This window comes from Leifsonia sp. P73, from assembly GCF_051059105.1.
GTDB lineage: Bacteria > Actinomycetota > Actinomycetes > Actinomycetales > Microbacteriaceae > Leifsonia.
The window spans coordinates 2619167-2730087 of sequence record NZ_CP194931.1; the positions used below are offsets into that span (position 1 = coordinate 2619167).

A 110921-nucleotide genomic window follows, 5' to 3' on the forward strand; every position below is an offset into this window, starting at 1 on the left:
GAGGAGCGCGACGCCCGTCCCGGTGAGGGAGAGGTCGAGGCCGACGACGGCCTGGTTGGTCGGTGATGGAGAATTGTCGGACACGCTGATTCCTTCTGCGAGGGAGGGGTTGGGTGGAGGGTGGCCAGGACGCTGGAATCGTCCTGGCCACCCGGTTCGGTTACGGTCGGCCGTAGAAGATCGGCACGTCGCCGATCCCGTAGTGCACGGTCACCGGGTCGGCGTCGCCGACCTTGTCGGTGCGGCCGTCGCGGATCTCCGCGACGATGTCCGCGAACGCGCCTTCGAGGATCGTCTCCGGCCGCTGCAGCGTGTAGCCGAGCCGCAGCCCGTCCTCGCCGATGCGGTAGCGGAGCGCCGCGAACACGTAGTAGATCGGGCCGCCGATGTACGGGCGCAGCGCGAGCTTGAGCTCCTTCGGGAACTCCAGGTCACCCTTGCGGCCCTTCGCGGCGCCGATCGTTTCCGTGTACTCGAACCGGACCTCGCCGTTGTCGAGGCGCGTCGCCTGGCCGAAGTCGACCTTCTTCGTCGCCTCGAACTTCGTCGCCAGCTCGATCACTCGGGCGTGGCTCGGCTCCTGCACGTCGAGGGCGCGGTCCTCGATGAACTCGGCGAACTCCTGCTGGCCGAACCAGCCGCGCGAGTTCTGCCCGAGGTCGTGGGCGGTCCACGCGAGCCACGCCTTGGTGTGCTCCAGGGCGAGGGTCAGCTTGTGGCCCTGCCAACCCGGCGCGAGGTCGGTGCCCTCGTGCGAGTCGATGACCGCGACCACGCTCGACGAGGACGTGTGCGCGTACACCTCGGTCCCGATCGTGCGGTGCCGGTTGACGTAGGCGACGAACGACGCCGCGTCGGTGACCGTTCGGTCGGCCTTCGCGCGCCGCGGCACGTCGTCGTAGGAGTCCGTGTCGAGGACCTTCACGCCGCCCTTGCCGTCGGCGACGGCGTACACGACGCCGGTCTCCAGCTCGTGCGGTTCGATGCTCGCCGCCGCGATCTGGGCGACCGTCGCGGCCTCGGTCTTCGGGTTCGCGCTGTCGATGATGTCGCTCATGCGGTCGGGGCCTCCTTGATCTCCCCGGTCTCGGGGTTGACGGTGTACTCGGGTGCGGTGCGGATGTCCTCTTCGGCGAAGAGCGGCATCGCGGTCGGGTCGGTGCGCTGGAGCTTGTTGCCCTCGCCGATGTACGCGATCGAGCCCTCACGGTTCTTCTCCGGGAGCTTCATCGCGATGCGGTCGTTCACGATGACCGCCGTCCCGCCGCCGTCGACGAGCTTCACGTCGAAGCGCACCGAGAGCGACCCGGGCTTCCCGGTCGTCTTCACCGCCTCGATCAGCTTCGTCAGCCCGTCGGCGAGCTCGATGTCGGTCTTCGGTCGGATCGACGCGAGCACAGCCGCGAAGCTGTCCCTCTCGTTCGATCCCTTCATCTCCACCATTTGGTTTTCCCTTCTGTGGGTGGTCTCAGCGGCCGGTCGCGTTGTACGACGAGGCCAAAGCCTTGTTGAGGTTGAGGTAGCCGTAGAGCTTCGCGGTGAGCGCCTTCTGCAGCTCCTCGGCGGCGTGGAGCACCTCTTTCTTGAGGTCGAACTCCAGCCGGTACGGGAGCGAGGCGAGGTCGGCCTCCGCGCGCTTCTCCGTGACCGTGTCGGCCGAGGAGTTGAGCATCGCGGTGGCGCGGGCCTTGATGAGTTCCCGCTCCGCCTCGTAGCGGTCGTGCCACATCTGCTTGAGCACGGGAATCGCCTTCTCCAGGCGGTCGCCGATCTCTCGGATAAGGAACTCCAGCTCGATCGGGTTCATCGGCTCGAAGTCGACGATCTCCCCGGAGGAGAGGTTCGCGATCTCGGTCATCGTTCGGCCCGCTCACGGTCGGCCCGCTGGAACGCGACGCCCATCTCGGACGGCTCCGGGTCGACCTCTCCGCGTGCGGCCTCGTGGCCGCTCGCGGCGGTGGCCGCGGCGTCTCGCACGAACGCGATGATGCCTTCGCTCTCGTCCTCACCGACAATCACGGCGTCCTCGGTGTTCTCCTCGCGGGAGAGGATGCCGTGGCGGGTGAGCGCCGCGGTGCGCACGGTGTCATTCAGCTCGCCGTAGTCCTTCGCAGCGTCGACGACGCCCTCGACCTCGGCGTGCGTGGTGGCCTCGTCGATTTCGGCGAGCCAGTCGCGCCCGGACTCCGCCTGGGCGACAGGCTCGGGCTGGCGGGCGTCGAACTCGTCGACCGTGTACAGGCCGGAGAGGTCCTGCGCGAACGCCTTGCGGTGCGCGAGCGCCTCGGCGCACTTCGCGAGCTGGCCGGGGCCCTGCTTCTCCCACATGGCGTTGAGCTCGCCGTTCTTCTTCGTCTGGGCGTACGCGCCCCACTCGGCGACACCGACCGACGGCCGCGGCCAGTCGCTGCGGTACACCTTCACGCGGGCCGCGAGCGGGTGGGGACCGTGCAGGGTGGGAATGAACGCGTCGACCCACTCGCCGTTCGCGGTCATCCACTCGGCGGGGTCCTGGCCGGCGTACTTCCCGGAGCGCTCGGCGACGAGGCGGAAGCCGTCGATGCCGGTCTGCACCGACCACTCGACCCGGCCGCCGGAGAGACGGCCGATGCAGTAGATCTGTCCGGCGAGCGGGTCGAGGCCGGAGCGGCGCGCGAGGGAGAGGAACTTCTCGACGATCGGGCGTGGCGCGGGCTCGCGCTGGCCAGCCCTGTCGCCGTACGTGTGGGTGAACACCAGGCCCGCGGCCTCGACGATCGCCTTCTCGGCGTCGGACCATGCGGTCACGTCGCCGTTGCCGGGGAGCTGCGTGATCTCGCCGCTCATGCTGACTTCCTTTCGTAGGTGAGGGCGACGCGGAGCATGCTGAGCAGCTCGGTCGCGATGGGGAGGACTTGCGCGGTGAGGTCGACGATCTTCGGGTCGTCGCGGTGCACGGTCAGGTGCTTCGGCTCCGGCGTGCGCATCTCGCCATTGACGAGTTCGACCCAAAGGAACTCGATCTCGTCGGCCTCGGGGAACACGAGGAACTGCCAGGCGAGCTGCCGCCACTCGCCGAGCGTCGGGCCCTCGACGATGCGGCCGTGCTTCGCCTTGCACTCGGCGAGCTGGAGCCGGCCGCCCGGGAGACGCTTGATACCGTCCGGGGTGCACGCGAACCCGACCTCCTGCGGGGAGTGGAAGAGGGCGACGTTCTGCGGGATGCCAGCCCAGGCGAGCATCATCGGCTCCCACCGGTGCCCGGAGGCCGTGTACTCGTTGCCGTGGAACGACTCCCGCGACAGCTTCGCCCGCAGGTACGACGGGAGGGAGGACGCCTTCGACAGCTTCGCGGCGTCGCTGGCGCCTATGACCGGCCAGCGGGACTCCTGCCAGCGCTCGCGCACCGTGCCGTCGTCGAGGATGCGGTCGAGGTAGCTCACGAGTCGGCCCTCCCGTACGCGTCGAGGTCGTAGAACCCGGCGTCGCGGAGCTCGGACCCGCGGCGCGCGCGCTCCGACGCACCGTGCGCGACGTACCCGGCCGGCGGGAGCATCGGCTGGCCGCCGGGCGCGTCGGCGGGGATGTCGAGGCCGAGGGACTCGGCGAGCGTCATGCCCGGCTTCTTGTACGTCGCGCGGTGCGCCGACGCCGACCCGCCGATCACGAGTCGTCTCCGTCCACGAACACGCGCTCCTCGACGGTCTCGTTCTCGCAGAACGGGCACGTCCACCGGAACTCGAACGTCCGCTCCGTGGTCCCGGGGATGAGGAGCCAGCACTCAGCTTCCACGTCCCCGTCAAAGTCGCAGTCCTCGCACGGGCAGGTGGCTTGGATCTCGGTCACGTCGACCGGGGAGACCACCGACTCGATGCCTCTGACCCCATCCGGGTATCCCGCGTAGGCCGTCACGATGCCACCGCCGCGAGCAGAGCTTCGGTGGTGCCCTCGGGCAACTCGCGCAGTCCGAGCGCGCCCTTGAACGGGTACGGGACGGGCAGCTTGCGCGGGGTCGCGAGGCAGAGGTGCCAGACGTCCGGCTGTGCCCAGCGGGTGTAGCGCGGCGCGTTCGGGCAGCAGAGGAACCGCTCGCTCCCGTCGTGCTTGTGCACGGCCCAGAGGTTGACGACGCCGAGAATCACGCCGGTCGCCACGATGCCGCCAAACGGGCGGCCGTTGCGGAGATCCTTGATCCGTGGGTCGAAGCACGCCTCGGTGTCGATCGACTGGGCGGCGTGGATCGCAACGGGGCCGCGGTAGTCGCCCGCGAGGTTCCTGGTCCGGTTCTCGACGCCCTTGTGCCCTTCGACGATCGCCCACGCCCACGGCTGGCGCACGGTGAGGATACGCATCAGCGAACCTCGATCCGGTCGCGGTGGTCGTCGGCCGCCGCGGCGAGCTCGTCGGACGGGACCGCGGTCGTCAGGATCGGGCGCGCGACCGGCATGCCGAGGATGTCTCTGATCGCCTCCGTCGCGTCGCTCACAGTCCCAGCCCCTCTCGGATCTCGTCGACCGGAGCCACCGCGTACTCGCCGCGAGGCTCGATGACGAGGGAGCGGAACAGCGCGACGTCGTCGGGGGAGACGCGGAACTGTCCAAGCGCGATGCGGTTCGCGATGCGCTGCTGCTCCGCGAGAGCGAGCGTCGCGACGGCCTGCGCCTCGGCGATCAGCTCGGCGGCCTCCGGCGAGACTCCGTCGTTGTTGCGGATGATCGAGCGCGAGTGGACGAGCAGCGTCTCCGCCTTCTCGATGAGGTCCTTCATCGGGCCACCTGCCCGTCCTCGATCGTGACCCCGACCTTGCCGGACTCGTCGACGACCTCGACCCACACCTGGTAGTCGTGCTCCGCCGCGAGCTCGGCGATGATCTGCATCGACTCCGAGTCCAGGAGGGAACCGTCCATGATGCGGAGGACCCGGAGCTTCGGGTTCGCGGCCATCGCGAGCGCGACCGACACGCGGAGCTGCTCAGCGGACGACGACTGCGAGAGCGGGATGCCGTTCAGCGTCACGCCGGCGTCGTCGAACGACAGCCCGGGGACGGGGAACTCGACCGCGGCGAGGGCCTCGGCCTTCTGCTTCTCGATCCGTTCCAACTGGATCGTGTGCTCCGCGCGCTTCTGCTTCGCCGCGGACAGGAACCCGGCGACCATCGTGCGGTCCTTCTGAGCGCGGATGCGACGGTTAGACGCCTCCAGGCCGTCCAGCCGCTCGGTGAAGCCGCTGACGTCGACGCGCGTGGGCATCGCCTTCAACGCCTTCTGCGCGTCGGCGTATTGACTGCGAGCGGCGTCGAGGGACGCCTGCGCCTCGCGGAGCGCGTCCTCCGCCCACTCGACAGCCGACGCCTGGCGGTTCGCCTCGGAGACTGCGCGGTCGATGCTCGCGTTCTGCTCGCGCGCGGCGTCCGCCTCGGCGAGCAGCGCGGACGCCGACTCTTCCTCGTCCGGGAGGTTCGGGTCGTGGTCCGGGTAGGAGGCGAGCTGCGCCTCCAGCTTGGCGACGTCGCGGCCGACCTCGGTGCGCTGGTCGTACACGCCCTTCCGCTTCCGCTCCAGCTCCTCCGGATCGAACGGCAGGTCGACCGTCGACACGAGCGTCGCGACCTGGTCCTTCGGCGACTGCCGCACGAACGCGAGCGGGTCGAACGCGCGACGGCCCAGCATCTCGTCGAGCAGCTTTTGCGGCGACGAATACTTCGCGCCGTCCGCCGACTCCACGGTGAGCGTGCCCGCGTCGTCCTTCGTCCACCGTCTCGTGACGATGATGTCGCCGAGGTCGAGGCGCACGACCGCGGAGTCCTGACCCTCACGGATCGGCTGCTGCGTCGCACGCGACGCCTCACCGCCCGCGAGCGCCGCCCACAGTGCATCCAGCACGGACGACTTGCCCTGCGCGTTCCGGCCCGCGATCGTCACGACGTTCCCGGACGGGGAGATGTCGACGGCGACGAGGCGCTTGTAGTTCTCGGCCTTCAGGTTGGTGACCCGGAGGGCCTTCGTGGTGGTGTCGGTCATCGGTTCTTGCCTTTCGAGAGGAGGTGGACCTCGTACGCCCGGCAGGCCAGCGCGAAAGCGGCGAGGGCGAGGAGGATCGCGAAGTTGCGGATGTTGGGGTGGTGGGATGCGCCAGCTCCGGCGCCGAGGATCATCGCGCCGACGAGGATGCCGATGTAGAACGCCGTGTACCGGTTCATCGGATCGGCACCCCGCGAGAGCGAGCACCCAGAGGGCGACCGCGACGGCCGCGAGGACCAGAGCCGACAGGGCGATCGCCTTCGGGAGGTAGTCCGGCCGCGGATTGGCGACGTACGTCGCGCGCCGCTTCACGAGCGGCCTCCCCACCAGTCGCCGACCTTCTCCTGGTCGTAGGTGGTCTGGTCGACGTCGACCCAGCCCGACTTGTCCCCGTTGCGGATGTCGAGCCGGTAGGACGCGGGCTCGTGCTCCGGGATCGGAATCCACAACGTGCAGCCGTACTTCCCGTACGCGCCGCAGGTGAGCACCGAGGTCTCGTAAGCGGGCCTGTACTCCTTGCGCGTGATGGTGCCGCTGCTGATCGCCGAGCACCCGGTGAGCGAGATCAGGACGTTGGCGCCGACGACGAGCGCGACAGCGACCGCGATGAATACGCGGACGACTCGACGGCGCATCATGCCGCCACCGCCTCGGCGATCGCGACGACGGCCTCGGGGGAGCCCTCGCCGTTGATGCGGGTCTCGCCCGTCTCCACGAGGATGCCGTCGCGCTTCATGTCCGACATGCGCTTGCGGGGCGTCTCGTGGTGCACGTGCGGCCAGTCGGCTCTCTCGGCGTACTCGTCGCACACCTCGAACGCGGCCATCGGACCCTGCTCGGCGAGGAGCTGGAGGACCCGGTCACGGACCGAGTTCACGGTGCGCTGCGACTTGTCGGCCGCGAGGTGAGAGGTGACAGGGTCGTTCCGATGAACGCGCGGAGAGTCGCCGTCCAGGAACATCGGCAGCGGGAGCTGCTCGGGCTGTAGAGTGTCGGTTGTCAAAGGACTTTCCTTTCTCTGATTCGCCCCGGGTGCCACCGGGGCGTTTCTGTTTGGTCAGGCCGCCTTGGCGGCCGCCGCCGCGCGCCGCTCGAGTTCGAGCCGGATCGCGATCTGAAGGAATGCCCGCGCGGCGGCGCGCATGCACTCCTCTCGGGTGGGCTTCATGCAGCCGCCTTCTGGACCGCCTGTTCGGGCAGCACCTCGAACGCCTCCCCGAGCCCGAGTCCGAACGCCTCACACAGCCCCGCCATGAACGCCCCCGACGGCTGCGACCCTCCGTCGACGCGGCGCAGAGTGCCGCGGTCGACGCCGATCAGGCGAGCCTGTGCGTCTTCGGAAGGGAGACCGCGCGTCTCGCGCAGCCGAGAGAGGAGTCCAGGTCGGATACGAATCACACTTGCCACTTCGCCTCCTTGGTGGTATTTCGCAACGTGTTGTAGCGAATCTACACCAGTGAATAAGCGATTGGTGCCGATTCTTGCCATGTGTTGCGACTTTGCTCCGAAAGTCGCGGCAGCGGTTGGGATTCTTTACACCTGTGTTGCAAAACTGCTACAGTCGGCCACATGACAGATGCGCTTGTAAGCCACGTTCGCCAGGCAACTGGGGGGAAGAGCGTGCGCGCGATCGCCACAGAGCTGGACATGACCCACACCACGCTCGGCGCCCACCTCAAGGCCGACGTCCCCGACATCGGCACCGTCCTGCGCGTCGCGCGCCACTACGACATGCCGCTGCTGCCGGTCTTCGTCGCCGCCGGCTACATCACGGAGGAGGAGGCTCGCCAGATCGCCGGGCCGTTCCGCCTCGAGGACGTCAGCGACCTGGAGCTCTCGAAGGAAATGCTGCGGCGGGTCGTCGCGGGCAGCGCGAGCGACGCGATCACCGAGCCGCCGTCGGAGCAGGTCATCAACGATGTCCTCCGTTCGGTGGAAGATGCACGAGCGCAAGGAAAGAAGAGCGAGTACGACGTGGCGGCCGATGCGCGGGCTGACCGCACGCCGGGGGTAGAGGGTGACGATGACCGGATTGGGCTATGACCCGTACGAGCACGCGCAGCGGCTCGGCATCCACGTCGCCTACCGGCCCCTCCGTACCGGGAACGGGCTCTGGGTGCCCGAGATCCGCACGATCTTCCTGCAGACGAAGCTCCGCGTCATCCACGAGCGCTCCGTCCTCGCCCACGAACTCGGGCACGCCTTCATGGGGCACCGAGAGTCCAGCCCGCGCCATGAGGTCCAGGCTGACCGGTGGGCCGCGCGTCAGCTCATCCACCCTGACGAGCTGCGCGCAGCGGCGGCAGCATCGCCCGACCCGGGCGTCTGGTGTCACGAGCTCAACGTCAGCGCCGACATCCTCGACCGCTACCTCCGCGATGGTAGGTGCATAGCGTGAAGCCGCAGCCAATCGCCGACGCGCCGCCGCGCGCCGTGCTCTACCTCCGCCAGTCGATCGCGAAGGAAGAGTCCATCTCCCTGGAAATCCAGGAGAGCGCCGGCCGCGAATACTGCCGCTCGCGCGGCTACGCCGTCGTCGCCGTCGAAGAGGACCCGGGGAAGACCGGCCGCACATGGAAGCGTCCCGGCGTGCAGCGAGTCATGCAGATGATCGAGCGCGGCGACGCGGACGTGATCGTGCTCTGGAAGTGGTCGCGCCTCTCCCGCGCGAGGCTCGACTGGGCGATCGCTGTCGACGCGGTCGAGTCTCGCCGGTGGCCGGATCGAGTCGGCCACGGAGCCTATCGACACGACGACATCCACCGGCCGATTCGCGCGCGGGATGCTGACCGAGATGGCGGCCTTCGAGTCAGAGCGCATCGGCGATGTCTGGCGAGAGATCCACGAACGCCGCGTGCGCAGCGGGCTACCCACCTCCGGGGCGACCGGTTCGGCTACGTCCGCGCCGAGAAGGATCGGTACGAGCCCCACCCGCAGCAGGCACCGCTGCTGGCCGAGGCATACCGCCGCTACGCCCTCGACGAGCATGGCCTCTCCCGCATCACCCGCTGGTGGAACGAGCAGGGCGTGCCGACGGCGCGCGGCGGCAGTTGGTCGATCCCCGTCGTCACCCGCATCTTGGACTCGGGCTTCGCCGCTGGCCGCATCGTGCAGATGACCCCCGCTGGTCGCGCCTACCACGCGGGCCGCCAGGAGCCGATCATCAGCGACGAACTCTGGGACGCCTACCTCCGGCGCCGCGCCGCCGCACCGCGACCATCGCGGCAGGTCGAACCGCGCTCCCCGCTATCCGGGCTGCTCCGCTGCGGCGACTGCGGCGGCAGCATGCGCATGGCGAAGCGACCCTCCGCGGGCGGCCAGCTCGCCCCCGGCTTCGTGTGCACGCGCTGGTACGAGTACCGCGACGGCCGGCGCCTCGTGTCCTGCCTGGAGCACCGCGCGACCGGCGCAGTGAAGGCCTGGGTGCTCGACCGTGCCACCGAGATCGAGAGCCTCGCACCCGAGGTCGCGCGCGAGCAGCGTCCCGTCGCAGCGATCGACGACAGCGCAGCGGTCGCCCGCCGCCTCGCGAAGGCGCGCGGAGCGCTCGGGGCACTCACCGTCCGCTGGGTCGAAGGGCGCGTCACCGAAGACGCCTACACGGCCGCCGCTGCCCGCCTCCAGAGCGAGATCGACCGCCTAAGCGCGCACGCTCCCGCGCCTGCCGCGCCGAGCATCACCCCGGAGGAGATGCGGGATCTCGCCGTGAGCATCTCCGAGCTGTGGGACGCAGCGACGCCACTGGAACTGCGCACCGCCCTCGCGGCGATAATCGACCATGTCGAGGTCATCCCGCCCGCCGAGAAGGGGATGGGCAAGACGACCTTCCGCGTGATCCCGCGGTATCCCGAACTGTATGTTTAGGTGAGCGTGTTCGACACTTCGGTGTACAACTTCGAAGTGCGCCGCTGAGCGCTGCTCACAGCCGCATCAGCACGAGTCACGACCACAGCAGCGAAGGAGCAGCACAATGACCGACCCCGAGATCCACAAGGGCCTCGCCGGCGTCGTCGTGGACACGACGACCATCTCGTCCGTCAACCCGCAGACCAACTCGCTGCTGTACCGCGGCTACCCCGTGCAGGAGCTGGCCGCGAACTGCTCGTTCGAGGAGGTCGCCTGGCTGCTGTGGAACGGCGAGCTGCCGACGCCGGAGGAGCTGGCCGGGTTCGTGAAGCTGGAGCGCGGCCTCCGCACCATGGACGACCGCACCCGCCGGGTGCTGGACGACATCCCCGTGTCGGCCCACCCGATGGACGCCCTGCGCACCGCGGTCAGCCAGCTCGGCGGCATGGACCCGACGCTGGAGCAGGAGAACGGCATCCTCGATCCGGAGCTCAACCACAGCCGCGCCGTCTACCTCTTCGCCCAGCTCCCGACGATCGTCGCGTACATCCAGCGCCGCCGTCGCGGGCTCGACCCGGTGGAGTCGCGGGACGACCTCGACTACGCGGAGAACTTCCTCTGGCTCACGTTCGGCGAGGTGCCGGACGAGGTGGTCGTGAACGCCTTCCGCGTCTCGCTGGTTCTCTACGCGGAGCACTCCTTCAACGCCTCCACGTTCACCGCGCGCGTCATCGCGTCCACCCTGTCGGACGTCTACTCGGCCGTCACCGGCGCGATCGGCGCCCTCAAGGGCCCGCTGCACGGCGGCGCGAACGAGGCCGTCATGCACGCCTTCGACGAGATCGGCAGCGCGGACCGGGCGGAGGCCTGGCTGGACGACGCCCTCGCCGAGAAGCGCAAGATCATGGGCTTCGGCCACCGCGTCTACAAGAACGGCGACTCACGCGTGCCGACCATGCGTGCGTCCCTGGTCGAGCTGGTCGACCACTACGACCGCCAGGACATGCTCGACCTCTACGACGCGCTCGAGAAGGCGATGGGCGACCGCAAGAACATCAAGCCGAACCTGGACTACCCGTCCGGCCCGGCGTACAACCTGATGGGCTTCGACACCGAGACCTTCACCCCGCTGTTCGCCGCGGCCCGCGTCACCGGCTGGACCGCCCACATCTTCGAGCAGTACGCTGCCAACTCCCTCATCCGCCCCCTCTCCCTCTACACCGGCCCCACCGAGCGCCACCTGCAGCGCTGACCGCAAACAACGGAGGAGACCCGCCCCACCATGGGCCGGATCTCCTCCGTCGACTGCTTATTCGGGGTCAGTCCACCCCGATCTCCTCCGTTATCAACGCCACAGCAGCAGCGCATCCCCCTGCCCGCCACCACCGCACAGCGCCACCGCCGCCCGCCCGGCCCCGCGCCGCGCAAGCTCATGCGCCGCATGCCCGGCCAGCCGCGCCCCCGACGCCCCGATGGGGTGCCCGAGCGCGATCGCACCGCCGTGGATGTTGACCTTCTCCGGGTCCACGTCGAGGTCGGCCGTCGACTGCAGCGCCACCGCGGCGAACGCCTCGTTGATCTCCACCAGGTCCAGCTCGTCCACACTCCACCCGGCCCGCTTCAGCGCGGCATTGATGGCGTTCGACGGCTGCGAGTGCAGCGAGTTGTCCGGCCCCGCGACCTGCCCGCTGGCCCCGACGACGGCGAGCCACTGCAGACCGAGCCGCTCGGCGTTCTCCCGTGACGTGAGGATGAGCGCCGCAGCGCCGTCGCTCAGCGGCGACGAGTTACCGGCCGTGAGCGTCCCGCCCTCCGCGAAGCTCGGACGCAGCTTGGCCAGCACCTCCACCGTCGAGTCCGGCCGCACCCCCTCATCGACCGCGACGACGATCGGGTCGCCCTTGCGCTGCGGGATGCTGACCGGCGCGATCTCCTCTGCGAACACCCCGGAGGCCGCAGCCGCGCCCGCGCGCTGGTGGGATGACGCCGCGAACGCGTCCTGCGCCTCCCGCGTCAGGCCGAGCTTCTCCGTGTAGCTCTCCGTCGAGGCGCCCATCGAGATCTTGTCGAACGCGTCGGTCAGCCCGTCGTAGGCGGCCGTGTCCAGCGCTTCGAGCGACCCGTAGGTCCAGCCCTTACGCGAGCCGGGCAGGATGTGCGGGGCGTTCGTCATGGACTCCTGGCCGCCCGCCGCGACCACGGTCGCCTCGCCGGCGCGGATGAGCCGCGCGGCGTCGATCACGGCCGCGAGCCCGGACAGGCACACCTTGTTGATGGTCGTCGCCGGGACGTCCCAGCCGATCCCGGCGGCGATGGCCGTCTGCCGGGCAGGGTTCTGTCCCGCGCCGGCCTGGAGCACCTGCCCGAAGATCACGGTGTCGATGTCGGACGCCTGGAGCCCGGACTGCTCGATCGCCTTCCGCAGCGCGACGGTGCCGAGCTGCACGGCGGTCTGGCTGGCGAGCGCGCCGGTCACCTTGCCGAGCGGCGTGCGCGCGGCGGACAGGATGACGACATCGTTCGGGCGGGGTTCGGGGAGGGTGCTGGTCATTGCGGGACGACTCCTTCGTCGGCTGATTCTCTCCACCCATTGTCATCCACAGGTGGAGGCCGCAGGCCAGTTCTCCACAGATTGAGACGATCGGCCACGAAGGACCCAATCCGGTTCCTAGCGTGGACGCATGTCCGAGTCGGAAGAAGCAGAGGAGTCACTTGCCCATGTACCGAATCACGACCGTCCACGGGAGCGGATGCGCCGGCTCGGCGTCGGTTCGCTCACCGACGACGAAGTCCTCGCCCTCGTCCTCGGCTCCGGTCAGATGGGGCGGAGCGTCCTGTCCCTCGCCCGCGCCATCCTGGCCCGTTGCGGCGGGTTCCCCGGGCTCGCGACGATGGACTTCGCCCGCCTGGAGACCCTGCCGGGCGTCGGCCCCGCGACAGCCGGCCGGCTCGTCGCCATCATCGAGATCTGGCGCAGGGCCGGGCGCTCATCCTCGTGGACGCGGCTGGTCGACCACGACGCCATCGCGGAGGTCGTCCGGCCCGAGCTGCTGCACCGTGACAGCGAGCGCTTCGTCGTGGTCGTCGCCGATCGTGCCGCCCGGCCCCTGGAGCTCGTGCTGGTGCGCGACGGCGGCGTCGACGAGCGGTCCATCCAGCCGGCCGACATCCTCCAGGCCGTGCTCACCCGCGGCGGACGGTCGTTCGCCGTCGCGCACAATCATCCGTCGGGACTGCTCGACCCGTCCGTGGCCGACACCGTCCTCACCCGCAGACTCGATCAGGCGGCGGCCACCATCGGGCTGCGCTTCCTCGGCCACATCCTGGTGGCCGGCGAACAGTGGACCGCGCTCTCTGCTACGGGGTCAGTCGCGTCGGTCCGCGGAAGAGATAGGTCGTCTCGCGCAGGTTGGCGAGGTGCAGCATCAGCATGAGCACGCGCGCAAGCCCCATCCCGAATCCGCCGTGCGGCGGGATTCCGTAGCGGAACGTCGCGAGCACGTCCTCCAGCTCCTCCACCGAGAGCCCCTTGTCGACGGCCTGCTCCTCGAGGATCTCGACGCGGTGCTCGCGCTGGGCGCCGGTGGAGATCTCGACGCCGTTGAAGATCAGGTCGTAGCTCTTGGTGATCGACGGGTCCTCGGGGTGACGCATGTGGTAGTACGGCCGGATGCTGGAGGCGTAGTCCGTCAGGAACACGAACTCGTGACCGTAGGTCTCCTTCACATACGCGGAGATGCGACGCTCGCCCTCCGGGTCCATGTCGTCGTCCGCGCGCGGCACCTCGTAGCCCTGCTCAGCGACGATGCGCTTGGCCTCGGCCAGCGGGATGCGCGGGAACGGAGTCGTCGGAACCGTGACCTCGACGCCGAACAGCGCCTCGATCTCCGCGCCGTGCTTCTCCTTGACCGCCGTGAAGCCGGCGACGAGGAGGTCCTCGTGCACCTTCATGACGTCCTCGTGGCTGTCGATCCAGCTCAGCTCGGTGTCGACGCTCGTGAACTCGGTCGCGTGCCGGCTGGTGAAGCTGGGGTCGGCGCGGAACGCCGGGCCGATCTCGAACACGCGGCCGAAGCCGGCGGCCTGCGCCATCTGCTTGAAGATCTGCGGGCTCTGAGCGAGGTACGCAGTCGTCTCGAAGTAGGGCAGCTCGAAGAGCTCGGCGCGCGACTCGGATGCCGACGCCATGAGCTTCGGGGTGTGGATCTCGATGAAGCCGTTGTCCACCCAGTACTGCCGCATCGCGTGCTCGAGCGTGGTCTGCACGCGGAAGATCAGGTTGTGCTTCGGCTCGCGGAGGTCGAGGAAGCGCCAGTCCATGCGCTTGTCGATGCCGCTGTCCGCAGCGATCGGCGTCTCCGGGATGGCGGCCGTCTCGACTTCGAGGGTGTTCAGCTTGATCTCGATGCCGCCGAGCTTGACCCGCTCGTCGTGCTTGAGCTCCCCGGTGGCGCGCACGAACGACCCCTGCGACAGACCCGAGATGGTCGTCGCGGGCTCGTCGGCGACCACGGCGCCGTCCTCGTCGACCGTGCGCGGATTGACGAGCTGGACAGCGCCCGACTCATCGCGCAGCACGACGAACTGCACCTTCTTCTGGTCGCGGACGGTCTCGACCCATCCGGCGACGCTCACGGGGCCGTCGGGCAGAGCGGCGAGGTCTTTGATCAAAACGCGTGCGGTCACGATCGACAAGCCTACCGCTCGCCAATACCGCCCGAGAGGGGAGGCCGGGTGCCCAGCGCTCCCACGCTCAGTGAATTCAAGGCAAGCCGCTCCGTAGACTGGTGCGGTGGTAGCAAGCCAGGTACATCTCGTCCGTCACGGAGAGGTGTTCAATCCCGACGGCATCCTGTACGGCAGGCTGCCCGGCTTCGGGCTGTCCAAACTCGGTCACCGGATGGCGCAGGCCGCCGCCGACGACCTGGCCGCCCGCTCCCGACCGGTGTCCCTGCTGCGCATGTCGCCGCTGCAGCGCACCCGCGAGTCGATGGCGCCGATCGCGGCGACCTTCGGCCTGGACCCCGAGGTGGACGAGCGGATCATCGAGCCCACAAACCACTTCGAGGGCACCAACATGCGCCGTGCCCTGAAGAACCCGGCCAACTGGCCCTTCATCGTCTACCCGCCCCGGCCGAGCTGGGGCGAGGCCTACACCAGCATCGAGAAGCGGATGAAGGAGGCCGTCGACGCCGCGTTCGAGTCGGTCGAGTCCGGCGACGTCGTCCTGGTCAGCCACCAGCTCCCGATCTGGGTCATGCACCTCTCGGCGGCGGGGGAGCGGTTCCCGCACGACCCGCGCAAGCGCCGCTGCGCGCTCTCCAGCATCACCACCTTCGAGCGGACGACCGAGCCGGCCCCCGCACCTCAGCCGCGTCCGGGCGAGGCGCAGCTCCCGGCCGATCCCGACGCCCCGCCCGTCGTCCGGGTGGTGGAGGTCAGCTATGTCGAGCCCGCCGGCAGCCTGATCAGCGCCGCGACCGATGTGGGGGCCGTGTGACCTCCGTCCGACTCTCCGCTCGGCGCCGCCTGGCGCTCCTTCTTCCCGCGGCCGCTGCGGCCACGGCCCTCCTGCTCTCCGGGTGCACGTCCAACGACGCCCTCGCCAACCAGTACCGTTCCGGCAACGGCCAGAACTACATCGCGGGCGACGGCAGCGTGAGCGAATACGCCGCGGCGAATCGCGGCGCCCCCGTCGCGTTCTCCGGCAAGCTCGCCGACGGCACCTCGGTGTCCTCGAAGGACTACGCCGGCAAGGTCCTCGTCGTGAACTTCTGGTACGCGGGCTGCCCGCCGTGCCGGGTGGAGGCGCCCGACCTCGAGTCGCTGTCGCAGAAGTACGCGGCGCAGGGCGTCAGCTTCCTCGGGGTCAACCTCTACGACTCCGCGAGCACCGCGGCCAGCTTCGAGCAGGACAAGGGAGTGACCTACCCCTCGGTCCTCGACCGCGACACCGGCTCCGTCCTGCTCGCCTTCAGCAAGACCGTCCCTCCCAAGGCCACGCCGACCACGATCGTGATCGACAAGCAGGGCCGCGTGGCCGCCCGCATCCTCGGCGCCATCCCGGACAAGAGCATCCTCGACTCGCTCATCTCCGACGCCATGGCCGGGAAGTGACCGTGAACGTCGGTCAGATCGTCTTCAGCGGCCAGCTCCTGCTCGCACTTCCCATCGCGCTCCTCGCGGGACTGGTCTCATTCGCCTCGCCGTGCGTTCTCCCGCTCGTGCCCGGCTATCTCGCGTATGTCGGCGGGATGAGCGACCCGGGCGCCAAGCGGGACCGCAGCCGCGTCCTGACCGGGGTCGCCCTGTTCGTCCTCGGCTTCGCCGTCGTCTTCATCGCCTACGGCGCCGCCTTCGGCGCGCTCGGCCTGTGGCTGGTCCGCTGGCAGGAGGTGGTCATCCGGGTGCTCGGCGTGCTCGTCATCCTGATGGGCCTCGTCTTCATCGGCCAGTTCTCGTTCCTTCAGCGCACCATCAAGCCGACCTGGCGTCCGGCGAGCGGCCTGATCGGGGCGCCGCTGCTCGGTGTCGTCTTCGGGCTGGGCTGGACGCCGTGCATCGGCCCGACCCTCGCGGCGATCAGCGCGCTGAGCGTCGGCAGCGGGTCCCCGTGGCGCGGAGCCCTGCTCGGGCTCTTCTATTGCATCGGCCTCGGCATCCCGTTCCTGCTGGTCGCCCTCGGCTTCGACTGGGTCGCGGGTTCCGTGGCCTTCCTCAAGCGACACATCCGGGTCATCAACATCATCGGCGGCGCACTCCTGGTCGTCATCGGCGTGATGATGGCCACCGGTCTCTGGACCGCCATGATGTCGCAGTTCCTGGGGGTGATCTCCGGCTTTGTCCCGGCCATCTGACCACATCGACGTCGCGCCTCCGCGCGAGGACCCGGACGTCGTCCAGCCCAAGCTCGGTCCGCTCGGCTGGCTCCGCTGGGCCTGGCGCCAGCTCACGAGCATGCGCACGGCGCTGTTCCTGCTGCTCCTCCTCGCCATCGCGGCCGTCCCCGGCTCGCTGTTCCCGCAGCGCGGCGCCGACCCGAACGGCGTCACCAAGTACTTCAGCGACAACCCGCAGCTCGCACCGGTGCTCGACAAGTTCCAGCTCTTCGACGTCTACACGTCGTTCTGGTTCTCGGCCATCTACCTGTTGCTGTTCGCATCGCTGATCGGCTGCATCATCCCGCGTACGGCGCACCACTTCCGCGCCCTGCGGGCCCGGCCGCCGAAGACTCCCGTCCGGCTCACCCGCATGTCGGCCTTCCAGGCGCGCATCCTGCCGGCCGAGCTCCGCGCGGACGCGCCGAACCCGATCGAGTCTGCGCGCCAGGTGCTCCGCCGCTCGCGCTACCGGGTGTCCCTCTACCAGGACGCCCGATCGACCTCGGTCTCCGCGGAGCGCGGCTACCTGCGCGAGACCGGAAACCTCGTCTTCCACATCGCTCTGCTCGGCGTGCTGGTCGCCGTCGGCATCGGGGGAGGCTTCGGCTACACCGGCCAGAAGGTCGTCGTCGTCGGCCAGAGCTTCGTCAACAGCCTGCCGTCGTACAACTCGTTCAACCCGGGGAGGTTCTTCTCCGACGGGTCGCTGGAGCCGTTCTCGATCCGGGTCAACAGCCTGGATGTCGCGTACGAGACGAAGAACCCGAACGCCAAAGGCACCCCGCTCGACTACACCGCGAAGGTGACCACGACGGGTCCGGGGGACACGTCGAGCGATTCGACGATCAAGGTCAACGAGCCGTTGGCGATCGGCGGCACGAACGTCTACCTGCTCGGCAACGGCTACGCGCCGACGATCACCGTCCGCGATCCGAAGGGCAAGGTGGTGTTCAACGACTCGGTGCCGTTCATCGCCGAGGACGCGCAGCTCACCTCACTCGGCTGGGTGAAGGTGCCGGACGGCCTCCGGGAGCAGGTCGGCATGATCGGCTTCTTCTATCCGACGGTCGGCAAGAGCGCGACGGCGGCCGGCGCGCTGACCTCGACGTTCCCCGGCTTGAACGATCCGGTCCTCAGCCTGAACGTCTACGCCGGCGACCTCGGCGTCGACAGCGGCGTCCCGCAATCGGTCTACAGCCTGAACACCGACAAGATGTCACAGCTCGCCGGGCCCGGCACGAAGACCAAGGCGCTGCAGTTGAAGCCGGGTCAGACCGTCGAGCTCCCGAGCGGGCTCGGCACGATCTCGATGGGCGACGTCAAACGCTACGCGTCGCTCGACGTGCACCACGACCCCGCCCAGGGCTGGGTGCTGCTCTTCGCGATCCTCATCCTCGGCGGCCTGCTGACGTCGCTCTTCGTGCCCCGACGTCGCATCTGGGTCAAGGCCGTCGAGAACCCCGACGGCTCCCTGACCTTGGAGTACGCTGGCCTCGCCCGTGGTGAGGACCCCAACCTCCTCGCGGCTGTGACCGCCGTCGCCGACGAGCACACCGCACTCCTCACCCGAACCCCGACGAATTAGGCTTGCACTCGTGACCGAAACCCTGTCCCAGTTGTCCACGGTCTTCATCTATGTGGCGATGGGGTTCTACGCGGCCGCGTTCATCGCGTTCGCGCTCGACCTCGCGCGCAGAGGAGCCAGAGCGACGGCCGAGGAGGCCGCGGTCGTCCCGAGCGCCGTCGCCCGGCGGGCGGAGGTCGCCCAACCGGTGGGAGCCACGGCCGCGCGGATGTCCGCGTCCGGCGGTGGGGCTGAGGCGCCTCCCGCGACGCCGCCGTCGTCCGCGCTCGGCCGGCTGTCCTCCCGGATCAGCACACGGCTCGAGGACGACGTGATGAACGGCGCCGCCTCGTCGGCGTCGATCAAGTGGGCGTTCGGCCTCACCATCGTGGGCTGGGGCTTCCACCTGATCGCCACGGTGCTCCGCGGCATCGCGGCCGACCGCGTGCCGTGGGCCAACATGTGGGAGTTCTCGATGACCGGCACCCTGGTCATCGTCGGCGTCTTCCTGGTCGCGAACCTCAAGTGGGACATCAAGTACCTCGGCACGTTCATCATCGGCCTGGTCCTGGTGCTGCAGGGGATCGCCCTGCTGCGGTACTACGTCCCGGTGGTCCCGCTGCAGCCGGCGCTGCAGTCGTACTGGCTGGTGATCCACATCATCGTGGCCGTGCTGGGCACGGCGTTCTTCGCACTCGGCTTCGCGCTCTCCGGTCTCCAGCTCCTGCAGTACCGGCGCGAACGCCAGGTCGAGGAGTCGCGCCCCCAGCAGTTCAAGTTCCTCGCGACCCTCCCCAGCGCGGTCGCTCTGGAGAACCTCGCGTACCGGATCAACATCGTCGGCTTCATCGCCTGGACCTTCACGCTGATCGCCGGAGCCATCTGGGCCGAGAAGGCGTGGGGTCGTTATTGGGGCTGGGACACCAAGGAAGTCTGGACGTTCATCATCTGGGTGATCTACGCCGGCTACATCCACGCGCGGGCGACGCGCGGCTGGCGCGGATCGCGCTCCGCGTGGCTCGCGATCATCGGCTTCGCCGCGGTGCTCTTCAACTTCGGCGTCGTCAACGTGTTCTTCCACGGACTGCACGCCTACTCGGGACTCGGATCCTGATCGGATTCCGCCCCTCCCGCCTGACGCGGTCGCCCCTCCGGGCGGCCGCGTTTTCGCGTCCCAGGGGGCGACTTCCGCGGAATCACGCGGATCTCGCCCTGCGACACGCCCGGGATGTCCGCGGAATTTGCGACGTCCCGGAGGCCTGCGTAAAGTACTTACTTGTCACCCCAAAGGTGCGGGAGAGCGGAAGAGCTCCCCGGCCTCAAGCGGGACCGAATCCTTAGCCTAGCGGCAAATCTCAACTTGAAAGAGTTGCTTTGCTGCGCTTAGGATTAACACCCCACTCACTGAGCAGGTCTAACCGGTTCGGGTCGTGCAAATCGGATGTATCCCACGATGGATGAACGAAAGAGCGCGAAACGGCCAACTTGACAAACTGACTGAGAGTGGTAAGGTAGAGAAGTTGCCTCACAGAGAAGCCCGAGAGGGTTGAAGGTGAGAGCGTCCGATCCTTGAGAACTCAACAGCGTGCACAATGTCAAATGCCAAAAACCTCGGCATTGACCCGAAGACCTCGGTCTGAAAGTCGATGCAAGAGATTCCTTTGGATTAGAAACAGAATGTCAGTAGATATTCGAAACTAGTCAAGACAAACTCGCAGGAGACGAGATATTCCTCTCCGATCCTGCACTATGTTTCCAGTCGCTTGCGACTTGGAGCTGAACATTTTACGGAGAGTTTGATCCTGGCTCAGGACGAACGCTGGCGGCGTGCTTAACACATGCAAGTCGAACGATGAACCTGGAGCTTGCTCTAGGGAATTAGTGGCGAACGGGTGAGTAACACGTGAGTAACCTGCCCTTGACTCTGGGATAACCTCCGGAAACGGAAGCTAATACCGGATATGACGCACGGAGGCATCTCCTGTGCGTGGAAAGAATTTCGGTCAAGGATGGACTCGCGGCCTATCAGGTAGTTGGTGAGGTAACGGCCCACCAAGCCTACGACGGGTAGCCGGCCTGAGAGGGTGACCGGCCACACTGGGACTGAGACACGGCCCAGACTCCTACGGGAGGCAGCAGTGGGGAATATTGCACAATGGGCGCAAGCCTGATGCAGCAACGCCGCGTGAGGGACGACGGCCTTCGGGTTGTAAACCTCTTTTAGTAGGGAAGAAGCGAAAGTGACGGTACCTGCAGAAAAAGCACCGGCTAACTACGTGCCAGCAGCCGCGGTAATACGTAGGGTGCGAGCGTTGTCCGGAATTATTGGGCGTAAAGAGCTCGTAGGCGGTCTGTCGCGTCTGCTGTGAAAACCCGAGGCTCAACCTCGGGCCTGCAGTGGGTACGGGCAGACTAGAGTGCGGTAGGGGAGAATGGAATTCCTGGTGTAGCGGTGGAATGCGCAGATATCAGGAGGAACACCGATGGCGAAGGCAGTTCTCTGGGCCGTAACTGACGCTGAGGAGCGAAAGCGTGGGGAGCGAACAGGATTAGATACCCTGGTAGTCCACGCCGTAAACGTTGGGCGCTAGATGTGGGGACCATTCCACGGTTTCCGTGTCGCAGCTAACGCATTAAGCGCCCCGCCTGGGGAGTACGGCCGCAAGGCTAAAACTCAAAGGAATTGACGGGGGCCCGCACAAGCGGCGGAGCATGCGGATTAATTCGATGCAACGCGAAGAACCTTACCAAGGCTTGACATATACGAGAACGGGCCAGAAATGGTCAACTCTTTGGACACTCGTAAACAGGTGGTGCATGGTTGTCGTCAGCTCGTGTCGTGAGATGTTGGGTTAAGTCCCGCAACGAGCGCAACCCTCGTTCTATGTTGCCAGCGCGTAATGGCGGGAACTCATAGGAGACTGCCGGGGTCAACTCGGAGGAAGGTGGGGATGACGTCAAATCATCATGCCCCTTATGTCTTGGGCTTCACGCATGCTACAATGGCCGGTACAAAGGGCTGCAATACCGTAAGGTGGAGCGAATCCCAAAAAGCCGGTCTCAGTTCGGATTGAGGTCTGCAACTCGACCTCATGAAGTCGGAGTCGCTAGTAATCGCAGATCAGCAACGCTGCGGTGAATACGTTCCCGGGCCTTGTACACACCGCCCGTCAAGTCATGAAAGTCGGTAACACCCGAAGCCAGTGGCCCAACCCTTGTGGAGGGAGCTGTCGAAGGTGGGATCGGTGATTAGGACTAAGTCGTAACAAGGTAGCCGTACCGGAAGGTGCGGCTGGATCACCTCCTTTCTAAGGAGCATCTGGCACCCTCGGGTGTCCAGGCGCCGGATCTGAGCGAACGTCTCAGCCGGTTAGCTCATGGGTGGAACATTGACATTGGTGCGGAGCCGAACGGCTCGAACTCAGTACATCTCTTGCAGATAGGAACGGTTCGGACCCGGAAGCCCCGCACATGCACGCTGTTGGGTCCTGAGGGACCGGACCTCATCCAGTCGGATGAGAACCGAATCCTCTGGACCTTTTCTAGTCGGCCATAACTCGGCCGGCGGAGAAGGTACCGCCCGTACTTTGAGAACTACACAGTGGACGCGAGCATCTTAGATTCGAACCTTCGGGTTCGGATCACAAAGATGATCACAGTACTTATGTACTGATAGATCATTGGTCAATCTGCTCATCTTCGGATGAGTCGATCGATTCTAAAACTCATGTGATTTCAAATTTCTAAGAGCAAACGGTGGATGCCTTGGCATCTGGAGCCGAAGAAGGACGTAGTAATCTGCGATAAGCCTCGGGGAGCTGATAAACGAGCTTTGATCCGAGGATCTCCGAATGGGGAAACCCCGCTGGGCCCGTAAGGTGACCCAGTGACTCCCGCCTGAATATATAGGGCGGGTAGAGGGAACGTGGGGAAGTGAAACATCTCAGTACCCACAGGAAGAGAAAGCAAAAGCGATTCCGTTAGTAGTGGCGAGCGAAACCGGAAGAGGCTAAACCGATCATGTGTGATAGCCGGCAGGCGTTGCATGGTCGGGGTTGCGGGACTTTTCAGCAGCTTCTGCCGAACTGCAAGCGTTACAAAGGATCATAGGCGAACGGCATTGAAAGGCCGGTCATAGAGGGTGCCAACCCCGTAGCCGAAATGGTCCAATGGCGCGAAGAGTATCCCAAGTAGCACGGGGCCCGAGAAATCCCGTGTGAATCTGTCAGGACCACCTGATAAGCCTAAATACTCCCAGATGACCGATAGCGGACAAGTACCGTGAGGGAAAGGTGAAAAGTACCCCGGGAGGGGAGTGAAATAGTACCTGAAACCGTTTGCTTACAAACCGTTGGAGCCTCCTTGTAGGGGTGACAGCGTGCCTTTTGAAGAATGAGCCTGCGAGTTAGCGATATGTGGCGAGGTTAACCCGTGAGGGGTAGCCGTAGCGAAAGCGAGTCTGAATAGGGCGATTCAGTCGCATGTCCTAGACCCGAAGCGAAGTGATCTATCCATGGCCAGGTTGAAGCGACGGTAAGACGTCGTGGAGGACCGAACCCACTTAGGTTGAAAACTGAGGGGATGAGCTGTGGATAGGGGTGAAAGGCCAATCAAACTTCGTGATAGCTGGTTCTCTCCGAAATGCATTTAGGTGCAGCGTTGCGTGTTTCTTGCCGGAGGTAGAGCTACTGGATGGCCGATGGGCCCCAAAAGGTTACTGACGTCAGCCAAACTCCGAATGCCGGTAAGTGAGAGCGCAGCAGTGAGACGGTGGGGGATAAGCTTCATCGTCGAGAGGGAAACAACCCAGACCACCAACTAAGGTCCCTAAGCGCGTGCTAAGTGGGAAAGGATGTGGAGTTGCACAGACAACCAGGAGGTTGGCTTAGAAGCAGCCACCCTTGAAAGAGTGCGTAATAGCTCACTGGTCAAGTGATTCCGCGCCGACAATGTAACGGGGCTCAAGCACGCCACCGAAGTTGTGGCATTGACATTATTGGTAGGCCTTCGTGGTCCAGCCGTGTTGATGGGTAGGAGAGCGTCGTGTGGCGAGTGAAGCGGCGGTGTAAACCAGCCGTGGACGCCACACGAGTGAGAATGCAGGCATGAGTAGCGAAAGACGGGTGAGAAACCCGTCCTCCGAAAGACCAAGGGTTCCAGGGCCAGGCTAATCCGCCCTGGGTAAGTCGGGACCTAAGGCGAGGCCGACAGGCGTAGTCGATGGACAACGGGTTGATATTCCCGTACCGGCGAAGAACCGCCCAAGCTAATCCAGTGGTGCTAAGAGTCCTAATCCTGGACACTGATCCCTTCGGGGTGACGGTCCGGGCCTAACGCTCGACCCCATGCTGGTGCGGCTAGCGTATTAACAGGTGTGACGCAGGAAGGTAGCCCAGCCGGGCGATGGTTGTCCCGGTGTAAGTGTGTAAGCCGAGAGATAGGCAAATCCGTCTCTCACATAGGCCCAGGCACGATGCGTAGTCTTCATTGACGAAATGGGTGATCCTATGCTGCCGAGAAAAGCATCGACGCGAGGTTCCAGCCGCCCGTACCCCAAACCGACTCAGGTGGTCAGGTAGAGAATACTAAGGAGATCGAGAGAATCGTGGTTAAGGAACTCGGCAAAATGCCCCCGTAACTTCGGGAGAAGGGGGCCTGAGGCGTGAACGGACTTGCTCCGGGAGCGTTTGAAGGCCGCAGAGACCAGTGGGAAGCGACTGTTTACTAAAAACACAGGTCCGTGCCAAGTCGCAAGACGATGTATACGGACTGACGCCTGCCCGGTGCTGGAAGGTTAAAGAGGAAGGGTTAGCTTCGGCGAAGCTCAGAATTTAAGCCCCAGTAAACGGCGGTGGTAACTATAACCATCCTAAGGTAGCGAAATTCCTTGTCGGGTAAGTTCCGACCTGCACGAATGGCGTAACGACTTCCCAGCTGTCTCAACCGCGAACTCGGCGAAATTGCACTACGAGTAAAGATGCTCGTTACGCGCAGCAGGACGGAAAGACCCCGTGACCTTTACTACAGCTTGGTATTGGTGTTCGGAGTGGCTTGTGTAGGATAGGTGGGAGACTTTGAAGCGGACACGCCAGTGTTCGTGGAGTCAATGTTGAAATACCACTCTGGTCACTTTGGATATCTAACTTAGAACCGTAATCCGGTTCAGGGACAGTGCCTGGTGGGTAGTTTAACTGGGGCGGTTGCCTCCCAAAAAGTAACGGAGGCGCCCAAAGGTTCCCTCAACCTGGTTGGCAATCAGGTGTCGAGTGTAAGTGCACAAGGGAGCTTGACTGTGAGACTGACAAGTCGAGCAGGGACGAAAGTCGGGACTAGTGATCCGGCAGTGGCTTGTGGAAGCGCTGTCGCTCAACGGATAAAAGGTACCTCGGGGATAACAGGCTGATCTTGCCCAAGAGTCCATATCGACGGCATGGTTTGGCACCTCGATGTCGGCTCGTCGCATCCTGGGGCTGGAGTAGGTCCCAAGGGTTGGGCTGTTCGCCCATTAAAGCGGTACGCGAGCTGGGTTTAGAACGTCGTGAGACAGTTCGGTCCCTATCCGCTGCGCGCGTAGGAAATTTGAGAGGATCTGACCCTAGTACGAGAGGACCGGGTTGGACGAACCTCTGGTGTGCCAGTTGTTCCGCCAGGAGCACCGCTGGTTAGCTACGTTCGGGATGGATAACCGCTGAAAGCATCTAAGCGGGAAGCCGGCCTCAAGATGAGATTTCCATGCCTTCGGGCGAGAGGCTCCCAGCTAGACTACTGGGTTGATAGGCCGGATGTGGAAGTGGGGACTAAAGACCCATGGAGCTGACCGGTACTAATAAGCCGATAATTTGATAATCACTACTCTCATGCCGTTGTAAGGCGGGTATGATGGGCTGAGATTGCCCGCGTCCACTATGTGGTTCTCGATGTACGGTCGAGAACTGATTCAAGCGAAGCTTGATCGTTCACTTTGATACATCAATAGTGTTTCGGCGGCCATAGCGAGAGGGAAACGCCCGGTTACATTCCGAACCCGGAAGCTAAGACTCTCTGCGCCGATGGTACTGCAGGGGGGACCCTGTGGGAGAGTAGGACACCGCCGGACTTCTTTGTGAGATGGCCACCCAGTGATGGGTGGCCATTTCGCGTTAACGGCACAATTTCGCGCGAGCGGTGCTCAGCGCGATCCACGCACATAGGCTGGGCGGAAACCCCGGCACCCGACAGGAGAAGTCGTGAGCGATACACCGGCAGACGACGACAGGACGTCCGCCTCGGGCGGCAACGACCGCGGTCGAGGCTCCGGTCGCCCACGCTCTGGCGACAGCCGGAACAGCGACCGCTCAGGCGACGCCCCGCGACGCGACTCCGGTCAGGGCTATGGACGCTCCCGGGACGGCGATGGCGCGCATCGAAAGGGCGGCTCCGGCGGTTCCTCCCGCTCCGGCGGCGAGAGCCGGCCGCGAGACGGTCAGTGGAGTCGTGACGGTCAGCGCGGCGGGGCTCAGCGCAATGATGCGCAGGGCCGCGACGGATACGGCCGTGGCGGGCAGAGTCGTGATGGCTATGGCCGCGACGGCCAGAGTCGTGACGGTCAGTATCGCGACGGTCAGCGCCGTGACGGCCAGAACCGCGACGGTCAGCGCCGTGAGGGCCAGTGGAGTGGCGGCAGCCAGGGCCGTGGTGGTCAGAACCGCGATGGACAACGTCGCGAGGGCCAGTGGAATGGTGGCAGCCAGAGCCGGGATGCTCAGCGTGGCGGCGGCCAGTGGAACCGCGATGGACAGCGTCGCGACGGCCAGGGCCAGGGTGGCGGCCAGTGGAACCGGGACGGCCAGGGCCGCGGTGGACAGCGTCGCGACGGCCAGTCCGGTGGCGGTCAGTGGAATCGCGACGGTCAGAATCGCGACGGTCAGGGCCGCGACGGGCAGCGCCGCGAGGGCCAGTGGAATCGCGACGGTCAGCGTCGTGACGGTGGCAGCGGTGGTCAGTGGAACCGTGACGAGCGGAGCCGCGGACCTCAGGGCAGTGGCAGCCACGGCCGCGACGGCCAGGGTCGCGAGGGCCAGTGGAACCGTGATGGACAGCGCCGCGACGGGCAGCAGGCTCGCGGTGGACAGAGGGGCGGTTCCTGGGACGCGACGCGTTCGCGCGACGGGTCCGGATCCCGTGGTTTCGCCGGTGGCCGCGACGGCGCCGGCTCGCGTGGCGGTCAGGGCTCGCACGGAGGCCGTCCGGCCGGCGTCGGTGGCTCGAAGGGCTACGGCCGTTCCGACGACAAGCTGTGGACGAGGGACGGCCGTCCCGCGCGCGGTGATCGCGACGCTCGGGACCACGAGTACGAGCTCAGCGCCGAAGAGGCGATGGCTCGTGAGCTCCGTTCGGTACGTCCACGGCATGACGACCCCGACGTCCCCGCGGATGTCGAGGCGCGCGACCTGCCGAAGGAAGCCCGCGTCGAGCTCAAGACGCTCAGCAAGGACAACGCCGACTGGGTCGCGCAGCACCTGGTCATGGCCGGACGCCTGATCGACGAGGACCCCGAACTCGCGCACCGTCATGCTCTGTCGGCCGCGCGACGCGCGGGACGCATCGGTGTCGTGCGCGAGACGCTCGCCATCACCGCATACGCGAGCGGCGACTTCGCGCTCGCGCTGCGGGAGCTCCGCACCTACCGGCGGATCACCGGCTCCAACGACCAGATCGCATTGATGGTGGACAGCGAGCGCGGGGTCGGCCGACCCGACCGGGCGCTCGAACTGGGACGGTCGATCGACCGCAGCGCGCTGCCGGCCGACGTCCAGGTCGCGCTGGCGATCGCCATGTCCGGCGCCCGGCTGGACTTGGGACAGGAGGAGGCCGCGCTGGCCGAGCTGGAGATCCCGCAGCTCGACCCGAACCGTGCCTTCAGCTGGAGTCCGGACCTCTTCCATGCCTATGCCGAGGTGCTCGAAGCGCTCGGCCGCGACGCCGACTCCGTGTCGTGGCGCGAGCGCGCCGAACGCGCCGAGCTCGCGCTGGAGGAGGCGCACGCCGACGCCGAACTCGAAACGGTCCACGTGATCGAGGAGGAGTTCGAGCTGGCCGTGGTGATGGATGACGTCGAGTCGCTGGACGGCGATGAGGCGGAAGGCGAGTTCGCAGACGAGGCCGTGAGCGACGAGCTTGCGGGCGACGAGGACGCGAACGACCAGGCCGCCGTCGGCGAGAACACGGACGCCGACTTCGCCGATGAGATTTCGGTTGACGAGAGCGCCAGCGGCATGGGAGCGGTCGGCGATGCGGTAACAGATGATGCTGCTGCCGGCGAGGTTGTGGCTGACGAGACTGCCGACGCGACCGACGCCGCCCCCACAGACGAGACCACGGAGGACGAGCCGCACGATGGCACTGTTTCGACGGACGAGTGACGCTGTGACGCCGTTGGCCGGTGTCGACCTGGTGCTGGCCGACCTCGATGGGGTCGTCTACACGGGGCCGAACGCCATCCCGCACGCCGTCGACAGCCTGAACGGCGTGGCCGAAACCGTCAAGGTCGGTTACATCACCAACAATGCCTCCCGGACCGATGCGTCCGTGGCGGCGCACCTGCGCGAGCTGGGGCTGCACGTCGAGCCGCGCGATGTGGTCACCTCGCCTCAGGCCGCCGTCCGGCTGCTGAGTCAGCACGTGCCGGCCGGCTCCACGATCCTCGTCGTCGGCGGGGACGGACTGGTGGACGAAGTCCAGAAGGGCGGGTTCTCCGTCACGCGTTCGGCCGACGACGACCCCGCCGCGGTCATCCAGGGCTTCTCGCCCGATATCGGGTGGGCGCAGCTCGCGGAGGCGTCGTTCGCGCTGCAGGGCCGCAGCGACAGCGAGCGTCCGTGGATCGCGACGAACACGGACTGGACGATCCCGGTCGAGCGCGGCATCGCGCCGGGCAACGGGACGCTGGTCTCCGCCGTCCACACCGCTGCCGGCCGGCTCCCGCTCGTCGCGGGAAAACCGGAGGTCGCGATCTTCGAGGAGGCCGTCGCGCGGTTCCAGGCGACGAAGCCGTTGTTCATCGGCGACCGGCTCGACACGGACATCCTCGGCGCGAACCGTGCGGGGATCGACTCGGTGCTCGTGCTCACCGGGATCGACCGCGCCAAGCAGCTCCTCGCTGCCGACGCCGACTCGCGGCCGACCTACATCCTGGGCGATCTGCGCGGGCTGGATGAGCCGTATCCGGAGGCGAAGACCGCGAGGAACGGCGCGGTCACGGTCGGGAAGTCGACCGTCGTCGTCGAGGGCAACGATGTCCGTATCGTGAGCGAGGGCGACGACGAGCTCGACCTGCTGCGGGCGGCGTGCCGGGCGATCTGGGATTCGGGGCGTGCGATCTACGGCCTCGAAGTGCCGGAGCGGCTGTACGGCTGACGCTCGCGGCGCCTCGGCGCGCCGTCAGAGCGCGGCGGCGTGCTCCACGATCCGGTAACACCGGCGCACGCGGTCGAGCCACCACTCGCGGCGGTCGTCCGGCGCGGCGAGGCGGTCGAGCTGCGCCGTCGACACCCGCGGGCGGATGACGGGGATCGCGCCGTCCACCGGGACGAGCGGCGACTCGGCGACGTCGTGCTCGAACATCGCGACGGTGCCGAGGCCGCAGTCGAACTGGAGGTCGGGTACAGCGGCGGCGAGGTGCGCACCCATCGCGATGCCGACCGAGGTGTCCAGCGCGCTGGAGACGACGACCGGGAGGCCGGCCTCCGCCACGATCCGCAGCGCCGAGTGGATGCCGCCGAGCGGCTGGGCCTTGATGACGAGCAGGTCCGCGGCGCCGGCACGCGCGACCTCCAGCGGGTCGCTCGCCTTGCGCACGCTCTCGTCGGCGGCGATCGGGATGTCCATGTAGCGCGTTCGCCGGCGGATCTCGGCCAGCTCCTCCACGGTGGCGCAGGGCTGCTCGACGTACTCGAGGTCGAACGGGGCGAGCGCGTGGATGGCGTGCTCGGCCTCGTCCACATTCCAGAGGGCGTTCGCGTCGACGCGGACGCGGCCCTCCGGACCGAGGTGCTCGCGGACCGCGCGGACGCGGGCGACGTCGTCGGCCAGCGTCTGGCCGGGTTCGGCGACCTTCACCTTGGCGGTGCGGGCACCCGGGTACCTGTCGAGGACGGCGGGCACGTCGGCCGCCGCGACGGCCGGGACCGTGGCGTTGACCGGGATCATGTCGCGCAGACTCGCCGGGGCGCTGCGCCAGCCGAAGTCGATCGCGGCGTGCAGCCAGGCGGCGGACTCCTGGTCGTCGTACTCGATGAAGGGGGAGAACTCGGTCCAGCCCTCCGGGCCCTCGAAGAGGACGGCCTCCCGGACGGTGATGCCGCGGAACCGCGAGCGCATCGGGAGCCGGACGACGCGCGCTGTCCCTAACAGGTCGGCGAGTTCGGGCAGCATTCCACCAGTTTGGCACGCGACCCGAATTCGTATTGCGCTCGACCGTAGGCTTGTGGCATGTCTTCGGCAGTATCAGACCTCTTCGACCCCGCGGTGTGGACGGACGTCCCCGGTTTCGGGGAGCTCACCGACATCACGTACCACCACGACGTGAGCGGGCGCATCGCGCGGATCGCGTTCGACCGGCCGGAGGTGCGCAACGCCTTCCGCCCGCACACCGTCGACGAACTGTACGCAGCGCTGGACGACGCCCGCACCAACCCGAAGATCGGCGTCGTGCTGCTGACGGGCAACGGGCCGAGCCCGAAGGACGGCGGCTGGGCGTTCTGCTCCGGAGGCGACCAGCGCATCCGGGGCCGGGACGGGTACAAGTACGCCGAGGGTGAGACGGCGTCCGGCATCGACGCCGCGCGCAGCGGCCGGCTGCACATCCTCGAGGTGCAGCGGCTGATCCGCTTCATGCCCAAGGTCGTCATCGCGGTCGTTCCGGGGTGGGCGGCGGGCGGCGGCCATTCGCTGCACGTGGTGTGCGATCTCTCCATCGCGAGCGCGGAGCACGGCAGGTTCAAGCAGACCGACGCCGATGTGGGGTCGTTCGACGCCGGGTACGGGAGCGCCTACTTCGCGCGGCAGGTCGGGCAGAAGTTCGGGCGCGAGGTGTTCTTCCTGGCCCGCGAGTACTCGGCGCAGCGCGCCTACGAGATGGGGGCGGTGAACGCGGTCGTCCCGCACGCCGAGCTGGAGGCGACGGCGGTCGACTGGGCGCAGGAGATCCTGACGAAGTCGCCCACGGCGATCCGGATGCTCAAGTTCGCCTTCAACGCGGTGGACGACGGGATGGTCGGGCAGCAGGTGTTCGCGGGCGAGGCGACACGGCTGGCGTACGGGACCGACGAGGCGGTGGAGGGGCGCGACGCGTTCCTGGAGAAGCGGGAGCCGGACTGGTCGCCGTTCCCGTGGCAGTACTGAGCGGGTGCGTGATCGGAGGGTGTGGATGGGTTCAGTGGTGAGGACGAGGTGACGCGACCGTATCGGGTGGTGGACGCCCGCCGGACGGGGAGGTCTTCGCGGCGTTGAGGGAGGCGCTCTCGGAAGGGGAGCGGCGGTCGTGCCGCGGAACGTCGGTGCGGACGGTGCACGGTCCCACGACGCGGAACGCGCGGACGGCGCGTGGCCCAGCGCCACGGACCAGGCCCCGCAGAACGTCGCGCTCGTCATCGAGACGTCCGGCTCGACCGGGGTGCCGAAGCGGGTCGCCCTCTCCGTCGACGCGCTGCTGGCCAGTGCGGCGGCCTCCGCCGGCGCGATGGGAGGTCAAGGGCAGTGGTTGCTCGCCCTCCCGGCGCACTACGTGGCAGGAGCGCAGGTGCTGGTCCGCTCGCTCGCGGCCGGGACGGAGCCCATCGTCTATGGCGAGGGTCACTTCGATCCGCTGCGGTTCGCGGGGCTGGCCGGCGAGCTGACCCATGACCTCCGCTACACGTCGCTCGTCCCGGTTCAGCTCGCGCGGCTCGTCGAGTCGGCCGAAGGGGGAGCGCGCGAGGTCGCGTCCGCGTTGCGCAGGTTCGATGGCATCCTCGTCGGTGGGCAGGCGCTCGATCACGGGCTGCGCGAGCGCGCCGAGGCGCTGGGAGCGCGGGTCCTCGCGACCTACGGGTCGAGCGAGACCGCCGGCGGGTGCGTCTATGACGGGGTTCCGATCGGGCCCACCGTGGTCCGGGAGGTGGACGGCCTGCTCGAAATCAGTGGGCCGACGCTCGCGGAGGGCTACCTCGGCGATCCCGAGCGGACGGCGGCGGCCTTCCACGAGGAGGACGGTGTCCGGTGGTATCGCACGGGTGACCTCGGGGAGGTGCGCGACGGGCGCGTGAACGTGCACGGGAGGTCGGACAACGTCATCATCTCGGGTGGCGAGAAGGTGCTGCTGGACACCGTCGAGCGGCTCGTCCGCTCGTGGGACGGGCTCGGGGACGCGATCGTCGTCGCAGCGGAGGACGCGCGGTGGGGACAGGTCCCGGTCGTCGTCACGACAGGCGACGCCGAGCTCGCCGGACTCCGGCGCCTGGTTGGGGCGCAGCTCGGACGGGCGGCGGCGCCCGCCCGCATCGTCACGGTCGGCGCGCTCCCGCACCTCAGCAGCGGCAAGCCGGACCGGGTCGAGGCCGCGCGGCTCGCGCGTGGCGACTCCAGTGAACGGCCTGAGGCATAGCCGTTGTTGTTACGATTCGCACTGTGATGAGCCAGAACAACCCTCGAATGCAGCGGATGGTGCCGCCCCCGGCGCGCGGACCTCGGGGCGGGAGGAGCGGGCGCCCGGGCGCCAAGGCTTCCGCCGTGCGTCCGGCCACGGCATCCGACTGGATCGCCGGCGCGCGGCTGCGGACGCTCCCGCTCGCCGTGGCTCCCGTGCTCATCGGTGTCGGCGCGGCGAAGGTCATCGAGGGCGCGGGCATCTGGCACCCGATCCGCTCGCTGCTCTGCCTGGCGGTCGCCGTGCTGCTCCAGATCGGCGTCAACTACGCCAACGACTACTCCGACGGCATCCGCGGCACCGACCAGTACCGTGTCGGGCCGGGCCGTCTCACCGGTTCGGGCAAGGCCGCGCCCAAGAAGGTGCTCACGGTCGCCCTCACCTTCTTCGGCCTCGCGGCGATCGCGGGGCTCATCCTCGTCCTGCTCACGCAGCTCTGGTGGGTGCTCATTGTCGGGGCCGCGGCGATCGCGGCGGCCTGGTTCTACACCGGGGGCAAGCGTCCCTATGGCTACTACGGCCTCGGCGAGGTGTTCGTCTTCGTCTTCTTCGGGCTGGTCGCCACGGCGGGGACGACCTACATGCTGGCCAAGGCGGTCAACCAGGAAGCCTGGCTCGGCGGCGTGATCGCGGGGCTCATCGCCTGCGCGGTGCTCATGGTCAACAACATCCGCGACATCGAGCCCGACCGGCTCGCCAAGAAGCGCACGCTCGCCGTCCTACTCGGCAGCATGGCCTCCCGGATCGTGTTCTGCGTGTTCCTGCTCGTGCCGTTCGGCATCCTCGCGGTGCTGGCGCTGTTCTACCCGTTCGCGTGGTTCGGGATGTTCGCGCTGCTCGCCGCGCTGCCGGCGTGCGTCATCACGTTGTTCGGGAAGTCGCCGCGGGAGCTCATCACGGCGCTGCAGCTCACCAGCCTCACCGGGCTGCTCGTGGCGCTCGCGCTCGGCGCGGCCTACGCCTTCTGACCTGGCGCGTTCCGACCCTCCGCCTGCGCGGCGTCGATCGCCTCGTCCTCGGCGTCGTCCGCTGACGGGGCCGGCTTGTCGCGGTGGCGCGCCGCGTACAGGTCGGACGCGACCGCGTGGCGCTGCTTGGCAAGCAGGATGTACGAGAGGCACAGGCCGATGAGGGCGGCGGCGATGACGGACGCGTACCAGACGATTCCGAGCAGAAGCAGGATCACGAGCGGCACCGCGAACAGCACGAGGCGCAGCACGGTGTAGGTCAACCAGGAGGGAATCCGCTTCACCCTCCCAGCTTAGGCAGGCTCGCTGAGAGTTACGATGTAGGCATGGTTCGCCTCTGGATAGTCCTCGGCGTCGCAGCCGCGGTTTTCTACATCTATTCGGTGGCAGACTGCGCTCTCTTCGATCGTTCCAGGGTGCGTGGCCTACCCAAGCCCGTGTGGGTGCTCGTCATCGTCCTGTTCCCGATCATCGGCGGGATCCTCTGGTTCCTGATCGGCCGCGGCCGACGACGCGCGGATGTCGGCAGGAGGATCAGCGCCCCGGACGACGACCCCGCCTTCCTCGGCAAGCTCCGGATCGACCACGACCAGGAGGAGCGCATCCGCCGGCTCGAGAAGGAGCTGGCCGACCTCGACGACAACGGTCCAGACGACCAGACCGGCCGACGGGATGGGTGACCCGCGGGTCTCGGAAGAGCCCGCGGAGGTCGAGCAGACCGGGAACCCGGCGACCGACTACGCTCTCGCGCTCCTCGCCGGCTTCGTGGAGGCCGGGGTCGCCGACATCGTCGTGAGCCCGGGATCGCGCTCGCAGGCGCTCGCGCTCGCCGCGGCCGAGCTCGAACGCGCGGGGGCCGCGCGGCTGCACGTGCGGATCGACGAGCGCGTCGGCGGCTTCCTCGCGCTCGGGCTGACCCGGGAGACCGGCGCGCCGACCGTGATCGTGACGACGAGCGGCACGGCGACGGCGAACCTCCATCCGGCCGTGCTGGAGGCTCACGAGGCGGGCATCCCGATGATCGTCGTCACCGCCGACCGGCCGAGCGAGCTGCGCGGCATCCGCTCGAACCAGACCACGCGGCAGGACGGCCTCTACGGGACCGTCGTGCGCGCCAGCCATGACGTCACGGCGCCCGTGGGCGCGGAAGGGGAGCCCGAGGAGGCGCGAGCGCTCGCGCGTTCCGCCGTCGAGGAGGCTGTGGGTGCGGCGACTGCGGACCCCGGGCCGGTGCACCTCAATGTCGGATTCCGTGAGCCGCTGTCGGTCGCGGTCCCGCCCGTGCGAGGAATCGCTCGGGGCGACCTGCCCGCGACCGACGGACCTGCGGCGCTCGGCCGTGAGGTCGTGGAGTTGCCGGAAGGTCCGCTCACGGTCGTCGTCGCGGGAGCGGACGCCGGAGACGCGGCCGCGGAGCTCGCGCGCACGGGCGGCTACCCGTTGCTCGCGGAGGTGTCGAGCGGCGCCCGTTTCGGGCCGGAGCTGGTGGTCGCCTACCGCGAGCTGCTGCGGGACGAGTCCTACGGCGGCAGGGTGCAACGGGCCGTCGTGTTCGGGCATCCCACGCTCAGCCGGGAGGTCCCGGCCCTGCTCCTGCGCGACGACGTCGAGGTGCTGGTCGTCGCGCCGACCGGTCGCGAGGCCTACAACCCGGGCCGGCGCGCACGGGTCGTCGGCGGTGTCGGCGCGCCTGCCGGGGTCGACCTCCGCAGCCCGGAGGTGCGGTCCTGGGTCGGCAGCTGGGTCTTCGCGAGCCGGCGCCTGACCGAGGAGGCCGAGCGTGCGGCGGACCCCGCGGCATCCGCCCCCGACGTCGAGAAGGCGCGATCGTACGAGCCGGCCGACGCGCTCGCGTTCGCCCGTGCCGAGCTGGCCGCCGTTCGCGCTCCGATCACCCGGCCGATGCTGGCGGAAGCGCTCTGGCGCTACACCTGGCCGCACGACCGGCTCGTGCTGGGAGCGTCCCGCCTCATCCGCGACGCCGACCGGCTGGTGCCGGGGAAGAAGATCGTGGTGCACTCCAACCGCGGGCTCGCGGGCATCGACGGGACGATCGCGACGGCCACGGGAATCGCGCTGGCCGCCGAGGCGCGGGCGGCGGAGGCCGGCGCTGCTGCGGGGGTGACTCGGGTGCTGCTCGGCGACCTCGCCCTGCTGCACGATGTGGGCGCGTTGCTCGGCGGGGCGGGGAGGCGCGTCCGCACCTGCAGGTCGTGGTCGGCAACGACGGCGGTGGGACGATCTTCGACGGGCTGGAGGTCGCGGCGACCGCGCCGGCCGAGGCGTTCGACCGGGTGCTGTACACGCCGCAGGCGGTCGACCTGTCGGCGCTCGCGCGCGCGTACGGGTGGGAGTACGGCGTTGCGCGCACCAAGGGCGAGCTCGACCAGGCGCTGTCGGCGCCGCCTGCCGGGGCGAGCATTCTCGAGGTGCCGCTGCCGCGCTGAGCGGTCCCGGCCGCCGAGGCCGGACGCTACAGGCTGTCCGGGTCCAGATTCAGCGCCGTCGACGCGAGCAGGTACTGGTTGCCGCCGTCGCCGGGCAGGTCCGGGTTGAGCCAGAGGAGCCATTCCACCGGGATCCCGAACCGGTCCGCGACGGCCGTCGTCGTGTCGCCCTGGGCGACCTCGTAGCGTCGGGGGGCGCCGCTCGCCGTTGTCGCCGTCACCGCGCCGGCCGCGTTGGTCCGGGCTCCGGAGTCGACCGGGTGCACGTTCGACGGGCGGACCGGCACCGACCAGCGGACCGTGTCCACCGCGAGCACCTTGTCGGGGCCGAGCTCCTGCGGGACGCCGTCGAACGAGGTCGCGGAGGAGTAGGTCACGAGCGTGCCGAGGTACGACGGCTGGCCGGCTCCGGCCAGCAGCGCCGTGGACGCCGGGGCGGCAGCGGATGTGGGGCCGCCGAGCCGGTGGTCCCCGATGCCGTGGTAGGTCAGGCCGTCGCCGACGCGTGGCGCGATGTCGATGAACGTGACCGACACCGGGACCGGGACCGTGGAGGTGAAGTTCGAGAACTGCGCCGAGTAGGTGTTGTCCCCGTTCGAGACCACCCGGTAGTGGAAGTGGATGCTGCCCTTGGGCGACGCGACGTTCGCCTCCGCGACCACGGTGCCGGCCGGGACCGGCGTCAGGGTCGGCGGGGGCACCGGCGTCGGGGTGGGCGTCGAGGTGGGGGTCGGCGTCGCCGCGCCGTAGCTGCGGTTCTCCGCCATCGCCGCCGTGGTGGGTTTCGGCGTCCGCGAGTGCGTGGGCGCGGCGCCCGGCTTGCCTCCGCCCGCGAACAGCGCGCAGCCCGCCAGCACCGAGACGACGGTGACGGCGGTGACCGCGACGGCCGCCGTTCGTCGAGCGCGTGCGCGAGCGGCTTTCGACGCAGTGAGACCCCGGAATATTCGATTCAGCACGATTTCCCCTCGCCGAACCCTAGCGGGCTTGGAGAGGGTCCACAACGAAGATGAGGAGGGCTTGGCGCTTCACTAACATGACCGCGTGCACATGATCTTCAGGACGATGCTCCACGCGTTCCTCTCCCGGTTCGGCGCCCGCCTCGGCCACTGGGACGTGGCGCGCACCCGCTTCCGGGTGCTGCCGACCGACCTCGACATCCTCAAGCACATGAACAACGGCGTATACCTGTCGATCGCCGATATCGGGCGGTTCGACCTGCTGCGCAGGAACGGCGTCTGGGCGATCTTCGAGGAGCGCGGCTGGTATCCGGTGGTCGCGTCGGAGACCATCTCGTTCCGCAAGTCGCTGGAGCTCTGGCAGTCGTTCGTGGTCGAGTCGCGCATCCTCGGGTTCGACGAGAAGGCCGTCTACGTCGAGCAGCGGTTCACGGTCGGCGGCGAGATCTACACCCAGGCTTTCATCCGCGGGCGTTTCCTGAAGCGCAGTGGCGGGGTCGTCTCCATCGAGGAGCTGCTGGAGGCCGTCGGGCCCGCTCCGACCGATGTCACCGTCCCGGAGTGGCTGCTCCAGTGGGGTGGGGACGCGGCGCTGCCCTCGACGCGCGCGGAGGCGCCGAGCGTCTGGGTCCAGTGAACGCCTCGGCTCAGGCCGGACCGAACGCGAAGACCCCTCCGGGTCGTAATTGGCGCGCGCCTCGGTGAGCCGGGCGCCGACGTCGGCCGGCCAGGCGGTCGCGAACGTCGCCGGGTCGGTCAGGTCGGCCGCCCAGTTGACGTTGGTGACCGCGGAGACGCGGTGCTCCAGCGCGCGGGTGATCGCCTCGGCCGCCGCGGGCGCGGCGGAGTCGAAGGTCGCGGGATCGCCGGCGATGGCGCTCAGGGTGTAGCCGCTGTCGCGTCCGCCGACGGCCGTGCCGTCGTTCGTGTCGCGCCGGGCGGCGCCGCCGAGCTGGCGGATCTCCAGCGCGAGGAAGGGCGACTCGACCTTCGGGCCGGCGACGTCGAGCAGGGCATCGCCGTCCGCGGCGTCGAAGTCGTCGAGCATGAAGCCGCGGATCCAGGCCGGGGCGCCCTCCTCCGGGTCGTTGTGGATGGTCGCGACCGCCGTCGTCGGGATCTCGCCCACGAAGTCGAGGAAGACCGGCGCCGCCGCGCGGATGGGGGCGAACAGTCGCTCGCCCTCCGCGGCGTCGCCCGGGTAGGCGAACCGCACGCTCAGCACGGTGCGCCCGCGCAGCGGCGGGGGCGGCCCGTCGACGTCGGGGACGCGCAGCAGGACGACGGAGGTCGTGGCCACCTCGCCGAGGGAGCCCGCCCAGTCCACCCAGGCGCGGAAGGCCGGCTCGATCGCCTCGCCCTCGAAGAACACGCTGCCCGCGTAGAGGGTGGTGAGCGGCACCAGCTCCAGCGTCATCTCGGTGACGACACCGAGGCCGCCCTTGCCGCCGCGGAGCGCCCAGAACAGCTCCGGATTCGAGTCGGCGTCGGCCGTCACGACATCGCCCTCCGCGGTGACGACGCGGAAACCCCGCACCCAGTCGGCGGTGAAGCCGTGCGTGCGGGCCAGCGGGCCGAGGCCTCCGCCGAGGGTGTAGCCGACCGCGCCGACGCTGGTCGAGGACCCGGTGACCGGGGCCAGCCCGAACTCGGCGGAGGCGGCGATGACGGGCGCCCAGCGGACTCCCGCGCCCAGCCGGACGAGCCGGGACGCGGCATCCACGGCGATCGCGTCGAGGGCGCGGGTGGAGACGATGAGGCCGCCGATGATCGGGGCCTCCGCGCCGTGGCCGGTGGCCTGGACGCGCACGGGCAGGCCCTGCTCGCGGGCGAAGCGGACGGCCTCCGCGACGTCCTGCTCGTCGGCGACGGCGACCACGACATCCGGGTCGTGGTGGACGGTGGGATTGAAACAGGCGACCTCGGCGGCGAGCCCCTCGTCGCCGCGCACGTAGACGGTTCCGTGGACGCGGTCGCGGAGGCGCGCGACGGCGTCGGCTTCGATGTCGGTTCCCATGAGGAGAACCTAGGGGAGCCCACCGACAGGCCGCCAGACCCGTCCTCGGCGCCGGAGTCGGCCGCAGTCAGCCGCGTGACGTAGCATGCCGTGCATGACCGCCGTGCTCCCTGCCGGCGCCCAGTCCGGGCGCGCCGTGGAGACCGTGTACCGTCCGGGCGGCCCGCTGGACCTCTCCGGCACGCTGGGCCAGCTCGGCCGCGGGCCGTACGATCCGACGACCACGTGGGACCTCGGCGGGATGTGGCGGACCTGGCGCACCCCGGAGGGGCCGGCGACCCTCCGCGTCCTCCGGCCCGCGGCCGACGGCAGTGTCGAGGCGGCGGCGTGGGGCCCGGGCGCGCAGTGGGTGATCGCCGCGGTGCCCGCGCTGCTCGGCCGCGGCGACGACTGGTCCACGCTTGACGTGGGCTCGCATCCGCTGCTGAGGCAGAGTCTGCACCGCAACCCGGGCCTCCGCCTGACACGCACGGGACTCGTGCTGGAGGCGCTCCTCCCGGCGATCATCGAGCAGCGCGTGACGAGCCTGGAGGCCTACCGGTCCTGGGCGCGCCTGCTGCGTTGGTACGGCGAGCCGGCGCCGGGGCCCGCGCCGGAGGGGATGCGGGTGGTGCCGACGCTGCAGCAGTGGCGCGGCATCCCGTCGTGGGACTGGCATCGCGCCGGGGTGGACCCGCGGAGGGCGCGTGCCGTCCAGGCGGTGCTCGTCGTGGCTCCGTCGCTGGAGCGCGCGATCGGGGCTGCGGCCTCCCTCGACGACGCGGAGACCGCCCTGCGCACCATCTCGGGCGTCGGGCAGTGGACGGCGGCCGAGACGCTGCAGCGCTCGCACGCGCATCCCGACCTGGTCAGCGTCGGCGACTACCACCTGGCGCACCAGGTCGGCGAAGCGCTCACCGGCTCGCGCGTGGACGACGACGGCATGCTCGAACTGCTGGAGCCGTGGCGCGGCCAGCGTCAGCGCGTCGTGCGGCTGATCCTGGCCAGCGGGTTCCGGTTCCAGCGCCGGGGGCCGCGCATCACCCTTCAAGACCACCGCTGGCACTGAGCGGCGGCCGGCTCGGAGCAGGAGCGCTCAGCCGGTGGTGCCGTTCCGCTGGGCGGTCTGGTGCTCGACGCGGATGTCGTGGTCCAGCTCCCGGCACAGCGTCTCGTAGTGCTCGCGCATCGCCGGGTAGTAGTCGTCCCACTTCGGCATCGGCTTGCCGTTGTGCGCCGCCACGAGGCGATCGAGGTAGTAGTCCCAGCCGATGCAGTAGTCGGCCGAGGTGCCGATCGCGCGCAGGCGCTGGCCGAAGGTGACGGTCGTGTGGCCGCTGGCCTCCGTCAGGTGCACGAACATCACGAGCGAGTCCGGGGCCTTGCCGACGTCGACGTGGAGGCGGTGCGGGGCGTCGCAGAGCATGACGGCGACGTTCTGCCACTCGGCCCCGTCGCCCTCGGCGTTCATCCGGAACTTGACGGCGCCGGTCGAGCCCGTGCCCGTGTACTCGCCGATCCACTCGGCGAGCCGGGGGATCTGCTGAAGTAGGTCCACACCTCCTCGATCGGTGCTTTGAAGATGCGATCGAGCACCACGTACACTCCGTCGTCCTTGCGTACGAGTCGTCCTGTCGGCTGCGGCATCATGGTGACCTCCTACAGAGTCCCCCTCGTGATCCACAGACTAGTCACCGGTTCGCGATTACGGCAGGGGGCCACGCCTGGGTGTCGCGTGCGAGTCCTTCCAGTCCTCGAAGGCGTGCTCAGCCCTCCAGGACCGCCATCGCCGCGTTGTGGCCGCCGAGCCCGCTCACCGCTCCGCCGCGGCGCGCCCCGGAGCCGCAGAGCAGGATGCGTGCGTGCCGCGTGGCGACGCCCCAGCGCTCGGCCGGGGTGCGCAGGTCGTCGTCGTCCTCGGCGAACGGCCAGGAGAGCGGGCCGTGGAAGATGTTGCCGCCCGGCATGTTGAGCGCGTGTTCGAGGTCGCGGGTGGTCTTCGTCTCGATGCACGGGTTGCCGTCGCCGTCGGTGAGCAGGAGGCTCTCGACCGGCTCGGCCAGCACCGAGTTCAGGGAAGCGAGCACGGCGTCCTGGAGCCGCTGCCGGGTGGCGTCGTTGTTGTCGTCGGTCAGCCAGCGGTCGGGGGTGTGCAGCCCGAACACGGTGATGGTCTGCGCTCCGCTCTCAGCGAGCTCAGGGTCGAGGATGCTCGGGTCCGCGAGCGTGTGGCAGTAGATCTCGCAGGGCAGGAGCTCGGGCATCACGCCGCGCAGCATCCCGTCGTACGCGGACTCGAGCTGCGCGAGGGTCTCGTTGATGTGGAACGTGCCGCCGAACGCCGCCGCCGGGTCCACCGACTCGTCGCGCAGCCGGGGCAGCCGCTTCAGCAGGAGGTTGACCTTGACCTGGGCGCCCTCCGCGCGCGGACGCGGCGGGTCGGCGGTCTCGCCCAGGAGGCCATCGAGCACGTCCGGGGCGACGTTGACGAGCACGGTGCCGCCGTCCACCCGGCGCTCGTGGCCGTTGCGGGTGTAGGAGACGGTGCCGTCCGGGCTGATGGAGGTGACCTCCGCGCCGGTGACGATGCGCGCGCCCGCCTCGCGGGCGACGCGGGCGAGCTCGCCGGTGACGGAGCCCATGCCGCCGACCGGGACGTCCCACTCGCCGGTGCCCTGACCGATGACGTGGTAGAGGAAGCAGCGGTTCTGGGACAGGTCGGGGCTGTCGACGCTGGCGAAGGTGCCGATCAGCGCATCCGTCGCCGCGACGCCGCGCACGAGGTCGTTCTGCAGGCGCGACTCGATGAAGCCGCCGATCGGTCGCTCGATGAGCGCGTCCCAGAGCTCGTCGTCGCCGACGAGGGCCTTCGCCTCGCTGCGGGTGAGCAGCGGCTCGGTGACCGTGGGCCAGAGCGCGCGGGCCACGGCTCCCGTCGACTCGTAGAAGCGGTCGAACGCCTCGGCGTCGCCGGCGGCGCCGATCCGGGCGAAGGACGCGGCAGTGGCCTCCGCGTCGGTGTTGTCGATGAGGAGGCCCGCGCCGTCGGGGTCGCCGGGCACGGGCGTATAGGAGGAGTAGCGCCGCCGGGCCAGCCGGATGTCCAGGCCGAGGTCTTCGATGATCCGCTGCGGCAGCAGGCTGACGAGATAGGAGTAGCGCGACAGGCGGGCCTCCACGCCGGGGAACGCTTGGGCGCTGACGGCCGCGCCTCCGACGTCGTCCAGTCGTTCGAGCAGGATGACGCTGCGCCCTGCCTTGGCGAGATAGGCGGCGGCGGTGAGGCCGTTGTGCCCGCCGCCGACGATCACGACATCGTGGCTCGCGGCTGCGGGGGAGGCTGCGGGGTCGGTCATGGCTCAGAGCCTAAGGGATGTGCTCGGGCGGCACCGCGTCGGCCAGCGCCCTGCGGGCGGCTACCACACCGGGGGCCGACGCCGACGAGCGCCGCGCCGACGTGAAGATGGTGCGGCGCGGCGACCCGGGGAGGGGGAGGAGCGCCACCTCGGGACGCGCGCCGGCCCACACCAGGTCGGGGAGGAGGCCCACGGCGTTGCCCGACGCGACCAGCCGGATGTGGGTCACGAGGTCGGCGGTCTCGAACCGCACGTCCGGCTCGAAGCCGGCCGCGCGGCAGAGCTGGACGGCCCAGGTGCGCGACACCGTGCCCTCCGGCTCCAGCACCCACGGGAGCTCGGCGGCGTCCGTGAGGGAGGCCGCGCGGATGCGAGCGGCGCGGTCGGCCGAGGTGGCGAGGTGGATACCGTCGGCGGCCAGCGGCGTGCGGTCGAGGTCGGCGCGGAGCGGTCGGGTGCTGCCGGGGTACTGCTCGGCGACGGCGAGGTCGAAGTCCCGGGCGGAGACGTCGAACAGGCCCTGCTCCGGCTCGCGCTCGGTGACCTCCACCCGCAGTTCGGGGTAGTCGCGCGCAAGGGCCGCGATGGCCGCCGGGAGAATCGCGTGGGCGGCGGACTGGAAGACCGCGACCCGGACGACCCCGGCGACGGTGGCGCCGGAGCCGGCGACAGCGGCCTCTGCGGAGTCGAGGGCGTCGAGGATGGCGGCGGCGCGCTGGGCGAGCAGCTCGCCCTGCGGCGTGAACTGCAGGCGGCGGCCGGACTTCACGAGGAGGACGGCGCCGGCCTCCTGCTCCAGCGTGGCCAGCTGCTGGGAGACGGAGGACGGGCTGTAGGAGAGGGCCGCCGCGACGCCCGCGACGGTGCCGCGGATCCTCAACTCGTGGAGGAGGCGGAGCCTGCGGATGTCGAGCATGCCAACCATTCGGTCCAGGTGAACGATATTGTTCGGAAACGTTCGCTATTGCCGATGGTAAACCACATCGAGAATGTATCCACAGGCAGTGGCGACGGCGACTCATCCACGGATTGCCGGACATCCCGCGTCGCCTCAGGAGCGAGGAATACAGTCGTGGACATGGTTGAACACACGGACGACGCGCGCACGCTGCGCGCAGAGGTGCCGCCCGCGCAACTGGCTCAGGAGGCGGTCGAGCTCGTCCGGAGCTGGCTCGCCGAGAGCGCTCGCAGCGGTCAGGACGCCCCGCGCGATCCGGCCGCCGAGCGACTGGCCGGAGTGCTGCGCGACCCGCGCGGGCTCGACTTCGCGGTCGGCTTCGTCGACGGTGTCGCACGCCCGCAGGACCTGTTCGTTGCCGGCTACAACCTGCAGCGGGTCGCCAAGAAGATCCCCGCCTTCCTGCCCTGGTACATGCGCGCGGCCGTTTGGCTCGGGGGCGTGTTCGGGCCGGTGCTGCCGTGGGTCGTCATCCCGATCGCCCGCCGCGTGCTGCGTGGCATGGTCGGGCACCTCGTGGTGGACGCGACGCCCGAGAAGCTGGGGCCGGCCATCGCGCACCTGCGGTCGCCGAAGGACCCGGAAGGGCACGGCGCCCGCCTCAACCTCAACCTTCTCGGCGAGGCCGTGCTGGGCGAGGAGGAGGCCGCCCGGCGGCTGGAGGGCACGCGCGCGCTCCTGTCCCGCGACGACGTGGACTACGTCTCGATCAAGGTGTCGTCCATCGCCTCCCAGCTCTCGATGTGGTCGTTCGACGAGACGGTCGATCGGGTCGTGGAGCGGCTCGTGCCGCTGTACGAGCTCGCCGCGGCCTCGCCGTCGCCCAAGTTCATCAACCTCGACATGGAGGAGTACCGCGACCTCGACCTCACGATCGCGGTCTTCGAGCGCATCCTCGGCCGTCCCGGGCTGCTCGGGCTGGAGGCGGGGATCGTCCTCCAGGCGTACCTCCCGGACGCGCTGAACGCCCTCCAGGGGCTGACCGAGTGGGCGGCGCAACGCCGTGCCCAGGGCGGAGCGCCCATCAAGGTGCGCGTCGTGAAGGGCGCGAACCTCGCGATGGAGCGGGTGGACGCGGCGATCCACGGCTGGCCGCTCGCGACCTACGGGAGCAAGCAGGCGACGGACACCAACTACAAGCGCGTCCTCGACTGGGCGCTGACGCCGGAGCACACGGACGCGGTCAAGATCGGCGTCGCCGGCCACAACCTGTTCGACGTCGCCTACGCCTGGCTGCTCGCGTCGCATCGAGGCGTGACCGGCCGGATCGACTTCGAGATGCTGCTCGGCATGGCGACGGAGCAGGCGGAGGCCGTCAAGCGCACGGTCGGGCAGCTCCTGCTCTACACACCCGTAGTGGACCCGGGCGAGTTCGATGTCGCGATCTCGTACCTCATCCGGCGGTTGGAGGAGAACGCCAGCCCGGAGAACTTCATGTCGGCCGTGTTCGAGCTGGGCTCGGATCGCGGGCTGTTCGACCGGGAGCGGGACCGCTTCCTGGCGTCGGTCGCCGACCTGGCCGCTGACTCCTCGCCGCGCGGGGCGGCTCCGCTGCCCAACCGGCAGCAGGACCGCTCGCGCGAGTGGGAGCAGGAGACGGCGGAGTCGTTCACGCGACCGCCCGCGGTGGACGCCGAGGCGTCGCTCGGCGGTGGCTCCGGTGCGGGCGCACCGGAGGAGGGGCTCACCAGCGTCGTTCTCGGGCTGACCCGCGGGTCGGGTGGGGTCACGCTGGAGCCGCCGGTCGCCGCGGGTGCCGCTGCCACCGGATTCCAGAACACCGCGGACACCGACCCGTCGCTCGCGGCGAACCGCGCATGGGGGCGGCGCATCCTGGCCCGCTCGGTCACGAGCGACCTGGGCAACCAGACCATCGCCGCGGCGGAGGTCACCGACGCCGGTCATCTCGACCGCATCCTGACGGCCGTGCGCTCGTCGGGTGTCGCGTGGGGGACCAGGCCGGGCTCCGAGCGCGGAGCCGTCCTCGACCGGGCGGGGCACGCGCTGGAGGCCAACCGTGACCGCCTGATCGAGGTCATGGCGAGCGAGACCGGCAAGACGATCGCCGAGGCGGACGTCGAGGTGAGCGAGGCCGTCGACTTCGCGCACTATTACGCATCGCTCGCAGGCGAGCTCGACGCGGTGCAGGGCGCGGTGTTCGTGCCGTCCGCGCTGACGGTGGTCACGCCGCCGTGGAACTTCCCGGTCGCGATCCCCGCGGGCGGCGTGCTGGCCGCGCTCGCCGCGGGCAGCGGTGTCGTCATCAAGCCGGCCCCGCAGGCGCGTCGCGCCGCGGCCGTCATGGTGGAGGCGCTGTGGGAGGCCGGAATCCCGCAGGACCTGCTGGCGCTCGTGGATGTCGCGGAGAACGACCTCGGGCGGCAGCTCGTGGCGGACCCGCGCGTGGACCGCGTCATCCTCACCGGCTCGTACGAGACGGCCAAGCTGTTCCGCTCCTGGCGGCCCGAGCTCCCGCTGCTCGCCGAGACGAGCGGCAAGAACGCCATCATCGTCACGCCCAGCGCCGACTACGACCTCGCCGTGGCCGACATCGTGAAGAGCGCGTTCGGTCACGCCGGGCAGAAGTGCTCGGCGGCGAGCCTGGTCATCCTCGTCGGCTCGGCGGCGCGCTCCGAGCGCTTCCGCAACCAGCTCATCGACGCGACCAAGAGCATGCGCGTCGGCTACCCGCAGGACCCGGTGAGCCAGATGGGGCCGCTGATCGAGCCCGCGTCGGGCAAGCTGCTGCACGCGCTGACCACCCTCGGCGCCGACGAGGAGTGGCTGGTCGAGCCGCGCCCGCTGGACGACACCGGCCGGCTCTGGTCGCCGGGCATCCGCACCGGTGTGCAGCCGGGGACCTACTTCCACCTCACCGAGTTCTTCGGGCCGGTGCTCGGGATCATGACCGCGCGCGACCTGGAGGAGGCGATCCGGTTCCAGAACGCGATCGAGTACGGCCTCACCGCCGGTCTCCACTCGCTCGACTCCGACGAGCTCGCGCAGTGGCTCGACACGGTGGAGGCCGGCAACCTCTACGTCAACCGCGGCATCACCGGTGCGATCGTGCGGCGCCAGCCGTTCGGCGGCTGGAAGCGCTCGTCGGTCGGCGCCGGCACCAAGGCGGGCGGCCCCAACTACCTGCTCGGCCTCGGCTCCTGGCAGCCGGAGTCGGGCGCGTCCAGCTCCAGCCTGCACCTGCGCGGCCTGGAGCCCCGTGTCCAGGACCTGATCGAGTCCGGGCAGTCGTCGATGGACTACCCCGCGTTCGACCTCGTCCGCCGTTCGGCGCTCAGCGACGCGATCGCCGTGGCCACCGAGTACCACCAGGCGAAGGACGTCTCCGCGCTCGGGGTGGAGCGGGACATCTTCCGGTACCGTCCCGTCCCGGTCGCCATCCGGCTCGCGGACGGCGGCGGCCTGCCCGAGCTGCTGCGCGTGATGGCGGCCGCGACGGTCGCGCGGTCGTCGTTCACCGTGAGCACGAGCATCGCGCTGCCGCGGGGAACGCAGCAGCTCCTGAAGGCGCGCGAGGTGGAGGTCGTGGTCGAGAGCGACGAGCACTGGCTGTCGCGCGTGCGCGGCCGCCGCATCACGGCCCACCGCATCCGCCTGATCGGCGGCGACCCGGTGGCGCTCGCGACGGCACTCGGCGGAACTCCGGACGTCGCGGTCTACAGCGGGGCCGTCACCCCGTCCGGGCGCATCGAGGTGCTGCCGTTCCTCCACGAGCAGGCCATCTCGATCACCAACCACCGCTTCGGCAACCCGACGACCTTCTCGGAAGGGGTGATCTAGGGGGCTACCGGGCCGTCCGGCATCTCCCAGGAGTGCGACTGAGGCCAGCGCGGCGGGATGCTACCCGTGGTGCGGCGATGGAGGTCGCCGGACTCGGTGACCCAGACGTGCATGCGGCGGTACACGGTCGGGTATGTCGGGCCGCCGTCGAGGAAGCCTGCTGTGAGGAGGGCAGGAATCCAGACCAGCGGGTTGATCACCTCCAGGGCCAGGCGCCAGGGCGGCGGCATGACGACGTGGCGCAGCCACATCTCCTCGGCGCGCAGGTCACCGTCGAGATGCCAGTCGTCGTTCATGCGGCGCATCAGCTCCGTGCGGAGCTTCTGCTGCGCTCTCGTGTGCATGGTGACGATCATGCCGTAACGGGCGGCTACTCCTCTTCCTCCTCGAGCTCCAGGAGCTCGTCGGCGGCGTCGGTGTTGCCGAGAGCGGCCAGACGACGCAGCTCGTCCAGGTCGCCGCGCTCGGCGGCGAGCTCGACCAGGGCGTCCTCGGCGTCGGAGCTGCCGGCGTCGGCGAGGCGGCGCAGGAGGGCGAGGTCCTCGGCCTCGATCGCGGCCTCCACGGCGAGGGCGACGGCGTCCGGGTCGGTCGGCAGCGGGGCGCCGGTCGGCGGGGCGGGGTCCGACGGGGGTGTGGCGGGCATGGCACTCCTTCCGATGAGCGCCACCTTACCCGGGGCTACGCTGAGACGCATGACCGAGAATCAGCCGTCCGTCGCCGTGCCCGCGATCGCCCTCAACGCCGGAACCAGCATCCCGCAGCTCGGCCTCGGGACCTGGCCGCTGGATGACGCGGAGGTGGAGCGCGCCGTCGTCGCGGCCGCCGAGCTCGGCTACCGCCACGTCGACACCGCGGCCAAGTACGGCAACGAGACCGGTGTCGGCCGGGGCGTCCGCGGCAGCGGGCTCGCCCGCGAGGAGTGGTTCGTCACGACCAAGCTCGACGGCGGCTACCAGGGCGAGGACCGTGCCGTCGCCGGCCTCGACGCGAGCCTCGGACGGCTCGGACTCGACTACGTCGACCTGCTGCTCATCCACTGGCCGCTGCCCGGGCGCGACCAGTACGTGTCCACCTGGGAGACCTTCATCCGGCTCCAGCAGAGCGGCAAGGCGCGCGCGATCGGCGTCTCCAACTTCAAGCCGGCGCACATCGACCGCCTCATCGCCGAGACCGGGGTGACGCCCGCGGTCAACCAGATCCAGCTCAGCCCGGCCATCCAGCGCCGTGAGCAGCGCGCGTACGGGATCGAGCACGGCATCGTGACCGAGTCGTGGAGCCCGATCGGCGGCTCGGGCGACCTGCTCGCGGCGCCGGTGCTCGCGGAGGTCGCGGCCAAGCACGACCGGACCGTGGGGCAGATCGTGCTCCGCTGGCACGTCCAGAACGGCCTCGTCGCCATCCCGAAGTCGCGCAACCCCGAGCGGATGGCGGAGAACCTCGCGGTCTTCGACTTCGAGCTCGACGCGGACGACCTCGCGGCGATCGACAGCCTGGACGAAGGGCCGGACGCGGGAGTGGACTCCGACCGCACCGGGCACTGACCCGCGACGGCCGGGCCGCGCGACGACCCGCGTCAGACCCGGACGAGCGGCAGCCGCACCGTCACCACGAGGCCGCCGGTCGGCGCGTTCGCGAGCTGGACCGAGCCTCCCGCCGCGCCCGCCAGGGCCGCCACGATCGCCAGGCCGAGGCCGCCGCCTCCACCGGCGCGGGACGTGGTGCGCGCCCCGTCCGCGCGGGTGAAGCGGTCCAGGGCCACCGGGATGAACTCCTCCGGCATCCCCGGGCCCGAGTCGTGCACGGTGAGCACCACCCACTCCGGCTCCACCCGCAGCGCGGCGCTCACGACGTCCTCCACCGCGGCCGGCCGCGGCTCCGCCGGCAGGACCTCGATCGGTCCGTCCACGGCGTCGCTCAGTCGCGGCACCGGCCCGGTGTCCGAGCGGGCGTCGCGGGCGCGGATCGCCGTGATCGCGTTGCCGAGCAGGTTGTCCAGGATGCGGCCGAAGTCCGTCGGCGAGAGCGCCACCCGGGCGTCCGCGCTCGGTCGCCGCTTCGGGTCGTACTCGAAGTCCACCGAGATCGAGCCGTCATCCTCGGCGCTGCTGACCAGCAGGCGGGCGCGGTCGATCGCGTCGGTCAGCTCGTCCACCAGTGTGCGCCAGTCGATCCGGCCGCTGGACGGGCCGGCCTCGATCCGGGAGAGCTCCAGCAGGTTGTTGGCGAGCGTGCCCAGCCGCAGGGCGGTCGAGTGGGAGGAGCGGATGTCGTCCAGCAGGGCGTCCGCGTCGCCCGCGTCCAGCTCGGCCAGCTCCAGCTGCCCGCGCAGCACGGCCAGCGGCGTGCGCAGCTCGTGGCTCGCGTCCGACACCATCTGCCGCTCGCGGTCGGCGGACGCCCGCAGCCGGCGGATCAGGTCGTTCAGTGTGGTCGCCAGCTCGGACAGCTCGTCCTGAGCGGGGCCGACCGTCAGCAACCCCGCGGCGTCGTCGGTCCCCGTCGGCTCGCCGCCGGCGATCCGGTCGGCCTGCTCGCGCATCCGGCTCACCGGTCTCAGCGCCGTGCGGGCCAGCAGCCACGACGCCCCGCCGAAACCGAAGATGAGCACACCGGCGCCGATCAGCAGCGCGAGGGTGAGGCGGTCGAGGATGAGCGAGGTCGTCTCGTCGTTGCGCGCGGCGATCACGTGCATCGTGCCGCGCTTGGTGATGACAGGCTTCACGAGCACCTCGTAGGTGTCGTCCGCGATCTGCACGGTCGTCGCCGAGGGCGGGAAGGACAGCAGGTGGTCGATCCGGTTCTCCAGCGCCGTCGGCAGCGTGGAGTCGAGGATGACGCCGTTCGCGTCGACGATGGCGAGCTCTTGGCCGCCGCCGGGCAGGTCGAACGGCCCCGACGGGTTCGCCAGCACCGACGCGGCGGGCGCGGTGACGTCGTTGTTGAGGAGCGTGACGGTCGCGTTGTGGAGGATGGAGGACACCCCCACCCGGATGACCACGACCGCGACCAGGCCGAACAGGGTGGCGACGATGAGACTGCCGATCGTGATGCGCGCGGAGATCGACAGGCGCCGCAGCCAGGTCACGGCGCCGGCGTCTCCGTCGTCGCCTTGGCGTCGGCCTTCTCGCCCTTCGACTCCAGCGCGTTCTTGGCGTCCAGGCGGTAGCCGCGGCCCCGCTCCGTCACGATGGACAGGCCCGCGCCGGCCAGGTCGAGCTTCTTGCGCAGGTACGAGACGTACTGGTCGATGACGTTGGTGCCGATGTTGTCGGTCGTGCCCCACACCGACTCGAGGATGTCGGCGCGCGACAGCGTCTTGTCCGGGTTCGTGGCGAACAGCCGCAGCAGGGTGAACTCCCGGCGGCTGAGCGGCATCTCGTGCCCGGACACCAGCGCCTGGTGCTCGTGCGAGTCGATGGTGAGCCGGCCGACGCTGACCTGCGGGCGCATCCCGCTCGGCTCCCGGCGCAGCAGCGCGCGCACGCGGGCGGCCAGCTCGGCGAACGCGAACGGCTTGGTGAGGTAGTCGTCGGCGCCGGAGTCGAGGCCGTGCACGCGGTCCTCGATGGCGTCGCGCGCGGTGAGGAGCAGGATCGGCATCGGGTTGGCGGCTTCGCGGATGTGCCGGCACAGCTCGAAGCCGCTCATACCGGGCAGCATGACGTCGATCGCGGCGGCGGAGAAGGAGTCCCCGCGCAGTGCGATGAGGGCGTCGACGCCGTTGGTGACCAGGGTGACGTCGTATCCTTCGGCGGCGAGGCCCCGCTCGACGAGGCCTCCCATGTCCGGATCGTCTTCGACAACGAGCAGCTTCATGCGCCCATCGTGCCACTGATCGCCGTGGTCGCGCTCGGATCGGGGGTTCGACGCTTGACGTCTGCTGAACGTTTTCGCAGAACGGCCGTCAGGTTTCCTCCACCACCGACTTGAGCGATCCCAGCGTCATGCCCCAGTTCTCGCTCATCCGCTCGGCCTCCGCGGTGTCGGCGCAGCCGTCCTGGGTGATGGTCACCTCGGTGCCGCCCGCGCCGTCGGCGAGCAGGTAGGAGACGGTCTGGTAGCTCTCCGGCACGTCCGGTTTGCCGCTCAGCGGGCTGTAGTAGCTGGAGACGAGGCGCTCGCCGGGGACGACCTCCAGGATCGTGCCCTTGTCCTCGTAGGGCTTGCCCTCCCACTCGCCGCGGTAGACGATCGGGCTGCCCTCCTTCCAGTCGGTCTCCACGCGGCTGCCGAACAGGTAGCGCGCGATCGTGTCGGGGTCCGTGATGGCGTGCCAGACGTCGGCGCGCGGGACGTCGACGTGGATGGTCGCTCGTGCTGTCGTGGTCATGGGGACAGCATCCACCCGCCGGGGACGGACGGATAGAAGATTCGCGACGTCAGCTGTTGCCGCGGTTGATGAGCCGGGAGAGGACGATCGCGCTGCGGGTGTGGTCGACGTTCGGCGCCAGGCGCACCTTCTCGAGCGCGGCCTCCAGGCTCGGGATGTCGCGTGAGCGGATGTGGACGATCGCGTCGGCGCTGCCGGTGACGGTGCCGGCGTCGACGACCTCCGGGACGGCGGAGAGGATGCGCAGCAGCTCCTCGGGGGAGACGGTGCCGCGGCAGAACAGCTCGACGTAGGCCTCGGTGCTCATCCCGTCGATGGCCGGGTCCACCTGGATGGTGAAGCCGCGGATGACGCCGTCCCCGACGAGCTTGTCGACCCGGCGCTTGACCGCCGAGGCGGACAGGCCGACGACTCCGCCGATGTCGCCGTAACCGGCGCGCGCGTTCTGACGGAGCAGGTCGAGGATGCTGCGATCGAGGTTGTCCACGGCGCAAGCATACGGTGAATCATTGCGCGGAGGTGGAGGTGACGCGGGAATCGTGCGCGATTGCGCAACGGATGAGCGCGAAGGCGAGCCGCGTTGCGTTCGCCCCGATGTTCGCGCACGAATGCTGCGAACCGTGGGCGCATGCGGCGATTCCGTGCGCGAAGACGCAGCCAATCGCCGACATCCGCGTGTGAGACTAGCTCACAGCTTCGGTGGCGGCGCCGTGACGCCCCGGCCGGATGTGCCGCACGACCCAGAGAGGACGACCATGACCGACACCGTCGCCCACCGCATCCACCCCTCCACGCCCGCGCCGACGGAGCGCCAGGCGCAGGCGATCGCACTCGAGGACGAGCACGCGGCGCACAACTACCATCCGCTCCCTGTCGTCATCGCCGAGGGCCAGGGTGCCTGGGTCACCGACATCGACGGGCGTCGCTACCTGGACTGCCTGGCCGCGTACTCCGCCGTCAACTTCGGCCACTCCAACCCGCTGCTGCTGGACGCCGCACGGGCGCAGCTCGACCGGATCACGCTCACCAGCCGCGCGTTCCACAACGACCAGCTCGGCCCGTTCGTCACCGAGCTCGCCGCGCTGGCCGGCAAGGACATGGTGCTGCCGATGAACACCGGCGCGGAGGCCGTCGAGACCGCGATCAAGGTGGCGCGGGCGTGGGGCTACCGGGTGAAGGGAGTGCCGGACGGGCGCGCGAACATCGTCGTGATGGCGGGCAACTTCCACGGCAGGACCACCACGATCGTGAGCTTCTCGGACGACCCGGACGCCCGCGACGGGTTCGGGCCGTACACGCCCGGATTCCGCAGCGTGCCGTACGGGGACGCCTCCGCGGTCGCCGCCGCGATCGACGACGACACGGTCGCGGTGCTGGTGGAGCCGATCCAGGGCGAGGCGGGGGTCGTCGTGCCGTCGCCGGACTTCCTCCCCGCGGTGCGAGCGCTCTGCGACGAGCGGCGCGTCCTCCTGGTGGCCGACGAGATCCAATCCGGCCTCGGGCGGGTCGGAGCGACCTTCGCCTGCGACCTGGTCGGCGTGGTGCCCGACCTCTACCTGCTCGGCAAGGCGCTCGGCGGCGGGATCGTCCCGGTGTCGGCCGTCGTCGGGAACCGCGATGTGCTGGGGGTCATCCACCCGGGCGAGCACGGGTCGACGTTCGGCGGCAACCCGCTGGCCGCCGCAGTCGGCCGCGCTGTCGTCGGGCTGCTCACGACCGGCGAGCCCCAGGAGCGCGCCGAACTCCTCGGCCGCCGCCTCCACGGCGACCTGGTGCGCCTGGTCGGTCACGGCGTGCGGGAGGTGCGCGGCGCGGGCCTCTGGGCGGGGATCGACATCGACCCTGCGCTCGCGACCGGGCGCGAGGTGTGCGAGCTGCTGATGGAGCGCGGGGTGCTCGCGAAGGACACGCACGGCTCGACCATCCGGCTGGCGCCGCCGATCGTCGTGGAGCCGGGGGACCTGGACTGGGCGGTGGAGCAGCTGGAGGCGGTGCTGCGGGAGCTGCGGGAGCGGTGACGGGCGATTTCGGAAACCTCGGGGTGTGGGCTAGACTGAAATAACACCCCCGGATGCTTCGGCTACCGGGCGCGGGGCCCCGAAAGGGGCCCCTGTTTCGTTTCAGGACCATTCTTCGGGCCGCTGGAGAGTGCCGTGACCCTTGGAACCGATATCGTCAGGGAACTGGCTCGCAAGCAGTGCGCCACGGCGAATCCTCTTGATGAGCACTGGGTCCAGCGCCAGAAGGCTGTGATTCGGATTGTCGACCGGGCTGAGCAGCGCCCACTGCTTGTCTAGCTCCGTAGTGAGCAGGGTCAGCATGGCCGCGAAGTCCGAATCATTCGAGACCAGCACGAAGAGGTCGGCGTCGTCACGGCACGCGTCGAACACCATGTACGACGCGAGGTTCACGTCGGACCCTTTCTCCTCCGTTTTGCGCACCTTGACCCGCATGATCCGCCCTGTGTCGTCGAACGTGATCGGGAGCGAGGGCATCATCCGGGCGTCATTGCGGTACTGACCCTCGTGGATCGTCACCTTCGGGTTGGTCCGCAACGCCCGCACGTACGACTGCTGCCGGATCGGCGAGCGTGGATCGGTGCCGAGCGCCGGTCGGATCATCGCCGTGAAGTACCTGATCCGTTTGATCGCGTGCGTGGGGATGAGCAGTGTCGCCAGAGCCTCCAGGTCGAGCCACTTCGCGTCCGGATGATGCTGGAGCTTCTGTCGGTACAGATTGAACCCGTCGACGTAGATGTTCGCGGTCGGTCGGGGGTCCATCCTCCTGATCGTACCGACCTATGAAGTCTTCCGTGCAGAATGTTAACCCCGGCGTTCACCTCCGACGTCGACAGTGGGAGCATGGTCGCCATGAGTGACACCCACAGCTCCAACCCATCCGGAGGCGACACGGAGAAGGGCGGAGCCACCGCCACCACCGCGGCCCCCACCGACGCCAGTCACGGGTTCTTCGGGCAGCCGCGCTCGCTCGCCAACATCTTCGGGGTGGAGATGTGGGAGCGGTTCTCGTTCTACGGGATGCAGGGCATTCTCCTCATCTACCTCTACTACAGCGCGGCCAAGGGCGGCCTCGGCATCGACCAGGCGACCGCCGCGGGCATCGTCGGGGCGTACGGCGGGGCCGTCTACCTCTCCACGATCCTCGGCGCGTGGCTCGCGGACCGGCTGTTCGGGTCGGAGCGGGTGCTGTTCTGGAGTGCGGTCGTCATCATGGCGGGGCACGTCTCGCTCGCCGTGCTGCCCAGTTTCGCCGGGGTGATCGTCGGCCTCCTGTTCGTCGCGGTCGGCAGCGGTGGCCTGAAGGCGAACGCGACGCGCATCGTCGGGACGCTCTACGACGAGCACGACTCCCGCCGGGACGCAGGCTTCTCGCTCTTCTACCTCGGCATCAACCTCGGCGCGTTCTTCGGGCCGCTGCTGACCGGGCTGCTGCAGTCCACGCTCGGGTTCCACTGGGGGTTCGCGCTCGCCGCGGTCGGGATGGCCATCGGCCTCATCCAGTACTCGCTGGGTCGCAAGCGCCTCCCCGACCTCGCGCGCGAGGTGCCGCACCCGCTGCCGCGCAAGCGCCTCCCGCTGGTGATCGGGATCGCCGTGGCCGGCGTGATCGTCATCCTCGCCCTCGTCCTCACCGGGGTCATCAACGCGATCAACCTCGCCCTCTGGGTGATCGGCATCACCATCGTCGCGGCGATCGCGTACTTCGTCGTCATCCTCAGTTCGAAGCTGCTGAGCGGGACGGAGCGCAGCCGGATCGTCGCCTTCATCCCGCTCTTCATCACGAACGCGGCGTTCTGGTCGCTGTACCAGCAGCAGTTCACGGTGGTGACGATCTACTCCGACAAGCGGCTCGACCGGATGCTGTTCGGGTGGGAGTTCCCGGTCTCGTGGGTGCAGTCCATCAACCCGATCTTCATCATCATCCTGTCCGGCGTGTTCGCCGCGATCTGGACCAAGTGGGGCGACCGGCAGCCGTCGACGCCGCTGAAGTTCGCGGCGGGGACGGTCGTGATGGGCCTCGCGTTCTTCCTGTTCCTGTTCTGGGCCGGCGGCGGAGCGAACAGCACGCCGCTGCTCGCGATGGTCGGCATCCTGCTCGTGTTCACGATCGCGGAGCTGCTGATCTCGCCGGTCGGGCTGTCGGCGTCGACGAAGCTGGCGCCGCACGCGTTCCAGGCGCAGATGGTCGCGCTGTACTTCCTGTCGGTGGCGCTCGGGACGGCGATGTCGGGGCAGCTCGCGAAGCTGTACTCGCCGGCGACGGAGGGCATCTACTTCGGGGTGATCGGCGCGGTCGCGGTGGTGATCGGCGTGGTGCTGGCGGTGCTGAGTCCGTGGGTGCTGCGGATGATGCGCGGGGTGCGGTAGGAGCGCGGCGGTCCTGTCGGCATACTGGAGGGCATGGCGAGTCGGGATGACGGAGCGCGGATTCTGGCGGTGTGCCGGGTTGCGCAGCTGCGGCCGGATGACGGCAACGTGGGCGTGACGGCGATCGACAAGCAGCCGGTGGAGTCGCGGCTGAAGGTGCGCGGGTTCGGGCTGTACGGCGACGTCCAGGCGGACCGCAAGCACCACGGCGGCGCCACGAAGGCGCTCTACGCGTACGCCGACGAGGCCGCTGCGTGGTGGGCGGCGGAGCTCGGCCGGCCCATCCCTCCCGGACTCTTCGGCGAGAACCTGCGCATCGCCGGCCTGGACGTCGACGGCGCCGAGATCGGCGAGCGCTGGCGGATCGGCGAGAAGCTGGTGGTGGAGGTGACCTGTCCGCGCACGCCGTGCGCGACGTTCCAGCGCCGGATGCGCGAGCCGCAGTGGGTGCGCCGGTTCACCGAGGCGGGGCGCGTGGGCGCGTACCTGTCGATCGTGCACACCGGCACTGTGGGGGCGGGCGATGCGGTGGAGGTCGTGCGCCGGCCGGGACACGGGGTCACGATCGCGTCGTGGTTCACGGCCGCGGACGCCGAGCAGGCCGACGCGCTGGTGGCGGCGGAGGAGGCCGGGCAGCTGGAGCTCGCGCCGGAGATGCGCGAGTCGATCGCGAGGGTGCGCGGCCGCGCGGCGTGAGCGGCCCTACTCCTCCAGCCCCAGCTCGCGACGCCAGTGCGCCAGGAACTCCGCGCCGGCGGTGTCGTGCACCGCGTCGCCGATCGTGATGACCTCGTACGGCCGTTCCAGCACGCCGTCGGCCGGCCGCACGTCCACGTGGGCGACCTCCCGGCCCGTGCTGTGGACGTAGTCCGCCATCTTGTAGTCGCTGCGGGAGTCGCCCACGGAACGCCAGCGGTGCGGCAGCGGGCCGCGCTCGGCGAAATAGTCGAACGCGCGCTGGGCACCGCGATCCTTATCGAGCAGCACGGACTCGATGTCGGTGGAGATGATCGTCGGGTCGATGCGGAACGGGACCTCCCCTGCGCATCCGGGGCGACGCGCTCGCCGTAGCGCAGGCCGAGGCCTAGCCCGGTCAGGAGGTCGAAGGCGGCGTCCTCGAAACGGGTCTGGGCCTCCTGGTACGTCACCGAGTCCACGTCGGTGCGCTGCTCGACGGAGATCATCGCGCGCTTCGTCTCGTCGAAGAACATCGTGTCGGCGAACCGCTCCCGGACCAGCGTCCGGATGCCATCGACCGCCGCATCGGGCAGGGCGACCGACGCGTCGACCGCGATCTCACCCATCCCCTCACCCGTGATCGGAGCCCACGCGCCTCCCTTCTCGAAGACGCCGAACATCCGCGCGCCGTGCGACTCCAGCGCGTCGCCCAGGCCGGCGTCGCACAGCGGCGCGACCACCTGGTGACGGATGAAGTCGCCGGAGCGGCCCGTGATGAACGCGATCGGCACGCCCGCAGCGGTTATCGCGACCAGGTCGGTGACGATGCTGCGGATGGCGATGGTCCGGGTGACGGGGCTGGCGATCGGGCCGTCGACGTCGAAGAGGAGTCCGAGGTTGTGCACGCTCCATTCTCCCGTGCGGGACGACGGCGACCCGAACAGCGGGACAATGGATGCAGGCCACGAAAGGAACGTCCCGTGCTCCGCACCATGTTCAAGTCGAAGATCCACCGCGCCACCGTCACCCACGCCGACCTCCACTACGTCGGCTCGCTGACCGTCGACCTCGCCCTGATGGAGGCCGCCGACCTGCTGCCCGGCGAGCAGGTCGCCGTCGTCGACGTGACCAACGGCTCCCGGTTCGAGACCTACCTGATCGCCGGTGAGCGCGGCAGCGGCGTCATCGGGGTGAACGGGGCGGCGGCGCACCTGGCGGAGGTCGGCGACACCGTCATCGTCATCTCCTACGCCCAGCTCGACAACGCGGAGGCGACGAGCTTCGTGCCGACGGTCGTGCACGTCGACGGCGACAACCGCATCCTCGCGGTCGGCGCCGACCCGGCCGAGGCGCTGACCGACGGAGTGAGCGTCCCGCCGTTCGCGGTGCCGTCCGCGGCCGGCACCGTGGTCGCGTGACGTACCGCGCGACCGAGCGCATCCACACCGTCGAGGCGCGGCGCATCGAGCTGGAGGCCGAGGTGCCGTTCGCGCAGCTCCGGCGCGCGTTCGAGGAGCAGGTGCCCGAGCTCGACCGGAGGCTGCAGAGCGGCCTCCTGGACCAGGGCGCCGACTGGTCGACCCTGACGCGCATGCTCGAAGGGCCGGGGATGCACGGCCTCGTGCGGTTCTGGACCGGCGACCCGCGCCCGGTCATGCGGGTGGGCGGTGTCGACACGGCGAGCGTGAGCTACCTCGTCGGCGACTACGCGACGGCCGCGCGGATGTACCGGCACGACGCGGGCGCGCTGCTCTACTCGCCGATCCGCGTCGAACTCCACGACGACGGTGGAGGCCGCACCGTGCTCAGCGTGGAGCAGCCGAGCGCGCCGCTGCGAGGGTTCGGCAACAACAAGATCACGCAGGCCGGCTACGAGCTGGACCGGAAGCTGGGCGACCTCCTCGAAGACCTCGGGCTTCCGCGCCCGAGCGTGCTGCGCCTCTAGCGCGGGCGCCGGTAGCGAGGCGCCGGAGGTCAGGGCTCCCGCAGCCCCCAGGCCTGGCCGTAGCCGCCCTCCGCCACCGGCCGCTCCATCAGCTCCAGGAACGGCCGGGCCGGGAACGCCTCCGGGCCGAGCACGCCGGCGCCCCTCCAGGTCCCGTTCGCGAGCAGCTCCAGCGCGATCACCGGGTTGAGCGCCGTCTGCCAGACCACGCACTGCGCGTCGTACTCGCGCATCGTCCACTCGTTGTCGGACACGTGGTACAGGTACACGCTGCGGGGGAGGCCGTCCTTCCCCGTGCCGGTCACCCAGACGCCGGCGCAGGTCTTGCCGGTCATCCGCGAGCCGATGCCGGCCGGGTCGGGGAGAGCCGCGGCGACCACGTCGCGCGGGGCGACCTCCACCGGGCCCGCCGCGCTCCGGACCCGCAGGGGCGTGGTGGAGTCCAGCCCGAGCAGGTGCAGCGTCTTGAGCACGCCGATGAACTCGGCGCCGAGGCCGTACTTGAAGGTCACCCGCTCGGCGTCCAGCCAGCGCGGCATCAGCAGCACCTCCTCGTGCTCGACGTTGACGCACTCGACCGGGCCGATGCCCTCGGGGAAGTCGAAGACCTCCGGCTCGCTGAACGGCGGGGTGGTGAACCAGCCGTCGCCCTCCTGGGCGAGGCGGCGCTTCTCGAAGATCACCGGAGGGTTGAGGCACTCCTCGATGGTGGTCCAGATGCTGAAGGACGGCGCGAAGATCTCGTTGCCGTCGTCGTCGCGGACCACCAGGTTCGCGCCGTCGCGCGTGCCCAGCTCGTCGATGTGCGAGAACAGCTCGTCGGAGGCGTAGCGGGCGAACACGTCGGACAGGCCGGGCTCGACGCCCATGCCGACCAGTGCCAGGCGGCCCGCGGCCTCCCAGCGCTGGTGCTCGGCGAACTGGGCGTCGCCGAGCTTGACGCCGGTGCGGCGGTACGGCTCGGTCTCGTGCGGGTGGGAGAGGCTCATCGCCATGTCGAGGTAGTCGGCGCCCGCCGAGAGCGCGCCGGCGAAGATCGACTCCACGAAGGAGGGCTCGACGGCGTTCATCACGTGGGTGGCGCGGTGCTCGCGCGCGACGGCAGCGACCGAGCTCGGGTCGGAGGCGTCGATGCGGCTCGCGGTGAAGCGGCGGGCGACCTGCTCGCCGTGCCGCTCGCGGATCCACGCGACCGTGGCCTCCGCGCGGGACAGGTCGTAGTCGCTGACGACGATCGACTCGTAGAACGAGCGGCGGGCGGCGATCTTCGCGATGGCGTTTCCGACGCCACCGGCGCCGATCAGCAGGATGCGCATGGTGCTCATTGTGCCCGGGCGGCACCGATTCGGCACGAATCGCGAGTATGAAGCGCGCAGAGTCGACATTCGTGCCGAATCGGCCACTTGCCAGGGTGATGGTGGGCGCGTGATTGACACGTACTATTGCTGAATGGAACTTCGCCAGCTCGAGCACTTCGTCACCGTCGCGGAAGAGCGGCACTTCACGCGCGCGGCGGAACTGCTGCAGATCTCCCAGTCCGGGCTGTCGGCCTCCATCCGCTCGCTGGAGCAGGAGCTGGGCACCTCGCTGTTCATCCGGAGCACGCGCCGCGTCGAGCTGACGACGGCCGGCCAGGCGCTGCTCGCGGACTCGGTGCGCACGCTGGCGAGTGCCGCCGCGGCCCGCAACGCCGTGGCCGCCGTCCGCGGCCTGCTGCGCGGACGCCTGACGATCGGCGCCGAGCCGTGCCTCGGGTCGGTCGACCTCCCGGCCGAGCTCGCGGCCTTCCGCACGGCGAACCCCGGCGTGGAGGTCCGGCTGCGGTACTCGGGGTCGGAGGAGCTGGTGGAGGCCGTCGCCGGCGGCCGCGCGGACGTCGCCGTGGTCGTCGACACCGGCCACGCGCCGAGCGGTGTGCGGCTGCGCCCGCTGAGCACCCAGTCGCTGCTCGTGCTCTGCCACCCGGAGCACCGTTTCGCGGCGCAGGACAGCATCCCGATCGAGGCCCTGCGCGGCGAGCCGCTGGTCGGCTTCCAGGAGGGCTGGGCCGCCCAGACGCTGGCCCGGCGGGCGTTCGCGGCGGCCGGCTTCGACTACCGCGCAGCGATGGAGGTCAACGACGTCCACCCCCTGCTCGACCTGGTCGGCTACAACCTCGGCATCGCGGTGGTCCCGGCGAGCTTCGCGCGCAAGCGGCCGGAGCAGCTGCGGGCCGTCGCGCTCAGTGGGGACGTGCCGGAGTGGACCGTCGCGGTGGCGGTGTCGGACGAGCCGAGCCCGGCGGCGGCGGCGTTCCTGCGACAGCTCGCACGGGTGGAGGCGCCGACTCCCGCCGACGCCTCCACGACCGCTGCCTGACCGGCTACGCTGCGTTCAGCGTCGCCAGCTCCTCCGGCGTGAGCTCGACGTCCACTGCCGTGAGCGAGTCCAGGATGGTCTCCGGTCGCGACGAGCCCGGGATCGGGATGACCTGCGGGCTCTGGGCGAGGTGCCAGGCCAGCGCAACGACCTGCGGGCTCACGCCGCGGGCGGACGCGACGTCGGCGAACGGCGCGAACCGGTCTCCGAGGCCGCCCGCGTTCGAGATGCCGCCCAGGGGGCTCCAGGGCAGGAACGCGATTCCCCGCTCGTCGGCCAGGCTCAGCTCGGGCTCGCTGGACCGGAAGGCCGGCGAGAACTGGTTCTGCACCGACGCCAGCCGGCCGCCCAGGATGTCCTGCGCCTGGCGGATCTGGTCCGGGTCGGCGTTCGAGATGCCGGCGTAGCGGATCAGCCCCTCGTCGAGGAGGTCGCGGACGGCGCCGACCGACTCGGCGTAGGGGACGCTCGGGTCGGGCCGGTGGAACTGGTACAGCCCGAGCGCGTCGCCGCCGAGCCGGCGCAGCGACTCGACCGCGGCCTCCCGGATGTGCTCGGGGCGTCCGTCGACGGTCCAGCTGCCGTCGCCCGGGCGCAGGTGGCCGCCCTTCGTCGCCACCAGCACCGTGGACGCGTCGCCGCTCCAGGTGCGCAGCGCCTCGGCGATGAGCTCCTCGTTGTGCCCGACCTCGTCGGCGTGGACGTGATAGGCATCGGCCGTGTCGATCAGGGTGACGCCCGCGTCGAGCGCCGCGTGAATGGTCCCGATCGAGCGGGAGCGGTCGGGGCGCCCCTCGATCGACATGGGCATTCCGCCGAGGCCGATCGCGGACACCTGGAGGTCGGCCAGTGCGCGGTACTTCATGTGTTCTCCTTGCGTGTTCGGAATGGAGCGACGCGCGAGGGGCACGTTGTTGCCACTTTTCGTGCGCGAAAGTGACAACAACGTGCCCCTCGGCGGGAGGGGAGGGTGATGGGGAGGGGGTTACCAGGCGTAGTGCTCGGGGGCGGTCTTGTGGCCGGGGAAGATCTCGTCCAGTCGGGCGAGCGCCGCGTCGTCCAGGTGGACGTCGAGCGCGCGGATGCCGGCGTCGAGCTGGTCGCGCGTGCGCGGGCCGATGATCGGGCCGGTCACGCCGGGGCGGGTGAGCAGCCACGCGAGGGCGATGTCGCCCGGCTCGTGGCCCAGCTCGGCGGCGAACGACTCGTACGCCTCGATGGCGTCGCGGTGGGTGGCGAGCGTCTCCGCGGCGCGACCCTCGAGGCGGCGCCGGCCCTCGTTCTGCTTGCGCAGCACGCCGCCGAGAAGGCCGCCGTGCAGCGGAGACCACGCGATCACGCCGACGCCGTTCGCCTGGGCGGCGGGCAGCACCTCCAGCTCCACCTGGCGGGTGAGGAGGTTGTAGATGGACTGCTCGCTGACCAGGCCGAGGAGGTCGCGCCTGCGGGCCTCCGCCTGGGCCGTCGCGATGTGCCAGCCGGCGAAGTTGCTCGACCCCGCGTAGAGGATCTTGCCCTGCGCGACGGCGACGTCGATGGCCTGCCAGATCTCGTCCCAGGGGGTGTCCCGGTCGACGTGGTGGAACTGGTAGATGTCGATGTAGTCGGTCTGCAGCCGCTTCAGGCTGGCGTCGAGTGCTCGGCGGATGTTCAGCGCGGACAGCTTGCCCTCGTTGGGCCAGTCGCCCATCGCTCCGTAGAGCTTGGTGGCGAGGACGGTCCGCTCGCGACGGCCGTCGCCCTGCGCGAACCAGTCGCCGATGATCGTCTCGGTCGCGCCGTGGCCCTTGCTGCGGCCGTAGACGTTCGCGGTGTCGAAGTAGTTGATTCCCGCCGCGTGGGCGGCGTCCATGATCCCGTACGAGTCTTCCGCCGTGGTCTCCGGCCCGAAGTTCATCGTGCCGAGCACGAGGCGCGACACCTTCAGTCCGGAGCGGCCGAGCTGCGTGTACTGCATGTCTGTCATGGCGCCAGCCTCCGCCGGAAGCCGCGAGAAGTCCAACAGGAGGTGTGGATGGGATTGTGCGGTCCGGCTTATGGATCGCCGGGCGCTCAGAAGTCGTGGAAGCGTCCGGCCGCGGCGATCACGTCGTCCGCGGCGGCGACGTCGGGGCCGCCGACACCGTGCCGTCGAACGGCCACCGCGGGCGGGCGCGCGCGCTCACGGGCCTCGCGTCTCAACTCGGCGATGTCGGGGTGCTGCACGCGGACTAGCATCCCGCTCATGCGCGAAGTGATCCCTGGAGTCCATCGGCTGCAGTCCGCCCGCGCCGGCAACGCCTACCTGATCGAAGAGGGCGACCGCGCGGTGCTCGTCGACACCGGGCTCCGGTCCGGGGCGGAGGCCGTGGTGGCCGAGCTCGCGGCGGCGAGCATCCCGAGGGTGACCGACGTCGTCCTGACGCACTACGACCCCGACCACGTCGGCGGGGCCGCGGCCGTGCAGCGCGCGACGGGCGCGCGGGTCTGGCTGGGCGCCGCAGATGCCGGCATTCTGCGCGGCGTGGAGCCGCCGCCCACGCGCATGCGCCGCGCGATGTTCCGGACGGGGTGGCTGGGCCGCCCCGAACTGCCGGACCTGACCGAGCTCCCCGACACGGAGGAGACGGAGGTCGCACCCGGCGTCGTCGCGGTTCCTGCGCCGGGCCACACGCCCGGGCACCACCTGGTGCGCTGGCGCGGGGTCGCGTTCATCGGCGACGCCGGCCGCGTCTCGAACGGGCGGCTCGTCCACCTCCCGGGCCTGCTCCTCAGCGACCGCGCGGCGGCGGATGCGACCCTCGCCGCGATCACGGCCTCCGCTCCCCGGCTGGTCTGCCCCGGCCACGGCGCCCCCGCGCGACTGGTGTGACGCTTCCCCCTGCATTTCCAGGATACGGGAGGGCAGGGGGCTTGCCGCAAGGCCCCGGTGCGGGCGGAGAATCGTCGATCGTGACTGCCTCCTCGCCTGCCTTCGCCCTGCCCGAGAACCTCCGCGCCAAGTCTGTTCCCGCCCTCATCGCCGCCGACGAACGGCACTTCGCCGCCATCGATCACACCCTCCGGCGGACCGTCGCTGAGCTGTCCGACCAGCTCGCCGCCGAGTTGCGCGCGCCGGGTGGTCACGGGCAGAAGGCGCTCGACCGGGACACGGAGGTCCGGCGGCTGAGCGCCCGGCTGCGCGCGCTCGGCCGGTTCGGAATCGACGTGTGCCTCGGGCGGATGGTCGCCGAGGACGCGGAGACCGTCTACATCGGCCGCTTCGGGCTCACCGGCGACGACGGCGAGAAGCTGCTCGTGGACTGGCGGTCACCCGCCGCCGAGCCGTTCTTCGGGGCGACGCTCGGGGAGCCGATGGGGCTGGTCAGCCGACGCCGCTACCGCTGGGCGAAGGGCCGGGTGGCCGACTACTGGGATGAGGTCTTCGCGCCCGACGCCCTCGACGACGCCACCGAGCGGGCCGCGCTGGACGACCAGTCCGCCTTCATCGCGAGCCTCGGCGCGAGCCGGTCGCCGCGGATGCGGGACGTGCTCGCGACCATCCAGGCCGACCAGGACGCCATCATCCGCGACGGCTCCCGCGGCGCGCTCGTGGTCGACGGCGGCCCGGGCACCGGCAAGACGGTCGTCGCGCTGCACCGCGCCGCCTACTTGCTGTACTCCGACCCGCGGCTGTCGCAGGGGCACGGCGGCGTGCTGTTCGTCGGGCCGAGCCCGGCCTACCTCGCCTACGTCTCCGACGTGCTGCCGAGCCTCGGCGAGGAGGGGGTGCAGCTCTGCACGCTGCGCGACCTGCTGCCGGAGGGCGCGACAGCCGAGCCGGAGGCCGACGCCGAGGTCGCGCGGCTCAAGGCGTCGGCCGCGATGGTGAGCGCGGTCGAGCGGGCCGTCCGGTACCACGAGGTCCCGCCGTCACGCGGGATGGTCGTGGAGACCGAGTGGGCCGACCTCCCGCTGACGCCCGACGACTGGGCAGACGCGTTCGACGCGGCAGGAGCGGGTGCGCCGCACGACGAGGCGCGCGACGAGGTGTGGGAGGAGCTGCTGACGATCCTGACGGCGAAGGCCGGCGACGCGATCCCGGAGGCCGCCCTGCGCCGCCAGCTCACGCGGAACGACGGGCTCCGCGCGGCCTTCACCCGCGCCTGGCCGCTGCTCGACCCGGCGGGCGTGCTCGGCGACCTGTTCTCGGTGCCGGCCTACCTGCGGGCGTGCGCGCCGTGGCTGACCGACGAGGAGGTGCGAGCGCTGCAGCGGGAGCAGCCTCAGGCATGGACGCTGTCCGACCTCCCGCTGCTCGACGCCGCACGGCAGCGGATCGGCGACCCGGGCGCGAACCGGGTGGCGCGCGAGCGGGAGGCCGTGCTCGCGTTCGAGCGCGAGGGCCGCAACCGGGTGGTGGACGACCTGATCGCCGCCGACGACGGCGAGGGGCTGGTCACGATGCTGAAGGTAGAGGACGCGCAGCGCTCCCTGATCGACGAGGCCGCCCTCCCGAGCCTTGACCCCGACCTGCTCGCCGGCCCGTTCGCGCACATCGTCGTAGACGAGGCCCAGGAGCTCACCGACGCCGAGTGGCGGATGCTGCTGCGGCGCTGCCCGTCGCGCAGCCTCACGATCGTGGGCGACCGGGCGCAGGCGCGGCACGGGTTCACGGACTCGTGGGCCGGGCGGCTGGCCGCGGCAGGCATCCCGGACGTGCGCGTCTCCACGCTGACCGTCAACTACCGGACGCCGGAGGAGATCATGGCCGAGGCCGAGCCGGTGATCCGGGCGGCCATCCCCGACGCGAATGTCCCGACGTCGGTGCGCACCAGCGGGCTGCCGGTGGTGCGCGGTCGGCGGGACGACCTGGACGGGATCGTGGCGCGGTGGCTCGACGAGAACCCGGCGGGGATCGGGTGCGTGATCGCGGCCTCGGCGGGGTGGTCGTCGCCATCCGACCGCCTTCGGGTCCTCACGCCCGCCCAGTCCAAGGGGCTCGAGTTCGACCTGGTGGTGCTGCTCGACCCGGACGGGTTCGGGGACGGGATTGAGGGAGCGGTCGATCGGTATGTGGCGATGACGCGGTCGACGCGGGAGCTGGTGGTGCTGGCGGGTTAGACCTCCAGCGCCGCCTGCAGCTCCGCGTCGCTCGGCTCCACGAGGTGCCGCCCGTCCGGGAACACGATCACCGGGATGTTGGTGCGGCCGCTGATCGCGTGGGCGCGGTCGGCCTCCTCCGGGCGGGCGACGAGGTCGATGTACTCGTAGTCGGCGCCGAGGCGGTCGAGGAGGGACTTGGAGCGGATGCAGTCGCGGCACCAGTCCGCGCCGAACATCGTGACAGTGTCGAAAGTGTCGGTCATCCTCCCAGCCTAAGCAGCGCCGACTGGGAGTCCGCCGTCCACGATGAGCGTGGCGCTCGCCGCGGTCGGCTCGATGAGGCGGGCGTTGGCGCCGTCGACATCGCGCGCCCAGGCGAGGGCGGCCTCCGGGGTGCGGCCGTGGCGGGTGTGCCGGTCGACGAGCCGGCGCAGCCGCTCCTCCTCCGGGGTGGCGACGAACCACGACTCGGCCAGCAGGCGTGGGATGCGCGACCACGGGTCGGACGGCGCCAGCAGGTAGTTGCCCTCCACGACGATCAGTCGCGTGCCGGGCAGGACGGCGAGGCTCCCGGCGATGGGCTCCCCGACCGCGCGGTCGAACGCCGGCGCGTAGACGGGATGGTCGCGCTCGGCGAGCACGCGCTCCAGCAGCGCGACGAAGCCCCAGCCGTCGAAGGTGTCGATCGCGCCCTTCCTGTCGCGGCGGCCGAGCGACTCCAGGGTGGCGTCGGCGAGGTGGAAGCCGTCCATCGGGAGGTACGCGGCGACGGGCTCGCCCGCCTGGCGGTCGGCGGCCTCCACGACGGCGCGCGCAAGGGTCGTCTTGCCGGAGCCCGGGCTCCCGACGATCCCGATGATCACGCGCCCCTCGTCCCGGGCCAGCGCGAGAGCGCGCCGCGCGAGAACGTCCGAACCGCCGGCCGAAGTCTCCATCCGCCCATTCTCCGCGACACTCTGCTCCGAACAGTGAGTAGGTGCGGAAATCGCCGAGGGATTTCCGCGACTGGTCACGTTCCGGAGGGCAGGCGGTAGGCGCGCTCGGCGGCGTGCGTGAGCACGTCGGCGCGCTCGGGGGCGGAGAGCCCGGCGAGCAGGTCCTGGGTCACCGTCCAGGTCTCCGCGTAGGGGCCCGACAGCGTCGACACCGGCCAGTCGCCGCCGTACAGGACGCGCGCCGGTCCGAAGGTCTCGAACGCGTGCGCGACGTACGGCCGCAGGCGCGCGGCGTCCGCTCCGCCGCCGAGCGTGGTCAGGCCGGACAGCTTGACCGACACGTTCGGGCGCTGCGAGAGCTCGGTGAGGAGAGCCGCCCACGGCTCCGCTGAGTCGGCCCCGACCGGCGGGGTCCCGAGGTGGTCGATGACGAGTCGCAACGACGGGAGCTCGTCCGCGATCGACACCGCGTGCTCCAGGTGCCGGGGGAGCACGCCGATCACGTCGAAGCTGAGACCGCGCGCCGCGAGCAGCGCGAGCGACGCGCGCACCTCCGGCCGCCCCAGCCAGTCGGCGTCCGGCTCGTCGTGGATGAGGTGCCGCACCCCGACGAACGACGGATGAGACGACCACTCATCGAGCTGACGCGCGGCCGCCGCCGGGTCGAGCAGGTCGACCCAGGCCACGACCCCGGCGACCAGCGGGGAGGACACGGCGAACATCGCCGCCGAGTCCTCCACCGAGTTCGCGGCCTGGACCAGGACGACCCGGTCGACGCCCGCCGCCTCCAGCTGGGGCTGCACCTCGCCGAACGCGAAGGTCCGGTTGATCGGCGCGAGCGCGTCGGTCAGCCACGGGTACGCGACCCGCTCCAGATCCCAGAGGTGCAGGTGGGCGTCGACCGTCATCTCAGGCGGCCAGGTCGAAGCGGATGAGGGTCGGGCCGGCGACGGCCGGCTCCGGCAGGGTCACGACGATCGCGTCGCCGTCGCGGGAGGCCGCGACCGGGGTGCCGTCGGCGAGGCGGGCGCTCGCCGCATCCACGCGCGCGGAGGCCGGGAGGCGGACCTCGCCGGTCGCGTCCACGAACGCGTTCGCGGTGTCGCCGGTGCGGGTCCAGCGCACCCACGGGTCGTCGGAGGCCGACGCGAGCGAGGCGTCGAGCGTGGTCGACCCGAACACGGCCGAACCGTTCACGGCGTTCCAGGCGGCCAGGTGCTCCAGCGTCCGCCGCTGCAGGTCGGGGACCGTCCCGCGCGCGGTCAGTCCCACGTTGAGCAGCAGGTTGCCGCCGCGGGAGACGATGTCGACGAACGACTTCACCGCGTCGCGACCGCTGAGCAGGTGCGTCTCGTCCTCGACCTGGTTGTAGCCGAACGAGAAGCCGATGCCGCGGCAGTTCTCCCAGGCGCCGGAGGCCTCCACGTCGGTGCCCTGCTGGTACTCGCTGGTGCGGAAGTCCCAGTGCGTCTCGCCCCAGCGGTCGTTGGAGACGCCATCCGGGCGGGCGGCGTAGAACTTCTCGAACAGCTTCTCCATGCTGAACGGGCCGGACGGCTTGCCGGCGTCGGGCCACTCGATGTCGCCCCAGAGGATGTCGGGGGAGTAGCGCTCGATCAGGTCATCGACGTGGGTGTACGCGTATTCGGCGTAGGCCGCGTCGACCGGGCGGCCGAACGCCTGGCCGTCCGAGGTGATCGGCGGCAGCTGCGAGAAGTGCCAGTCGAGGCCTCCCGAGTAGTAGACGCCGAAGCGGAGGCCGGCGTCGCGGGTGGCCTTCTCGAACGCGCCCACGAGGTCGCGGCGGGGGCCGCGGGCGACGGTGTTGCGGCCGTCGGTGCCCGGGGCGTCCCAGAGGGTGACGCCGTCATGGTGCTTGGTGGTCGGCACGAAGTAGCCTGCGCCGGTGCTCTTCACCAGGGCGATGAACTCCTCCGGGTCGAACTCGGCCGGGTCCCACTGGTCGAGGAAGTCGTCGTACGGGGCGCCGCCGTAGACCTCGCGCTGGTGCTCGGCCGCGGGGCTGCCCTCGATGCGGATGGTGTTGTAGTACCACTCGGCGTACGGGTTGTGCCGGAACCAGTACTCCTTCTCGATGGTGCCGAGCTCGCCGATCGGCTCCGCCCAGGCGGGCACCGAGTACGGGCCCCAGTGCACGAAGACCCCGAGCTTGGCGTCTCCGAACCACTGCGGGACCTCGCGCTCGAACCGGCGGTAGTTCTCGGGGCGGACGGGGTCGTCTTTGAACATGGCCACGCTGAGGCTCCTTCTGCGCTGAATGGATGTGGTGGGGGCGGAATCGTTGTGGATCGATCCGTTGGCCGATATCCTATAGGCAATAGGCTTGGCTCTGAAAGACCTACTCGAAGGAGAGTTCGTTCCGTGACCCCCATCCTCAATGCGGCGCCCGACGCGTTCGTGCGCGCAGACCTCGTGAAGCTGCCCGGCGGCGAATGGTTCACCGGCGCCGGCTTCGGCCTGTTCGTGCACTGGGACCACGCCAGCCAGCAGGGGATCGAGATCTCCTGGCCGCTGGTCGGTCGTTCCATCATCCCCGGTTCGGACCGCGTCGAGGACACTGTGACGGTCGAGCAGTACCAGTCGACCGCCGCGACGTTCGACCCGGTCGAGTGGGACGCTGTCGCTCTGGCCCGGCTCGCCAAGCAGGCGGGCGCGCGTTACGTGGTCTTCACGGCACGTCACCACGCGGGCTACTCGATGTTCCACACCGCGCACTCCGAGTTCGGCATCCAGCACTCGCCGTTCGGCCGCGACATCACGCGGGAGTTCGTGGAGGCCGTCCGCGCGGAGGGCATCCGCGTCGGCATCTACTACAGCCTCCCGGACTGGAACCACCCGGACTACCCGGCCTTCACGATGGACGACCGGCCGTATGCGCTGGAGCACTGGCCGGCGGCCGGCGACCCCGCCAACGCGGGCACCCCCGTCGCCGACGACCGCCATCGCCGCCCGACGCCCGAGCAGTGGACGCGCTACCAGGACTACCTGCGTGGCCAGCTCACCGAGCTGCTCACCGGCTACGGCACGATCGACCTGCTCTGGTTCGACGGCGAGTGGGAGCGGTCGGAGGAGGAGTGGGACAGCGCCGGGCTGCGCGCGCTGATCAAGTCCCTCCAGCCGGACGTCGTGATCAACGACCGGCTGCTCGGCCAGGGCGACTACAAGACGCCCGAGCAGGGCTTCCCGGTGACGGCGCCGGAGGGCCCATGGGAGCTCTGCCTCACCATCGGCCAGATGTGGGCGTGGCGGCCCGGCGACACCAAGAGCAAGAGCACGGTGTCGCTGCTCACCACGCTGATCGAGGTCGCCTCCCGCGGCGGCAACCTCCTGCTCAACATCGGGCCGAAGGGCGACGGCAGCCTCAACGGGTCGCAGGTGCGGACGCTGGAGGAGATCGGCGCCTGGATGGATGCCCACGCGGAGAGCGTCGTCGGCGTCTCGCCCACCACGGGCGTCGACTTCTACGGTCCGTCGACCGCGCGGCAGGGGACGCTGTACCTCCACCTGGTCATGCGGCCGATCGAGCAGGTGATCGTGCGCGGCATCCCGGTCGAGCGGGTCCGCTCGGTACGGCTGCTGGCGACGGGCGAGGAACTGCCGTTCGAGGTCAACGTGGAGGTCCACGAGCAGGCGGAGCAGAGCGGCGAGGCGCTCGGGGAGCTGCACATCCCCGCGCCCACAGCCTCGGGAGCGCCGATCGACGTGATCGCGATCGACTTCGAGCCGGTAGCGGGATAGACGTCCCGGACTACTTGAAACCTATATCAAACACCCTATAGGATCGCGCCAACACGGCGATCACCTTGATGAATCCAATGGAGGAGGCACAGCAAGTGACACCACGAACCAAGCGCGCAGCGGTACGGGCCGGTACCGCCATTCTGCTGGCAGGAGCGCTCACCGCGCTCGCCGGGTGTGCGGGCGGCGGAGGCGGAAACGCCGCCGGCGGCCCGATCAGCATGTACACCTGGGTCAGCAGTCAGAGCGACCGCGACCAGTGGCAGGGCTTCATCGACCTCGGCAAGAAGGTCGACCCCAAGCTGGACGTGACGATCGAGGGCCCGAGCTTCAACGACTACTGGACGAAGGTCAAGACCCGGCTGAGCGGGTCCAACCCGCCCTGCCTGCTGACCACGCAGGCCGCCCGCGCGCAGGAGCTCTCCGGGCTGCTGATGCCGCTGACCGACCTGATCAAGAAGTACAAGCTCGACACCTCGAAGTTCGACTCGTCCATGCTCAAGGGCATGACGGTGGACGGCAGCATCCGCGCCATCCCCTACGACGCCGAGCCGATCGTCCTCTACTACAACGCGGACGCCTTCCAGAAGGCCGGTCTCGCCCTGCCGAGCGCGACCTACACCCGTGACCAGTTCCTCTCCGACGCGAAGAAGCTGACCACGGCCGACCACAAGGCGCTCGCCATCGAGCCGGGCTTCTTCATCCCGAACGCGTGGGCCATCGCCGACGGCGCCGAGGCGGTCAAGGGCGGCAAGCTCGACCTGACCAACTCCAAGCTGGTCGACTCGGTGCAGTCGTACTTCGACCTGGTCTCCAAGGAGGGCATCGCCAAGGCCCCGGAGGCCGCGGACGGCAGCGACGTCGCCCAGTCGGCGTTCACCTCCGGCGCGAGCGACATGCTCATCGAGGGACCGTGGATGTACGGCACCTTCGCCGCCGCCGCCAAGTTCAAGCTCGGCGTCACCATCGTCCCGACCGCGTCGGGCGACGCCAGGGGCATGACGGCGGGCTCCGGCTTCGGCATCGCGAAGAACTGCAAGGACCCGGACAGCGCGTTCAAGGCGATCATGGCCATGACCGACACCAGCGTCCTGAAGGGTCAGGCCGAGAAGCGCGGCATCGTCCCGTCGCGTCCCGACGCGCAGTCGGCCTGGGCGGACGGCAAGTCCGCTGAGGCGTACAGCGCGGTGCAGGCCCTGCTGAAGGACGCCAAGGCGCAGCTCACCACCCCGACCTGGAACCAGGTCGAGACCCTCTTCACCCAGTACGGCGTCGAGGGCTACCGGGGTGACAAGACGGCCAAGGATGTCATGACCACCATCCAGAACTCGGTGGGGCAGTAGGCGGATGTCCTCGCCACTGATCACGGGCGCCGTCGTCTCGGAGGAGACGGCGGCGCCCGCCGCGCCCGAGACCCGGCCGTTCCATGTGCCGCATCCCACGCCGCCGCGCGGCCGGAAGAAGCGCAGGGGCGACGGGCTCACCGCCCTGGCCTACCTGTGGCCGGGGCTCGCCGGCTTCACGTTCTTCATCGTGGTGCCGCTGCTCGGGTCGCTGGTCATCAGCTTCTTCGAGTGGCCGCTGTTCGGCTCGCCGACCTTCGTCGGCTTCGCCAACTACCAGAAGCTGTTCAGCGACCCGACGTTCTACACGGTGCTCCTGAACACCGTGATCTTCGCGTTCGTCTACACCGCCCTGAACCTGGCGCTCGCCCTCGCGGTGTCGCTGTGGCTGAACACGCGGGTCAAGGGCGCCGGCTTCTGGCGGGTCATCTTCTTCCTGCCGGCCATCACGCCGATGGTCGCCAACGCGCTGGTCTGGCGGCTGCTGCTCAGTGACAACGGGATCGTCAACTCGGCGCTGCACTCGATCGGCATCCAGGGGCCGAGCTGGCTCTCCGACTCCCGGTTCGCGCTGGCGTCGGTCATCGCGATGTCGGTGTGGCAGTCGTTCGGCTACAACGTGATCGTGCTCTCGGCGGGCATCGCCGGCATCCCGAAGGAGTTGCTGGAGGCCTCCCGGATGGACGGCACGAACGCCTGGCAGCGGATGCGCTCGATCATCCTCCCGATGATCTCGCCCGCGCTGTTCTTCACCATGACCATGACGATGATCGGGGCCTTCCAGGTCTTCGTGCAGCCGCAGATCCTGACGCAGGGCGGACCGGGCGAGTCCACGAACACCTTCGTGCTGTACCTGTACCGCAACGGCTTCGTGTTCGACCGGCTGGGCTACGCGTCCGCGCTCGCGTGGATGCTGTTCATCGTGGTCATGCTCATCACCGCGCTGCAGTTCGCCGGACAGAAGAGGTGGGTCAACTATGACAAGTGAGGCGACCCGGGTGCGGCGCCGGCTGCGCCCCGCGCAGCGCAAGGCGGCCGCGACGACCTGGCTGAACACGGCGGCGGTCGCGGTCGTGGCGCTGCTGTTCACGTTCCCGTTCATCTGGATGTTCTTCTCGGCGCTCAAGCCCGAGTCGGAGGTCTTCTCGCCCACGCCGTCGTTCATCGGCTCCGAGGTCAAGTGGTCGAACTTCGTCGACGCCTGGACGCTCGTGCCGTTCGGCCGGTTCATCTTCAACGGCTTCTTCGTCGCGCTCTGCGGCTCGCTGCTCTCGGTGATCGTGGCGGTGCTGTCGGCCTACGCGTTCTCGCGGCTGCGGTTCAAGTACCGCGACCGGCTGTTCCTGCTGTACGTGGCTCACGCTCGTGCTGCCGCAGGAGGTCCTGGTCGTGCCGCTGTTCATCATGATGAACCAGCTCGGCCTGGTCGACAGCTACGTGGCGCTCATCATCCCGTTCGCGTTCACGGCGTTCGGCACGTTCCTGTTGCGGCAGTTCTTCCTGACCATCCCGATCGAGTACGAGGAGGCCGCGATCATCGACGGCGCCTCCCGGTTCCGCACGCTGTGGTCGGTGCTCCTGCCGCAGCTCGCGGCGCCCATCTCGGTGCTCGGGGTGTTCTCGTTCGTCGGGTACTACAACTCGTACCTCTGGCCGCTCATCATCATCAACAGCCAGGAGCTCGCGACCGTGCCGCTCGGGCTCTCCATGTTCACCGGCGAGCACGGGACGCAGTGGAGCCTGATGATGGCCGCCTCCACCATCGCGATCATCCCCTCGCTGATCATCGTCGCGGTGCTGCAGCGGCAGCTCATCAAGGGCGTCGCCCTCGGCGGCTTCGGCGGGCGCTGACAACGCCGCGCACCACCGCACCGACCATCACCAGAAAGCAGGACTCCATGACCCTCGCCCCGCCCTCCGCCCGCACCGCCGTCGACGGGACCATCGTCAGCGCCGAGGCATGGCTGAGCGACCTCGAGGTCGAGACCGTCCGCACCGACGCCGTGCAGTCGTTCCTCAAGCAGGAGACGATCTTCGTCCGCCTCCGCACCGCGGGCGGCGTGGAGGGCATCGGCTACAGCTACACGATCGGGACGGGCGGGGAGGCTGTGCTCAGCCTGCTGCGCACCTGCCTGCTCGACGTGCTGGTCGGGATGGACGCCAATCGTCCGGAGGCCGTGTGGCGCGCTCTCTTCTCGGCTACGCGAGCGACCACAGTCGGCGCGATCACGTCGCTGGCGCTCGCCGCCGTGGACACCGCCGTGTGGGATGCGCGCTGCAAGGCCTCCGGGCTTCCCCTCTGGGTCGCCGCCGGAGGGTCGCGGCCGAGCATCCCGCTCTACGACACCGAGGGCGGCTGGCTGCACTTCGACACGGACGAGCTGGTCGCCCAGGCGCTCGAGTCGCAACGGCGCGGACTGAACGGCGTGAAGATCAAGGTCGGGAAGCCGCGCGGGCACGAGGACGCCGAGCGGCTCGCCGCGGTGCGCGCCGCTGTCGGTCCCGGCATGGACATCATGGTCGACGCGAACCAGTCGATGACGGCAGCCGAGGCGATCCGCCGCGCAGCGCTGTTCGAGCCGCTGGACATCTTCTGGTTCGAGGAGCCGCTGCCCGCCGAGGACGTCGCCGGTCACCGCCGGCTCGCGGAGTCGACCACGCTGCCGATCGCGGTGGGGGAGTCCATGTACTCCGTCGGGCACTTCCGCGAGTACCTGCAGGCCGGCGCGGCCTCCATCGTGCAGGTGGACGTCGCGCGCGTCGGCGGCATCACGCCGTGGCTGAAGGTCGCGCACCTGGCCGAGTCGTTCAACGTGGCCGTGGCGCCGCACTTCCTGATGGAGCTGCACGTGTCGCTGTGCTGCGCCGTGCCCAACGCGCTCTACCTGGAGCACATCCCGCAGCTGCGCGCGGTGACGAAGCGCGAGCTGGTCGTCCGCGACGGTCACGGCGTCGCCTCCGACGCGCCGGGACTCGGGATCGAATGGGACCTCGACGCGATCGAGGACCGGAGGGTAGCGTGATGGCGCGCGTCGAGCGGGGCCCGATCGGCTACGGCGTGGCCGCGCTGGGGAATCTGTACGCGGCGCGGCCGGACGACGTGTGGCCTGGGATCGTGCCCGCGGCGTGGGAGGCCGGCATCCGGTACTTCGACGCGGCGCCGCACTACGGGCTCGGCCTGGCGGAGGAGCGCCTCGGCGAGGGGCTGCGCGGCCTCCCGCGCGACGAGTACGTGGTCTCGACCAAGGTCGGCCGGCTGCTGGAGCCGAACCCGGAGTATCGGCCGGGCGAAACCGACATCGCCAACCTGTTCGACGTGCCGTCGACACGGCGGCGGCGGCTCGACTACTCACGCGACGGCGTCCTGCGCTCGGTGGAGGACTCGCTGAACCGGCTCGGCCTCGACCGCATCGACATCCTCTTCGTCCACGACCCCGACGAGCACGAGCGGGAGGCGCTGGACGGCGCGTTCCCCGCCCTGGAGGAGCTGCGCTCGCAGGGCGTCATCCGCTCCTACGGCGCGGGGATGAACCAGTCCGCGATGCTGGAGCGTTTCGTGCGGAACACGGACCTCGACGTCGTCATGTGCGCGGGCCGCTACACACTGCTCGACGGGACCGCCGGGGCCGACCTCCTCCCCGCGGCGCTGGAGCGCGGGGTGGACGTGGTGATCGCCGCCGTCTTCAACTCGGGAATCCTCGCGACCGACCGGCCCGGAGCCGGGGCGACGTTCGACTACGGCGCCGCGCCTGCGGCCCTGGTCGAGCGCGCGGGCAGGATCGCCGACGTCGCGCGGCCGTACGGGTTCACCCTCCCGCAGCTGGCCGTCCAGTTTCCGCTGCGGCATCCCGCGATCTCCACCGTCGTGCTCGGCGCCGAGACCCCGGAGCAGATCGTCCGCAACGCCGGACTGGCCGAGCCGCGGGTGCCGGACGCGCTGTGGGCGGAGCTGGACGCCGCGGGGCTGACTCCGCCGAACATCCTGCATCCTCTTTCCTCTATCTAGCAGGCCCGCAAGCCTAGGATGTGCACATGAGCATCGAACCTTCCCCCAGCGAACACTTCCTGCCCGCGCGGCGGGCGCTGGCCGACGACGTCTACGACGCGGTGCTCGGCCTGCTGATGGACCAGGTGATCGAGCCGGGCAGCCGGGCCAGCATCGACGGGATCGCGCGCCAGCTCGGCGTCTCGCCCACCCCGGTGCGCGAGGCGCTCGCGCGGCTGGAGTCCGAGGGCCTGGTCGTGAAGAAGGCGCTCAAGGGCTACACCGCCGCGCCGCTGCTCGACAGCGAGGGGCTGCGCGAACTGTTCGAGATGCGGCGCCTGCTGGAGCCGTACGCCTCCCGAAACGCCGCCGGCGAGATCGACGCCGAGACGCTGGACCAGCTGGAGCGGCTCTGCGAGGACATGCACCGCAGCGGCGAGGCGGCACAGACCGGCGAGGACCGGTTCAAGGACTACAAGGACTTCGCCAACGCGGACGCCGAGTTCCATCGGCTGATCGCGGCGCACTCCGGCAACGCGCTGCTGGCCGACGCGATCTTCCGGCTGCGCTCGCACATGCACCAGTACCGCATCTACTTCAAGCACGGCGTGGTCGACGAGACCTCGGGCGAGCACGAGGCCGTCCTGGAGGCGCTGCGGGCCGGCGACGCCGCGCGCGCCGAGCAGGCGATGCTCGACCACATCACCAAGTCCTACACGCGCATCGCCACCAGCCTCGACGCCGAGTAACCCCGTCCCCTCCCTCCCCACCGGCACATTCGTTACAAATGGCGCTTTTGCGCGCCCGAAAACGGCCATTCGGCACAAATGTGGGGCGGCTGCGGTGGCAATGAGCACCTATATCCAATAGGATGTTTCCTATGAGTACCGTGATTGGGTTCGAGACCCTGGACGTGCGGTTCGAGACGTCCGCCATGCTGGACGGCTCCGACGCGATGAACCCCGACCCCGACTACTCGGCCGCCTACCTGCGGGTGAGCACCGACGCTCCCGACGGGCTGGAGGGCCACTCCTTCGTCTTCACCATCGGCCGGGGCAACGACGTCCAGGTCGCCGCGATCGAGGCCGTGGCCCATCGCGTGATCGGGCGGGACGTGGAGGCGATCCTCGGCGACCTCGGCGGCTTCTGGCGGGAGTTCGTCCACGACTCCCAGCTGCGCTGGCTCGGCCCGGAGAAGGGTGCGATGCACATGGCGATCGGGGCCGTGGTCAACGCGTTCTGGGACCTCAAGGCCAAGCGTGCCGGCCTCCCGCTCTGGCAGCTGCTCGCGCGCATGACGCCGGAGGAGCTGGTCGACCTGGTCGACTTCCGCTACCTCAGCGACGCCCTGACCCGGGAGGACGCGCTCGCGATCCTGCGCGCCGCCGACCCGGGACGCGCCGCACGCGAGACCGAGCTGCTGGCGATCGGCTACCCCGGCTACACCACGACGCCCGGCTGGCTCGGCTACTCCGACGACAAGCTGCGCCGCCTGGCGAAGGAGGCCGTCGACGAGGGCTTCCAGCAGATCAAGCTGAAGGTCGGCGACCGGCTGGAGGACGACCTCCGCCGCCTCCGCATCGCCCGCGAGACCGTCGGCCCGGACATCCGCATCGCGATCGACGCCAACCAGCGCTGGGACCGCGACCAGGCGATCGACTGGATCAGCGCGCTCGAGCAGTTCGACCTCGCCTGGGTGGAGGAGCCCACCAGCCCCGACGACGTGCTGGCGCACGCGGCGATCGCGCGTGCGGTCGCGCCGGTGCCCATCGCCACCGGGGAGCACGGGATGAGCCGCGTGCTGTTCAAGCAGCTGCTGCAGGCCGGCGCGGCCGCGATCGTGCAGATCGACTCCACGCGCGTCGCCGGGGTGAACGAGAACATCGCGATCCTGCTGCTGGCCGCGAAGTTCGGCGTGCCGGTGTGCCCGCACGCGGGCGGCGTGGGCCTGTGCGAGGCGGTGCAGCACTTCTCGATGTTCGACTTCGTAGCCGTCTCCGGCACGCAGGAGGGCCGGATGATCGAGTACACCAAGCACCTGCACGAGCACTTCGTCACCCCCGTCGAGCTGGAGCGCGGCCGCTACCGCGCCCCGCTCGCGCCGGGCATCGGCATGGAGATGCTCTCGGAGTCGCTCTACGCGCACCAGTACCTCCCCGAGCGCGCCCCCGCTCCCGTCATCCTGACCTGACGGAGACCGCCGAAGGGCACGTAAACGCCCCTAAAACCGAGTTTTAGGGGCGTTTACGTGCCCTTCGAGCGTGTGTCAGCGGCGGGGGCGGAGGGAGTACATGCCGCCGTCGACGGCGAGGATGACGCCGTTCGTAGAGGCGGAGCGCGGCGATGCGAGGTAGGCGACGGCGTCCGCGACCTCCTGCGGCCGCACCAGCCGGCCGCTGGGTTGGCGGGCCTCCAGCGCGGCGCGCTCGGCGTCGGGGTCGGCGGCGCTGTCGAGCAGGCGCCCGACCCAGGGGGTGTCCGCGGTGCCGGGCGCGACCGCGTTGACGCGGATGCCGAACGGCAGGCAGTCGGCGGCGATCGCGAGCGTCATGGCCGAGATGGCGCCTTTGGAGGCGGAGTACAGCACGCGCTGCGGGAGGCCGGCCGACGCCGCGATCGAGCTCGTGAACACGACGGCGGGGGAGGGCGATGCCTTCAAGTGCGGCATGGCGTGCCGGACGGTGCGGGCGGAGCCGATGACGTTCACGTTGAGGACGCGCGCCCACTCGGCGTCGTCGTTGGCCTCCACGTCGCCCTGCGCGCCGATGCCGGCGTTGGCGATCACCACGTCCAGGCGGCCGGCGTCGGCGACGACCTCCGCGATCGCGGAGCGCACGCTCTCGTCGTCGCCGATGTCGCAGCGGATGCCGGTGTGCGGCGCGGTCACCGCGGACGCGTCGAGGTCCAGCGCGTACACGCGGGCGCCGTGGCTCGCGAGCTCGTCGGCGATGGCCTTGCCGAGGCCGGATGCTCCGCCCGTGACCGCGGCCACGAGCCCTTCGAAATCGGACAACATCGTCTCCTTGCTGTTGAGCCGCAATCGCTTCCGGACTTATGTACGCGACACGCCGGGTCCAGACGTACACAACTCCGGAAGCGATTGCGGGTGGTCAGGGGTGGGGCGGACTGTGCTGCGCTGCTCGCCGAGGCCGTCGATGCCGAGCCGGACCTCGTCGCCGGTGCCGAGGTACGGGAACCGGCCCGACAGGCCGACGCCCTCCGGCGTGCCGGTGTTGATGAGGTCGCCGGGCTCCAGGACGGTGAACTGGCTGAGCCGGTAGACGATCTCGGCGACGCCGAAGATCAGGTCGGAGGTGTTCGAGTCCTGCCGCGGCTCGCCGTTCACGCGAGACCAGATCCGCAGCCCGGAGCCGTCGCCGACCTCCGCGGCCGGCACGAGCCACGGGCCCAGCGGGTTGAACGTCTCGAAGCTCTTGCCCTTGCTCCACTGGCCGAGCGAGCGCTGCAGCTGGTACTCGCGCTCGGAGACGTCGTCCGCGACCGCGAAGCCCGCGATGTGCGCCAGCGCCTCCTCGGGCGACGACAGGTAGCGGGCGCGCGTCCCGATCACCGCCGCGAGCTCGACCTCCCAGTCGGTCGTGGTGGAGTCGGGCGGCAGCAGGATGTCGTCGTTCGGCCCGACGACGGTGTTGGGATGCTTGTAGAACACCACGATGTCGGTCGGCGGCTCGGAGCCGGACTCGCGCGCGTGCGCCGCGTAGTTCATCCCGATGCAGATCACGGCCTGCGGGCGGGCGATCGGTGCGCCGATGCGGAGGCCCGCGGGGTCGACCGGGGGAAGTTCGCCGGCGAGGGCGGCGGCCTCCGCGCGCGAGAGTCCGTCGGCGGCCAGGAAGGCGCCGTCGAGGTCGGCGGTCAGCGGGCGCAGGTCCCACGTCGTCTCGCCGTCGCTGACGACCGGGAACTCCGCTCCTGGTTCGCCGAGTCGCATGAATCGCATGGGGGTCCTTTCGCCGTCTCCAGCCACCCTATTACTATTTCCTATAGGAATCCAAGATCACGCTCCGGAAGGAATCCCATGCGCGTCGCCCTGCACTCCGTCCTCCGCGACGGCCACGAGGCCGCCTACGAGGAGGCGCACGTCGTCATCCCCGACGACCTCGCCGCCTCGTTCGCCCGGCTCGGCATCCACGACTGGACGATCTGGCGCAGCGGCCAAGACCTCTTCCACCTGGTCGAATGCGACGACTTCGCCGCGGCGATGCGCGCGCTGGACGACGACCCCGCGAACCAGCGCTGGCAGGCCTTCATCAACCAGCACGTCGATCACTTCGTCACCACCGCCGACGGGCCGGAGGGGATGGTGCTGGGCGAGGTGTGGCGGTTGGAGGGTCAGCGCCAGGACTGAGTCCGGCCTACCGCCGCGCCGTGCTCGCCCGCACCACCAGCTCCGGCTGATACAGCACCCGCCGCGCCTCCAGCTCCGGGTCGGCGGCCTCCTCCAGCAGGATCTGCACCGCCGTCTCGCCGATCAGGTGGCTCGGCTGGCGGATGGAGGTGAGCGGCACGACCGAGGCGCCGGCGAACTGGATGTCGTCGTAGCCGATCAGCGCGATGTCGTCCGGGACGGCGAGGGTGCCGTCGATGACCAGCGTCTGCAGCAGGCCGATCGCCAGGAGGTCGTTGGCGGCGAAGACCGCGTCCGGACGGTCTTCGGGAGCGCGGTCGGCGATGGCCTGGCCGGCGCGGCGGCCCTCCAGGACGTTGAGCGCCTCCACGTCCACAACCTCCAGGGTCACCCCGGGATGCCGCTCGACGACCGAGCGGGCGCCGGCGAGGCGGTCGGCGACCTGCTGGATGGCGAGGGGGCCGCCCACGAAGGCGATGCGCGTGCGGCCGGTCTCGATCAGGTGCGTCGCGGCCATCGCGCCGCCGGCGACGTCGTCCACCGACACCGAGCTGAAGGTGCTGTCGCTGCTGACCCGGTCGACCAGCACGGCGGGGATGCCGCGGTCACGCATGCGTCGCAGCCGCGCCGCCGCGTCGCCGACCGGAGCGAGCAGCACGCCGCGCACCCGGAGCTCCTCGAACAGGTTGAGATAACCCGACTCCCGGTCCTGGCGCTCGGTGCTGTTGCCGACGATCACCGAGTAGCCGGCGTCCGCCGCCGCGTTCTCGGCGGCCGTGGCCACGTCGGTGAAGAACGGGTTCGCGCCGCTGAGGCTGATCAGCCCGATCGCCTGGCTGTGCCCGAGGCGGAGCTGGCGGGCGGCCTCGTTGCGCACATAGGAGAGCTTCTCCATCGCGAGGTGGACCCGTTCGACCGTCTCTGCGGAGACGATCTCGGGCCGGTTGAGCACGTTGGACACGGTCCCCACGGACACCTGAGCCAGTGCTGCGACGTCCTTGACGCTTGCGGAAGCCATAGTGATCCCCCTCTCGCCGGTCATCGTATCCGATGCTCGGGTTGAATCGAAACAATTTTCAACTCATCACAGGATGAGAATAGTTTCATCTGTTGAGTATCCGGGTTAAAGACCAGGTCAGAGCAATATTAACAATCCGATTCGCAAAGCTTGGCGGCTTGAACGCACGATTCAGTGCCGAATTCCACCGCCGTTACTGAATCGACACAATTGGTTCTTGACGTAATCCTCCGCAGGACTTATCTTCATGTGAAGCGTTTCAAAACACCCCGAACACCCAGGGGCGGAAGCGTCCCGAATACAAGGAGGTATTTGATGTTCTCTCGCAGGACGACGACCAGAGTCGTCGCCACGCTCGGCGGAATCGCCATCGCGGCGCTCGCGCTCGCCGGCTGCAGCGCGTCGGGCGGAAACTCGAACGGCCCCGTGACCATCTCACTGCTGGCCGCGGGCAACGACCCGGCCAGCACCAAGTTCGCGAACGACCTCTCGACCGCGTTCCACAAGGCCAACCCGAAGATCACGGTGAAGGTCGAGACCCGCCCGGGCGGGACCGACGGCGACAATCTCGTCAAGACGCGCTTGTCCACCGGGGACATGAACGACGTGTTCCTCTACAACTCGGGCTCGCTGTTCCAGGCGCTGCACCCCGACTCGCAGCTCCAGCCGCTCACCGACGAGTCCTGGGTGAAGGACATCACCGACGACTTCAAGAAGTCCGTCAGCACCTCGAAGGGCACCTACGGCGCCCCGACCGCGACGAGCTTCAACGGCGGCATCATGTACAACAAGAAGGTCTACGAGAAGCTCGGCCTGTCCGTGCCCAAGACCTGGAGCGAGTTCATCTCCAACAGCGAGAAGATCAAGGCAGCGGGCATCGTCCCGGTCATCCAGTCCTACGGCGACACCTGGACCAGCCAGCTCTTCGTGCTCGCCGACTTCGCGAACGTGAACGCGACCGACCCGAAGTGGGCCGACGACTACACGGCGAACAAGTCCAACGCGAAGTACTCGAAGCAGCCGGCGCTGGAGGGCTTCACGCACACGCAGGAGGTCTTCGACAAGGGCCTGATGAACAAGGACTACGCGTCGCTGACCAACGTCAACGCCCTCAAGATGCTGGCGACCGGTGAGGGCGCGCAGTACCCGATGATCACCGCCGTGATCAGCAACGTGCTGCAGTCCAACCCCGACCAGATCAACGACATCGGGTACTTCGCCATGCCGGCCGACTCGGGTGAGCCGCACGCGACCGTCTGGGAGCCGGCTGCCGCCTACATCCCGAAGACCACCACGGGCGACAAGCTGGCGGCCGCGAAGAAGCTGGTCGCGTTCATCAACTCGCCCACCGGATGCGACATCCAGAACAGCGCTGGCACCCCCGCCGGCCCGTTCGCGATCAGCACCTGCACGGTCCCGGACAACGCCCCCGCGCTGGTCAAGGACGAGCTGAAGTACCAGGACGACAAGAAGACGGGCCTCGCGCTCGAGTTCCTGTCCCCGATCAAGGGCCCGAACCTGGAGAAGATCCTGATCCAGGTCGGCTCGGGCATCTCCACCGCTCAACAGGGCGCAGGCCTGTACGACCAGGATGTGAAGGCCCAGGCCCAGCAGCTCGGCATCAAGGGCTGGTGAGCCCGTCCGGGCCGGCGCCGCAGCGCCGGCCCGGGCACCACACACCCCCAGAAGACTCGACGAGGAGCAGACAATGTCGACGGCAAGCCCCGCGACCGCCAGACAGGCGGCCGACATCATCACCGAGGTGGGGGCCTCGGAGAAGAACAGACCGCGCAAGAGCCGGATGCGCTCGCACTACCCGACCTGGTTCTTCATCCCCGCGATCGTCCTCTACGTGATCTTCTTCGCGATCCCGACGATCTCGTCCTTCTACTTCTCGCTGACCCGCTGGTCGCTGTTCGACTCCCAGTTCATCGGGTTCGCGAACTACGTGCAGTTCTTCCAGGACCCGCAGCTCTACACGAGCTTCATCCACACCCTCATCTACGCCGTGCTCACCTCCGGCGCGAAGGTGATCCTCGGCTTCCTGCTCGCTCTCCTGCTGACCTCCCCGGTCGTCGGCCGCGGCTACCTGCGAGCGGTCGTGTTCTTCCCCGTCCTGCTGTCGACGATCGGCGTCGGGATCCTGTGGAAGTCGCTGCTGGATCCCTTCCACGGCATGGTCAACGCGGTGCTCGGCTTCTTCGGCCTCCCGCAGCCCGGCTGGTTCACCGACCCGAACCTGGCGCTCTACACGATCGCCGGCGTCGACATCTGGAAGGGCGTCGGCATCGCGACGCTCATCTTCATGGCCGGCATGGTCGCCATCCCCACCGAGTACTACGAGGCGGCCCGCATCGACGGCGCCGGCGGCTGGAACATCCTGCGGCGCATCACCATCCCGCTGAGCCGCGGGGCGACCGCGACGGTCATCATCCTGTCGCTGATCGGCGGGCTGCGCTCGTTCGACATCATCTGGGCGACGACGGGAGGCGGCCCCGGCTTCACCAGCGACGTGCTCGCGTCGGTGATCTACAAGCAGTACCAAGCGGGCTTCTACGGCCTGTCCACGGCGGGCAACGTCGTCCTCTTCCTCGTGGTGACGCTGATCATGGTGCCGCTGTCGTACGTCCTGAACAGAAAGCAGGTGGAGCTGTGACCCGCACGAAGGTCCGCGCCTGGATCGTCGGCGTCGTCGCGATCCTCGTCTCCGTCGTCGTCTTCCTCGTCCCGTTCGCCTTCGTGGTGCTGCAGGCGTCGAAGAGCCCGGAGGACGCCTCCAGCCTCGCCTTCACCTGGCCGAAGGAGTGGCAGTTCTTCCCGAACCTGATCGCGGTGCTGCAGAGCGGCGACGGTCTGATCTGGCGGGCGTTCCTCAACTCCTTCGTCCTCACCGTCGGCTCGGTGATCCTCATGGTCGTGCTGTCGGCGATGGCCGGCTACGTGCTCGCCCGCAAGCGCAGCAAGTGGGGACCGGTCGTGAACTTCTTCGTGCTGGCCGGCCTGATCGTGCCTCCCGCCGTGGTGCCGACCATCTGGGTGCTGCAGGGGACGGGGCTCTACAAGACCATGCCGGGCATGATCCTGATCGAGACCACGTTCGGGCTGTCGTTCTGCATCCTGCTTTTCCGGGCCTTCTTCAACACGGTGCCCAAGGAGCTGGACGAGGCGGCGGTGCTGGACGGCGCGGGCCGGGTCCGGCTGTTCTTCCAGGTCATCCTGCCGCTGCTGAAGCCGGTGATCGTGACCGTGATCGTGGTGCAGTCGGTGTTCGTCTTCAACGACTTCGCCGGGCCGCTGTACTTCCTGCCCGGCTCGGACAACGCGACCGTGCAGACCACGCTCTACACCTTCTCGGGGCAGAACCTGAGCTTCTACAACCTGCTGTTCATGGACATCCTGCTCATCACCATCCCGCCGCTGGTCGCGTACATCTTCTTCAACCGGCAGATCGTCGCCGGCATGACGAGCGGCGCGATCAAGGGCTGAGCGCCTCCATCCACCGACACACGACCGAAACCGAACACGAAACCGGAGACACGGAAACATGACTTGGCACGCCCAGATGATCGCCGCCGACCAGGCATTCGACGGAGCCCCGCTGCTGCGCAGGGAGTTCGCACTGGAGGACGGCCACGGGGCCGTCGCCCGCGCGACCCTCACGCTCACCGCCCAGGGGGTGGTGGAGGCCTGGCTGAACGGCCGTCCCGTCTCGGACGACGTTCTCACCCCCGGCTGGAGCAGCTACGAGTGGCGCCTCCGCTACGCGACCTACGACGTGACCGCGCTGGTCGAGGGGACGACCGTGCTCGGCCTCGCGCTCGGCAAGGGCTGGTTCGGCGGCCGCCTCGGCTGGTCCGGCGGCGGCTCGTACTACGGCGACGCCCAGGGCGCGTTCGCGCAGCTGGAGGTGGAGTTCGCGGACGGCAGCACGCAGCTGATCGTCACCGACGACACGTGGGGCAGCGGCCCGAGTGCCGTGCTCGCGAACGACCTCTATGACGGCGAGACCATCGACGCGCGGCTGCGCGACGACGCCTGGAAGCTGCCCGGCTTCGCCGGAGAGGGCTGGACGGGCACGCACGCCCTGGAGTTCGACACCGCCAAGCTGAAGCCGTACATCGGCCCGTCGGTGAAGCGCTGGGCGGCGCTCCCGGTGCAGGAGATCTCGACCTCCCCGTCGGGAAAGACCCTGATCGACTTCGGCCAGAACCTGGTGGGCTGGATCAAGGTGCGGGTGCAGGGCCCGGCCGGCACCGAGGTGGTCATCCGGCACGCGGAGGTGCTGGAGCACGGCGAGCTGGGTGTGCGACCGCTTCGCAGTGCCCAGGCGACCGACCGCTACCTCCTCAGCGGCGGCGTGGACGAGTTCGAGCCGACGTTCACCTTCCACGGCTTCCGCTACGCCGAGGTGATGGGCTGGCCGGGCGAGTTGAAGGCCGAGGACCTGACGGCCATCGCGATCGGCTCCGAGCTGACCCGGATCGGCGAGTTCAGCAGCTCCGACCCGCTGCTCAACCAGTTCCACGAGAACGTGGTGTGGGGCATGCGCGGCAACTTCGTCGACGTCCCCACCGACTGCCCGCAGCGCGACGAGCGGCTGGGCTGGACGGGCGACATCGCCGCTTTCGCGCCGACCGCGGCCTACCTCTACGACGTGGACGCGTTCCTGTCCGACTGGCTGGTCGACCTCGACCTGGAGCAGCGGCACAACGACGGGATCGTCGGCTTCGTCATCCCGGACGTGCTCAAGTACATGCCGCACCCCGAGGACTTCGGCAAGCCGGACACGACCGCGCTGTGGAGCGACGCAGCAGTGTGGGTGCCGTGGGACCTCTACGAGGCGTACGGCGACACCGCGGTGCTGGAGCGGCAGTTCGACTCGATGGCCTCGCACGTCCGCCGCGTGAAGTCCCTCCTGTCGCCCGCCGGCGTCTGGGACGGCAATTTCCAGTTCGGCGACTGGCTCGACCCGGACGCGCCGCCGGAGGACCCGGCTAAGGCGAAGGCGGACAAGGGCGTGGTCGCGACGGCGTGCGCTTACCGTTCGGCGCGGATCCTCGCCGACACTGCCGCCTTGCTCGGCCGCACGGCGGAGCACGCGGAGTTCGAGGCGCACGCCGCCGACCTCCGTTCCGCCTTCAACCGTGAGTACGTCTCGGGCGGGGTCGTGCTGAGCGACTGCACCACGGTGTACTCGCTGGCGATCGTGTTCGGACTGCTCGACCCGGCCGACGAGGCGTTCGCGGGCGAGCGACTGGCCGAGCTCGCCGCGGACGCGGGCTACCGCATCTCCACCGGGTTCGCCGGCACGCCGTTCATCGCGGACGCGCTGACGCAGACCGGCCACACCGACGTCGCGTACCGGCTGCTGCTGGAGAAGGAGTGCCCGTCGTGGCTGTACCCGGTGACGATGGGCGCGACCACGGTGTGGGAGCGCTGGGACTCGATGCTGCCGGATGGCACGATCAACCCGGGCGAGATGACCTCCTTCAACCACTATGCGCTCGGCGCCGTGGCGGACTGGATGCACCGGGTCGTCGGCGGCCTCGCGCCGCTGAAGCCGGGCTACGCGTCGGTGCTCGTCGCCCCGCAGCCGGGCGGCGGCCTCACCGAGGCGGCCACTTCGCTGGAGACCCGGCACGGCCGGGTGTCGGTGCGCTGGAGCCTCGACGGCGACCTCCTCACGGTCGACGCCGAACTCCCGGAGGGCGTCGACGGCATCCTGCGGCTGCCCGGCCGCGAGGACCAGCGGCTGAGCGGCGGCCCGGTCTCGGTCACCGCGGAGGTTCCCTCGTCCGTCGGCGCGGTGCGCTGAGACGGGGGTGAGCGACCATGCGGCGCGCGTGCCTCTGCTCGGCACCGCGCGGCGTGGTATGCTTTGAATCGATTCAGCTTGAATCGATTCACAACGATCAATGACGAACACAGACGACGAGGGAGTTGGCGTGGAACGGGTGTGCTTCACGATGCGGCTGAAGCCGGAGCGGGTCGCCGACTACCTGGCCGCGCACGAGACGGTCTGGCCCGAGATGCTCGACGCACTGCGCGAGACGGGCTGGTCGAACTACTCCCTCTTCGTCGACCGGGAGGAAGCGCTCGTCGTCGGTGTCCTGGAGACCGACGACTTCAGGGGCGCGATCGCCGCGATGAACGAGCGCGAGGTCAACGCGCGCTGGCAGGCCACAATGGCCGGCTTCTTCGCTGAGGAGACCGCTCCGGACAGCACGATGAAGCGGCTGACCGAGTACTTCTTCTTGCGCGGTGGAGCTGAGGGCAGCGCGTAGCGATGACGCGACCCCAGCGCCGAGGGAGCCTGCGACCGAGGGTCGAGCAGGCGGAAACAAGATAGGACACGAAGACGTGAGAGTCGGAAGCAGCAAGACCACCGGGTGGCGGGCCACGAGCTCGGTCGCCATGAGCAACTACATCGAGTCGGGGTCGATCATCGCGATCGCCACCAGCCTCGGGTTCTGGCAGGCGGAGTTCCACCTGACCGACGGGTTCGTCGGCATCCTCGCCGCGTTCAGCGCGAACGCGTTCGGCGCGGCGATCGGCGCCATCCTCGGCGGACCGCTCACGGACCGCCTCGGCCGCAAGTTCATCTACACCTACGACCTGCTGCTCTACATGCTCGGCGTCCTCCTCGCGGTGTTCGCCGTCAACGAGGGGATGCTGTTCGCCGCGTTCCTCATCACCGGCATCGCGGTCGGCGCGGGAGTCCCGGCCTCCTGGACCTACATCGCCGAGCAGGCGCCCGACCACGCCCGCGCCAAGCACGTCGGCATGGCGCAGCTCGCCTGGTCGATCGGCCCGCTCATCGGCTTCGCCCTCGCCGCCGCGCTCGCGCCGCTCGGCCTGCTGGGCAGCCGGATCATCTTCTTCCACCTCTTCGTGGTGGCGGGCATCGTCTGGTGGGTCCGCCAGGGCCTGCCGGAGTCGAAGCTCTGGACCGACGTCAAGACCGGCGCCGTCTCCACCGCCGCCTCCGGGCGCGGGATGCGCGCCCTGTTCTCCAAGCGGGTGAACATCACCGCGCTGCTGTTCCTGTTCGGCGTCTACGGGTTCTGGAACCTGGTCGCCGGCCAGGCCGGCATCTTCATGCCGCGCGTCTACGAGGCCGCCGGCGTGCACAGCGCCGTGGAGCAGGACCTCCTGCAGGTGCTGGTCTGGGGCTGCACGGTCGCCGCCACCTACTTCGGCTTCATGCGGCTCGCCGACCGGATGTCGCGCCGCATCCTGTACGGGATCGGCGCGGTGCTCGGCATCGTCGCCTGGTTCGTGCTCGTGTTCGCTCCTCCCGGCCTCCCGACGCTGCTCACTTTCGCGATCACTTGGGGCGTCGCCTCCGGCATCGGCGCGCAGGCGTTCTACGGCGTCTGGACGGCGGAGCTGTTCGCGACGCCGTACCGGGCGAGCGCGCAGGGCGTCCTGTTCTTCGCGGCGCGCATCGCCGTGGGCCTGCTCAGCTCGGTGTTCCCGGTGCTGCTCGCGAGCACCGGTGTGCCGACCGTCGGCCTCATCCTCATCGGCTTCCTCGCCGTCGCGCTGCTCATCGGTGTGATCTGGGCTCCGGCCACGCAGGGGAAGTCGTTGCGGCAGATCGAAGCCGAGAGATACGGCTCATCCTCCAACGTTCGCGACGAAGCGCGCGTCTGAACTTCAACCCCATTCCGACCGAAAGGGAGACCATGACCCTCACCGACGACATCCGTTCGCAGCTCGCGCTGCAGGCGATCGAGCTGCCCTCCTGGGCGTTCGGCAACTCGGGGACGCGCTTCCGGGTGTTCGGCACTCCGGGCACAGCGCGCGACCCGTTCGAGAAGATCTCGGACGCCGCACAGGTGCACAAGCACACCGGTCTCGCGCCGTCGGTCGCCCTGCACATCCCGTGGGACAAGGTGGACTCCTACGCCGACCTCCGTAAGCACGCGGAGGACAACGGCGTCGAGCTCGGAACGGTCAACTCGAACACGTTCCAGGACGACGACTACAAGTTCGGGTCGGTGACGCACTGGGACGACCGGATCCGCCAGAAGGCGATCGACCACCATTTCGAGTGCATCGACATCATGAACGAGACCGGGTCGCGCGACCTGAAGGTCTGGCTCGCCGACGGCACCAACTACCCGGGTCAGGACTCCATGCGGGCGCGTCAGGACCGCTTGGCCGACAGCCTCCAGAAGATCTACGAGCGGATCGGCGAGGGCCAGCGCTTGGTGCTGGAGTACAAGTTCTTCGAGCCGTCGTTCTACCACACCGACGTCCCGGACTGGGGCACCAGCTACGTGCAGACGGCCGCGCTCGGCGAGCGGGCGATGGTGTGCCTGGACACCGGTCACCACGCGCCGGGGACGAACATCGAGTTCATCGTGATGCAGCTGCTGCGTCTCGGGAAGCTCGGGAGCTTCGACTTCAACAGCCGGTTCTACGCCGACGACGACCTGATCGTCGGCGCCGCGGACCCGTTCCAGCTGTTCCGGATCGTGTTCGAGGTCATCCGCGGCGGCGGCTACGCCAACCCGGACGTGGCGTTCATGCTCGACCAGTGCCACAACCTCGAGGCGAAGATCCCCGGCCAGATCCGCTCGGTGCTCAACGTGCAGGAGGCCACCGCCAAGGCACTGCTGGTCGACACGCAGGCGCTGGCCGCAGCGCAGACCGCGGGCGACGTGCTCGCCGCCAACACGGTATTCATGGACGCCTTCAACACGGACGTGCGCGCGGACCTGGCCGCCTGGCGCGAGTCGCGCGGCCTCCCGGCCGATCCGATGGCCGCCTATAAGGCGTCCGGCTACCAGCAGAAGATCGAGACCGAGCGCGTCGGCGGCACCCAGGCCGGCTGGGGCGCCTGAGCGTTCACCATCCCCAGACCTCCACGCAGAAGGAACCACGCAAAATGACGAACGAGACCGTCGCGGCCCTCCTGGCCCGGTCGAACCGCCTCGGCGCCGACCCGAAGAACACGAACTACGCCGGGGGCAACACGTCCGCCAAGGGCGTGGAGACCGACCCGGTGACGGGCGAGCCGGTCGAGCTGCTGTGGGTGAAGGGCTCCGGCGGCGACCTCGGCACGCTGACGGAGCAGGGCCTCGCCGTGCTGCGCCTCGACCGGCTGCGCGCCCTCCAGAACGTCTACCCTGGCGTCGACCGCGAGGACGAGATGGTCGCGGCGTTCGACTACACGCTGCACGGCAAGGGCGGCGCGGCCCCGTCGATCGACACGGCCATGCACGGCCTGGTCGATGCGGCTCACGTCGATCACCTGCACCCGGACTCGGGCATCGCGATCGCGACCGCCGCGGACGGAGAGGCGCTGACGGCGAAGGTGTTCGGCGGGCGCGTGGTGTGGGTGCCGTGGCGCCGCCCCGGCTTCCAGCTCGGCCTCGACATCGCCGCGATCAAGGCGGCGAACCCGTCAGCGATCGGCTGCATCCTCGGCGGCCACGGGATCACCGCGTGGGGAGACACCTCGGAGGAGGCCGAGGCCAACTCGCTGTGGATCATCCAGACGGCGGCCGACTACATCGAGGCTAACGGCCGGCCCGAGCCGTTCGGGCCGCGCATTGCGGCGAACGAGCCGCTGGAGGCCGCCGAACGCCGTGCGAAGGCGGCGGCGCTGGCTCCGACGATCCGCGGGCTGGCGTCCACGGACAAGCCGCAGGTCGGCTCGTTCACCGACGACGACGTGGTGCTCGACTTCCTCGCGTCCTCCGAGCACACGCGGCTCGGCGCGCTCGGCACCTCCTGCCCGGATCACTTCCTGCGCACCAAGGTCACGCCGCTCATCCTCGACCTCCCGGCCGACGCCTCCGTCGAGGACTCGATCGCCCGGCTGCAGGAGCTGCACGAGCAGTACCGCGCCGAGTACACCGCCTACTACGAGCGGTACGCGACGCCGGAGTCGCCCGCGATGCGCGGCGCCGACCCGGCGATCGTGCTCATCCCGGGCGTCGGGATGTTCTCCTACGGCAAGGACAAGCAGACCGCCCGGGTGGCGGGCGAGTTCTACATCAACGCGATCAACGTGATGCGCGGCGCCGAGGCGCTCTCGACCTATGCCCCGATCGACGAGGCGGAGAAGTTCAACATCGAGTACTGGTCTCTGGAGGAGGCCAAGCTCCAGCGGATGCCGAAGCCCAAGTCGCACGCCGGCCGCATCGCGCTGGTCACGGGCGCGGCCTCCGGGATCGGCAAGGCGATCGCCACGCGGCTCGCGGCCGAGGGCGCGTGCGTCGTCATCGCCGACCTGGACCTGGCGAAGGCGCAGGCCGCCGCCGCAGAGCTGGGCGGCACGGACGTCGCGATCGGGGTGGCGGCGAACGTCACCAGCGAGGCCGACATCCAGGCCGGCATCCAGGAGGCGCTGCTGCAGTTCGGCGGCCTGGACCTGATCGTCAACAACGCCGGCCTGTCCATCTCCAAGCCGCTGCTGGAGACCACCGAGGCCGACTGGGACCTCCAGCACGACGTCATGGCCAAGGGGTCGTTCCTGGTCTCCAAGGCCGCGGCGAAGGTCCTCATCGAGCAGGGCCTCGGCGGCGACATCGTCTACATCTCCTCCAAGAACTCGGTGTTCGCGGGACCGAACAACATCGCCTACTCGGCGACCAAGGCCGACCAGGCCCACCAGGTGCGGCTGCTGGCCGCGGAGCTCGGCGACTACGGGGTGAAGGTCAACGGCATCAACCCCGACGGCGTGGTCCGCGGCTCCGGGATCTTCGCCGGCGGCTGGGGCGCCAAGCGCGCCGCGGTCTACGGGGTGCCCGAGGAGGAACTGGGCACGTACTACGCCCAGCGCACTCTCCTGAAGCGGGAGGTGCTGCCGGAGAACGTCGCCAACGCGGTCGCGGTGCTCACCTCCAGCGACCTCGACCACACCACCGGACTCCACATCCCCGTCGATGCGGGTGTCGCGGCGGCCTTCCTGCGATGAGCCCGGTGCGGGCGGGTGCGGTCGCCGCGGTCGACCTCGGGGCGACCAGCGGCCGGGTGATGCACGCCCGCGTCGGAGCGAACACGCTGGAGCTGACCGAGGCGGCGCGCTTCCCGAACTCGCCCGTGCGGGTGCAGGAGGAGGGCCGCGAGGCGCTGCACTGGGACCTGACCGGCCTCTACGCCCACGTTGTGGAGGGCCTCGGCACGGTCGCGCGCTCCGAGCCCGGCCTCCGGAGCGTCGGCGTGGACGCGTGGGCCGTCGACTACGGCCTGCTGCGCGCCGGCCGCCTGCTCGGCGAGCCGTACCACTACCGCGACGAGCGCACCGCCGCGGGCGTCGAACTCGTGCACGCGCGCGTCGCACCCGAGGAGCTGTACCGCGAGGGCGGCCTCCAGTTCCTGCCGTTCAACTCGCTCTACCAGCTCGCCGTCGACCACGAGTCGGGGGCGCTGGAGGCCGCGGACGGCATCCTGCTGGTCCCGGACCTGATCACCTACTGGCTGAGCGGGCGGGCCGTCGCCGAGCGCACCAATGCCTCCACCACCGGGCTGCTGACCGCCGACGGGTCGTGGAACGATGCGCTCATCGAGCGGCTGGGCCTGCGGCGCTCGCTGTTCCCGGCGCTCGTGGACGCGGGCACGACCGTGGGCTCCCTGCTGCCGTCGCTCGGCCTCCCGTTCGCCGGCGCGGGCCCCGCCGTCACGGCTGTCGGGTCGCACGACACCGCCTCCGCCGTCGTCGCCGTGCCGATGGACGCCTCCCGCGCCGCCTACATCTCCTGCGGGACGTGGGGCCTGGTCGGCGTCGAGCTGGAGGGGCGGGTCGTCAGCGACGCGGGCCGCGCCGCCAACTTCACCAACGAGGGCGGCGTGGACGGCCGCGTCCGCTACCTCCACAACGTCATGGGGCTGTGGCTGCTGAGCGAGTCCATCCGGGAGTGGCAGCGGCGCGGCCTCCCGGTGAGCCTGGAGAGCCTGCTCGCCGAAGCCGCCGCGCTGCCGCGCCCGGCCGACCTGTTCGACGCCGACGACCCGCGCTTCATGGCGCCGGGCGACCTCCCGTCGCGCATCGCGGACTGGTTCGCCGAGCGCGGCCTCCGCGCCCCGGCGAGCCCGGCCGGGATGGTGCGCGTCATCGTCGAGAGCCTCGCCGAGGCCTTCGCAGTGTCGGTTCGCGCCGCGTCCGAACTGTCCGGCGTCCCGGTCGAGACGGTGCACATCGTCGGCGGGGAGCGCGCAACGCCCTTCTCTGCCAGGCGACGGCCGACCGGGCGGGCGTGCCGGTGCTCGCAGGCCCGGTGGAGGCCACGGCGCTCGGCAACGCGCTCGTCCAGGCCCGCGCGGTCGGGCTCGTGTCGGGCGACCTGGAGACGCTGCGCGCGCTCGTGGCCCGCAACCACGTGCCCGTGAGGTACGAGCCGGCGCGCCTGGCGGTGCGCTGATGGAGCACCACGAGCGGGCGATCGAGCGCTACGTCGCCGACGTGTCCGCCGACCCCGAGGTGCTGGCCGTCATCGTGAGCGGCTCGGTCGCGCGGGGGCCGAACGGGCGGACTCCGACGTCGACCTGTACCTGGTCGTCACGGAGTCGCGCTGGGACGAGGCGTTCGCCGCGCGCCGCCTGATGTTCACCAGCACGGAGGGCATCGGCTACGACGGGGGTTACTTCGACGTCAAGCTGGCGACGCTCTCGTACCTGGACGACGCGGCCGAGCGCGGCGACGACCCGGTGCGGGACTCCTTCGCCTCCGCGCGGGTGGCGTTCAGTCGGGTGCCCGACCTTCCGGATCGCGTGGCGCGGGTGACGCAGGTCTCGGCGGCCGACTGGCGGGACCGGGTCGCGGGCTTCGTGGCGCAGTGCCGGCTGCACGGCGGCTACTTCCTGCCGCAGGCGCACGAGCACGGCGACCCGCTGCTGCTCGCGCACGCCTCGGTCCATCTGGTGACGTCTGCCGCGCGGGCGCTGCTCGCGAACAACCGGGTGTTCTTCCCCGGCCCGAAGCACCTGCGGGCGCGGGTGGCGGGGCTCGCGTCGGCGCCTCCGGGGTTCGGTTCCTTGCTCGATGACGTGATCGCGACGCCGACGCCCGCGACGGCCGCCAAGCTGCTGGAGGCCGTGGAGGCGTCGGTGGGCGACGCGCTGCCGCGCGACGAGACACTGTCGCGCTTCGTGCTCGACAACGAGCTCGCCTGGCGCTACCGCACCGCGCCGCCGGAGTTCTCGTAGCGCTGATTCGTGCCGAATGTCCCGTTCGGCGCTCCCATTGACGACATTCGTGCCGAATGCGCGGTCGCGCGCTATGCTCTCCCACGGTTCGTGACCATTCGAGGAGGTGAGCACCGTGAACGCAACCACGTACGGGTGCTCCCCGTCCCGCCGCAGAGCGCGCGACTGATCGACCGGTCGCCGGGAGCGCCAGCAGGCATCCCCGAAAGGCGACCATCATGAACCTCTTCACCGACGACACCACCGTGGACGGCGTCCGCCGCCGCGGCTTCCTTCTGGACGACGTCCCCGGCGTCCTCTGGACCCCTCCCATCGCCACCCCGGGCGCACCGCTGATCCTGTCCGGGCATGGCGGAGGCCTCCACAAGGAGGCGCCCGGGCTGGTGGCCCGCGCCCGGCGGCTCGTCCTCGACCTCGGTTACGCCGTCGCCGCCATCGACGCGCCCGGCCACGGCGACCGTCCGCGACCGGTGCGCGACCAGCAGTGGGTCGACGCCATGCTCGACGCCCGCGACCGGGGCGAACCGCTCGATCCCGTGATCGCCGAGTACAACGCCTCCCTCGCGGAACGGGCCGTGCCGGAGTGGCGCGCGACGCTCGACGCGCTCCAGCAGCTCGGCGACATCGGCGCCGGGCCGGTGGGCTACACCGGGATGACGCTGGCCTCCGCCATCGGCATCCCGCTCGCCGCCGCCGAGCCGCGCATCCGCGCCGCCACGTTCGGCGGGATCGCGGCGCACCGCTTCGTGCTCGACGCCGCGCGGGAGGTGAGCATCCCGATCGAGTTCCTGTTCCCGCTGGACGATCCGGAGATCACCCGGGAGTCCCAGCTCGAGCTGTTCGACGGGTTCGCCTCGGCCGAGAAGACGCTGCTCGGGTTCCCCGGCAGCCACTTCCGGGTGCCGGCCGAGCGGCTGGACACGGGGCTCTTCCCGCGCGTGCTCGGGTGAGGCGTGCGGGGACGCGGCGTGCGTCGCGTCCCCGCGCCGCGCTTGCCGGTCGACGCCCCGCAGCGTAGTTTCGCGCCAGAGGGGAGGCCGCCATGAGCGACGCCGATGCCACCGCCTTCACGATCCGCCCGCTCGACACCTCCACCTGGGACGCCTTCGTCGCGCTCTGCGACCGGCACGGCGGCGGCGGGTTCGGCGGCTGCTACTGCACCTGGTTCCACCGCGACACCCACTCGGCGCCGGAGTCGCAGCCCGAGCGGCCGGCGGACGTCACCAAGGAGTTCAAGCACGACCTCGTGACGGCCGGGGACGCGCACGCCGCGCTCGTCTTCGACGGCGACCGAGCGGTCGGCTGGGCCCAGTTCGGGAGCCCGGAGGAGCTTCCCGGGATCTACCACCGCAAGCAGTACCTGGAGACGACGACGGCCCTCCCGGACTACCGCATCACCTGCATCTTTGTGGACCGCGCCTACCGCGGCCGGGGCGTCGCCCGCGTCGCGATCGCCGGCGCGTTGGAGCTGATCGCGGAGGCCGGCGGCGGGGTGGTCGAGAGCTACCCGCGCGAGACCGACAAGCGCATCTCGCCGTCGTTCCTCTACAGCATGACCCGCCAGGTCTTCGAGGACGCCGGCTTCGACTACGACCGCCCGAAGGGCACCGTCAACTGCGTCATGCGCACCACTGTGGCCGCCCGCTGAGCGCGACATTCGGCACGAATGTGGCGATTGCCGCGCCCGAACGCGACATTCGGCACGAATCCCGTGCCTCAGCTCGCGCGCGTCGCGGTGACCTCGGCCTCCTCCAGCTCCTCGCGCGCCTCCTCGCGCGGGCTGAGGACGACGCGGGGACGCAGCCCCGAGAACCGCACCCGCATCCCGCGGTACTTCACCAGGTAGAACACACCGACCAGCGCCGCCGCGAACCCGCTCGCCGCGCCGACGCCCATCGCCCAGCGCGGGCCGAACGTGTCTGCCACCCAGCCGACGATCGGCGCGCCGACCGGGGTGCCGCCCATGAAGATCGCCATGTAGATCGCCATCACCCGGCCGCGGAGCACCGGGTCGGTCGTCATCTGCACGGTGCCGTTCGCGGTGGTCATCAGGGTCTGCGACGAGACGCCGATGATGATCAGCGCGAGCGCGAACAGCCAGTAGGTCGGCATGACCGCAGCGACGGCACAGCCGAAGCCGAAGAACGCCGCACCCGCGAACAGCAGCGAGACCCGCGGGCGCTCGCGTCGCGCCGAGAGCAGCGCACCGACCACCGAGCCGATCGCCATGATCGAGGACAGCAGCCCGTACTCGCCCGCGCCCTGATGGAACACGCTCACCGACATGGTCGAGATGAAGATCGGGAAGTTGAGTCCGAACGTCCCGATCAGGAACACCATCACGAGGATGACCAGGATGTCCGGACGCTTCCGCACGTAACGGAAGCCGTCGACCAGTCCGCCGCGCGACCGCTTGGCCCGCTCGGTCCGGTACAGCTTCTCCTTCCGCAGCAGCATCAGCGACAGCAGCACCGCGCCGAACGTCGCCGCGTTGATCAGGAACACCCAGCCGGCGCCGACCGCGGCGGTCAGGAGGCCGGCGACCGCAGGACCGAGGAGCCGGGCCGAGTTGAACGACGCCGAGTTGAGCGCCACCGCGTTGGACAGGTTCGGCCCGGTCACGAGCTCCGAGACGAAGGTCTGCCGCGCGGGAGCGTCGAACGCGGCGACCACACCGAGCAGCAGCGCGAACACGTAGACATGCCAGAGCTGCACCACCCCGGTCACCGTCAGGATGCCGAGCCCCAGGCCCAGCAGCCCCATCATCCCCTGCGTCATCATCAAGAGCTTGCGGCGGTCGAGGTGGTCCGCCGCCCAGCCGGTCACGGGCAGGAGGATGAGCTGCGGCCCGAACTGCAGCGCCATGACGAACCCGACCGCCGCCGCGTTGTTGTGGGTGAGCTGGGTGAGGACGATCCAGTCCTGCGCCGTGCGCTGCATCCACGTGCCGACGTTGGAGACCAGCGCGCCGCCGGCCCAGATGCGGTAGTTGACCCCGGCGAGGGAACGGAACATAGCGCTCACGAGTCGGCGATCTCCCTCATGATGGCCGCGGCTTCGGCGAGGGTGTCGCGCTGCTCGGGCGTGAGCGTGCGGAGGCGCTGGTTCAGCCAGGCGTCGCGACGGCGGCGCGTCTCGGTGACGAGCCGGAGGCCGGACTCGGTGGGGACGACGATCACCTTGCGGCCGTCGACCGCGTCGGCGGTGCGCCGGACGTAGCCGGCCTGCTCCAGGTGGTTGACCGTGCGATTCATGGAGGGCGGGGTCACGCGCTCGTGCTCGCTCAGCCTCCCGATGGTGCCGGAGCCCTCGCGGACGAGGAAGGCGAGGGTGGAGGTCTGCGTGTCGCTCAGCTCGTCGTCCTCCTTCTCGGCGCGCAGGCGCCGGGAGAGGCGCGCGACGGCGATCCGCAGCGTGCTGCTGAGGTCGTGCGTCGAGAGGCGTCCCATAGATAGTTAGCCTAACAAATTAGGCTTGCTAAATAAAACGCGTTCGCCCAGGGCGTGCGGGCGCGGCGTGCCAGAATGAGCGCGTGCAGCGAGAGTTCAGCGCCGACGACGGCCTCCGCATCTTCTTCGACGTCTATCCGGCCGAGCGCCCGCGGGCCGCCGTGCAGGTGGCGCACGGCGTGGGGGAGCACGCCGGCCGCTACCGTGCGCTCGCCGAGCACCTCGTCGCCGAGGGCTACACGGTCTACGCCGACGACCACCGCGGTCACGGCCGCACCGGGATGGAGCAGTGGCACGGCGACGCCACCAAGCTCGGGAGGCTCGGGCCGGGCGGGCTGCGCGGCGCCGTCCGCGACCTGCGCGCGTTCAGCCGGCTCATCCGCGACGAGAACCCCGACCTCCCGCTGGTGTTCATCGGCCACAGCTGGGGCTCGCTGATGGGCCAGATGACCCTGAACCACCACGCCGACGACTACGACGCGGCCGTACTGACCGGCACCGCCTACCGGATGGTCGGCTCGATGAACAGCGGCGACCTGAACAAGCGGCACGCGCACCTCGGCACGACGGGCGCCGAATGGCTGAGCCGCGACCCCGCTGTGGCGCTGGCGTTCGTGGACGACCCGCTGTGCACGCTCGTCCCGCTGCAGAAGCTGTTCGGGATGGCCGACGCCGCCCGCCTGATCGGCCGGCCGGCGCGGCACCTGGCCCGCGACCTCCCGCTGCTCATCGCGGTCGGCGGCGACGACCCGCTGGGAGGCCCGGCCTCCGCCCGCAAGCTGGAGCGCTCGTACCGCACGCGCTCGGGCCTCAGCGACGTGACGACCATCGTCTACCCCGGCGCCCGCCACGAGGTCTTCAACGAGACCAACCGCTACGAGGTCTTCGCCGACGTCACCGCCTGGCTCGACCCCCGCGTCCCCGCCCGCACCTAACCAGCAATCTCTCCCGGAGTCGTGTACGCAACACGCCGTGCTCAGGCGTGCATAACTCCGGAAGAGATGGCCGCGGCGCGCGGGTTCTAGGCTGGGGACATGCATGGTGAGTACAAGGTCCCTGGCGGCAAGCTCGTCGTGGTCGACCTGGAGGTGGAGGACGGCCTGATCGCCGGCTTCCGGCTGGCGGGCGACTTCTTCCTGGAGCCCGACTCGGCGCTGGAGGCGATCAACGCCGCCGTCAACGGCCTCCCCGCCGAGACCGACGCCAAGACCATCGCCGCCGCCGTGAAGGACGCGCTCCCCGAGGGCGCCTCGCTGCTCGGCTTCTCGCCGGAGGCCGTCGCGGTCGCCGTGCGCCGCGCCCTCGCCCGCGCCACGAGCTGGCGCGACTACGACTGGCAGATCGTCCACGCGAAGGCCGTCTCCCCGCTCATGCACCTCGCCCTGGACGAGGTGCTGACCACCGAGGTCGGCGAGGGCCGCCGCGGCCCGACCCTCCGCATCTGGGAGTGGGACCGGCCCGCCGTCGTCATCGGCAGCTTCCAGTCGGTGAAGAACGAGGTCGACCCCGTGAACGCCGAGAAGTACGGCGTCGAGGTGGTGCGCCGCATCACCGGGGGCGGCGCGATGTTCATGGAGGCCGGCTCCGTCGTCACGTACTCGATCTACGCTCCCGCCGACCTGGTGCAGGGGATGAGCTTCGCCGACAGCTACGCGTTCCTCGACGAGTGGGCCATCATCGCTCTCAAGTCGCTCGGGATCGACGCGAGCTACGTCCCGCTCAACGACATCACCAGCCCGAAGGGCAAGATCGGCGGGGCCGCGCAGAAGCGCCTCGGCTCCGGCGCCGTGCTGCACCACGTGACGATGAGCTACGACATGGACGGCCAGAAGATGACGGAGGTCCTCCGCATCGGCCGCGAGAAGATCAGCGACAAGGGCATCACCAGCGCCGCCAAGCGCGTCGACCCGCTGCGCAGCCAGACCGGGCTCAGCCGCGCCGAGATCATCGAGCAGATGAAGACGACGTTCCGCAGCCTGTACGGCGCGACGGACGGCGACCTCACCGAGGCGGAGTACGCGGAGGCCGAGCGGCTGGTGACCTCGAAGTTCGCGACGGAGGAGTGGCTCTACCGGGTGCCCTGACCGGCCGCCACCTTGGTTGTTCCTGTGGGTCCGCCGGGCGCACAGCGAGCCTCCGGTACCCTGGATGCCGTGAACTGGTGGGCCGTGGTCATCGTGGGCGTCATCGTCGTGGCCATCGTCATCGGCGTGAGGCTCGGCTGGATCGACCTCTCGAACAAGGCGAACCGCGGGTCCGGCACGATGAGCGGGGCCATCGGCGGCTCGTTCGACGAGGTCTTCGCCCCGACCCGCCACGAGGCCCAGCAGGAGCTCGACCGCCAGTCGTTCCTCCCCGCGCCCGCCCCGCTCCCCGGCGACGGCGGCGACGCGGCCGCGTTCGACGCCGGCAAGATCACGATCGACGTCGGGCCGGCCGGCCGCGGTCAGCGCGCAGAGGGCCGCGCGCCCTCCGAGGAGGGTCGCGCCACCACGCGAACGACCGCCTCGCACCGCGCCTGAGCGCGACCGCACCTCAGCGGCGCTGCAGCTCCCGGTACTCCGGATGGTCCGCCAGCCAGCGCCGCACGTACGGGCATGTCGCGATCACCCGCAGGTCGGTCCGGTCGCGCACGTCGTCGAGCGCCGTCTGGACGAGCTGGGAGGCCATCCCGCGCTCGCGCTTCTCGGGGTCGACCTCCGTGTGCACGAACACGATCGCGTCGTCGCGCAGCTCGTATTCGGCGATCCCGACGACCTCGCCGTCCTTCAGCAGGGCGTAGCGGGACTGGTCGGGCTGGTTCTCGACGGTCAGCGTCATGCCGCCAGGCTACCCGTCAGACCGCCGGGGACCGGCGCATGCGGGAGAATGGAGGACATGTCAGAGCCCGTCGCCGCCACGCCGCCGCTGTGGCGCCCCGACGGGCCGAGCACGGTCTTCCACGGCGACAACCTGGAGGTCGTCGCCGGCCTGCCCGGCGGAGCCTTCCAGCTCATCTACCTCGACCCGCCGTTCAACACCGGCCGGTCGCAGGCGCGGCAGCGCACCACCGCGCTGCGCACGGAGGCCGGCGTCGGCAGCGTCATCGGCTTCAAGGGCCGCAGCTACGAGCGCATCAAGGGCGACATCCTCAGCTACGACGACCGCTTCGAGGACTACTGGGGCTTCCTGGAGCCGCGGCTGATCGAGGCCTGGCGCCTCCTCGCCGACACCGGCACCCTCTACCTGCACCTCGACTACCGCGAGTCGCACTACGCGAAGGTGCTGCTCGACGCGCTGTTCGGCCGGGAGTCCTTCCTCAACGAGATCGTCTGGGCGTACGACTACGGCGCCAAGGCGAAGAACCGCTGGCCGGCGAAGCACGACACGATCCTGGTCTACGTGAAGAACCCCGGCTCGTACTACTTCGACTCGTCCGCCGTCGACCGCGAGCCCTACATGGCGCCCGGCCTGGTCACTCCCGAGAAGGCCGAGCTCGGCAAGCTGCCCACCGACGTCTGGTGGCACACCATCGTGTCGCCGACCGGCCGCGAGAAGACCGGCTACCCCACCCAGAAGCCGGAGGGCGTCCTCCGCCGCATCGTGCAGGCGTCGAGCCGGGAGGACGATTGGGTGCTCGACTTCTTCGCCGGCAGCGGGACGACCGGTGCGGTCGCGGCGGCGCTGGGCCGGCGGTTCGTGCTGGTCGACAGCAGCCCGGACGCGGTCGCGGTGATGCGCGCCCGCTTCGCCGCCCATCCCGAGGTGCGCTTCCTCACCTGAACGGGGCGGGATGCTCGACGTGCGCCTTCAGGGCGCGCATGGTGCGGCGGCTCTCCCTGGCCGCCATCATCGCGAACATGGGCTCGACCGCGCGGTACACGCCGTGCGTGGTGAGCCGGCCGATCCGGGTGACGCGGGTGACGCCTCCGCGGTCTTCGACGCCGTACACGATGAGCGCGTCCACGCTCCCGGACGGCTTGGCCTGGTGGAAGCGCAACTCGTGGTCGGGGACGTCGTCGATCAGCTCGCCGCGCATCCGCCCGACCATCGTCCGGTCGACGTAGGTCGAGGAGTCCGGCGCGGGCACGTCCGCCGCCGCTGTGGGCACGCGGGTCCCGCGGTAGACCAGCGAGTGACCGAGCCAGGCGGGGTACGCGTCGACCGCCCGCAGGGTCGCGTAGACGTCGTGGGCCGGCGCGTCGATCTGGATGGTGTCGGTGAAGCTTCTCATGGCGCCCGTCCTACACCGTGGGAGAGGGGTTGCGCACTGGCCATCTGCCGGGGACGTTCCGGTTGCTTCATGGAAGTTCCCGGGGACGGTGTGGAAGGGTTGTCTTCTATGCGACCCGCGCCCCTCCGTCTGCTCCCGTTCGTGTGGGGTGCGCTCGGGACGGCCGTGATGTTCGTCGCGATCTACTTGTTCTTCGTGCAGAGCTACATCGGCCAGGTGATCGACGAGCGGTCCTTCGCGGGCGCCGACGTCTGGAAGGGCGACCTGATCGACTTCGCCCACACCTTCCTCAACGCGCTGCCCGTCGCGGCCGTGGTGGCCGGCGCGATCATCGCCGTGGTCATCGTGCTGGTGCGGCGCAACTGGCTGGTGTTCGCGGTCGCTGTCTGCGCGGTCATCGCTGCGAACGTGAGCACGCAGGTGCTCAAGTATTCGGTGCTCTCCCGTCCGGCGAAGGGAGTGGACGCCGGCCTCGCGAACTCGCTGCCGTCCGGCCACACCTCCGTCGCGGCCTCGGCGGCGCTCGTCGTCTTCCTGGTCGCGTCACCTCGCTTGCGGCCGCTCGCCGCGGTGGTCGGGTCGGTCTTCACCATCGCCGCCGGCGCCTCGACGCTGGTCGAGCAGTGGCACCGGCCGAGCGACGTCATCGCCGCGATGCTGGTCGTGGCGTTCTGGGGGTGCATCGCCGGGATCGTCCTCGCCGCGCTGCGCCTGCGCCCGGCCGACCCGCCGGTGCGGTCAAAGCTGTGGGCGCTGGTCTGGATCGCCGGAGCCACCGGCGTGGTCGCCGCGGTGGCGCTCGTCGTCACCTACAACTCCACCCAGAACGGCACCGAGCATCTCTTCATCGCGTACGCCGGGGGCGTCTCCGCGATCGCGACGACCGGCTTCCTCCTCGCCGCCGTCAGCAACCGCCTCTACCGCGCCCTGGCCTGAGCCCCAGCAATCCCCTCCGGACTTGTGTACGCGACACGCCGGTGCCGGGCGTACACAACTCCGGAAGAGAGTGCGTCGGGCTAGGAGCTCTGGCGGACGACGAGCTCGGTGGGGAGCAGCGTGACGCGGTCGACGGGCTCGCCGGCGAGGCGGCGGACGAGCACGCGGGCCATCGCCTCGCCGAGGCCGATGGACGGCTGGTGCACGGTGGTGAGCGGCGGCGTCGCCGTGAGGCCGAAGTTGTCGTCGTCGAAGCCGACCACCGCGATGTCGCCCGGGATGCTGAGCCCCGCCTCGTGGATGGCCGAGTACGCACCCGCCGCCATCTGGTCGTTCGCCGCGAACAGGCCGTCGATCGGGCGCCCGGTCGCGAGCAGCCGCCGCATGGCCTCCATGCCGGAGTACGGCGAGAAGTCGCCGTACTCGACCAGCGTGTGGTCCAGCCCGTGCGCCTCCAGCGCCCTGCGCCAGCCCGTGTAGCGGTCGAGGCCCGCGGGCATGTCCTGGGGGCCGGTGATGAGCGCGATGTTCCGGCGGCCGCGCGCGATCAGGTGCTCCGTGGCCCCTGCCGAGCCTGCGACGTTGTCCACGTCCACGAAGTACGACTCGTGCTGCGCCTCGCTCACCGGCCGGCCGCCGAACACGATCGGCAGCGTCGAGCCGAGCTGCGCGTACGAGTGGTCTCCGGAGTGGTGGGAGACCACGAGCGCGCCGTCCACGTTGCCGCCCATCAGGTAACGGCGCGTCTTGTCGGGGTTGGTCTCCGATGAGATGACCATGTTCAGCGTGTACTCGGTGTCGGCCAGGCTGAGCGCGACGCCCTGCACGATGGACGCGAAGAACGGGTCGGCGAACACCTTGGCCGTCGACTCCGGCACCACCAGCGCGATCACCTGCGTGCGGCGGGAGGCCAGCGAGCGGGCGGCGCGGTTCGGCACGTAGTTGAGGTCGGAGATGGCGCGCGTCACGGCCTCGACGACCTCCGGAGTCACCCGGGTGGAGCCGTTCACGACGCGGGACACGGTCGCCCGGGAGACGCCCGCGCGCGCGGCAACGGCCTCCAGGGTCGGCACGCTGCGACCGTCCACCTGCTCCGTCGTCATGGGGTCCTCTCCTCGGGCCGCTCGGCGTCGGGGCGCCGGTCGACGCCCGACCTATGTTATGCGCGTGCCGCTGCAGGTCCAGTGGGCACGCGGACGACCTCGGCGTTGCGTGCGGTCTCCGCGATGCGTGCCTCCGTGATGACGCGCGCGTACGCCCGACCGGAGTCCTTCACCGTGCGCTCCAGCGTCTCGTAGTCGACGTGCACGATACCGAACCGCTTCGCGTAGCCCCAGGCCCACTCGAAGTTGTCGAGCAGCGACCAGACGAAGTACCCGCGCACGTCCGCGCCGGCGGCGATCGCCTCCCGGACCGCGTCGAGGTGATCGAGGATGTACGCCTCGCGCTCCAGGTCGCGGATGCGCCCGTCCTCGTCCACGACGTCGTCGTAGGCCGCGCCGTTCTCCGTGATGTACAGCGGAGGCAGCGCCGGGTACTCGGCCGTGAGCCGCACCAGCAGGTCCCGGAGGCCGTTCGGGTTGACCTCCCAGCCCATCGCGGTGGTCGGCAGGTCGCGGGACGGGAACGTGACGAACTCGCTGCCGACGAACGGCGACGACTTCGGCCGGTCGGTCGGCACCGGCGCGTGGACGGTGTCCGCGGGGAGCGGCCGGCCGCTGACGTTGTCGTCGTGGTAGTGGTTGACGCCGAGGAAGTCGATCGGCTGCCGGATGACGCCGAGGTCGCCGTCGTGCACCAGCTCCTCGAAGCGGTGCTCGCGGAGGTCCTCCAGCACGTCGGCGGGGTACGTCCCGTCGAGCAGCGGGTCGAGGTACATCCGGTTCCACAGCCCGTCGATGCGGCGGGCGGCGTCCAGGTCGCGGGCGTCCTCCGGGTCGTCGGGGATCGCGTTGGTCAGGTTGAGCGTGATGCCGACGCGCAGCGCCGCGGCACGCCCCTCGTGATCGCCGGCCAGGTCGCGGATGGCCGCGGCGGCGAGGCCGTGCGCCAGGTGCTGGTGGTGGAGGGCGGCCAGCGCGGCGCGCGGCTCCCGGCGGCCCGGCGCGTGCTCGCCCGCCGCGTACGCGATCAGGGAGGAGCAGAGCGGCTCGTTGAACGTCGTCCAGTGCGACACCCGGTCGCCGAGCGCGTCGTACACGGCCACCGCGTAGTCGCGGAAGCGGTACGCCGTCTCGCGGGTCGCCCAGCCGCCGCGCTCCTCCAGGGCCTGCGGGAGGTCCCAGTGGTAGAGCGTCAGCCAGGGCAGGATGTCCGCCTCCAGCAGCTCGTCGACCAGCCGGCTGTAGAAGTCCAGCCCGGCCCGGTTGACCGAGCGGTCGCCGGGCTTGACCCGCGCCCAGGAGGTGGAGAAGCGGTACGACTGGAGGCCGAGCTCCTTCATCAGCGCGACATCCTGCGGCACGCGGTGATAGTGGTCGATCGCGCGCTCGGGGGTGTCGCCGCCGGCGATCGCGCCGGGGACCCGGGCGAACGCGTCCCAGATCGAGTCCTCCTTGCCGTCCTCGTGCGCGGCGCCCTCGATCTGGGCGGCGGCGGTGGCGGAGCCCCAGAGGAAGCCGGCGGGCCAGGAGGTGGAGTCGTCGGTCATTTCTAGCCTTTCACCGCGCCCGCCATGATGCCGGAGACAAGCTGCCGGCCGGCGAGCACGAAGAGGATGAGCAAGGGGATGGTCGCGAGCACCGCGCCGGCGAGCACGATCGAGTAGTCCACGTACTTGGCGGACTGGAGCTGGCTCAGCGCGACCTGCAGGGTCGGGTTCTGCGGGGCGACGAGCAGCGGCCAGAGGTAGTCGGTCCACGCGGTCATGAACGTGAAGAGTCCGAGGATCGCCATCGCCGGCCGCGCCGCGGGCACGCCGACGTGCCAGAAGGTGCGGATCATGTTCGCGCCGTCGACCCGCGCAGCCTCGATGAGCTCCTCCGGGATGACGTCCACGAGGTACTGCCGCATGAAGAACACGCCGAACGCCGTGACGAGGGTCGGCACGATCACGGCGCCGAGGGTCCCGGTCCAGCCGAACTGCTTCATCACCATGAACAGCGGGATGATGCCGAGCTGGGTCGGCACGGCGAGGGTGCCGATGACGAACACCAGCAGCCCCTCCCGGCCGCGGAACCGCAGCTTGGCGAATGCGTACCCGGCGAGGGTCGAGAAGGCGACGACGGACGCCGTGATGACGGTGGAGACGATGATCGAGTTGCCGAGCGCCTGCCAGAACGGCACGGTGTCGAGCACGGCGCCCACGTTCTTCCAGAACTGGCCGCCCGGCAGCAGCGGCGGCCAGGTCGACGTGAGCACCGTGCTGTCGCTCGAACCGGCGACGAACGACCACCACAGCGGGTAGGCGCCGCCGACGAAGATCGCGATCAGGATTCCGTAGGTGAGGAAGCCGGGTCGCCGGTCGATGCCGAGCGCACGGCGGCGCGGGGCGCGCTGCGCGGCGGGGGTGCGGGTGGCGGTGGTCATACGTTCTTCTCCTCGCTCGCCGCGGCCAGCGCCAGCGCGCCCTCGGCGGAAGTGGACGTGGAGGCCGCAGCCGCCCGGCTCCGCGCCAGCCGCTTGGCCGTCCGCGACCGGTGCACGCGCGCCTCGGTGGAGGCGATCCGGCGCGAGATGAGGAAGTTCAGCACGCCGAACGCCACGATGATGAGGAACAGCATCCACGCGATCGCGGACGCCCTTCCGAAGTTCTGGCGGTTGAACGCCATGTCCCACAGGTAGAGCACCGTGGTCTGGTACTGCCGCTGGGGGCCTCCCGGCACCGCGCTCGACGGGTTGAACAGCTTCGGCTCGGTGAAGATCTGGAGTCCGCCGATCGTGGCGGTGATGATCACGAAGATCATGGTCGGGCGGATGCTCGGCAGTGTGATCGAGAAGAACCGGCGGAACGATCCCGCGCCGTCCAGCGCCGCCGACTCGTGGATGTCCCGCGGGACCGCCTGCATCGCCGCGAGCAGGATCAGCGCGTTGTAGCCGGTCCAGCGCCAGTTGACCATCGTCGCGATCGCGACGTGCGAGGGGAAGGTCTCGGTCTTCCACATGACGGGGTGCAGGCCGACGGACTGGAGGATGTTGTTGATCAGCCCGTACTTCTCGTCGAACGCGCTCGAGAAGATCAGCGTGACGGCGACCGGGGTGACGACGTAGGGAAGCAGCACGCTCATCCGCCAGAAGGTCTTGGCCCGGAGGTTCTGGTCGAGCATCGCGGCGATGAACACCGCGGCGATGAGCTGCGGGATGGCCGAGAGCAGGAAGATGCTGACCGTGTTGAAGAGCGAGTTCCAGAAGAACGGGTCCTTGAGTTCGGTGACGTAGTTGGCGAAGCCGACCCACTGGCCGGGGCCGGTGAGCAGGTTCCAGTTGTTGAGCGAGACGACGAACGTGTAGATCAGCGGGAACAGGCCGACGAGGGCGAAGAGCACGAAGAACGGCGCGACGTAGAGGTACGGCGACGCCTTGACGTCGAAGCGGCTGAGCTTCTGCTTGAACGTGAGCGCCCGGTCGTCGCTGTCGCGCGGGGGCGTCGCGCGGGCGGCCTCCGGGGTGCGGGTGACGGTGGTCATGCGGTTCTCCGTGGGAGAGGGGAGCGGATGGTTCGGGTGGAGTGCTCGGGCCCCGCCGCCGGCAGCAGCGGGGCCCGATTGGTGAGGTGCGTTACTTGTTGACGACGAGCTGGTTCAGCAGCGTCATCGCGTTGGCCCAGGCCTGGTCGCCGTTCGCCTTGCCCGAGTCGAGCTGCTGAACGGAGGGGCCGAAGACCTGGGACTGGATGACCGAGTCGTCCGGTCCCTTGTACTGGGCGACGACGCCCTTCGCGCGCGCCGCCAGGATCTGGCCGACTGGCGCGTTGTTGAAGAACTTCGTCAGGTCGCTCGCGCCGGTGACACCCGGGTCGGACTGAGCCTCAGTGACCGAGGGGAAGGTGCCCGCCGCCTGGAAGGTGGCGACCTGCGACTTGGCCGAGGTGAGCCAAGCGGCCAGGGCCGCGGCCTCCTTCGGGTGCTTGGACTGCTTCGGGACCGTCAGGAACGAGCCGCCCCAGTTGGCCGCGCCGCCCGGGAAGACGTTCGCGAAGTCCCAGCCGGTGGAGGCGTCGCCGCCGCCGGCCTTGACCTGGCCCTGCACGACGCCGAGCATCCAGCCCGGGCAGACGAACGTGGCGAAGGAGCCGTCGGTGAAGGCCTTGCCCTTGCCCCAGTCCCACTGGGTCTGGTTGGAGGAGAGACCCGCCGCTGCGCCGCCGGCCAGCTTGCTCCACAGCGCCTTGAGGTCGCTGTTGTTCTCGATGTTGAGCTTGCCGTCCTTGGTGTAGTACCCCTCGGGCTGCTGGTTCACCATCGCGTTCCAGATGAAGCCGGACTGGTCGTAGAACGCCTTGCCGGTGGCCGCCTTGTACTGCTCGCCCACCTTGAAGAAGTCGTCCCACGTCGCGTTGTCGCCGCCGAACAGCTTGGCGACGGAGTCGCGGTCGCTGGGCAGGCCCGCAGCGGCGAAGAGCTTGCCGTTGTAGCAGAGGCCCTCCGGACCGATGTCGGTGCCGTAGCCGATGATGCGGCCGCTCTTGTCGGTGGCCTGCTTCAGCTTCCAGTCGACCCAGCGGCTCTTGATGTCGTTGGCGCCGTAGTCCTTGAGGTCGTTGAACTGGTCGGAGACCTGCATGACCTTGGACAGCCAGCCCTCCTCGACCGCCTGGACATCGGGGAGCCCGCTGCCGGCGGCCTCCTTGGTCTGCCAGTCGGTCAGGGCGTTGTCACCGGTGTCGATGTTGGTCGCCTTGATCTTGATCCCCGGGTGCTCCTTCTCGTACTGCGAGTAGAGCTTGTCGAAGCCCATCGTGCCGAACGTCGTGACGGTCAGGGTGATGGGGTTCGAGCTGGTTCCTGCGTCGCTGCCGCTCGCTGAGCAGCCAGTCGCGAGGAGGGCGAACGAGGCCGTGGCGGCGACTGCCGCAGCGACCTTGGTGCGTCGTGAAAGCTTCACGGATCACTCCCTTGTGCGTGTGTGTGCGTGGTCTGGTGTGAACCAGTGAGAGCGCTCTCTTTGAAGGCCGTGAGAGCGCTCTCACGGGTTGGATGAGAATGTAGATCGGCAGGGGCACGCTTGTCAAGCACGGGTGTGGTCGCGCTCTCATCGTTGAAAACACGGGATTTGTTGGGTGAGTCGCGAAAGGCGCGGGATTCCGCGTGCCCGCGGTCCGTGGCGTAATCGAACTGTGATCTTCGATGTGCTCTTTTTAGATAGACTGACCTACCTAGTCAGAGGAGGCGCCGATGGCGGGGTCCGCGCGCAACACCGGGGTGCGCACGGGTGCTGCCCGCCGCCGCCTCCTCGAAGCGGCCGCCCGCCGGTTCTACGCCGACGGCATCGCCGCCACCGGGATCGACACGATCACCGCCGACGCCGCCGTCGCGAAGATGAGCCTCTACAACAACTTCGCCTCCAAGTCGGCGTTGGTCTCGGCCGTGCTGGAGGCCCGCCACGCCGAATGGCTCGCGCTCTACGCCCGTCGCGCACGCCGGACGCCGGACCCGCTCACGCGCGTCCTCGCCGTCTTCGACGCCTACCTCGACCAGGCAGCGCTCGCGCCCGAGACCGGCTATCGCGGAAGCGGCCTCCTGAACGCGGCCGCCGAACTGCCGCTCGGCGACCCCGGCCGCGACGTCGTGCGCCGCCACCTCGCGGAGGTCGACGCCATCCTGGCGGCGGCCCTCCGAGAGCTCACCGACCGCCCCCGCGCCGAGCGGATCGCGCAGCACCTCTCGTACCTGTTGAACGGCGCCCTCGTCCGCGCCGGCCTGGAGGCCGACCGCCGCCGCCTCCGCGACGCCCGCGCCCTCGCCGTCGACCTCCTCACCACCCTCTGACGCCGCCCGCCCTCGCACATTCGGCCCAAATGGCGCGTCTCGCGCCCCCATTCGCGCCATTCGGCACGAATGTCGCCCTTCGCGCTGCGGGCACATTCGGCGCAAATGGCGGGTTTCTCGCCGCTGATCGCGCCATTCGGCACGAATGTGCGGGCCTGGTGCGCGCGCGGGTGGGGCGGCAGACTGGACGCGCTTCGGGAGACGAGAGCGAGGGGAGGTGCGCGGGATGCCGGTCATCATCCTCGTCGGCTTCGCGGCCGTCGCGCTCTGGTCGCTCGTCGCCCACCGGTTCGAGCGGTTCGGGATCGCCGGCCCAGCCGCACTCGCCCTGCTCGGCTCGCTCGTCGTGCTCGTGGACGTGAAGGGGTTCACCGAGGCCATCGACAGCGACGTCGCCCAGCACGTCGTCGAACTGATCCTCGCAGTGCTCCTCTTCGTCGACGCGTGCGAGGTACGCGGCGGGATCTTCGGCGGCCAGGGCCGCAGCCTCGCACGGCTCGTGCTGATCGCCCTCCCGCTGTCGCTCGCGCTCGTCGTGGTGACCGGCGCCTGGCTGCTCCCCGCGCTCAACGTCTTCGTGCTGATCGTCATCGCCTGCATCGTCATGCCCACCGACTTCGCGCCCGCGACCGCCCTGCTGCGGTCGGGGCGCGTCCCCGCCCGGGTGCGCCAGATCCTCAACGTGGAGAGCGGCTACAACGACGGCCTCATCTCCCCGCTGTTCGCCATGTCGGTCGCCATCGCCGCGGCCCTCCCGAGCATCCTCAAGGTCGCGAACACCGGCGCGCAGCTCTCCGGAGCCAGCGAGAAGGAGGTCGAGAAGAACCTGTCGGAGGCCGTCTACGCCTTCTTCGGCGCGATCCCCGCGACCGTGGTCGCGATCGTCGTCGGCATCGTGATCGGCGGCGTTCTCGGCCTGCTGACCCGCTGGGCCTCCGACCGTGGCTGGGCGAACGCGTCCGGCATCCGCTTCGTGATGCTCATCGCGCCGCTGCTGACCTACGGCATCGCGACGCTGCACGACCTGGCGGCGAACGGCTTCGTCGCCGCCTTCGTCGCGGGCGTGATGTTCCGCGTCACCCGCACGCGCCGCCGCGAGCTGAGCACGGTCCCGGAGGACGAGCTGCTGCTGGTCGAGGAGGCGAGCAAGGTCGCCTCCGACTTCGTCTGGTTCATCCTCGGCGGGATGACCACGGCGGTGATCGTGGAGGGCATCGACTGGCGCGTGCTCGTCATCGCCGTGCTGGCGCTTACCGTCTTCCGCGCCGTGCCCGTCTACGCCTCGATGCTCGGCTCACCGGTGACCTGGCGGGAGCGCACCTACCTCGGGCTGATCGGACCGCGCGGCACGGCCTCCATCGTGTTCGGCCTGCTCGCCTACAACCACCTCCCGGACAGCGACAGCGGCGACGTGCTGAGCGTGACGGTGCTGACCGTGGTGGGGAGCATCGTGCTGCACGGTGTGGTGACGCCGCTCGTGCTGCGACGTGTCCCGCCCCAGGCCGTCGGCGCAGACGGCGGAACGGCCGCCGCCCGGATGGGCGACGGCCGTCCCGTCGGTGAGGTGGACTGAGCCGGTACCGGTGTCAGTCGACCGCCGGCCGCGGTCGCTGTGCGGCGACGGAG

General features: G+C 69.7%; 110 protein-coding genes, 3 rRNA genes and 3 pseudogenes (2 of these 116 running past the window's edge). 62 read left to right on the plus strand and 54 right to left on the minus strand.

Features of this window, described 5'->3' with window-relative positions; all coding sequences use genetic code 11:
* From ACQ86L_RS13525 to ACQ86L_RS13595, 15 genes are all read right to left on the minus strand, one after another.
* On the minus strand, positions 1-84 hold the 5' end (the start) of the coding sequence (locus tag ACQ86L_RS13525; protein ID WP_434315866.1) for a hypothetical protein. It extends 480 nt beyond the left edge of the window; the window shows 84 of its 564 coding nt (coding positions 1-84); it begins with the start codon at positions 82-84; its stop codon lies off the left edge, out of view.
* A 76-nt stretch (positions 85-160) separates the two neighbouring features.
* Entirely contained in the window at positions 161-1057 is an 897-nt protein-coding gene (locus tag ACQ86L_RS13530) for a DUF2303 family protein (RefSeq protein WP_434315867.1), read from the minus strand.
* Positions 1054-1443: a hypothetical protein gene (locus ACQ86L_RS13535; protein WP_434315868.1), complete on the minus strand. Its 390-nt coding sequence runs from the start codon at positions 1441-1443 to the stop codon at positions 1054-1056. The genes ACQ86L_RS13530 and ACQ86L_RS13535 overlap by 4 nt, the downstream gene beginning before the upstream one ends.
* 25 nt (positions 1444-1468) lie before the next feature.
* Positions 1469-1858, minus strand: a complete 390-nt coding sequence (locus tag ACQ86L_RS13540; RefSeq protein WP_434315869.1) for a hypothetical protein — start codon at positions 1856-1858, stop codon at positions 1469-1471.
* Positions 1855-2826, minus strand: coding sequence for a recombinase RecT (locus ACQ86L_RS13545; RefSeq protein WP_434315870.1), 972 nt, complete (start codon positions 2824-2826; stop codon positions 1855-1857). The genes ACQ86L_RS13540 and ACQ86L_RS13545 overlap by 4 nt, the downstream gene beginning before the upstream one ends.
* On the minus strand, positions 2823-3422 hold the full coding sequence (locus ACQ86L_RS13550; protein ID WP_434315871.1) for a hypothetical protein: 600 nt from the start codon (positions 3420-3422) through the stop codon (positions 2823-2825). The genes ACQ86L_RS13545 and ACQ86L_RS13550 overlap by 4 nt, the downstream gene beginning before the upstream one ends.
* Positions 3419-3646 carry a hypothetical protein gene (locus tag ACQ86L_RS13555; RefSeq protein WP_434315872.1) on the minus strand — a complete coding sequence of 76 codons (228 nt, stop codon included), beginning with the start codon at positions 3644-3646 and terminating at the stop codon, positions 3419-3421. Before ACQ86L_RS13555 ends, ACQ86L_RS13550 begins: the two co-directional genes overlap by 4 nt.
* Positions 3643-3891 carry a hypothetical protein gene (locus ACQ86L_RS13560; RefSeq protein WP_434315873.1) on the minus strand — a complete coding sequence of 83 codons (249 nt, stop codon included), beginning with the start codon at positions 3889-3891 and terminating at the stop codon, positions 3643-3645. The genes ACQ86L_RS13555 and ACQ86L_RS13560 overlap by 4 nt, the downstream gene beginning before the upstream one ends.
* Positions 3888-4331, minus strand: coding sequence for a hypothetical protein (locus ACQ86L_RS13565; protein ID WP_434315874.1), 444 nt, complete (start codon positions 4329-4331; stop codon positions 3888-3890). Before ACQ86L_RS13565 ends, ACQ86L_RS13560 begins: the two co-directional genes overlap by 4 nt.
* The gene (locus tag ACQ86L_RS13570; RefSeq protein ID WP_434315875.1) at positions 4331-4465 is read right to left on the minus strand and encodes a hypothetical protein; all 135 of its coding nucleotides are present in this window, start codon (positions 4463-4465) and stop codon (positions 4331-4333) included. The genes ACQ86L_RS13565 and ACQ86L_RS13570 overlap by 1 nt, the downstream gene beginning before the upstream one ends.
* Complete coding sequence (locus tag ACQ86L_RS13575) at positions 4462-4746, minus strand: hypothetical protein (protein ID WP_434315876.1); 285 nt, start codon at positions 4744-4746, stop codon at positions 4462-4464. Before ACQ86L_RS13575 ends, ACQ86L_RS13570 begins: the two co-directional genes overlap by 4 nt.
* On the minus strand, positions 4743-5999 hold the full coding sequence (locus ACQ86L_RS13580; protein WP_434315877.1) for an AAA family ATPase: 1257 nt from the start codon (positions 5997-5999) through the stop codon (positions 4743-4745). The genes ACQ86L_RS13575 and ACQ86L_RS13580 overlap by 4 nt, the downstream gene beginning before the upstream one ends.
* Positions 5996-6178 (minus strand): hypothetical protein, encoded by a 183-nt coding sequence (locus tag ACQ86L_RS13585; RefSeq protein WP_434315878.1) that lies wholly within the window; start codon positions 6176-6178, stop codon positions 5996-5998. Before ACQ86L_RS13585 ends, ACQ86L_RS13580 begins: the two co-directional genes overlap by 4 nt.
* Before the next feature lie 129 nt (positions 6179-6307).
* Complete coding sequence (locus ACQ86L_RS13590) at positions 6308-6637, minus strand: hypothetical protein (protein ID WP_434315879.1); 330 nt, start codon at positions 6635-6637, stop codon at positions 6308-6310.
* Positions 6634-7002, minus strand: coding sequence for a hypothetical protein (locus ACQ86L_RS13595; RefSeq protein ID WP_434315880.1), 369 nt, complete (start codon positions 7000-7002; stop codon positions 6634-6636). Before ACQ86L_RS13595 ends, ACQ86L_RS13590 begins: the two co-directional genes overlap by 4 nt.
* 566 nt (positions 7003-7568) lie before the next feature.
* Here ACQ86L_RS13595 and ACQ86L_RS13600 point away from each other — a divergent pair.
* From ACQ86L_RS13600 to ACQ86L_RS13615, 4 genes are all read left to right on the plus strand, one after another.
* Positions 7569-8042 (plus strand): hypothetical protein, encoded by a 474-nt coding sequence (locus tag ACQ86L_RS13600; protein WP_434315881.1) that lies wholly within the window; start codon positions 7569-7571, stop codon positions 8040-8042.
* Positions 8023-8397, plus strand: coding sequence for an ImmA/IrrE family metallo-endopeptidase (locus ACQ86L_RS13605; protein WP_434315882.1), 375 nt, complete (start codon positions 8023-8025; stop codon positions 8395-8397). The genes ACQ86L_RS13600 and ACQ86L_RS13605 overlap by 20 nt, the downstream gene beginning before the upstream one ends.
* Complete coding sequence (locus ACQ86L_RS13610) at positions 8394-9863, plus strand: recombinase family protein (RefSeq protein ID WP_434315883.1); 1470 nt, start codon at positions 8394-8396, stop codon at positions 9861-9863. The genes ACQ86L_RS13605 and ACQ86L_RS13610 overlap by 4 nt, the downstream gene beginning before the upstream one ends.
* A gap of 106 nt (positions 9864-9969) precedes the next feature.
* Positions 9970-11097: a bifunctional 2-methylcitrate synthase/citrate synthase gene (locus ACQ86L_RS13615; protein WP_434315884.1), complete on the plus strand. Its 1128-nt coding sequence runs from the start codon at positions 9970-9972 to the stop codon at positions 11095-11097.
* A 93-nt stretch (positions 11098-11190) separates the two neighbouring features.
* Here the strand turns inward: ACQ86L_RS13615 and ACQ86L_RS13620 are convergent, their stop codons facing one another.
* Positions 11191-12396, minus strand: a complete 1206-nt coding sequence (locus ACQ86L_RS13620; RefSeq protein ID WP_434315885.1) for an acetyl-CoA C-acetyltransferase — start codon at positions 12394-12396, stop codon at positions 11191-11193.
* Positions 12397-12526: 130 nt separating this feature from the next.
* Here ACQ86L_RS13620 and ACQ86L_RS13625 point away from each other — a divergent pair, with 130 nt between their 5' ends.
* Positions 12527-13279 (plus strand): JAB domain-containing protein, encoded by a 753-nt coding sequence (locus ACQ86L_RS13625; protein ID WP_434315886.1) that lies wholly within the window; start codon positions 12527-12529, stop codon positions 13277-13279.
* Here the strand turns inward: ACQ86L_RS13625 and aspS are convergent.
* Complete coding sequence (gene aspS / locus ACQ86L_RS13630) at positions 13203-14531, minus strand: aspartate--tRNA(Asn) ligase (RefSeq protein WP_345838615.1); 1329 nt, start codon at positions 14529-14531, stop codon at positions 13203-13205. The genes ACQ86L_RS13625 and aspS overlap by 77 nt on opposite strands.
* Before the next feature lie 106 nt (positions 14532-14637).
* On the opposite strand from aspS, the gene ACQ86L_RS13635 reads away from it, so the two are divergent.
* The 8 genes from ACQ86L_RS13635 to rrf all read left to right on the plus strand — a co-directional run bounded on the left by ACQ86L_RS13635 (position 14638) and on the right by rrf (position 25386).
* On the plus strand, positions 14638-15345 hold the full coding sequence (locus tag ACQ86L_RS13635) for a histidine phosphatase family protein (RefSeq protein WP_434315887.1): 708 nt from the start codon (positions 14638-14640) through the stop codon (positions 15343-15345).
* Positions 15342-15962, plus strand: coding sequence for a TlpA disulfide reductase family protein (locus ACQ86L_RS13640; RefSeq protein WP_434315888.1), 621 nt, complete (start codon positions 15342-15344; stop codon positions 15960-15962). The genes ACQ86L_RS13635 and ACQ86L_RS13640 overlap by 4 nt, the downstream gene beginning before the upstream one ends.
* Positions 15963-15964: 2 nt before the next feature.
* Positions 15965-16702 (plus strand): cytochrome c biogenesis CcdA family protein, encoded by a 738-nt coding sequence (locus tag ACQ86L_RS13645; RefSeq protein WP_434318891.1) that lies wholly within the window; start codon positions 15965-15967, stop codon positions 16700-16702.
* Complete coding sequence (resB, locus tag ACQ86L_RS13650; protein WP_434315889.1) at positions 16686-18311, plus strand: cytochrome c biogenesis protein ResB; 1626 nt, start codon at positions 16686-16688, stop codon at positions 18309-18311. The genes ACQ86L_RS13645 and resB overlap by 17 nt, the downstream gene beginning before the upstream one ends.
* Before the next feature lie 10 nt (positions 18312-18321).
* Positions 18322-19404 carry a c-type cytochrome biogenesis protein CcsB gene (gene ccsB / locus ACQ86L_RS13655; RefSeq protein ID WP_434315890.1) on the plus strand — a complete coding sequence of 361 codons (1083 nt, stop codon included), beginning with the start codon at positions 18322-18324 and terminating at the stop codon, positions 19402-19404.
* Between the two features lie 670 nt (positions 19405-20074).
* A 16S ribosomal RNA gene (locus ACQ86L_RS13660) occupies positions 20075-21598 on the plus strand.
* Positions 21599-22023: 425 nt separating this feature from the next.
* A 23S ribosomal RNA gene (locus tag ACQ86L_RS13665) occupies positions 22024-25137 on the plus strand.
* A gap of 132 nt (positions 25138-25269) precedes the next feature.
* Positions 25270-25386, plus strand: a 5S ribosomal RNA gene (rrf, locus tag ACQ86L_RS13670).
* Together the 16S, 23S and 5S rRNA genes form the textbook arrangement of a ribosomal RNA operon.
* Before the next feature lie 238 nt (positions 25387-25624).
* Here rrf and ACQ86L_RS13675 read toward each other — a convergent pair.
* A complete protein-coding gene (locus tag ACQ86L_RS13675; protein ID WP_434315891.1) occupies positions 25625-26836 on the minus strand; it encodes a hypothetical protein in 1212 nt (403 codons plus the stop codon).
* Between ACQ86L_RS13675 and ACQ86L_RS13680 the strand changes: the two genes are divergently transcribed.
* Both ACQ86L_RS13680 and ACQ86L_RS13685 read left to right on the plus strand, forming a co-directional pair.
* Positions 26795-27691, plus strand: coding sequence for a hypothetical protein (locus ACQ86L_RS13680; protein WP_434315892.1), 897 nt, complete (start codon positions 26795-26797; stop codon positions 27689-27691). The two genes, ACQ86L_RS13675 and ACQ86L_RS13680, sit on opposite strands and share 42 nt — an antisense overlap.
* Positions 27666-28685: an HAD-IIA family hydrolase gene (locus ACQ86L_RS13685; RefSeq protein WP_434315893.1), complete on the plus strand. Its 1020-nt coding sequence runs from the start codon at positions 27666-27668 to the stop codon at positions 28683-28685. Before ACQ86L_RS13680 ends, ACQ86L_RS13685 begins: the two co-directional genes overlap by 26 nt.
* 24 nt (positions 28686-28709) lie before the next feature.
* On the opposite strand, the gene ACQ86L_RS13690 is transcribed toward ACQ86L_RS13685, so the two are convergent.
* On the minus strand, positions 28710-29702 hold the full coding sequence (locus tag ACQ86L_RS13690; protein WP_434315894.1) for an o-succinylbenzoate synthase: 993 nt from the start codon (positions 29700-29702) through the stop codon (positions 28710-28712).
* Positions 29703-29759: 57 nt separating this feature from the next.
* On the opposite strand from ACQ86L_RS13690, the gene ACQ86L_RS13695 reads away from it, so the two are divergent.
* The 3 genes from ACQ86L_RS13695 (at position 29760) to ACQ86L_RS13705 (ending at position 32921) form a co-directional block, all read left to right on the plus strand.
* Entirely contained in the window at positions 29760-30671 is a 912-nt protein-coding gene (locus ACQ86L_RS13695) for a 1,4-dihydroxy-2-naphthoyl-CoA synthase (RefSeq protein ID WP_434315895.1), read from the plus strand.
* Between the two features lie 139 nt (positions 30672-30810).
* Positions 30811-31911: an AMP-binding protein gene (locus ACQ86L_RS13700; protein ID WP_434315896.1), complete on the plus strand. Its 1101-nt coding sequence runs from the start codon at positions 30811-30813 to the stop codon at positions 31909-31911.
* Positions 31912-31937: 26 nt separating this feature from the next.
* Positions 31938-32921 (plus strand): 1,4-dihydroxy-2-naphthoate polyprenyltransferase, encoded by a 984-nt coding sequence (locus tag ACQ86L_RS13705; protein WP_434315897.1) that lies wholly within the window; start codon positions 31938-31940, stop codon positions 32919-32921.
* On the opposite strand, the gene ACQ86L_RS13710 is transcribed toward ACQ86L_RS13705, so the two are convergent.
* The gene (locus ACQ86L_RS13710) at positions 32909-33205 is read right to left on the minus strand and encodes a DUF4229 domain-containing protein (RefSeq protein ID WP_434315898.1); all 297 of its coding nucleotides are present in this window, start codon (positions 33203-33205) and stop codon (positions 32909-32911) included. The two genes, ACQ86L_RS13705 and ACQ86L_RS13710, sit on opposite strands and share 13 nt — an antisense overlap.
* Positions 33206-33247: 42 nt before the next feature.
* On the opposite strand from ACQ86L_RS13710, the gene ACQ86L_RS13715 reads away from it, so the two are divergent.
* Both ACQ86L_RS13715 and menD read left to right on the plus strand, forming a co-directional pair.
* Positions 33248-33601, plus strand: a complete 354-nt coding sequence (locus tag ACQ86L_RS13715; RefSeq protein WP_382457654.1) for a PLD nuclease N-terminal domain-containing protein — start codon at positions 33248-33250, stop codon at positions 33599-33601.
* Positions 33594-35368, plus strand: a pseudogene (menD, locus tag ACQ86L_RS13720) (2-succinyl-5-enolpyruvyl-6-hydroxy-3-cyclohexene-1-carboxylic-acid synthase). The gene ACQ86L_RS13715 and the pseudogene menD overlap by 8 nt, the downstream one beginning before the upstream one ends.
* A gap of 26 nt (positions 35369-35394) precedes the next feature.
* On the opposite strand, the gene ACQ86L_RS13725 reads toward menD, so the two are convergent.
* Entirely contained in the window at positions 35395-36327 is a 933-nt protein-coding gene (locus ACQ86L_RS13725) for a LysM domain-containing protein (protein WP_434315899.1), read from the minus strand.
* Between the two features lie 106 nt (positions 36328-36433).
* Between ACQ86L_RS13725 and ACQ86L_RS13730 the strand changes: the two genes are divergently transcribed.
* Positions 36434-36964 carry an acyl-CoA thioesterase gene (locus ACQ86L_RS13730; protein WP_434318892.1) on the plus strand — a complete coding sequence of 177 codons (531 nt, stop codon included), beginning with the start codon at positions 36434-36436 and terminating at the stop codon, positions 36962-36964.
* A gap of 912 nt (positions 36965-37876) precedes the next feature.
* Here the strand turns inward: ACQ86L_RS13730 and ACQ86L_RS13735 are convergent.
* Positions 37877-38344: pseudogene (locus ACQ86L_RS13735) on the minus strand (FAD-binding oxidoreductase); the annotation flags it as partial.
* Between the two features lie 94 nt (positions 38345-38438).
* On the opposite strand from ACQ86L_RS13735, the gene ACQ86L_RS13740 reads away from it, so the two are divergent.
* The gene (locus ACQ86L_RS13740; protein WP_434315900.1) at positions 38439-39392 is read left to right on the plus strand and encodes a DNA-3-methyladenine glycosylase family protein; all 954 of its coding nucleotides are present in this window, start codon (positions 38439-38441) and stop codon (positions 39390-39392) included.
* Positions 39393-39419: 27 nt separating this feature from the next.
* Here ACQ86L_RS13740 and ACQ86L_RS13745 read toward each other — a convergent pair whose 3' ends face one another.
* The 3 genes from ACQ86L_RS13745 to ACQ86L_RS13755 form a co-directional block, all read right to left on the minus strand.
* Positions 39420-39881, minus strand: coding sequence for an SRPBCC domain-containing protein (locus ACQ86L_RS13745; RefSeq protein WP_434315901.1), 462 nt, complete (start codon positions 39879-39881; stop codon positions 39420-39422).
* Between the two features lie 208 nt (positions 39882-40089).
* Positions 40090-41679, minus strand: coding sequence for a phytoene desaturase family protein (locus tag ACQ86L_RS13750; protein ID WP_434315902.1), 1590 nt, complete (start codon positions 41677-41679; stop codon positions 40090-40092).
* Between the two features lie 10 nt (positions 41680-41689).
* The gene (locus ACQ86L_RS13755; protein WP_434315903.1) at positions 41690-42595 is read right to left on the minus strand and encodes a LysR substrate-binding domain-containing protein; all 906 of its coding nucleotides are present in this window, start codon (positions 42593-42595) and stop codon (positions 41690-41692) included.
* Positions 42596-42757: 162 nt separating this feature from the next.
* On the opposite strand from ACQ86L_RS13755, the gene ACQ86L_RS13760 reads away from it, so the two are divergent.
* Positions 42758-46435 carry a proline dehydrogenase family protein gene (locus ACQ86L_RS13760; RefSeq protein WP_434315904.1) on the plus strand — a complete coding sequence of 1226 codons (3678 nt, stop codon included), beginning with the start codon at positions 42758-42760 and terminating at the stop codon, positions 46433-46435.
* On the opposite strand, the gene ACQ86L_RS13765 is transcribed toward ACQ86L_RS13760, so the two are convergent.
* On the minus strand, positions 46432-46779 hold the full coding sequence (locus ACQ86L_RS13765) for a hypothetical protein (protein ID WP_434315905.1): 348 nt from the start codon (positions 46777-46779) through the stop codon (positions 46432-46434). The genes ACQ86L_RS13760 and ACQ86L_RS13765 overlap by 4 nt on opposite strands.
* Before the next feature lie 26 nt (positions 46780-46805).
* A complete protein-coding gene (locus ACQ86L_RS13770; RefSeq protein WP_434315906.1) occupies positions 46806-47081 on the minus strand; it encodes a hypothetical protein in 276 nt (91 codons plus the stop codon).
* 49 nt (positions 47082-47130) lie between these two features.
* On the opposite strand from ACQ86L_RS13770, the gene ACQ86L_RS13775 reads away from it, so the two are divergent.
* On the plus strand, positions 47131-47979 hold the full coding sequence (locus ACQ86L_RS13775; protein ID WP_434315907.1) for an aldo/keto reductase: 849 nt from the start codon (positions 47131-47133) through the stop codon (positions 47977-47979).
* Between the two features lie 32 nt (positions 47980-48011).
* Here ACQ86L_RS13775 and ACQ86L_RS13780 read toward each other — a convergent pair whose 3' ends face one another.
* The 4 genes from ACQ86L_RS13780 to ACQ86L_RS13795 all read right to left on the minus strand — a co-directional run bounded on the left by ACQ86L_RS13780 (position 48012) and on the right by ACQ86L_RS13795 (position 51255).
* Complete coding sequence (locus tag ACQ86L_RS13780; RefSeq protein ID WP_434315908.1) at positions 48012-49523, minus strand: sensor histidine kinase; 1512 nt, start codon at positions 49521-49523, stop codon at positions 48012-48014.
* Positions 49520-50254 carry a response regulator transcription factor gene (locus tag ACQ86L_RS13785; protein ID WP_434315909.1) on the minus strand — a complete coding sequence of 245 codons (735 nt, stop codon included), beginning with the start codon at positions 50252-50254 and terminating at the stop codon, positions 49520-49522. The genes ACQ86L_RS13780 and ACQ86L_RS13785 overlap by 4 nt, the downstream gene beginning before the upstream one ends.
* A gap of 88 nt (positions 50255-50342) precedes the next feature.
* On the minus strand, positions 50343-50768 hold the full coding sequence (locus ACQ86L_RS13790; protein ID WP_434315910.1) for an SRPBCC family protein: 426 nt from the start codon (positions 50766-50768) through the stop codon (positions 50343-50345).
* Positions 50769-50817: 49 nt separating this feature from the next.
* Positions 50818-51255, minus strand: coding sequence for an Lrp/AsnC family transcriptional regulator (locus ACQ86L_RS13795; RefSeq protein ID WP_345839942.1), 438 nt, complete (start codon positions 51253-51255; stop codon positions 50818-50820).
* Positions 51256-51523: 268 nt separating this feature from the next.
* On the opposite strand from ACQ86L_RS13795, the gene rocD reads away from it, so the two are divergent.
* A complete protein-coding gene (gene rocD, locus ACQ86L_RS13800; RefSeq protein WP_434315911.1) occupies positions 51524-52786 on the plus strand; it encodes an ornithine--oxo-acid transaminase in 1263 nt (420 codons plus the stop codon).
* A gap of 102 nt (positions 52787-52888) precedes the next feature.
* On the opposite strand, the gene ACQ86L_RS13805 is transcribed toward rocD, so the two are convergent.
* Positions 52889-53548, minus strand: a complete 660-nt coding sequence (locus ACQ86L_RS13805; RefSeq protein WP_434315912.1) for an NYN domain-containing protein — start codon at positions 53546-53548, stop codon at positions 52889-52891.
* Positions 53549-53638: 90 nt separating this feature from the next.
* On the opposite strand from ACQ86L_RS13805, the gene ACQ86L_RS13810 reads away from it, so the two are divergent.
* Positions 53639-55156: a peptide MFS transporter gene (locus ACQ86L_RS13810; protein WP_434315913.1), complete on the plus strand. Its 1518-nt coding sequence runs from the start codon at positions 53639-53641 to the stop codon at positions 55154-55156.
* Between the two features lie 33 nt (positions 55157-55189).
* Entirely contained in the window at positions 55190-55852 is a 663-nt protein-coding gene (locus ACQ86L_RS13815; RefSeq protein ID WP_434315914.1) for an MOSC domain-containing protein, read from the plus strand.
* A 6-nt stretch (positions 55853-55858) separates the two neighbouring features.
* Here the strand turns inward: ACQ86L_RS13815 and ACQ86L_RS13820 are convergent, their stop codons facing one another.
* Entirely contained in the window at positions 55859-56143 is a 285-nt protein-coding gene (locus ACQ86L_RS13820) for a hypothetical protein (RefSeq protein WP_434315915.1), read from the minus strand.
* Positions 56144-56317: 174 nt separating this feature from the next.
* Between ACQ86L_RS13820 and ACQ86L_RS13825 the strand changes: the two genes are divergently transcribed.
* From ACQ86L_RS13825 to ACQ86L_RS13835, 3 genes are all read left to right on the plus strand, one after another.
* Entirely contained in the window at positions 56318-56581 is a 264-nt protein-coding gene (locus tag ACQ86L_RS13825) for a hypothetical protein (RefSeq protein ID WP_434315916.1), read from the plus strand.
* Between the two features lie 233 nt (positions 56582-56814).
* Positions 56815-57252 carry an aspartate 1-decarboxylase gene (panD, locus tag ACQ86L_RS13830; RefSeq protein WP_434315917.1) on the plus strand — a complete coding sequence of 146 codons (438 nt, stop codon included), beginning with the start codon at positions 56815-56817 and terminating at the stop codon, positions 57250-57252.
* Positions 57249-57779 carry a hypothetical protein gene (locus tag ACQ86L_RS13835; RefSeq protein WP_434315918.1) on the plus strand — a complete coding sequence of 177 codons (531 nt, stop codon included), beginning with the start codon at positions 57249-57251 and terminating at the stop codon, positions 57777-57779. Before panD ends, ACQ86L_RS13835 begins: the two co-directional genes overlap by 4 nt.
* Positions 57780-57808: 29 nt before the next feature.
* Here ACQ86L_RS13835 and ACQ86L_RS13840 read toward each other — a convergent pair whose 3' ends face one another.
* A complete protein-coding gene (locus ACQ86L_RS13840; protein WP_434315919.1) occupies positions 57809-59095 on the minus strand; it encodes a saccharopine dehydrogenase C-terminal domain-containing protein in 1287 nt (428 codons plus the stop codon).
* A gap of 133 nt (positions 59096-59228) precedes the next feature.
* On the opposite strand from ACQ86L_RS13840, the gene ACQ86L_RS13845 reads away from it, so the two are divergent.
* Positions 59229-60137 (plus strand): LysR family transcriptional regulator, encoded by a 909-nt coding sequence (locus tag ACQ86L_RS13845; RefSeq protein WP_434315920.1) that lies wholly within the window; start codon positions 59229-59231, stop codon positions 60135-60137.
* Positions 60138-60141: 4 nt separating this feature from the next.
* Here ACQ86L_RS13845 and ACQ86L_RS13850 read toward each other — a convergent pair whose 3' ends face one another.
* The 3 genes from ACQ86L_RS13850 to ACQ86L_RS13860 form a co-directional block, all read right to left on the minus strand.
* Positions 60142-61002, minus strand: coding sequence for an aldo/keto reductase (locus ACQ86L_RS13850; RefSeq protein WP_434315921.1), 861 nt, complete (start codon positions 61000-61002; stop codon positions 60142-60144).
* 120 nt (positions 61003-61122) lie between these two features.
* Positions 61123-62094, minus strand: coding sequence for an aldo/keto reductase (locus tag ACQ86L_RS13855; protein ID WP_434318893.1), 972 nt, complete (start codon positions 62092-62094; stop codon positions 61123-61125).
* A 95-nt stretch (positions 62095-62189) separates the two neighbouring features.
* Positions 62190-62363 carry a hypothetical protein gene (locus tag ACQ86L_RS13860; protein WP_434315922.1) on the minus strand — a complete coding sequence of 58 codons (174 nt, stop codon included), beginning with the start codon at positions 62361-62363 and terminating at the stop codon, positions 62190-62192.
* On the opposite strand from ACQ86L_RS13860, the gene ACQ86L_RS13865 reads away from it, so the two are divergent.
* Positions 62362-62988 carry an MBL fold metallo-hydrolase gene (locus ACQ86L_RS13865; protein ID WP_434315923.1) on the plus strand — a complete coding sequence of 209 codons (627 nt, stop codon included), beginning with the start codon at positions 62362-62364 and terminating at the stop codon, positions 62986-62988. The two genes, ACQ86L_RS13860 and ACQ86L_RS13865, sit on opposite strands and share 2 nt — an antisense overlap.
* A gap of 77 nt (positions 62989-63065) precedes the next feature.
* Positions 63066-65219, plus strand: coding sequence for an RNA polymerase recycling motor ATPase HelR (helR, locus tag ACQ86L_RS13870; RefSeq protein WP_434318894.1), 2154 nt, complete (start codon positions 63066-63068; stop codon positions 65217-65219).
* Here the strand turns inward: helR and ACQ86L_RS13875 are convergent.
* From ACQ86L_RS13875 to ACQ86L_RS13890, 4 genes are all read right to left on the minus strand, one after another.
* The gene (locus ACQ86L_RS13875) at positions 65216-65464 is read right to left on the minus strand and encodes a glutaredoxin family protein (protein ID WP_370055601.1); all 249 of its coding nucleotides are present in this window, start codon (positions 65462-65464) and stop codon (positions 65216-65218) included. The genes helR and ACQ86L_RS13875 overlap by 4 nt on opposite strands.
* A gap of 9 nt (positions 65465-65473) precedes the next feature.
* Positions 65474-66136 (minus strand): nucleoside/nucleotide kinase family protein, encoded by a 663-nt coding sequence (locus tag ACQ86L_RS13880; RefSeq protein ID WP_434315924.1) that lies wholly within the window; start codon positions 66134-66136, stop codon positions 65474-65476.
* 74 nt (positions 66137-66210) lie between these two features.
* Entirely contained in the window at positions 66211-67044 is an 834-nt protein-coding gene (locus ACQ86L_RS13885) for an amidohydrolase family protein (protein ID WP_434315925.1), read from the minus strand.
* A gap of 1 nt (position 67045) precedes the next feature.
* The gene (locus ACQ86L_RS13890; protein ID WP_434318895.1) at positions 67046-68386 is read right to left on the minus strand and encodes an alpha-L-fucosidase; all 1341 of its coding nucleotides are present in this window, start codon (positions 68384-68386) and stop codon (positions 67046-67048) included.
* A gap of 132 nt (positions 68387-68518) precedes the next feature.
* Between ACQ86L_RS13890 and ACQ86L_RS13895 the strand changes: the two genes are divergently transcribed.
* From ACQ86L_RS13895 to ACQ86L_RS13930, 8 genes are all read left to right on the plus strand, one after another.
* Positions 68519-69895, plus strand: a complete 1377-nt coding sequence (locus ACQ86L_RS13895) for an alpha-L-fucosidase (RefSeq protein WP_434315926.1) — start codon at positions 68519-68521, stop codon at positions 69893-69895.
* A gap of 95 nt (positions 69896-69990) precedes the next feature.
* Complete coding sequence (locus ACQ86L_RS13900; RefSeq protein ID WP_434315927.1) at positions 69991-71238, plus strand: ABC transporter substrate-binding protein; 1248 nt, start codon at positions 69991-69993, stop codon at positions 71236-71238.
* 4 nt (positions 71239-71242) lie between these two features.
* On the plus strand, positions 71243-72226 hold the full coding sequence (locus ACQ86L_RS13905) for a carbohydrate ABC transporter permease (protein WP_434315928.1): 984 nt from the start codon (positions 71243-71245) through the stop codon (positions 72224-72226).
* A gap of 377 nt (positions 72227-72603) precedes the next feature.
* On the plus strand, positions 72604-73089 hold the full coding sequence (locus ACQ86L_RS13910) for a carbohydrate ABC transporter permease (RefSeq protein WP_434315929.1): 486 nt from the start codon (positions 72604-72606) through the stop codon (positions 73087-73089).
* A 47-nt stretch (positions 73090-73136) separates the two neighbouring features.
* Positions 73137-74261 (plus strand): mandelate racemase/muconate lactonizing enzyme family protein, encoded by a 1125-nt coding sequence (locus ACQ86L_RS13915; protein WP_370055610.1) that lies wholly within the window; start codon positions 73137-73139, stop codon positions 74259-74261.
* Positions 74261-75244, plus strand: a complete 984-nt coding sequence (locus ACQ86L_RS13920) for an aldo/keto reductase (protein ID WP_434315930.1) — start codon at positions 74261-74263, stop codon at positions 75242-75244. Before ACQ86L_RS13915 ends, ACQ86L_RS13920 begins: the two co-directional genes overlap by 1 nt.
* Positions 75245-75270: 26 nt before the next feature.
* A complete protein-coding gene (locus ACQ86L_RS13925; RefSeq protein WP_434315931.1) occupies positions 75271-75972 on the plus strand; it encodes a GntR family transcriptional regulator in 702 nt (233 codons plus the stop codon).
* A 131-nt stretch (positions 75973-76103) separates the two neighbouring features.
* Positions 76104-77414 carry an enolase C-terminal domain-like protein gene (locus ACQ86L_RS13930; RefSeq protein WP_434315932.1) on the plus strand — a complete coding sequence of 437 codons (1311 nt, stop codon included), beginning with the start codon at positions 76104-76106 and terminating at the stop codon, positions 77412-77414.
* A 75-nt stretch (positions 77415-77489) separates the two neighbouring features.
* Here ACQ86L_RS13930 and ACQ86L_RS13935 read toward each other — a convergent pair whose 3' ends face one another.
* Together ACQ86L_RS13935 and ACQ86L_RS13940 are read right to left on the minus strand one after the other, a co-directional pair.
* On the minus strand, positions 77490-78236 hold the full coding sequence (locus ACQ86L_RS13935) for an SDR family NAD(P)-dependent oxidoreductase (RefSeq protein WP_434315933.1): 747 nt from the start codon (positions 78234-78236) through the stop codon (positions 77490-77492).
* Between the two features lie 39 nt (positions 78237-78275).
* On the minus strand, positions 78276-79184 hold the full coding sequence (locus ACQ86L_RS13940) for a fumarylacetoacetate hydrolase family protein (protein WP_434315934.1): 909 nt from the start codon (positions 79182-79184) through the stop codon (positions 78276-78278).
* Between the two features lie 78 nt (positions 79185-79262).
* Between ACQ86L_RS13940 and ACQ86L_RS13945 the strand changes: the two genes are divergently transcribed.
* Positions 79263-79592: an L-rhamnose mutarotase gene (locus tag ACQ86L_RS13945; protein WP_434315935.1), complete on the plus strand. Its 330-nt coding sequence runs from the start codon at positions 79263-79265 to the stop codon at positions 79590-79592.
* A gap of 7 nt (positions 79593-79599) precedes the next feature.
* Here ACQ86L_RS13945 and ACQ86L_RS13950 read toward each other — a convergent pair whose 3' ends face one another.
* Complete coding sequence (locus ACQ86L_RS13950) at positions 79600-80610, minus strand: LacI family DNA-binding transcriptional regulator (protein WP_434315936.1); 1011 nt, start codon at positions 80608-80610, stop codon at positions 79600-79602.
* Between the two features lie 315 nt (positions 80611-80925).
* On the opposite strand from ACQ86L_RS13950, the gene ACQ86L_RS13955 reads away from it, so the two are divergent.
* The 13 genes and pseudogenes from ACQ86L_RS13955 (at position 80926) to ACQ86L_RS14015 (ending at position 95419) form a co-directional block, all read left to right on the plus strand.
* Positions 80926-82245, plus strand: coding sequence for an ABC transporter substrate-binding protein (locus tag ACQ86L_RS13955; protein WP_434315937.1), 1320 nt, complete (start codon positions 80926-80928; stop codon positions 82243-82245).
* A gap of 73 nt (positions 82246-82318) precedes the next feature.
* The gene (locus tag ACQ86L_RS13960) at positions 82319-83266 is read left to right on the plus strand and encodes a carbohydrate ABC transporter permease (protein WP_434315938.1); all 948 of its coding nucleotides are present in this window, start codon (positions 82319-82321) and stop codon (positions 83264-83266) included.
* Entirely contained in the window at positions 83263-84096 is an 834-nt protein-coding gene (locus ACQ86L_RS13965; protein WP_434315939.1) for a carbohydrate ABC transporter permease, read from the plus strand. The genes ACQ86L_RS13960 and ACQ86L_RS13965 overlap by 4 nt, the downstream gene beginning before the upstream one ends.
* A gap of 58 nt (positions 84097-84154) precedes the next feature.
* On the plus strand, positions 84155-86425 hold the full coding sequence (locus ACQ86L_RS13970) for a family 78 glycoside hydrolase catalytic domain (protein WP_434315940.1): 2271 nt from the start codon (positions 84155-84157) through the stop codon (positions 86423-86425).
* 100 nt (positions 86426-86525) lie between these two features.
* Positions 86526-86894 (plus strand): L-rhamnose mutarotase, encoded by a 369-nt coding sequence (locus ACQ86L_RS13975; protein WP_434315941.1) that lies wholly within the window; start codon positions 86526-86528, stop codon positions 86892-86894.
* A gap of 76 nt (positions 86895-86970) precedes the next feature.
* Complete coding sequence (locus tag ACQ86L_RS13980) at positions 86971-88266, plus strand: MFS transporter (protein WP_434315942.1); 1296 nt, start codon at positions 86971-86973, stop codon at positions 88264-88266.
* Positions 88267-88298: 32 nt separating this feature from the next.
* Positions 88299-89462 carry an L-rhamnose isomerase gene (rhaI, locus tag ACQ86L_RS13985; protein ID WP_434315943.1) on the plus strand — a complete coding sequence of 388 codons (1164 nt, stop codon included), beginning with the start codon at positions 88299-88301 and terminating at the stop codon, positions 89460-89462.
* A 44-nt stretch (positions 89463-89506) separates the two neighbouring features.
* Positions 89507-91543, plus strand: a complete 2037-nt coding sequence (locus ACQ86L_RS13990; protein ID WP_434315944.1) for a bifunctional aldolase/short-chain dehydrogenase — start codon at positions 89507-89509, stop codon at positions 91541-91543.
* Positions 91540-92987: pseudogene (locus ACQ86L_RS13995) on the plus strand (rhamnulokinase). The gene ACQ86L_RS13990 and the pseudogene ACQ86L_RS13995 overlap by 4 nt, the downstream one beginning before the upstream one ends.
* A complete protein-coding gene (locus ACQ86L_RS14000; protein ID WP_434315945.1) occupies positions 92987-93169 on the plus strand; it encodes a hypothetical protein in 183 nt (60 codons plus the stop codon). Before ACQ86L_RS13995 ends, ACQ86L_RS14000 begins: the two are co-directional and overlap by 1 nt.
* Positions 93169-93771, plus strand: a complete 603-nt coding sequence (locus ACQ86L_RS14005; RefSeq protein WP_434315946.1) for a hypothetical protein — start codon at positions 93169-93171, stop codon at positions 93769-93771. The genes ACQ86L_RS14000 and ACQ86L_RS14005 overlap by 1 nt, the downstream gene beginning before the upstream one ends.
* A gap of 218 nt (positions 93772-93989) precedes the next feature.
* The gene (locus tag ACQ86L_RS14010) at positions 93990-94721 is read left to right on the plus strand and encodes a dienelactone hydrolase family protein (protein WP_434315947.1); all 732 of its coding nucleotides are present in this window, start codon (positions 93990-93992) and stop codon (positions 94719-94721) included.
* Positions 94722-94813: 92 nt separating this feature from the next.
* A complete protein-coding gene (locus ACQ86L_RS14015; RefSeq protein WP_434315948.1) occupies positions 94814-95419 on the plus strand; it encodes a GNAT family N-acetyltransferase in 606 nt (201 codons plus the stop codon).
* A gap of 68 nt (positions 95420-95487) precedes the next feature.
* Here the strand turns inward: ACQ86L_RS14015 and ACQ86L_RS14020 are convergent, their stop codons facing one another.
* Positions 95488-96786 (minus strand): MFS transporter, encoded by a 1299-nt coding sequence (locus ACQ86L_RS14020; RefSeq protein ID WP_434315949.1) that lies wholly within the window; start codon positions 96784-96786, stop codon positions 95488-95490.
* Between the two features lie 5 nt (positions 96787-96791).
* Positions 96792-97220 (minus strand): MarR family winged helix-turn-helix transcriptional regulator, encoded by a 429-nt coding sequence (locus ACQ86L_RS14025; RefSeq protein WP_434315950.1) that lies wholly within the window; start codon positions 97218-97220, stop codon positions 96792-96794.
* 83 nt (positions 97221-97303) lie between these two features.
* On the opposite strand from ACQ86L_RS14025, the gene ACQ86L_RS14030 reads away from it, so the two are divergent.
* From ACQ86L_RS14030 to ACQ86L_RS14040, 3 genes are all read left to right on the plus strand, one after another.
* Complete coding sequence (locus tag ACQ86L_RS14030) at positions 97304-98155, plus strand: alpha/beta fold hydrolase (RefSeq protein ID WP_434315951.1); 852 nt, start codon at positions 97304-97306, stop codon at positions 98153-98155.
* Between the two features lie 99 nt (positions 98156-98254).
* Entirely contained in the window at positions 98255-99304 is a 1050-nt protein-coding gene (locus ACQ86L_RS14035) for a lipoate--protein ligase family protein (RefSeq protein WP_434315952.1), read from the plus strand.
* A 69-nt stretch (positions 99305-99373) separates the two neighbouring features.
* Positions 99374-99742, plus strand: a complete 369-nt coding sequence (locus ACQ86L_RS14040; RefSeq protein WP_345839894.1) for a hypothetical protein — start codon at positions 99374-99376, stop codon at positions 99740-99742.
* A gap of 13 nt (positions 99743-99755) precedes the next feature.
* On the opposite strand, the gene ACQ86L_RS14045 is transcribed toward ACQ86L_RS14040, so the two are convergent.
* Positions 99756-100040 (minus strand): GNAT family N-acetyltransferase, encoded by a 285-nt coding sequence (locus ACQ86L_RS14045; protein WP_434315953.1) that lies wholly within the window; start codon positions 100038-100040, stop codon positions 99756-99758.
* Between the two features lie 57 nt (positions 100041-100097).
* Between ACQ86L_RS14045 and ACQ86L_RS14050 the strand changes: the two genes are divergently transcribed.
* Positions 100098-100982 carry a DNA-methyltransferase gene (locus ACQ86L_RS14050; protein ID WP_434315954.1) on the plus strand — a complete coding sequence of 295 codons (885 nt, stop codon included), beginning with the start codon at positions 100098-100100 and terminating at the stop codon, positions 100980-100982.
* On the opposite strand, the gene ACQ86L_RS14055 is transcribed toward ACQ86L_RS14050, so the two are convergent.
* Entirely contained in the window at positions 100975-101433 is a 459-nt protein-coding gene (locus ACQ86L_RS14055; RefSeq protein ID WP_434315955.1) for an SRPBCC family protein, read from the minus strand. The genes ACQ86L_RS14050 and ACQ86L_RS14055 overlap by 8 nt on opposite strands.
* Positions 101434-101541: 108 nt before the next feature.
* On the opposite strand from ACQ86L_RS14055, the gene ACQ86L_RS14060 reads away from it, so the two are divergent.
* Positions 101542-102369 carry a phosphatase PAP2 family protein gene (locus tag ACQ86L_RS14060; RefSeq protein ID WP_434315956.1) on the plus strand — a complete coding sequence of 276 codons (828 nt, stop codon included), beginning with the start codon at positions 101542-101544 and terminating at the stop codon, positions 102367-102369.
* Positions 102370-102449: 80 nt separating this feature from the next.
* On the opposite strand, the gene ACQ86L_RS14065 is transcribed toward ACQ86L_RS14060, so the two are convergent.
* From ACQ86L_RS14065 to ACQ86L_RS14085, 5 genes are all read right to left on the minus strand, one after another.
* Positions 102450-103472: a LacI family DNA-binding transcriptional regulator gene (locus ACQ86L_RS14065; protein ID WP_434315957.1), complete on the minus strand. Its 1023-nt coding sequence runs from the start codon at positions 103470-103472 to the stop codon at positions 102450-102452.
* 56 nt (positions 103473-103528) lie between these two features.
* Positions 103529-105019 (minus strand): GH1 family beta-glucosidase, encoded by a 1491-nt coding sequence (locus tag ACQ86L_RS14070; RefSeq protein ID WP_434315958.1) that lies wholly within the window; start codon positions 105017-105019, stop codon positions 103529-103531.
* A 2-nt stretch (positions 105020-105021) separates the two neighbouring features.
* On the minus strand, positions 105022-105897 hold the full coding sequence (locus tag ACQ86L_RS14075) for a carbohydrate ABC transporter permease (protein WP_434315959.1): 876 nt from the start codon (positions 105895-105897) through the stop codon (positions 105022-105024).
* Positions 105894-106994, minus strand: coding sequence for a carbohydrate ABC transporter permease (locus tag ACQ86L_RS14080; protein ID WP_434315960.1), 1101 nt, complete (start codon positions 106992-106994; stop codon positions 105894-105896). Before ACQ86L_RS14080 ends, ACQ86L_RS14075 begins: the two co-directional genes overlap by 4 nt.
* Positions 106995-107085: 91 nt before the next feature.
* Complete coding sequence (locus ACQ86L_RS14085) at positions 107086-108411, minus strand: ABC transporter substrate-binding protein (protein WP_434315961.1); 1326 nt, start codon at positions 108409-108411, stop codon at positions 107086-107088.
* A gap of 290 nt (positions 108412-108701) precedes the next feature.
* On the opposite strand from ACQ86L_RS14085, the gene ACQ86L_RS14090 reads away from it, so the two are divergent.
* Both ACQ86L_RS14090 and ACQ86L_RS14095 read left to right on the plus strand, forming a co-directional pair.
* A complete protein-coding gene (locus ACQ86L_RS14090; RefSeq protein WP_434315962.1) occupies positions 108702-109295 on the plus strand; it encodes a TetR/AcrR family transcriptional regulator in 594 nt (197 codons plus the stop codon).
* Between the two features lie 226 nt (positions 109296-109521).
* Complete coding sequence (locus tag ACQ86L_RS14095) at positions 109522-110868, plus strand: cation:proton antiporter domain-containing protein (RefSeq protein WP_434315963.1); 1347 nt, start codon at positions 109522-109524, stop codon at positions 110866-110868.
* Positions 110869-110881: 13 nt separating this feature from the next.
* On the opposite strand, the gene ACQ86L_RS14100 is transcribed toward ACQ86L_RS14095, so the two are convergent.
* Positions 110882-110921, minus strand: the 3' portion of a protein-coding gene (locus ACQ86L_RS14100; protein WP_434315964.1) for an MDR family MFS transporter. Its footprint extends 2048 nt past the window's final position; the window shows 40 of its 2088 coding nt (coding positions 2049-2088); its start codon lies off the right edge, out of view; its stop codon occupies positions 110882-110884.

Bases quoted from the DNA above. Each gene is read 5' to 3' on its own strand.
- ACQ86L_RS14005 (WP_434315946.1), top strand. From the start codon at position 93,169: ATGTTCACCAGCACGGAGGGCATCGGCTACGACGGGGGTTACTTCGAC.
- ACQ86L_RS13930 (WP_434315932.1), top strand. From the start codon at position 76,104: ATGAGTACCGTGATTGGGTTCGAGACCCTGGACGTGCGGTTCGAGACG.
- ACQ86L_RS13885 (WP_434315925.1), bottom strand. From the start codon at position 67,044: ATGACGGTCGACGCCCACCTGCACCTCTGGGATCTGGAGCGGGTCGCG.
- ACQ86L_RS13940 (WP_434315934.1), bottom strand. From the start codon at position 79,184: ATGCGATTCATGCGACTCGGCGAACCAGGAGCGGAGTTCCCGGTCGTC.
- ACQ86L_RS14065 (WP_434315957.1), bottom strand. From the start codon at position 103,472: ATGACGACGGAGCAGGTGGACGGTCGCAGCGTGCCGACCCTGGAGGCC.
- ACQ86L_RS13545 (WP_434315870.1), bottom strand. From the start codon at position 2,826: ATGAGCGGCGAGATCACGCAGCTCCCCGGCAACGGCGACGTGACCGCA.
- ACQ86L_RS13945 (WP_434315935.1), top strand. From the start codon at position 79,263: ATGCGCGTCGCCCTGCACTCCGTCCTCCGCGACGGCCACGAGGCCGCC.
- ACQ86L_RS14035 (WP_434315952.1), top strand. From the start codon at position 98,255: ATGCATGGTGAGTACAAGGTCCCTGGCGGCAAGCTCGTCGTGGTCGAC.
- ACQ86L_RS13540 (WP_434315869.1), bottom strand. From the start codon at position 1,858: ATGACCGAGATCGCGAACCTCTCCTCCGGGGAGATCGTCGACTTCGAG.
- ACQ86L_RS14025 (WP_434315950.1), bottom strand. From the start codon at position 97,220: ATGGGACGCCTCTCGACGCACGACCTCAGCAGCACGCTGCGGATCGCC.
- ACQ86L_RS14055 (WP_434315955.1), bottom strand. From the start codon at position 101,433: ATGAGAAGCTTCACCGACACCATCCAGATCGACGCGCCGGCCCACGAC.
- ACQ86L_RS13990 (WP_434315944.1), top strand. From the start codon at position 89,507: ATGACGAACGAGACCGTCGCGGCCCTCCTGGCCCGGTCGAACCGCCTC.
- ACQ86L_RS13740 (WP_434315900.1), top strand. From the start codon at position 38,439: ATGACCGCCGTGCTCCCTGCCGGCGCCCAGTCCGGGCGCGCCGTGGAG.
- ACQ86L_RS13715 (WP_382457654.1), top strand. From the start codon at position 33,248: ATGGTTCGCCTCTGGATAGTCCTCGGCGTCGCAGCCGCGGTTTTCTAC.
- ACQ86L_RS13905 (WP_434315928.1), top strand. From the start codon at position 71,243: ATGTCCTCGCCACTGATCACGGGCGCCGTCGTCTCGGAGGAGACGGCG.
- ACQ86L_RS14015 (WP_434315948.1), top strand. From the start codon at position 94,814: ATGAGCGACGCCGATGCCACCGCCTTCACGATCCGCCCGCTCGACACC.
- ACQ86L_RS13680 (WP_434315892.1), top strand. From the start codon at position 26,795: ATGGCCGGACGCCTGATCGACGAGGACCCCGAACTCGCGCACCGTCAT.
- ACQ86L_RS14095 (WP_434315963.1), top strand. From the start codon at position 109,522: ATGCCGGTCATCATCCTCGTCGGCTTCGCGGCCGTCGCGCTCTGGTCG.
- ACQ86L_RS14075 (WP_434315959.1), bottom strand. From the start codon at position 105,897: ATGACCACCGCCACCCGCACCCCCGCCGCGCAGCGCGCCCCGCGCCGC.
- ACQ86L_RS14000 (WP_434315945.1), top strand. From the start codon at position 92,987: ATGGAGCACCACGAGCGGGCGATCGAGCGCTACGTCGCCGACGTGTCC.
- ACQ86L_RS13890 (WP_434318895.1), bottom strand. From the start codon at position 68,386: ATGTTCAAAGACGACCCCGTCCGCCCCGAGAACTACCGCCGGTTCGAG.
- ACQ86L_RS14080 (WP_434315960.1), bottom strand. From the start codon at position 106,994: ATGACCACCGTCACCCGCACCCCGGAGGCCGCCCGCGCGACGCCCCCG.
- ACQ86L_RS13695 (WP_434315895.1), top strand. From the start codon at position 29,760: ATGTCTTCGGCAGTATCAGACCTCTTCGACCCCGCGGTGTGGACGGAC.
- ACQ86L_RS13790 (WP_434315910.1), bottom strand. From the start codon at position 50,768: ATGACCACGACAGCACGAGCGACCATCCACGTCGACGTCCCGCGCGCC.
- ACQ86L_RS13920 (WP_434315930.1), top strand. From the start codon at position 74,261: ATGGCGCGCGTCGAGCGGGGCCCGATCGGCTACGGCGTGGCCGCGCTG.
- rhaI (WP_434315943.1), top strand. From the start codon at position 88,299: ATGACCCTCACCGACGACATCCGTTCGCAGCTCGCGCTGCAGGCGATC.
- ACQ86L_RS13915 (WP_370055610.1), top strand. From the start codon at position 73,137: ATGACCCTCGCCCCGCCCTCCGCCCGCACCGCCGTCGACGGGACCATC.
- ACQ86L_RS13530 (WP_434315867.1), bottom strand. From the start codon at position 1,057: ATGAGCGACATCATCGACAGCGCGAACCCGAAGACCGAGGCCGCGACG.
- ACQ86L_RS13845 (WP_434315920.1), top strand. From the start codon at position 59,229: ATGGAACTTCGCCAGCTCGAGCACTTCGTCACCGTCGCGGAAGAGCGG.
- ACQ86L_RS13535 (WP_434315868.1), bottom strand. From the start codon at position 1,443: ATGGTGGAGATGAAGGGATCGAACGAGAGGGACAGCTTCGCGGCTGTG.
- ACQ86L_RS13625 (WP_434315886.1), top strand. From the start codon at position 12,527: ATGTCCGAGTCGGAAGAAGCAGAGGAGTCACTTGCCCATGTACCGAAT.
- ACQ86L_RS13605 (WP_434315882.1), top strand. From the start codon at position 8,023: ATGACCGGATTGGGCTATGACCCGTACGAGCACGCGCAGCGGCTCGGC.
- ACQ86L_RS13770 (WP_434315906.1), bottom strand. From the start codon at position 47,081: ATGCCCGCCACACCCCCGTCGGACCCCGCCCCGCCGACCGGCGCCCCG.
- ACQ86L_RS13690 (WP_434315894.1), bottom strand. From the start codon at position 29,702: ATGCTGCCCGAACTCGCCGACCTGTTAGGGACAGCGCGCGTCGTCCGG.
- ACQ86L_RS13585 (WP_434315878.1), bottom strand. From the start codon at position 6,178: ATGAACCGGTACACGGCGTTCTACATCGGCATCCTCGTCGGCGCGATG.
- ACQ86L_RS13620 (WP_434315885.1), bottom strand. From the start codon at position 12,396: ATGACCAGCACCCTCCCCGAACCCCGCCCGAACGATGTCGTCATCCTG.
- ACQ86L_RS14070 (WP_434315958.1), bottom strand. From the start codon at position 105,019: ATGACCGACGACTCCACCTCCTGGCCCGCCGGCTTCCTCTGGGGCTCC.
- rocD (WP_434315911.1), top strand. From the start codon at position 51,524: ATGACCGACACCGTCGCCCACCGCATCCACCCCTCCACGCCCGCGCCG.
- ACQ86L_RS13855 (WP_434318893.1), bottom strand. From the start codon at position 62,094: ATGCAGTACACGCAGCTCGGCCGCTCCGGACTGAAGGTGTCGCGCCTC.
- ACQ86L_RS14060 (WP_434315956.1), top strand. From the start codon at position 101,542: ATGCGACCCGCGCCCCTCCGTCTGCTCCCGTTCGTGTGGGGTGCGCTC.
- ACQ86L_RS13615 (WP_434315884.1), top strand. From the start codon at position 9,970: ATGACCGACCCCGAGATCCACAAGGGCCTCGCCGGCGTCGTCGTGGAC.
- ACQ86L_RS13810 (WP_434315913.1), top strand. From the start codon at position 53,639: ATGAGTGACACCCACAGCTCCAACCCATCCGGAGGCGACACGGAGAAG.
- ACQ86L_RS13755 (WP_434315903.1), bottom strand. From the start codon at position 42,595: ATGCTCGACATCCGCAGGCTCCGCCTCCTCCACGAGTTGAGGATCCGC.
- ACQ86L_RS13955 (WP_434315937.1), top strand. From the start codon at position 80,926: ATGTTCTCTCGCAGGACGACGACCAGAGTCGTCGCCACGCTCGGCGGA.
- ACQ86L_RS13975 (WP_434315941.1), top strand. From the start codon at position 86,526: ATGACGAACACAGACGACGAGGGAGTTGGCGTGGAACGGGTGTGCTTC.
- ACQ86L_RS13760 (WP_434315904.1), top strand. From the start codon at position 42,758: ATGGTTGAACACACGGACGACGCGCGCACGCTGCGCGCAGAGGTGCCG.
- ACQ86L_RS13580 (WP_434315877.1), bottom strand. From the start codon at position 5,999: ATGACCGACACCACCACGAAGGCCCTCCGGGTCACCAACCTGAAGGCC.
- ACQ86L_RS13840 (WP_434315919.1), bottom strand. From the start codon at position 59,095: ATGCGCATCCTGCTGATCGGCGCCGGTGGCGTCGGAAACGCCATCGCG.
- ACQ86L_RS13565 (WP_434315874.1), bottom strand. From the start codon at position 4,331: ATGCGTATCCTCACCGTGCGCCAGCCGTGGGCGTGGGCGATCGTCGAA.
- ACQ86L_RS13875 (WP_370055601.1), bottom strand. From the start codon at position 65,464: ATGACCGACACTTTCGACACTGTCACGATGTTCGGCGCGGACTGGTGC.
- ACQ86L_RS14010 (WP_434315947.1), top strand. From the start codon at position 93,990: ATGAACCTCTTCACCGACGACACCACCGTGGACGGCGTCCGCCGCCGC.
- ACQ86L_RS13750 (WP_434315902.1), bottom strand. From the start codon at position 41,679: ATGACCGACCCCGCAGCCTCCCCCGCAGCCGCGAGCCACGATGTCGTG.
- ACQ86L_RS13865 (WP_434315923.1), top strand. From the start codon at position 62,362: ATGCGCGAAGTGATCCCTGGAGTCCATCGGCTGCAGTCCGCCCGCGCC.
- ACQ86L_RS13775 (WP_434315907.1), top strand. From the start codon at position 47,131: ATGACCGAGAATCAGCCGTCCGTCGCCGTGCCCGCGATCGCCCTCAAC.
- ACQ86L_RS13730 (WP_434318892.1), top strand. From the start codon at position 36,434: ATGCTCCACGCGTTCCTCTCCCGGTTCGGCGCCCGCCTCGGCCACTGG.
- ACQ86L_RS13880 (WP_434315924.1), bottom strand. From the start codon at position 66,136: ATGGAGACTTCGGCCGGCGGTTCGGACGTTCTCGCGCGGCGCGCTCTC.
- ACQ86L_RS13805 (WP_434315912.1), bottom strand. From the start codon at position 53,548: ATGGACCCCCGACCGACCGCGAACATCTACGTCGACGGGTTCAATCTG.
- ACQ86L_RS14020 (WP_434315949.1), bottom strand. From the start codon at position 96,786: ATGTTCCGTTCCCTCGCCGGGGTCAACTACCGCATCTGGGCCGGCGGC.
- ACQ86L_RS14045 (WP_434315953.1), bottom strand. From the start codon at position 100,040: ATGACGCTGACCGTCGAGAACCAGCCCGACCAGTCCCGCTACGCCCTG.
- ACQ86L_RS13600 (WP_434315881.1), top strand. From the start codon at position 7,569: ATGACAGATGCGCTTGTAAGCCACGTTCGCCAGGCAACTGGGGGGAAG.
- ACQ86L_RS14050 (WP_434315954.1), top strand. From the start codon at position 100,098: ATGTCAGAGCCCGTCGCCGCCACGCCGCCGCTGTGGCGCCCCGACGGG.
- ACQ86L_RS13970 (WP_434315940.1), top strand. From the start codon at position 84,155: ATGACTTGGCACGCCCAGATGATCGCCGCCGACCAGGCATTCGACGGA.
- ACQ86L_RS13815 (WP_434315914.1), top strand. From the start codon at position 55,190: ATGGCGAGTCGGGATGACGGAGCGCGGATTCTGGCGGTGTGCCGGGTT.
- ACQ86L_RS14090 (WP_434315962.1), top strand. From the start codon at position 108,702: ATGGCGGGGTCCGCGCGCAACACCGGGGTGCGCACGGGTGCTGCCCGC.
- ACQ86L_RS13925 (WP_434315931.1), top strand. From the start codon at position 75,271: ATGAGCATCGAACCTTCCCCCAGCGAACACTTCCTGCCCGCGCGGCGG.
- ACQ86L_RS13785 (WP_434315909.1), bottom strand. From the start codon at position 50,254: ATGAAGCTGCTCGTTGTCGAAGACGATCCGGACATGGGAGGCCTCGTC.
- ACQ86L_RS13950 (WP_434315936.1), bottom strand. From the start codon at position 80,610: ATGGCTTCCGCAAGCGTCAAGGACGTCGCAGCACTGGCTCAGGTGTCC.
- ACQ86L_RS13860 (WP_434315922.1), bottom strand. From the start codon at position 62,363: ATGAGCGGGATGCTAGTCCGCGTGCAGCACCCCGACATCGCCGAGTTG.
- ACQ86L_RS13850 (WP_434315921.1), bottom strand. From the start codon at position 61,002: ATGAAGTACCGCGCACTGGCCGACCTCCAGGTGTCCGCGATCGGCCTC.
- ACQ86L_RS13960 (WP_434315938.1), top strand. From the start codon at position 82,319: ATGTCGACGGCAAGCCCCGCGACCGCCAGACAGGCGGCCGACATCATC.
- ACQ86L_RS13685 (WP_434315893.1), top strand. From the start codon at position 27,666: ATGGCACTGTTTCGACGGACGAGTGACGCTGTGACGCCGTTGGCCGGT.
- ACQ86L_RS13765 (WP_434315905.1), bottom strand. From the start codon at position 46,779: ATGCACACGAGAGCGCAGCAGAAGCTCCGCACGGAGCTGATGCGCCGC.
- ACQ86L_RS13590 (WP_434315879.1), bottom strand. From the start codon at position 6,637: ATGATGCGCCGTCGAGTCGTCCGCGTATTCATCGCGGTCGCTGTCGCG.
- ACQ86L_RS13575 (WP_434315876.1), bottom strand. From the start codon at position 4,746: ATGAAGGACCTCATCGAGAAGGCGGAGACGCTGCTCGTCCACTCGCGC.
- ACQ86L_RS13705 (WP_434315897.1), top strand. From the start codon at position 31,938: ATGAGCCAGAACAACCCTCGAATGCAGCGGATGGTGCCGCCCCCGGCG.